A 110,730-nucleotide genomic window follows, 5' to 3' on the forward strand; every position below is an offset into this window, starting at 1 on the left:
AAGAGAAGATAGCCCGCTCGCCGGTCATCAAAGTCGCTGGCGAACTGATACAAGACCTCGGTCGTGTGCCCGTCGCGCAGGTTCAAATAACCTTTTCCGGTAATCAAAGCGTGTCTCCGCTTGGCGGCGTCAGGGAGCGCCGCACGCGGTCATGTCCAAAAGCGGTTTGGAGACAACGGCTCGTTCATTGAGCGCCTCTTCCGACCGTCAGTCCATGTCAAAAGACAGGAGCGCCACCTAAGCCAGCCGGTAGACGCCCGCTGCGTCCGCCTTATCCCGCAGGCCTTTGAACGAAGCATGACGCAGCTTATCGTCATGGGTCCAGCCACGATAGGCGATCTCGGCCGCGAGATTCGGTCTTACCCAGACCACTCCCCTACCGGCAATGCCGCGCGCCGCGGGCGATGCGGTCGCGAGCCGGTCGAGCTGCTTGCGCAGCGCCGCCGCGCTCGCGTGCGTGAAGCCGGTGCCGACGCTGCCGACAAAGGCCAGGCCGTAATTGCCAAGGCCGGCCAGGAGCAGCCGACCGATGCCGCCGAGCGCCGCGCTGGACGGCTCGTAACCAATGATCAGGAAGGTGTCGGACTGGATGCATTTGATCTTGAGCCAGTCACCGCCACGGCCAGGACGATAAGGGGCATCCCGACGTTTGGCGATGATGCCCTCCAGCCCGACCTTGCAAGCGCTTGCCAGAAACTCAGCGCCGTCAGCTTCAACCTCCTCGCTCAAACGGATCATCCCGATTTCGCCATCCAGCAAACCCTCGAGCATGTCGCGCCGCTCACTCAGCGCCATGCGGGTCAGATCGTGTCCGTCGAGATAGAGCAGATCGAAGGCGAAAAGCATGGCGCGCTCGGCCTTGGCCTTTCCGCCACGTCCGCCGAGAGCCTGCTGCAGCAAACCGAAATCGGCGCGGCCGGCCTCATCGAGCACCACCGCCTCGCCATCGAGGATGAAGCTGCCAGCGTCGAGCTCAGCCGCCTCAGCCGCGATCGACGGGAAGCGGTGCGTCCAGTCATGGCCGCCGCGGGTGATGATCCGCACGCCAGAGGCATCACGATGGACGGCCAAGCGGTAGCCGTCCCACTTCACCTCGAAGGCCCAGTTCGGACCTGTCGGCGCCTTGGATTGCAATAGAGCGAGACACGGCTCGATCCGCGCCGGCATCGGATCAGCGAAGAGATCGGGCTTAGCAGCGCCGCGCCGCGGTTTGACGGGTGCGCTTCGTAGCGCCTCGCCGGTAGCCATAGCCTTCAGGACACGACGCGGCTGCCTCGCCATACTCAACACCACACAACGCAACAGTACTGGCGACTCAACGTTGGCGGAAGAGCGTCGTTCCTGAGCCGGGAAAAGATTCAAAAGGACAGGATGCAGGGCTTGCGAAGAGGCGAATGAATACCAAAATCAATCGCCGCCCTCAGAGAAAATGAGGGCAAAAGTCCCGGATCCATGTTGCTTTTCGGAGGATATGGCTATGGCAACAGCGCCGATCGTCGCACGCTTTGGGGAGGGCCGCGACCGATGAACACGGAGCACTTTAAACGTCCAGTCGTCATTCTGGTCGGGCTAGGTCATCCAGCGGCAATCTCGTCGGTCATGGAGGCCTATATGTTTTTGGTCGACTGGCCGCCCAGCAAGCGCGACCCTGCCCATCAATTCGCAATAAAGGCTTGCCTCGCGGCCATGCGCGGTGACGTCGATGCGGAGACCGTCCGCGGCATCTTCGTAACGCTCGCCGAAAAGTATGACATCATGGCACCAGACGCTGTCGCGTTCACAGCATCTTACAAGGAAGGTCCGCAGGGACGCGCCTAAGTCACTCTTGCCCGGCCTGAGTTAGGCCGGGCTCACACCTTTAACAGTCCGGGCCATTGGGGAAGGCCATGACGAGGAAACCTGCGCTGCTCTTCCAGGTAGTCGATATCGCGAGCATAACCGTGAGCGCCAATCCGACGGAGGGAGCCATTCTGAGATTCACCATGGATGGCGAGCTGAACGACCTTGAGCTCAAGCTGTCGGCCGTGACGGTTGCTCGATTGCAGACCCTGCTGCTCGAAGCTGATGCGCAGCTGGCGAATTTGGTGACGACGCAGTAGGTGGAACGTCAAGGACCCCTGGCGGTTGAGCTTCCGATAGTTGCGTTGGAGGTTGTCACGCGTACCCAGCCGAAGCGATCCGGGCTAAATGCCAAGGTCGCGGCTCACCTCAATCCAGCCCATCTGAAGCTCTATCGCGAGTTCTGCCAAGACCAAGACGGCAACCGCTACACTGTGGTCGCCTACCGGCCGTACCCCTTCCAAGGGGGCACCACCACACGCGCTGGATGACGGCACAGCGGTGAAGTGCATCGACGAGTGCATTTTCGAGATTGAACCGACGGGCCGAAGGAGCATCCAGTCTGATGAGTGAAGTGCGGGCACCTTCTGAGGCTTTGCACAGGGGAGCGGAAAATGGGGCATCGTTATGGAGTCGGAGACCAGGTCCGCCTTGCATTTGGTTTCCACGACCATGATGCAGTCGGCTTGTATGAGGTCACGCGCCTGCTGCCGTTTCAAGCTGACGGCGAGCCCCAGTATCGCGTGAGAGGAAGCGATGACCGGGAATGGGTTATCGGGGAATCGCAAATCAGTGACGCAGCGCCGAACGGAAACCCACCCACCGGGCCGCGTAGGCCCCGAAATCCCATCACGGAGGCTTTCAACCGTCTAATTGGAAAAAAGGAGTAAGAGGGGTACGGGAGGAACTGGCGCGTCCGATGAAAGCGAACCGCTTTGCTAAGCGACGCGACCGATCAACTGCCGTTTGCAGCTGCATCCATCCTTTTATGTATCCTGTTGAGCGTCTTTTAATTAGAAGAATTCGGAACTGTGAACTTGAGCCCGCGTTGTTCTCCATGGCGCCGCCAAGGCGCCCAACCAGGAGAATAAACATGAACCGCTCACTTCTCGGCCTCGTCGCCGCGTCCGCTCTCGTCGCGAGCTCCGCCGTCGTGGCCCAGACCACCGTCATGATCGGCCAGCCCGAGCAGACCCGTATCAAGGAGTACGTGGTCAAGGAGAAGATGAAGCCGGTGACGATCAAGGAGAATGTCACCGTCGGCGCCACCCTTCCGAGCGATGTCGAGCTTCACACCGCTCCCAATGATTGGGGTCCGAGCGTCACCAAGTACCGCTATGTCTACACCGACAACCATGTTGTGCTTGTCGAGCCGTCGACCCGGCGGGTCGTTCAGATCATCCAGTGATGTTCTGAAGCTCGCCTTTTAGGGGCGCTGTCCGGGCCTCGTCAGCTTCGCTGGCGAGGTTCGTCCGGTTCTCGGGATTCGAATGCTATGTGGACGTTTGCGACAATCGCTGCACTCGCGGCATTTATGGGAGGTTACTTCGCAGCCGTATGGTGGGCGACACGTCCATCCAGCTCGGTCGCTGGGCCGCGAATGGAGGCCCAAGGGTCGCCCGAGGCCGAAGAAGCTCAGCCGGAGTAGTCATATGCAGGATGGCTACGAGGCTGCGCAGGAATAGGCGACGAATCGGGAGGGCCCTACAAATGTCTCTGCGCGCACGATGCTTCGTCGACAGCTGGATCACCGAAAACGTCAGGACAGGACCGGGAGACGCTAAGATGTTAGCGATTCGTCTTTTGATTGAGGCGAACGCCCGCGGTATCCCGCCAGCCGAAATCACGGCCGAGTGCTCCAATCCAAAAGCTCAGATCGAGTGGGTGCTGCACGGCTTCAGTGCCACACCGGAACAAGCTCGTTAGCCTCGTTGAGATAGTCGCGTTGTCATATCCAACACCACTCGATGTAACTCACAGTCATACTCGACCGACGCTCAAGCTCTCATCTGCGGTGGACTGCCGACCGAGAAGAAATCTCGCGCTTCGCAGACGGTTTGGGCGGCCGGCCTGAAACGATGCCATGCCGGCTTGCCTGCAATCGCCGGCGCTATCGAGCAAAAGAAGGGAGTATCGTCTTCAGCGTCGACCATGGCATCCGGGTCCATCCGGGCAGCTCGACAAAGTGCTCTGGCGACATGTTCGATACGGGCCTCGTCCATTCTTGGACCCCTGCCCATCGAGGCAGCTGCAAGGCCTTGGCGCTGATGGGCGTGGCGCAGGTCATCAACACAATTGGGCGCAGAAAGTTCCGATTGGAACAGAGAAACCTTCGCAGAGCTCCAGAATTACGGTCAGAAGATTCCGTTGCGCACCCAACCGAAGCACGCCAGGCTCAGGCAAAAAATCGTCAGCAGACCCGCTTACAACCCCCAAGTACTCCACCGCGAGCTGTGCCGGGACGAGGACGGCAAGCGCCACACGGTCATTGTCTTTCGAATGAAAACGGCACCCCGGTGCGCTTCATCGACGATTGCCTGTTCGAGATCGAATCGACTGGGCTAACGCTGACGCGGTGCCCCTGATGCCGGCGCTCGTGATTTGGGGTTTGCTCATCGCCGCGATCCTTGCCGCAATCGGGATGGCCTCGTTTCGATAGGAGGCAGCCGTGGAAACGACCATGTGGACGCGTGCGACCATCGGCGTCGTCATTGCAGTTCTAGTCGCCTATTTCGTTGCGGTGTACCGGGTGACGCAAACTGACGACGATAAACGATCATGACATCCCATCGCGCCACGCACCGCTTGTTTATTCCCATCTCGCCGGTCTCGCGAGGTCTCGACCTGGTCGAGCGAATGGGCGCGGAAGTGCGAAGTCGATACTCTGCTTCGCATGCCACCCGCCCAACGGCTACGCTTCATGAACGGTTCGGGCAACCCGGAGGATGGTCGCGACGCCCGGCCGCTCGCGACTATTCGCGGTCAGGCTGGCGCAGATGCTTTGAAGACCGATCTGGAGCGTATGGAGCAGATTCTCCGAGCGCGTCCGAACTGATTGTGATCCGCGTCGCGATGAGATCGAGCAACCCGCCAACGGTCTGGACGCTCTCCAGCTCTTCATCATGAAGCAGATCCCTATCGAACTCTCGTTCAATTTTGTTGGCGATCAGGATGAGATCGTCCATCGTCAAGCCGGCTTCATCGAGCGTTGCCGTCGGCTCCAGCTTTACCCGATCGACCAATCCTTCTTCGGCGACAATATCGAGTAACCGATCGAGAAGCCTGACTTCTACAAGCCTCTTCTTAGACATAACCATCCTCGTTAACATTGGCCTGCTGGAAGCGCGCAAGCGACAAACAGGCAAAGAATCAAGTGGCCCCGCGCAGGCACACGGGGCCGCTCTCAAATCACTCGATCACGACAACGATCTCACGACTTTTCGGGTCAACGATCAGCACGTCGTCGCCGATCAGCGCGTAGTGAAGGCCGCGCAACTGCTGGTCCTGCTGCTCGACCTCCGGAGGAAGCGGTCGCAAGACAACCTGCGTCGGCAGGACCGCACCCTTCAAGCCGTCGACACCCTGGATTTCGCCTGGACGGGCATCGGCCAGGATCATTCGCGCAAGTTCGTGCCGGTCCGTTGTCCCGTTCGACGCAGCTGGACTGGCTGCCGCCCTCGCGTCGGCAGGTGCTGCGGCCGCCGAGCGCGGAGCGTTCTTGTCGACAACATCGACGATGCGGCGTGTGCGCGGCTCAACGACCGCCACCTCCTCGCTCTCCGTCATGACGTACTGGTAGCCGCGCCAATCCGGATGACGCGCGATCACCTCGTCGGGAAGGTCGTAATAGGGCACGCCGACTGGCAGGATGGCGCCTTGGCGGAAAACCACCGTATCCGGCCGGTTCCAGCGCCGGACATCACGCCGACGCTCGAAGGCCGCGTATATGTCGACGCTGCCACCTCTACCGCCGCCGCCACGATCGATCACCTCCACAATGCGCCGGCTGCGCGGATCGACGATGACGATGTCCCGCTCCGAGACTGTATAGCGATAGTCACGGTATTGCGGCCGGATCGCAGCAATATCACTTGGCAATGGCTGTAGTTGGACGCGCGACGGCAATTCGGCGCCGACGGAGACGGAAACCCCGAGATTCTGGACAGGGCGGACCTCGTTACGCTCAACACGCTGGCGGACCGTGTCGGCGATGCGTTGATTGTCGCCGGCCCCTACCTGGGCGTTGTCGCTGTTCTGGCCGCTTGGCAAAGCGCGGTTCTGAGCAGGTTGTTGGATGGTTCCCCCGGGCTGCGTCGTGACCGGCCGCTGTGCATTGGTGGCCGGCCTCTGCTGATCGTCCTGCTTTGGAGCCGACTGGGCCGTACTGGGTGTACTCGGCCGACCCTCCGGCCGCTGCGGCTGGGCAGTTTCAGGAGACTGAGGCGTACGATTCTCGGGCTGCGCCTGATCAGACGATCTGCGGCCGTTGCGATCATCCTGTCGCTCGCGCTGTGCCTGATCGCGTTGCAGCTGCTCGTCTCGCCGCTGCTCCTGCTGAGCGCGCGGGCTCGGAGCCTGATCGGGCCGCTCGCGCTGAGCCTGGTCCCGATCGCGTCGCTGGGTCGGGCCGCGCTGCGGGTCCTGGCTTGGCTGGATGTCGCGGCGCTCAATGGCCGGCGATTCCGTGCGCTGTGTCGGGGCCCGATCTGGATCAAGCGCGCGCCCCGGGGCTTCGCGCGGTGGACGCTCCACCCGGACTGGCCCATCCCCCGGGGCCACGATGACTGGTTGTGCCCATGCGACCCCAGCGTGGGCCATGATCGCAATGGTGGCGATGCCAGCAAATTGTTTCATGGAATCCTCCCTGAACTCAGGCGCCGGCACCTCGAAGAAAAAGTGGAAGCATGTCCCTGCTGACTGAGGGACGGAGGCACCTTCGAAGTTGCCGCTCGACCTGTGAAAGAACGAGCCCCGCAAAAGGCGATGCGGGGCCCACTTTGCTCAGTCGATGATCTGGACGACCTTGCGCGATTTTGGTTCGACCAGCACGGTTCGATTGTTCACCACCGTATACCGATAACCCTTTGCGCCATACTCCGCAGGGACCTCGCGATAGGTCACGCCCCGCTCTGGCAGCACCGCGCCGACACGGACTTCTTCGGCATAGGTGTAGGAGGGAACGCGCTGTTCGGTCACATAGGTTTTGAACCGCGGCGTGTTGTCCCCGATGATGCCGCCGACGACGGCTCCGCCCACGCCGCCGACGACCGCCCCGACCGGCCCGCCAACGACCGCGCCGCCGACAGCTCCAGCGGCCGCGCCGCCAGCCGCACCACCCTGGGCGCCTTGGGGATTTTGTGCGAATGCCGCGACCGGAGCCAGTGCGATTGCGGCCGCGAGAATGATCTTCTTCATGAGTCGACTCCTGGTGACCCCCCAGATCGAGGTCCCAACTTAGAATCCTTGTAAAATGTTCCGAGGAGATGATACCCCATATGCCAGCGGCGGCCGGGGCCAAGGTGGCGCTGGAGCCCTTCGCCGGCCTGGCCTATGTCAACCTGCATACGGACGGGCTGACGGAGACCGGTGGCGCCGCGGCGCTGACGGCCGCAGCGACGACACCAGCCTCGGCTACTCGACGCTGGGCCTACGCGCCTCGACCACGTTCGCACTGCAGGGCATGGACCTGACCTTGCGCGGCGGGCTGGCCTGGCGCCACGCTTTCGGCGACGTCACGCCGACCGCGGCGCTCGCCTTCGCCGGCAGCAGCTCATTCACCGTCGCCGGCCTGCCGATCGCACGGGACGCCGGCGCCGTCAGGTTCTGATAGGGGTTTGGTAGGACGCTTAGAACGCGATCGCCAGAGCGAGGGCGATGACAAGTAGTAAAGGACCCATCCACTTGAAATGACGAGCCAGCGACGTAACCCAAATGGGCTGGTTGGCGGCATTGCCAGGCAACGGCAGATAGCCAAGGCCGACTGCCGTCATCCACAGGCCCGCGCAAAACATGATCAACTCGTCGATATAAGCTGCGATCATAACCATTGCCTTCGGCATGAGGGCGCGTCTTTTGACGCGCAATCTGCAGGCAGAGGCAAAAAAACCTCGTAAATGGTGCGCCCAATCTCAAGAGCGCGCGCGGTACTCTGCGCGAACCGGTATTAATCCAGTCAGGAGGATCGCAGTGGCTAAGACGATCAATGCCATCGACCAGTACGTCGGAAACCGGGTTCGCTTACGACGTAGGACCCTTGGCTTCACTCAGCGCCAACTCGCAAAAGCCGTCGGTGTCTCCTTCCAGCAGATCGGGCCCTACGAGAACGGTATCTATCGGATCACCGCCGGCCGACTGGAGCAGATTGCAAAAGCGCTCAGCGTAACGCCATCCTTTTTCTTTGAACAAGACGTCTCCGGCCATCAGGTACCCTCAGAAGAGATTGCGGCGACCTTGCGGGCCACGGCCGAAGGAGTTGAGTTGATCAAGGCCTTCTCACGTATCCGCTGCCCCCGGATGCGTCGCACTGTAATCGGTATCATCGGGCAACTGGCCGAGGAGGCAGTAGGCGGCCCGGTTTCGGAACAGCTTTCGCAAGCCGAGTGACGGTCAGTACCGGCCGAAAGCATGCGCAATAGCATCCGAGCTACCGAATAAAAGCGCGGCAGGCGAGCCCGCGTACCGGGTCCAAGCTACTCCAGGCGCCGCACACTAAACTCGCTTCAGTGTCCGCGATTATAGAAAGCGAGCGTACGGAGATGATAACCGCTCGCCGATGGGTGCTGGGAGACGACTGCACCGGCGAGAGGCATGGCGCTGGTTGGGGAGCGCCGAGATCAAGCTAGCACGCTGCGTCGGAGGGAAAAGGCCCAGGTTCGTCCTCTGGACGAATTCGAGCTACTGGCTCTGAAGGGCTGCCTCTCGCCGACGAGGACCGGGGGAGATGCAAGTCGGCGAGAGGCATGGCGCGAGGATCCCGAGAGCGCCGGGCTATGAACTGGCTAGTCGTCGGCGGGTTCCTCAGGCGCCCCAGCTTTTCTCCGGCCGCGGCCTTTGAAGTCGAGCGAAGCGCGATAGACCTCATCACCGGCCTGATCTTGAACTCGTACCTTGAAGTGGGCTCGCTCGCCGTTCGGAAGAGTTTCCTTCGCCATGTCAACGAGCGACCGCTGTGCGTCATCGGTCGCTGCTTGCTCGCTGGGGAAGTCCATCGACTGGCGGGCAGATCGCTCGGGTCTTTGGTTATCACCCGGTATTTAGGCATAGCGCTTCTCCTCAGGCGAGGAATGCTCCGAATCCCGTCAGGTTCCGATATCTCGCTAGGAAGCCCTCAATAGTGCGGCGAGCGCATCGATTTGGCGACTAGACGGGCCCAGGTTCGGTCGCAAAGTGCACAGACAGGCGCGCGAGGCAACGCGGCGGTTGCGTTGCTACCGCTCGTTTGGCTTCGCAATGAAAATGCCCGCCCCCCGTTAGGGTGGCGGGCCTCGTCGGAGCCCGGCTGGGCAGCGTGCGGGCTCAGGCGATATCACCACGTCTGGCGGTTGTACCAATCGTCGACCTCGGTCCGGGCCTTGTCCTTCTCGATGCCGTAGCGCTCCTGAATTTTGCCCTCGAGCTGATCGCGTTTGCCGGCTACGACGTCGAGATCATCATCCGTGAGCTTGCCCCACTGTTCCTTCACCTTGCCTTTAAGCTGCTTCCAGTTTCCTTCGACGCGATTCCAGTCCATTGGACACTCCACTGAATTCGGGTTGCGGTAAAAACGTCTCGAAACTGCGTTGGTTCGACGCAGAATTATGTTCACCGGAAAAATAAGCTGGCTCAGCGCACACCTGGTCGGAGGAGCCAACCCGGTGCGCATCAAATTGCGCCGTATCGATGCGGCGTGGCTGTCTCATCGAAGCGGCTCCAACCGCTCTGTCGGTATTCTGCTAGACGAGCCTCACGGTCGATCGGCGTTGCGCCGTCCATGATGGCTTCGACTTCCGCCGCCCGACTATCTTCAGCCCGGACAGAAACGACAGAGCCGCCTCTGCGAACAGTCTCGGCATAGTAATGCGCGCTGTCTTCGTCCTCTCCAGCGCTGGTCATCGCACCGATGATTCCGCCCGTGGCGCCGCCCGCCGCCGCTCCAGCCAGCGTCGAAGCCAGCCAACCGGCGGCGACCACGGGCCCGACGCCCGGGATCGCAAGCAGCCCCAGGCCAGCCAGCAAGCCGGCAGTCCCGCCGACCGCGGCGCCGATGCCAGCCCCCTCACCAGCATTGCTGTCGTCATTGTCTGCTTTTTCGTGACGCCCCAACAGACTGATGTCCGAACTGGCGACGCCGGCGGCCTCAAGCTGGTTCACGACGCCCTGGGCGGCGGCGTAATCATCATAGGCTCGAGTGATCGTGCGGGTCATTTGATGCTCCTTTTCAGTTGCGGGTGATGTTGCCGCGGTAATCGACTGAGACGGTCACCTGCGCGCCCGAATGTGTGGCGGTGCCCTTCCAGACACCGTTGTCGTCCTTCTTGAGCTCGCCGACGTTGGTGTAGCCGTTCGCCTCCAGGCGGCTCTTGGCCTGCCCCTCGGTGAAGCTATTCGCGCCGGGAAGCGGAGCGTTCGCATCGGCGGGCGCATTCGGCGCAGGCGTTGGCGAAGTAGTGCTCGTCTGTGCAAGGCCGCCGACCGGAATCAGGGCGCACAAAGCCATCGTGAGAAGCGCACGTTTCATGATTATCCCCATTTTTGAAGGCGCCGTGAGGCTGCTAATCAGAACGGCAGGCTGCTCAAGATGTTCCCGCGAATGAGGAATTTTCAGGCGGTTGGCTCCGGCCTCGTTAATCGCGCTTGAGCTTGACGAGGTTTCCCGGCAGGCCCGCCACCGGAAGGTCATCCGAGCTGCGGTTCGTCCCCGGGGCTGGATTGGCTTGGGGCCCGTGCTTGTTTTCGCCAGCGTGATCCTCATCCCACTGGCGAAGCGCTGCGATCAAACTCTTCAGTTCTTCTGCCGCAGCTGAATCTTCAGGAGCATCGCTCAAAGCGTTGGCGCGCTCGGCCGCCGCCGCATACTCAGTATGTGATTGAATTAGCATTGAATCTCCAGTCCGAATGCGCCTCGCGCGAAGGAGGCCGCAAGTTAGTACTGGAACCGCGCGCTGCTCCCTTCGTTCCATGGCTCTCAGCCGGACAAGGGAGAGCCAGATGGCCAGCGAACCGAAGACCCTGAACGACCTTTTCTGGGATACGCTCAAGGACATCTATTACGCCGAAAAGCAGATTCTGAAGGCCTTGCCGAAAATGGCGAAGGCGGCCAAATCGCCCGAGCTCAAGCAGGCCTTCGAGAAGCATCAGGTCGAGACCGAGATCCATGTCGATCGCCTAGGCGACGTATTCGAGATCATCGGCAAGGCGCCGCGTGGCAAGACTTGCGACGCCATCCTCGGCATTATCGACGAGGGTAAATCCATCATGGAGGAGTTCGAGGGCAGTCCGGCGCTCGATGCCGGCCTCCTCGCCGCCGCGCAAGCCGTCGAACACTATGAGATCTCACGCTACGGGACGCTGAAGGCATGGGCCCAGGAACTCGGCCTCGGCAATGCAGCGAAGCTTTTCGATCAGACGCTGACCGAGGAGTTGAAGACCGATCAAGCGCTGTCCCAACTGGGCGAAAGCAAGGTCAACAAGCAAGCTCAGCCCAAGGCCGCCTGACGTTGTCGCGGCCTCGGTTCGCCGGGGCCGCCCATTTTTTGCGAGTGCGCGATGCCAGACAAAACCGATCCGATTTCACATCTCGGCCAGTCGTCTTTCTTCACCCGTCTGTCGCAGACCATAGCCCGCTACGCCGGAAAGCCCGCGACATCGTTCATTGCGCTTTCGGTAGTGATAGTGTGGGCACTGTCAGGGCCCCTCTTCGGCTTCAACGACACTTGGCAGCTGGTAATCAATACGTCGACCACGATCATCACCTTTCTGATGGTCTTTGTGATCCAGAATAGCCAGAACCGCGACACGGCTGCGATGCAGATCAAACTCGACGAGCTCCTTTCTAAGGTGGAAGGCGCGCGCGAAGAGTTGATGGATCTCGAGGAACTGGACGAGGAGAAGCTGGCTGCGATCCGCGATGAGTACGAGCGACGGGCCCGCCGAGCCCGCGACAAGCCAGAGTGCAATATGCCGGGCATTTCGAGTGGGAGGATCGATGACGCAGAAGCAGCCCGTGAATGAACCGAACTGGCGGTCGCGCGCAGTGGAAGTTCTACCCGGCGCGTCTATGCCGGAACTGGCATTGATGGCCGAGCTTTTGGTCGGTGAACTAACCAGGGCTGGCTTACGGCTGGCGGTAGCTGAATCCTGCACGGCCGGAGCGCTGGCAAACACAATCTCCACAGTAGAAGGTGCGGGGAAGGTGCTATACGGCGGTTTCGTCACCTACCAGGCCGCGGCCAAAACTCATCTGCTGGGCGTGCCACCGGCTACGATAGAGGCTTGCTCTTCGGTTTCGCTCAATGTGGCCCGCGCTATGGCACTGGGCATCTTCGAAAGAACGGAGGCCGATCTCGCGCTGTCGATCACGGGCGTCACCGGCCCGGTTGAAGACGACCGCGGCAATCCGCGGGGGCGCGTTTATATCGCGGCGGCCCGCCGACGAGCGGCCCATCTGGATTGCCACTGCGAGTTCGGTCCATTTCCCCCCGCGGTCCTGCTCGACGCCGCCCTTCGCAACGGCGTGCTTCTGGCCCGGGACGCGCTCGCCTTAGATCATCGACCTTCGAAGCATCCGCCGGTTCTGAAAGGAGCATAGTATACAGAAAGCCCGGATTGACGACTGCCTCTCGCCAATGTGCGCGGGGGGAGCGACTGCACCGGCGAGAGGCACGGCGCTGGTTGGGGAGCGCCATTTCCAAAGCTAGCATGCTGCACTGCAGGAAAAGGTAGAATCGTCCGCCAGACAAACTCGATCTGCCGGCCTAGAAGGGCTGCCTCTCGCCGACGAGGGCTCGGGGGAGATGCAAGTCGGCGAGGCATGGCGTGAGGAACCAACTAACGCCGTGCAGTGAACTGGGAAGAGTTTCCTTCACCATGTCGACGAGCGAACGCTGAGCGTCATCGGTCGCGGCTTGCTCGCTGGGGAAGTCCATTGACTGGCGGGCTGAGCCGCTCGGATCCTTGGTGGTCACCCGGTCTTTAGGCATAGCGCTTCTCCTCTTGCGAGGAATGCGCTCCAGTCATGTTCCGCTATTTCGCGAGGAAACTTCACCTGATGAAGTCACCGCGCAGCGTCGGAAAATCCGGCATCGAGGTACCGACATCGACTTACGCTGAAAGCCAGAGTCGGGGCTCGCACGCCTCATAAGGGGCAGGCGGCACCGTGCTCGATCGAGCGCTTTACCGCGTCTTCGTCATCACGACGCTGGCGTCGCTGTGCGCCCAGCGCTTCAGGACGTTTATGGTCACGTCGCTCTTGTTGCGATGCACGCGCAAGTCGAACTGGGAGCCCGTCAGTTTCAGACCCCGAAGGGTGATGTCGTAGAGGAAGGTCGGAAGCACCGGGTCGATCAACTTGACCTCGTCGGTCGCTGCCGGCATTTCCAGTCCCAGACAGGCAGCCAGCATCGCAAAGGGCGCTGCCGCAGCCTAGGCCTGGGGCGTGCAGGCAACGGGGTATGCGGTCGGTCCACGCTGGCGCCGTCGCAGGAACCCGCAGAAGAGCTCCGGCAGGCGCTGCTGATCCTGGGAGGTGGGCGCAGCGAAGGTCGCCTCGAACAGCCGTGCCGCCTCCAGCTTGAAAACCATATTTGGCGAAACCGAGGGCGATCAGGGCGTTGTCGTGCGGCCACACCGAACCATTGTGATAGGACATCGGATTATAGCGGACTTCATCGGCATTAAGAGTGCGAATGCCCCAACCGCCAAAGCTGCCTTCACTCATCAATGTTGCTGCGACCGTGGCAGCGCGCTCGGGCAAAGCGATGCCCGCGAATAGCGCATGTCCGGCATTGGATGTGCGCACCTGGCAGGGCCGCTTATTGCCGTCGAGGGCTAGCGCGTAGGAGGCGATCTCTTCGCACCAGAAGGCGATATCAAACCTGTCCCTCAACGCGGAGGCGGCCACTTCGAGTTCATCCGCGCGATCGACTAGCCCCAAAGCTCTCGCCATCAAGGCTGCCGCTAGCCTCCCCGACTTCCCCGGCCTTACGCTTTACGAATCGAGTCGTACCCATTGCTCGTGGAGAGCCATGACAGCCCTGAAGATTGACACGCCATTGCGCCGCGCGCGCATTGATGCGAGCTTCACCGCCGCGAAGAATGTCCACTGGCGATATCAGCCAAAGTCTGCAAAGCCTGAGCGAGCAGAAGCCTCATCTTCTAAGACATGGCCACCCAAATCGATGCGGTCCGACTCGCCGTTGAAAATCGAAGAAGTAGCGCGGCATAGGCCTACGGAACTGTCTTCTTTCGCCTCTTCGGCACCGCCACCGACGCCGCTTGTCGTTCCGCCGCCTCTTTCTCCAGACGCTGTTGCCTCTGCCTGGCCATGTTCACATCGCGTTGATGAGCGATGCTGTCGAACTCAGCGGTGATCCGATTCCGCGCGAGCGACTGGGTCTGGGTCTTCATAAAATTGTTCTCGGCAGTGATGCGCTGTGTCGATTGCGTAGACATTCCTAATTCCGATCGAAGCGGCTTGCGCCGAGGACATAAAAAAAGGCCAAGCATTGAGCTTGGCCTCCCGGGAGCTGTTGTCGACAATGCCAGTACATCCGTGGTCATCATCGACGAAACAGTTAGATTACGCCGCCTGAAGCTGTTCGGCTGCCATCTTACCTGACTTGTTGTCACGGGCGACCTCGAAGCCGAGCTTCTGGCCTTCCTGCAGATCGCGCATTCCAGCGCGCTCGACTGCCGAGATATGAACGAACACATCCTGGCTGCCATCATCAGGCTGAATGAAGCCGAAACCTTTGGTGGAATTGAACCATTTCACTGTGCCGGTGGCCATGAAAAACCCTCCTTTTGGCAAGACCTGTCGTTCGCCGAACGGAGTGCTCGACGAATTCAGAACGATTTCGAAAGGGGGAGATCATCAGAGTCGCGTCAAAGCGCGAAAATAACAAAGACCGACCAACAAATATCGATGGGCAGAAACATAACTGCATATATTAATATTGTCAATCGTCGCCGGATAAATTGCTTTTGCGACGAAAAAACATCAAATTCGATGAACAACTACAGTTTTTGGCGTTAGTGATCCGCTGGAAAGGCGGATCGTCAGACCGGCTCGCTCACGGCTTCGGGCACAGGCTGCCCTCTCGAATCAAGCTCGGCAACATGGGACAATGTGATGACGGTCCCCGGCTTGGCCCTGGTCACAGTGATCTCGGCACCCAGCTGCCCCGCGAGTGCCTTGACGATGCTCGTTCCCAGACCAGCCTTGGCGTCCTCGGCCGCCTTCGGCATTCCAACACCGTCGTCTGCAACGATGAGAGACCAATTTGGGCCTGTCGCGCTGTAGCTCACGGTGATCCGCCCGCCTCGTTTACCGGGATAGGCGTGCTTCAGCGCGTTGATGACCAGTTCGGTGACGATAAGCCCGATGCTGATGGATTGGTCGGCTTTCACAACGCTCTCATCCACATCGACATCCAGAATGAGGGCATCACGGTCATGGATCATCGACGCTCCGATGCTCCCGCATAAATTGGTGAGATAGGGCTTCAGTTTGACGTCGCCGATCTGCGAGGTGGCGAGCTGTTGTTGAAGGGCTGCTACCGACATCACCCGGTGATGCGCATCCTGCAAATGGCCGCGCGTTTCATCTGACTGGACCTTGCGGGCGCTCTGCATCAGGACGCTTGCAATGATCTGGAGGCTGTTGGCGACGCGGTGCTGGAGTTCCTGAAGCAGGATCGCCTTCTCACGCAGAAGCTCGTCCTTCTGTTTCTCGCTGCGCCGGGCATCAGTAACATCGAGCACCGACAGAAGGATCCGGATTTCGGCGCCGTTCTGGTACTCGAGCTTGTGCGCGTTGATGATCAGGCGGCGCTGGCTGCTATCGATCCGCTGCAGGTTCATTTCATAGGCTTCGACTTCCGCGAAGCCCGAGGCCGTGGCCTTGAGGAGGGAATCGAGCTGAGGGATGTCCCATTCGCCAGCACCGATTTCGGTCATTTTCTGTCCGATGACGGCGGCTGGATCGAGCAAGAAGGCGCGGCAAAAGGATCGGCTCGCCACGACGATTTCCAGCCTGTCGTTGAGCAGGAGGAGCGGCGCATCGGATGACGAGATCACAGCGAGGGCCAGATCTGACTGAGACGATAAGATGGGATCGGCCATGACAGACCTTTCAGGCTCTGTCGGCAGCTCTCGGAGCGAAAGCGGGTCCACGAACTTTTCGTGGCTATAGCATAGCCCGACCGGGCTCACATGCTCCTCTTGAACAAGCTGTAGCACGGGTACCAATCCCTATGGGAATTATTCGCCTCGAAATGGGCGGCGCTGTCCGTTTGAGAATCTGCGGAACCCTCGCCAGGCTGTGATAGGAGACACAGCTTTGGCTCCCGCCAACAGACGATTGCCAGTGGTGGCTCGATCTCAATGGCCTCTGCTGCAACGATCGCTCAACGCCTGCATGGAATCGACTAACGCTCTGACGGTCGAATTGTTTTAATCGTTTCGCTGGCGGACTAACGAACTGGTGAGGGCATTACGGATAATCTTTTCAATTCGACGCAACAACGATGGCTGACGTCAGTTAGGTCGGCTCACAGCAGCGAGCTCGCCATGACACAGACCGTCGTGCTTGTCGTCGAAGACGAGCCCATTATCCGCATGGACACGGTCGCAGTGATCGAGGACGCCGGCTACGCTGTAATCGAAGCGGCGAACGCCGACGATGCCATTATCTTTCTGGAGACACGGGCTGATATCCGCGTCGTATTCTCCGATATTGAAATGCCTGGGTCGATGGATGGCTTGAAGTTGCTCCATGCCATCCGTGAGCGCTGGCCTCCCATCGTCCTCATCCTTGCGTCGGGTCGCGTATCTCCGTCACGCGACGAAATGCCATCCGACACAGTTTTCTTGCGGAAACCGTATTCCGAGGCCTCATTGCTTGGTGCGATTCGAAGGGCCAACGCCGTTGCGAACGAGGCGCCAATCTGTTGAATGGGCTTTGAATTTGCGGGGGAAGGACAGCTGGAATCTGACCCCTGCGGCTCTGATAGCGACAGCCAGCACCAAATCCACCCTTGATGGATCGCGAACGCGCTTTCCTCCTAGTTCGAGTCAAATGAGCCCGAGCCATCGGGCTGAATCTGGTATCCCGCCGCCTCCAATCCTTGCCTCAGCAATGCACGCACAGCCGCTGACCTGCTCGGCATGCGACGCGAAAACCGAAAGTCGTCCACGGCCGCTAACTCGACGGCGTCCAGCATCACCTGGAGGCGTTCGCCGCGCGCCAGAGGATTGCCCTTTTTCGAGACTTCTGTCATCGGCTCCTCATCTCACTCATTTGCGTCATTTTACACAATACCTCGGTCGCCTCATTTGTTCCGAATGACGCGTCGCAGCACACGGAGCCATATGCCATCTGCGAGCGGGTTGGGCTGATCCCTCAGTCCGATTTCTCTGGGGTTTCAAGGCAAATCGGCATAGGTTTAGGCAGCTTCCGGCCTCCGGAAGTCCGCATGCAGGTTACTGCATCGGGAACAGGGTCGGCATTTTGGCCGCCGCCGTTCATCAAGGCTCCGATACTAACTGCCGGCCCCCGCGCATCGGGCAAAGGATGCGCCGTGAAGGTCAAGTTAATGACCGGTCTCGGAACAATCGAGTTCCCTTGCGGAACCCGTCACACGCTTCAATACGCCCTAAGCGACCGCAATTCCGATGGTGCAATCCACGGCATGTTGTTGGCTGACCTGATGGCGCTTCACCCTGAACCCATCGCTCAGCAACTGCGTCTCACATGTGCCGACGGCGCGACGCTGCGGCTGCTGATAACCCACCGAACCACCAAGGGTTCGACATTTATTGCCGCGGCCGTTTGATCAGGCGGCAATAGGCAAGGCAGTCGGAAGCCACGTCGGCGTCTTTGCTCCGCAGCAAGACGCAAGGGCGGAGAAGGGCACATAGTGCCCTGAACTGCTCCTTGAACTCCTCCGGGATTTCCCATGCCGCGCCAGGACAGCGATGGCGCTGACCTCGCCGGTTTCGTTAGCTGCGATAACGTGCATCACGACCTCGGCGGACCAGTCGTCACGCTCATCGGCCGGCTGGAGGATCGATCTCATCAACAAGACAGCGTCTTCTTGACGACGGCGAGGTTGGGATTCAGAGGTGCTTTGCACGGTCAGTCAGGGATTTCTGGCTCGTGGAGCATTTCATGGATCAACTCCGCCGCCTTCTCCGTCGAGATTGTCCTGACACCGGAGCTTGCAAGGCGATCGAACATTTTTGCGACCGCCGCGATAGCGTCGTGCTCGGCCAAAGAAAAGGCTAAAGTGGCCTGAGCGAGAGCTTTATCTCGATTGACCATAACAATTGGGGTTGGCGACGAATGTAGCGTCGTCGTGAACCCGTCGATGAGTTCTCGAGCCCGTTCTTCGGGCGTGTACCCCGATGGGGAACTGCTTTGTGTCACGTTGACGCAACCCAATGACCGATCGGGCTGCTGTTCAATGTCCATGCCAATGGCAGCGACGGGCTTACAGTGGCGGTTGTGAACTGCATCGCAACTGATGGCGGTGGTAGCGCTCGGACTCAAGGCGCCCGAGACCATAGGAATCCATCGGCACCCACGCCGCCCTTTAATCGGCGTGTCGCTCGTCGCTCGCGGATGGTCCGCCGCAGCTGCTTGCCCTTGAGCTCAACAAGCAGAACAAGCTACGCCCTTCTCGCTGGGGCACGGGACAAATTGGCCACGATTTTGGCGGTGCTAGCTGGCGACGCGAGCTACCATCACATCGTTCTGTGGCGGGAGCCTCTGGGCGAACCGCTGCAGGAGTCCTGTCACGACCGCATATGGCACGGCTCTCGAAAACAAATAGCCTTGGCCGAGCCTGCATCCGATGTCTGTCAAGAGGCCTGCCTGGCGTTCATTCTCGATGCCTTCCGCGATGACGCGAATGTCGAGCTTGCGGGCGATGTCGACGAGACCCTCGACAATCGTCAAGCTTGGATCCCCATGGCTTAAACGATCAACGAACGACTTATCGATTTTGATAATATCGACCGGAACGGTGAGCAGATGGGTGAGTGAAGCGTATCCGGTCCCAAAATCATCAAGCGCCACGCGCAGCCCATTTTCTCGCAGGGCTTTGATCTCACGGGCAACGACTGGATCGCGCTGGCCGAGATAGACAGACTCCGTGACTTCCAGAATGATGTGCTTCAAGGGGACATTCTGCCGGCCGAAGGCGGACTCAAGGCGGGAATAAAGCGTGCCGCTATGAAAATCGGCGGAGGCGATGTTGATACCCACATGCTGTAGCGGAATACCCTGCTCCAGCCACGAACGGACATCGGACGCGACAGCGGCCAACATGCGTTCGGTTAAGTTTGAAGCGACGCTCACGTCAGACGTCGCCTGATGAAAAATGGCCGCCGCGACGATCTCGCCATCGGGCTTTCGAAGTCGGCAGAGAGCCTCCAAGCCTACGATCGATCTTGTGTCGAGCCGAACGATGGGCTGGTAGTGCGCTTCTATCCTTCCCTCGCGGAGAGCCATATCAACGTTCCGGATCGCCTCTATCCTGGTTTTGATGGCGCTGCCCATTCCCGGCCAATACAGAACGAACCCGCCGCGCCCGGTTTCCTTGGCATGGTATAATGCGAGGTCTGCGTGCTCGCGCACAGTGGTGGCGTCACCGTCTTCTATTGCCAGCACTGCGCCACCGATCGTGGCGCGCGGCAGAATCATGTGCCCACCACAATCAGCAGGTGCGGCCAGCGCTTGAAAAATTCGCCCAGCCGTTCCCTCGATATCAGCGAGCGCATCTGCTCCCTGGAGTATCACGGCAAACTCGTCGCCACCCATGCGATACACCCGATCCGGCATTACGCCGTCGCTCACGCGGGCCGCTACGGTCTGCAACAGAGCATCCCCTGCAGCATGACCAAAAGTGTCGTTGATTGTCTTCATATTATCGAGGTCGATAAGCAGCAGCGCCCAAACGCCTGCTTCAGCGCAAGATAGTCGGGCTAGTGAAACGTCGAAACTTGCCCTGTTCGGCAGGTCGGTCAATGCATCAACAAAAGCCCGGCGCTCGCGCTCGGTCACGCGTTGGTCGCGCTCTAAGGCAATGGCGCATAGGGCCGTACAAGACGCGACAATCTCTTTTTCGCGGGCGGTCGGATTGCGCGCCTCTTGAAAATAGAAGGCGAAGGTGCCGAGTACGACTCCCTTCGCGTCAAATATCGGACTCGACCAACATGCTCTTAATCCAAGGGCCAACGCTGGCTGCCTGAAATCAGTCCAGCGCGGATCCGTTGCGATATCAGCTGATGATACATCGGTTCCAAAATAGGCAGCGGAGCCGCACGAGCCGACCTGCGGACCTATCATGAGTCCATCGAGGCCCGCAGAATAGTCATCCGGGAATGTTGGTCCTGCGAGCGGATGTAGCAATCCCCCGCTATCTACCCGAAGAACGGAACACCAAACACCCGGCAGAAGCAGCTCTATTTCACGACAAAGGCGATCAGTCGTGCACTCCAGGGATTCGCCCTTGGCGATCATCTCAAGGATACTATTTTGAAGCTGTAGCACGCCACCCGACTATCTGAAGTAGTAACCCCCGCCTTGTTATGCGCCCTTTTCGGTAAATCGTCAGTGACGAGGCATGCTTTCCACCATCCTATCAATAAAGCGCGAGTTTTAAGGATCTCGCGCCAGATTGCTTCAGCAGCTACTCGCAAGCGCGCGACATGCGTGACCCGTCTTCGATTCCTATGGGATCGGAATTCGAATGCACCCCGTGCCCAAGACGAAACCAGCTCGAGCAAATGGTCAACCATCAACGCCACGATCGAAAGGCATTCACTGAAGGCTGAGGGTGCACGTTTAAATCTGCGCGAAAGGGTATCTCGCGTAATGCGAGTGATTTACCTGGATTTGAAGCTGTATAAGTGGTGATCGCCGTTGCTTCGGGTGGCAACGAGCACTTAGAAAAGACGATGTCTGTACTAACGTTGGAAGCATAATGTCCAAAGATTCAACGGAACTGCTCGAATTGTCTGCAATGGTCGTCGCAGCCTTCGTTCGCCATAACCGCCTTCCCCAGGCCGATCTTGCCGGTCTCATTGAACAGGCTTACGCGGCGCTAGGCCGTCTCGGCCAGGAGCCCGCGGCCCCACCGACCGAAAAACCTGTTCCGGCGGTCCCGATCAAGAAATCTGTGACACCTGACGCCATCTACAGCCTCGAAGACGGCAAGCCGTTCAAATCGCTGAAGCGGCATCTGCGCTCGGCCTACGACATGTCGCCGGAGGACTACCGCGCCAAATGGGATCTGCCCGCCGACTACCCGATGGTCGCTCCGAACTATGCCGAGGCGCGCTCGCAGATGGCCAAGAGTCTGGGCCTCGGTCGCAAGAAGGGGCAGAGCGCCCCAAAAAGGCGGAACCAGCGGAAATGATCGCAGCTCCAGCTCGCGTTCGAGCCTCTGCTTCACTGCGGGCTGATTGTTTTTTACCTAGCTGACATCGCGCCAGTTCTCGCGGATTCTCCGCTTTGCCTCCTCAAGGTCGTGACAACCGAACTCGGCTACGGACCGGCGTCTGCCCTTTGACATCACCCAGTGCCATCGCGGTGAGCCGTCAGGAGCATACTTGTCGTGCGTGATGACGGCGATTTTATCACCCCCTTCGTCTTCGACATGGAAGAGATGGTCGATGTCCGGCCACGTCCGCCGGACCCAAATTCGCGCCGCCATTGCTCGACTCCGCCAAAACATTGTTCTTAGTTTGTTCTCGATTGCGAAATCAAGGTATATCTGGCCACGAGCCGCGCGCCCTCTGGAAGCGGATAAGCGTGACTAGGTAGCCGGAGCGAGCGTTGATCCTGAGTTAGAGCCACCAGAAGATAATTGCGATTGCGTCGCGAAAATTGAGCGAGAAGACGCGATCTGAGATGCGGCAGCTGATCGAGATTGGCATGTTGTGTGCTCCTTGCGCCGGCACGATTATGCAGCTGCCAAAGGGGGCGAGGATTGATTGCCGATCTATCTCTATCCTCAAGGAGGTGCCGATGACCGATGCGCGCCCGCATCATGTTGTGGTGAAAATCGACCGGGACCGGTTCAGGACGAAGCTGCGCGAGATCGAGGCTTGGCTTGCCGAATGGGAAGTGGATGCCGAGGTCGGTTCCGTCCTCGGCGAGAAGGCCGAGCTTCGAGTGAGGTTCGCTGACACGCGTGCCGTATATGCTTTCCAGCGCTGCCATGGTGGCAGAGCTGTACGGGCAGATGAGATTGCAGCCGCCAAGATTACCGATGCCACTGACGAGGACCTGTACGATCAGCTCGCGCGCGATTACCCTGATTGAGAAATCGGAACCGCCATGTCAGCAGATGGGATGCGAACTAGGCCCGATCCGCGACACGCCGGAAATCACGCTCCGAGGCCGCCGAGCCATCAGTGATGACCGTCTCAAGGTTGTCTGCGAGGACGCAAAATCGCCTCGTGAGAGACGCCGCGATTTTCAGAAGATCAAGCTGGCCGTCGATCAACACTGATTGAAGGTCTCGATTGTCGAAGTCGCCGCCGCGGTCCGGAAGCTGCTTCTCAATCTCACGATAGATCGCTTCAGCCAGCCGTTCGCATTCGCACGACATGCGTGATCCGTCCTTCGATTTCTGCCTTTGCTACAGATGGGATGGAACCGTGAAAAGGAAAGTGCCCGGCAGTTTCCTCGACGCTATGGGATTGAGCACGCTTACCGGCTATTTCTGGCGGGCTCTGGCTGCGACTGTCCCGGGCTTTCAGCCCGTGCCAGACGGGCACGTATTGCTGTCGGCGCGCATGGCGCGGATGAAGTCCCGCGCGGCGTGCTCGACGCCTCAGATATCGGTCACATGCCGACGGCTCAGATTCAGGCGCTGGGCGCGAGCGGGGCTCCGGGCCTGGCATTGGATCGGACTGGCTCGGCATGGCGCCGCGCAGATCTATCTGCACCGCGAAGTCGATGGGCTCGATGCCGACTTTGCTCCGGCCAATCAGTTTGCACCGCGCAACGGATTTCCAGAACAGCTCTCAAGCTGTGAGCAGGCCGTCTTAGAGCGCTTCTCAGTCGCGGCGGCGGGGGTTGCATCCTACGATCCCTGCTTCGATCGCAGATGCGTATTCAAGGCGAAGCCTTCCGATCTTGGAGCGCGTCGCGGCGAAGTACACCCGACATCTCTGTGCCTGCCTCGGAACTGACAAAACCCGGCTTTGCGTCAACTTGCCGGCCCGCCTGCGCAGCACTGATGGGGGGCAAACACTCGCCGAGGGCTGCGGCCGTCAGCAAAGTCCAGTGATCGTCAAGAGGCAGACAACTGAGAAGGGCTGTGTGTTTGCCGGAGTGAGGTAGAGAACCAAGCGCTGATTGCGCTGCTGCCTCGCTACAAGGTTTCCCTAATCACCATCCTGGAAGTTGCGCCTCGAGCTAACCTTGGCACGTCGCCCGGAAGCGGACGCTAGCAGCTTTGAGGCGAGATGCGGGCTCCCGGCCCATGGCGACGTCGTCCGATTTTTGGCTCATCATTCGAAGAGCGAACCATTTAGCTGAGCGTACCGGATACACGCTCAACCAGCAGGCGGTAATGTGCCATCTGGCCTGCCGCCCAAGTCTCGAACTCGGATAAAAAGTCGGCCGAAACGATAACTCTGCGACCACCACGGTCGACGATGAAACAGCCACGTCGTTCCGCGCTCGCGAGGATATTGCCGACGTGCTGCCGTGAGACGCGAAAGCGCTCGCCTAGTCCCCGATAGGAGAGAGGCGCGGGCGGAGCAACTCCGGCCAGCGCGGCATAGTGCGCGGCCAGGACCGCCGTCAGCACCGGGTAACCGCAATCCCGCCCGGTGAACTCGACCACATTGCTAAAGGGAGCGAAGTAGAGGTCCTCCTGCCGAAACATCTCGTAAGAGGCGCCGAGCCAATCCGCGAGCCCGTCAGCATCTGACCGAAGCTTCGCCGCCATTGGCGAGTCCGGCGGATCCAGGCGTTCGCAGGCGTCGAGAAAAGCCAGGGGTGAGCGGCCGATCTCCCGGAGCAGCGTCATCGAGGGGCTTAACCGCAAAGCTCGGCCGTCTGCTGCGAGCCGGCTCGCGACGACATAACCGCTCAGCTTGAGTGTGCCGACCAGTTCCGCAATCTGCCGAGTGCTGGCTGGCGCGATGCGCTGGAGCGCAGCGAGCGTCGGCGCCTCGCCGACATTCCGGCGCCAGCGCGCATCGAGACCGATCAGAGAAAAAGAGACAAGGTAGCGCAGCCTCTGGCCGAAGAACTTGTCCGCTGGCCACGACAGCTCCGGCCGCTGGATCATCGCAGCGCAATATGAGCCCAAAGCCTCGCGAAAGCCGCTGCGGCGGATCAGGCCGGCGGCATAGGGCCATGGACCTTTGTCGACATGGGCGACGATCGCGCGGTCAAGCATGTGGGCGCGGCTGGCCGGTTCCGAGACATGACACATGGCGGGATGCCTGCAGATTTTGGACTTTGCGACGTGAGGTCGGCATGGCCTTGATGCGTTTGCCCGATGACAGTTGATTGAGCCGATCAATAGCCCGCCATGCGAAAGACCGCTACTCGCCCAGGGGAACTCAGAGGCATCCGGCCTAATGTTGGCAAAAGCGTCTATCTGCTCAAGTCAGATCGCTCGAATTTCCATGCAGCATTGCTTTTGGCGGCCCTGCTTATATCGCTTGAGAACTTTGGGTGCCAAGCTGCGCTTTCCCAAACGGTTGGTAACATCGGCGGCCTCGCCGAAGTGTCGACTGATAATCCATTCCCTTACAATAGAGTGAGATTCATTGGGGCCGCCGGCCACATCCGCGCCCTGAACGATCTCAATCTTGGCAGCAGCGTAATCGCGGATACAGGTTCCGTTGGTCGTCTGTCTGCTGTCGCCGGACACTCATTGAATATCTACTTTCACAGTTTCCTGACCGGGTCGACCGTGTATTTCGGGTCAGCCTCGGATACTGGCAATATCAACTTCAATGGCTGGGACGGGGCAGGAGGAATCGATCTCAATCTTGTCCTGGACGGAGGGACATTGACGGCTCTGACCGTTCAGCCCGGTGGTGTAGTCGTTCATTCCCTCAATGTCGTGCTGAGGCAGGCGAAGTCCCTCACAATCAACAACGATGCGACACTTTATCTATCGAGCGATGCAACCACAATCTCCCGTCTGGAGGGCAACGGTCGGATCGGCATTGCCGCTCCACTGACGATCGGCGGAGGATTATTTTCGACCAGCATAACGGGAGCGTCGCGTCTTACTTTCTCCGGGGACAGCACCTGGACGGGCGTCGGTACCGGCATCGGCACGCTCGAGGTTCGCTCCGGCGTGACGTTGACAACCACCAGCTCCGCGGCCGTCGAAAGCTCGACCAATCTCCAGATCGACGGTACGCACGAACTGAGCTCTTCGTTGGCGGTGAACGGCCTCAGCGGTAGCGGGCTGATTGTGCTGGGTCCCGGCGCGCATCTGACCGCTGGCTCGCAAAATGCCAGCTCCGTCTTGAGCGGTGCGATCTCGGGCAACGATGGCGGGCTCACCAAGGAGGGCACGGGCACGCTGACCTTGACGGGCAACAACTCCTACTCCGGCGGCACCACGATCAACGCCGGCACGCTCGCGCTGAGCGGCGCCGGCAGCCTCGCCGCGAGCGGCAGTTTGAACCTCGCCGGAGGGGGCGCGGCCTTCGACATCAGCGCCGCGACCGGCGGCCGGACTATCCGCAGCCTAGCCGGCTCACCCGGCACCGCCATTACGCTCGGCGCCAACACACTGACCCTTGGCGGTGGCCCGAACACGACCTTCGGCGGTTCGATCATCGGCACCGGCGGTATCGTGAAGCAGGGCTCGGGCACGCTGACGCTGACGGGTGCCAACACCTACACGGGCGGCACCACGGTCAATGCCGGCACGCTCGCGCTGAACGGTGTTGGCAGCCTCGCCGCGAGCGGCAGCCTCTCGCTCGCCGGTGCCGCGGCGGCGTTCGACATCAACGCCGCGGCAGCCAACCAGACGATCGGCGCGTTTTCGGGCGTCACCAGCAGCACAGTTGTACTCGGCGCCAATACGCTGACCTTCGGCAATGCGACGAACCAGACCTTCGCCGGTTCGATCGGCGGCAGCGGCAGCATCGTCAAGCAGGGCACCGGCAGGCAGACGCTGAGCGGGACCAGCAGCTATAGTGGCACCACGACGGTTTCCGCCGGTGAGCTGCGCGTCGACGGCGCACTGACCGGGCTCGGTGCGGTGACGATTGCAGCCGGCGCAACCCTGTCCGGTACCGGCAGCATCGCCGGGGCCGTGGCCGTGGACGGCACCTTGTCGGCGGGCCACAGCCCCGGCACGCTGATAGTCGGATCGCTGACGCTCAACAGTGGCTCGACTTCGCTCTTCGAGCTGAACACGCCGGGAGTGGTCGGCGGCAGCAATCCCGTCACCGGCAACGACCTCGTCGAGGTCACCGGCGACCTTACGCTCGGCGGTGCGCTCGACGCGAGCGCGGCGGCGGCCGGCTACTATCGCCTGTTCGACTATGGCGGCACGCTCACCGGCAGCTTCGACAGTCAGCGCGTGACCTCGACTCGCGGCGGCTTCGCCATCGCCAGCGCGCAGGTCGATACAGCCGTGTCAGGGCAGGTCAACCTCGTTGTGCTCGGGGCCGGCCAAACCATGCAGTTCTGGGACGGTGCGAATACATCCGGCAATGGCACCGTCGACGGGGCGGCCGGCACTTGGTCCGTCTTTGGCACCAATTGGACTGACAACACCGGCAGCGCCAATGCCGGCTGGGGCGGCTCGGTCGGCATCTTCGCCGGGGCCGCGGGCGGTGCGGTGATTGTTGCAGGTACTGTGAGCTTCGACACGCTGCAGTTTTCGACCAATGGCTATTCGTTGAGCGGCGGTACGCTCTCGATCATGCCGGCGAGCGGAGCGGCTGGTACCTTCAACGTCGACAACGGTGTCGTGGCCAGCATCGGCTCGACCATCGTCGATGGCAGTGGGACGGCCATCGTCAAGGTTGGCGGCGGCACGCTCATTCTCTCGGGAAGCAACAGCTACACCGCCGGCACTGCGATCGATGGCGGCACGCTCCAGGTGTCGGGGGATGCCAATCTCGGCGCGGCCTCGGGCGGCCTGAGTTTCGACGGCGGTACGCTGAGGACGACAGCGAAATTCTCTTTGGCGCGCAATGCTGTGATCAATGCGGCCGGCGGCATCGTCCAGACCGATGCCGACCTGTCCTTGTCGGGTGTCATCAGCGGCAGCGGCGGGCTGACGAAGACCGGCAGCGGCATGTTGACGCTGACCGGAACCAATAACTACGTAGGCGGCACGATGATCACCGACGGCGTCCTGCAGATCGGCGATGGCGGCATCTCGGGCTCGATCACCGGCGCTGTCGTCAACAATCGCACGCTCACCTTCAATCGTTCGAACGACATCGCCTTCGCCGGCGCGATCTCGGGCAGGGGCGACGTGCAGAAGCGCGGTGCCGGGTCGCTGACCTTAACGGGCAGCAATACCTATTCCGGCGGCACATTCATCGCGCAGGGCACGCTGATCGGCTCGGCCAGCAGCTTCGGCGTCAGCCAGATCGTGAATAATAGCGCTCTCGTCATCGACCAGCCGACGGATGCCAGCTTCGCCAATACGATCGACGGCACTGGTTCCTTCACCAAGCGCGGTGCCGGTAACCTCACCCTGACGGGCACGAGCGCGCTTGCCGGCTCGACCACGATCGAGGCAGGCAAGCTTACGGTCAACGGCTCGCTCAGAGCGTCCACAGTCACGGTGCTGAGCGACGCGGTGCTCAGCGGCTCGGGCACGGTCGGTGGCATCGTCGCCGGTGCCGGCGCGACGGTGGCGCCGGGCAACTCAATCGGCACACTCAACGTTTCCGACAATGTCTCCTTCGCCAGCGGCTCGACCTATCAGGTCGAGATCAACGCTGCCGGTCAGGGCGACCGGATCGTCGCTTCGGGATCAGCGACGATCACCGGCGGCACGGTCGAGGTCGTCGCCGAGAATGGCAACTACGCGGCGAGCACCAACTACACCATCCTGACCGCCACAGGCGGCGTCAGCGGCCGGTTCAGCACGGTGTCGTCGAACCTCGCCTTCCTGACGCCCTCGCTCTCCTATGGCGGCACAGATGTCACCCTGACCATGACCCGTAACGATACAGGCTTCGGCCCGGGCGGCGGTGGCAGCTCGGGGGGCAGTAGCTCCGGTGGCAGTTCCGGCAGCAGCGGCGGCGATTACATTGCCGCGACCCGCAACCAGGGCTTCATCGCGATCGCGGCGGAGCGTCTGGGGGTAGGCAATCCAGTCTATGACACGCTGATCTCGGCCACGGCGGCCGAGGCCCGCGCGGGCTTCGACCTGCTCTCGGGCGAGGCGCATGCGCAAGCCGTCAGCGTGATGATCGACGAGAGCCGGCTGGTGCGCGACGCGATCCTCTCGCGCCTGCGCGGACCGCTGCTCACTCAGCCGGGCCAGCAGGTCGCAGCCTCGTTCAGCGCCGACCTGTCGGGCCGCAAGGGCGCGGTCATGATCCAGGCTCTGCAGCCGCAGCCCCGCCACGCCCTCTGGGGCGAAGCCTTTGGCGGCACCGGCAGCAGCAATGCCGACGGCAATGCCGCGGGGCTCAGCCGCCGCAGCGGCGGCGCCCTGCTGGGCGCCGACATGCTGCTCTACGACACCCCCGGCTCCTCTCTCAAGCTCGGCGTCGCCGGCGGATACAGCCAGTCGCGCTTCGATCTCGATGCGCGCCGCTCCTCGGGCAAGCTCGACAGCGGCCATGCGGCGCTGTATGCCCGCGCCCGCTTCGGCAACTGGAGGCTCGACGCCGGCCTGGCTTATTCCTGGTCGGAGAGTGACATCCGCCGGCAGATCCAGACCCGCGGTTTTGGCGACAGCTTGCAACTCCAGCGCCCGGGCGCCGTGGCGCAGGGCTTCGCCGAACTCGGCTATGGCTTTGTCTTCGGCGGCTTTGCGCTCGAGCCCTACGCCCAGCTCGCCCTGATCCATGTCAGCGCCGATGCCGATACCGAGCAGGGCGGCGCGGCAGCACTGCGGGTGCTCTCCTCCGAGCAGACCCTCGGCTTCACCACCCTCGGCCTGCGGACCGAGGCGCAGATCGGCGCGATGCCGCTCTTTGCCCGCGCCGCGCTCGGCTGGCGCCATGGCTTCGGCGAACTCACCCCAACGGCGAAGACCGCCTTTGCCCTCGGCACGACGCCAGCGCAGGTCTTCGCCGCACCGATCGACCGCGAGGCTGTTGTCGCCGAGGCCGGCTTGGACTGGCGCATCTCCCAGGCCACCACGCTCGGCCTGACCTATTCCGCCGCGGTCGGCGAACGCTCAAGAAACCACGCCCTCAAGGGAAGGGTAGAAATGCGCTTCTGAAGGGGCGGCCAAGGTCGACATCCACTCTCACTAGCCTGTTCGGACGTAGTGCGGACTTGGGCCCACCAACCCCACGTGCGGACATTTGATGCCTTCCAGAAAGCGGACCCTCACGATCGGGAACACATTGGCAGCTCAGAACCCTGAACGATCTCTTCCCAAAACAGTTTCTTACTGGGCAGCCATTGCTGGTTGCACTGCTGGTTCCCCGAGCGAAACCTCACGGTTCTCAGCCGCAGTCGGTCTGATGCGGAACCACGCGGTGCAGAGCGCGGGAAGGAACAGCAGGATCAACACGGTGCCAACTGCCGTCCCACCGATCAGCGTGTAGGCCATCGATCCCCACGATCAACGGCACGACCACGGCCAAGGGCCGCTCCACCAAGATCGATGCCTCGCTCGGCGAGATCCTGGACCGCCCGATCCCGGAGGAGCTCTTCGGCCTGATGGGCGCCTTTGAGGCCCGCAACGGACGCTTCGCCGTCATGACCGATCTGACCTACATGAAGCTGGGTATCTCCGACAGCGGCGCCCGCGTCCGCAGCGTCCATCCTGATATCGCAGGGACTCTGGCGGCGGCCGTCTCGGTCCGGTTCAAGATGTTCATCGCCGAGGCGGCGCTCGCCTATGAGCTCGTCCGCTGGGACGGCGCTACGCCCGGTACCGGGACCTCGATCGATCTCTACGGTGGCGGCCGCTTCTGGTGGCAGAGCGCCGAGGCCAGCCTGGCGCTGACGGCGGGCCTGACGATCGCGGATCTGACGCTGCGCCGCGACCGCGCCGTCGCGACATCCGGCGACGTGACCTGGTTGGACCCGCTGGTCGGCCTGCGCGTGCGCCATCATTTTTCGCCGACCACGGAACTCGTGCTGCGCGCCGATATCGGCGGCTTCGGCGCCGGCAGCGATCTGTCCTGGCAGGCCATGGGCTATCTCAACTGGGAGTTCAACCGCACCCAGAGCGCGGCATGGAGCGGCATGCTCGGCTACCGGGCTCTTTATGTCGACTTCTCCAAGGGGCACGGCAGGTCGCGCTACGAGTACGACATGCTGACGCACGGACCGGTCGTCGGCGTGACGGCGCGCTTCTGATCAGCATGGCATTGAAAAGGCGCCTGCGCGCCTCCGGATTTTCCTTAGCAACTGGGGAGGCACACATGAAGATCACTCGTCGGTCCGCTGCACTCGGCGGATTGGGCTTGCTCGCCGGCACGGCGATGGCTCGCTCGGCGCTCGCCGAGCAGGGGGCGTTCCACGGCATCGGCGAAAGTCTCGAGGAGTTCTGGCTCGCGACCGACGCCTACATCTTCGGCTATCCGCTGGTGACGATGGAGATGACCCGTCGGATCATGACCAATGTCGCCGAGCCCGTTGGCACCCGGGCGCCGATGGGCCATATCATCAAGCTGCGCAACTATCCCGACGCCTCGTTCAAGGACGTCACGGCGCCGAACGCCGACACGCTCTACACGACCGCCTTCTTCGATGTCGGCAAGGAGCCCTGGGTCCTGAGCGTCCCGGATATGAAGGATCGTTATTTCCTGCTGCCGATGCTCGACGGCTGGACCACGGTGTTCCAGGTCCCGGGCAAGCGCACCACCGGCACCGGCGCCCAGACCTATGCGATCACCGGCCCCGGCTGGAAGGGCACGCTGCCGGAGGGCGTGAAGGAATACAAATCGTCGACCAACATCGTCTGGCTGCTCGGCCGCATCTACTGCACCGGCACGCCGGAGGACTATGCCGCCGTGCACAAGCTCCAGGACGAGTTCAAGCTCGTGCCGCTGAGCGCCTATGGCAAGCCCTACACGCCGCCGGCTGGCAAGGCCGACCCGGCGATCGACATGAAGACGGCGGTCCGTGACCAGGTCAACCGCATGGATGCGGTGTCCTATTTCACCTTGCTCTGCGAGCTGATGAAGACGAATCCGCCTTCTGAAGCGGACGCCGCTCAGCTCGCGAGATTTGCCAGCATCGGCATCGTCCCCGGCCAGTCGTTCGATGCGAGCAAGCTCAAGGCGGATTTCGCCAAGCGCATCCCGGAGATCGCCTTCGACAGGATCATGCTCCAGTTCAAGATCAACAAGGCGATCACGCAGCAGAACGGCTGGGCGTTCACCACGAAGACCGGCATCTACGGCACGGACTACCTGATGCGGGCGCTGATCACGGCGATCGGGCTCGGCGCCAACCGCCCGCAGGACGCGGTCTACCCGACCTCGAAGGCGGATGCCGACGGGCACAAATACAGTGGAGCGAACAAGTACGTCATGCGCTTCCCCAAGGGGCACCTGCCGCCGGTCGAGGGGTTCTGGTCGCTGACCATGTATGACGACAAGTACTTCTTCGTGAACAATCCGCTGAATCGCTACTCCGTCAGCGCACGGCAAAACCTGCAAACCAATCCGGACGGCTCGACGGACCTCTACATCCAGAAGGATTCGCCCGGAAAGGACAAGGAGTCGAACTGGCTTCCCGCGCCTGCCGGCGACTTCATCCTGATGCTGCGGATGTACTGGCCGAGCGAGACCGACCCGTCGATCATCAGCGGCAGCTGGACGATTCCTGCGGCCCGGAAACTCACCTGACGGTTCGGCGCCTGCCTTCTCCTGGGAAGGCATGCGCCGCCTTCCATGCTGCTTGTTCGCAGAATTCGAGAAATGGAGACGACATGATGATCCGCCAGGCCCTCGCCGCATCGGCCCTGAGCTTGCTGTTGCTGCAGGGCGCGAGCGCTCAGACTCCGCTGAGCGCCTACGCCGATGCCAAGGGTTACATCGACGTCCAGAAATTGACCTGCGCTCAGCTCGCGGGAACCTTCCAGGAAGATGCAGATATGCTGACCGCCTGGTATAGCGGCTGGTACAACGGCCTCGCCAAGGCACCTCCTCGAGGTCAAGAGAGCCAAGGAGGCGGAGCATGAAGTCATTCAGTACTGCAAGGCTAATCACGACAAGAAGATCATCGAGGCGATCGCCGTCGTGTTCAAGGACATGCGCGCGAAACTCGGGGTCAAGATGAAGCCATAGCGTCGACCTGCAGAATACACGGAGTCCCGCGCAGGCTGGGCTTTACGGCCTCGATGCCAGTCAAGGATGCCATCCCGGCCGCAACTATGGCCTCACCAGCAGGAGAATTCGCCATGAGAGCTTTGGTTCTGGCAGCCGCCATGCTCGGACTTGGCGCGCTTGCCGTTCCGACGGAGGCGAACGCCGTCGTCTGTGCGCGCGGGGTCGTGAGAGCGGGATGTGTTGGCCCTAACGGGGCGGTCGTTGCGCGGCGCCCTGTTGCGGTCGTGGTGAGGCCGGCTCCGGTCGTCCGCTGCGCGATCGTCAACGGCCGAAGGGTCTGCCGCTGATCGGCGGGAGGCGGGGCTGCCCCGGAACGGCCTGCCAAGTGCACGGCGGACGCGACTGAATAAGGGCCGGAGGCCATCTGGCCGCCGCTAATGCTGCGAGCGTCTAGCGAGTGGGCCGATCGACAGCGTCCGCGTCTGGGCGGTCGCTCAACGTCAATAAATGGCGCAGGGCTGTCTCAGCCTATTTGACGGCGCTACCGATTGGATTGGAATAGGTGCGGACGAAATGATGTGAACTACGGCAGGTCGAGGCGGATCGAGCCCTTGGCTTCCCGGATAGAGCACGCGTCGCAAAGTCTGGTCGCCTTATTGGCGAATGGCGTCCGGTGCGACGAAGCCGCCGTGCGAGCGGCCATCCTCTCCCCTGGTCGAACGGCCAGACCGAAGGCCAGATCACCCGTCTCAAACTCGTTAAGCGGCAAATGTACGGCCGCGGAAAGATCGGCCTTCTCCAGGCGCGCCTGATCGGCGCGCAATGATCCCGAGCGTCAGCGAGATTGCGTCAGACCCAAACTTGCACGCCGAAACACAGGCAGCCAATACGCCAGCGAGCAGTTCCAGAAGCTCATGGCCGACAACGGCGTCACCTGCTCTATGAGCCGCTCGGGCAATGTTTGGGACAATGCCGCGATGGAGAGCTTCTTCACATCGCTGAAAACCGAGCGGATCGGGGGCAGGCAGGTCTACCGGACACGCGACGAGGCGCGGGCCGACGTGTTCGATTACATCGAGCGGTTCTACAACGCCGTTCGCAGGCACTCCACCATCGGTGACATCAGCCCGCTCGAGTTCGAAAAGAAGGTGAGATTAGCTTAACTCACCGTCCACAGAACCGGCACCCGGCCAGGGCGATTGAGTTCGAACAGGCGAAGCAGCCCTAAGGTCGCCCTCTCGGGGCACGGAGCGCCAAGTCCGACCGAACCTCATCGTGGGCGAACGATCTTGTTGTTGGCGTCGATCCAAATGCTAAATTCATGTCGATGATGTGCCCTTGCCCGGCAATAGGCAGAACGTCCGATGACTGACAACGAAGACGAAATCGCGCTTTACGACTCCATTGAACGAGCGATTGCCAATGTTCGTGCAGCTCTCGACGCAATCGATCAAGCCTGGATTCGTGTAACCGCCGAGCGACCCAATCCGACGCCAGCCGCATTGTCTGCGCTCGACATGGCCGACGAGATGCTGACCGTGGCCCAAGAAGATCTGGCGCGTGCAAGAATAGCGCTAGCGGTCCATATGCCCCGTACGCAGTAGCAAAAACAGATGCGGCGGAACTTGTGCCCGCCGCATCATTGGTTGGGCTGGCTTAGTTTGCCTTGACCGTGATCTTTTTCACCTGAGTGAGCGCCTCCTGTGTTTTCGGAAGCGTCACGGTCAGGACGCCATTTTTGAATTCGGCGCTGGCCTTGTCCGTGTCGACGCCGCCCGGCAACGGGATCGAGCGGTAGAACGAACCATAAGCGCGTTCCGAGAGGTGATAGCCTTTATCGCTTTCGTCGCGTTCACTCCTCTTCTCACCTTTGACGGTAAGAGTATTGCTGGTGAGCGAAATATCGATTTCACTCTGGTCGATGCCCGGAAGTTCAATCGAGATCTCCAGTGCGCTTTCCATCTCGGTAACGTCGGCTTTGGGCCCGTCAGGAGCCCAGCGTCCGAACGCCCCGAACGGCTGATCGAACCGCTTCCAGAAATCATCGAAGATCCGGTTCACATCACGTTGGAGGGAGAAGACGGGGTTATCCTCCTCCCGTTTCGTGATTTCGCTCCCCTTGTTGCTACCCCAGGGGATCAGGTCTCTGATTGGCATCGTCAACCTCCTTGTGGTGCATGACTTAAGCGGTCTTGAGCTCGATCTTGCGAGCCTTGGCCGGCGCTGCCTTGGGCAGGACCAGGCGCAGGACACCGTCTTTCTGCGACGCCTCGATGCCATCGCGGTCGATGTCCTCAGACAGCGTGAAAACGCGCTCATAGTCTCCCGCGCCATACTCGGCGTAGATCTGGCGATAGTTTTCGCGCTGCTGATCGGCGGCGTAACCGCGGATCGCCAACGTTCGCTTCTCGAGCGTGATATCAACTCCCTCCGAAGCGACCCCGGGCATATCGACGAGAAGAACCACCTCGTCCGTTGTCTCGTAGATGTCGGCGCGCGGCACGAATACCTGGCGCGAGCGGGTCCGTTCACTGCCGTCGAGCTTGCTCGTGACCTTTCGATCGGTTGTCTGCAGTTCTTGAGCCATCTTCGCCTCCATTCATCCCCTGATTTGGATTTTCCTGGGCCGGTCCGCCTCCGGTCGATGCAGCTCGACTTCGAGCAGCCCGTTGGCAAAGCGCGCCTCCACCTGTTCCGGGTCGACGCGGAACGGCAGCTGGATCGTCCGGGAGAATCGTCCGTTGGGGCGCTCGCGGCGATGCCAGACGGACGCATCGTCCTGCGCCTTGCGTTCGCCCTTCAATGTCAGCGTATTCTCACGCACGGTCAGATCGACATCATCGGGAGCGATCCCAGGCAACTCGGCAGTCACTGCGACGCTGTCTTCGCCAAGCCAAAGATTGACCGGCGGAAACTCCTGAGCGGCGTCGGTCCTCAGACCACCCAGGCGCTGGTTCATCTCCTGTTGCATGCGCCGCATTTCCAGAAATGGGTCGAACCCGATGCGGCCAAAGTCCGATAACAGCATGTCATCCTCCATCGCTTCATGACTCGGCATGATGCCGCGCGCGCATGCGCGCTCCGGAGGCGTATCGATCAATGGCAGGCGAGATGAAGCGATCCGGGCAAATGCCGAGCCGGTCGATCGCATGAGCTCGCGAAACGCGAGTAGGAGGGGTTCGAACAAACACCGGACCACATCCTCCTTACGAAGCGACATGAGCCGAACTCGGTCCACTCGGGAGTCGGACCGTCGTTCCCGCGCCAGGATCCGATAGCGGCATCCGGCGACAACGAATTAGGGAGGGCAAAATGCGTTTCAAGGGGTGATCGCTCGCTGCCCCCCGCCCAAGCGTCACGCGCTTGCAGCCTCAGGCGGCCAACCTCACATCTCTGACCGTCGAGAATGCGGAGGTGAAAATGCGGTTCTCATCACTGGATTCGATTGATCTTGCTCGAGCGCAGGCCGCTTTGGACACCGCGTGGCGTGCCGTCAGGCCTGGCGTTCCCGTCGCTTCCATCCATGCCGAAAGAGAAAAGTTGGCGCAGGTCGTGGCCGACTTGGCGGGCCTCGCCGAGGATGAAGATGACTTGGCCCTTCGCGCCCTCCATCGTTACCGGCATCCATCGCACAGACGTTCGGACAGGCTGGCGCGAACGAGAGTCGGCTAGCACCGCGATCGGACTTCAAATCGGCTGCGCGGGCTCTTGAACCGAGCCGGCTTATTCCCAGATTTTTCGTCGCGAAGCTCTTCGCGCTGAAAGGAGTCATTGAGAGAGCCTGCGATGCCAAAGCCGAATGTTCCAGTTCCGTTTGCCTCAACCGTATGCGGTGACGCGACGATCGATCGGTTGCTGCGGCCGAGCTGTTTTTATCGAAGGCCGCGAGATGTCCTCGAGGATAGGGCTTTAACGCCGGGAGAGAGACGAGCGATCTTGTCCTCCTGGGCCTCTGATGCCTGCGCGGTCACCTCATGCCCGCAGCTGAGGCATCCTGATTTTGCCGCCGAGCCGGTCTCATTCGACGAGGTCATGGACGCGCTTATCGCACTCGATCGCGGTGACAGCCCAGATCGTGAGGTCGAGAGCCTGTCGCACGGCGCCGAGACTCTGTCAGCCTGATCGGAGGACATGGTGATGAGAACATTCCACTGCTTGGCCGGGGAGTATCACGATGAAGCTCGATGAGTTTAAGCGGCCAATTATCGTTCTGACCGCCTTCGGGCTGCCAACCGTGATCTCCTCCGCAATGGAAGCATACCTCTTCTTGGCAGATTGGCCCGCGGGACGACGTGATCCAGCCCACAGCTTTGCCATGAAGGCCTGTCAGGCGGCTGTGCGCGGCGACATCGAGGCGGAGACGGCACGCGGCGTCTTTGCCGCCTTTGCCGAGAAGCAGGATATCCTGGCTCCGGATGTCGCCCTCATGTCCCGCGGGCCCCGAGCGGACCCGCGGAATTTCGCCTGAGTTCGATCAGGAAGCAGCCCGGCGGGCTGCTTCCATTCAATGCAGCTGGAATTCGCCGTTTATCGCGCTGAGATCGGCCGGCCCGATCAGATCCTTGTGCGTTACAGTGATGCGAAAGAGCTTGCCGTCGAGCTTGGCTTCCCAGAAGGCCAGAAACTTGTTGAGCTGCGGAAAGCGCGGCGCCAGATCGTAGTCCTGCCAGACATATTCCTGGAGGATCGAAGGGTGATCCGGCAGGCGGTAGAGGATGCCGGCAGTGGTCAGCCCGTAGCCCGCGATCTGGCGGGCGAAGTCGGTGGAAGCCATTCCTTTCAGCTCCATGGTTGCACTGCTCATGGCAGCGCATGTGCAACGCTTCCGCAAGGCAGAAGTTGCATTTGCGCTGCCTTATCAGCCTGTTAGCACTCGATTAAAAAAAGTGCTGCCAGCCTCTTGAAGGCTAAAATGCGGCAAACCAAATCATCGCACGGGCAGGCGCCTTCAGGGCGCGCGGAACCTTGCCGCGAGACCCGTACGGGCCGCCCATTGACATTGTGACTGATATGGAAATGGAGGAACTCATGCTGTTTCGGCCACTGCACGACCGCGTCGTCGTCAAGCGCATCGACGCCGAGGCGAAGTCGAAAGGCGGGATCATCATCCCAGATACGGCCAAGGAGAAGCCGCAGGAGGGCGAGATCGTCGCTGTCGGGCCCGGCGGCCGCGACGAGCACGGCACGCTTGTCCCACTCGATGTCAAGGTCGGTGACCGCGTGCTGTTCGGCAAATGGTCCGGCACCGAGGTCAAGATAGATGGCGAAGATCTCCTGATCATGAAGGAGAGCGACATCATGGGCGTGGTCGAGGCGGCCGCGACCCTCAAGCAGGCCGCCTGACGGGGCCCTTTTTCTGAACCATCAACCTGAAACCTCAAGTCTGAAGGAGTGAGGAATCATGGCTGCGAAGGACGTGAAGTTTTCGCAGGACGCGCGCGAGCGGATGCTGCGCGGCGTCGACACGCTGGCAAATGCGGTCAAGGTCACGCTGGGGCCCAAGGGCCGCAACGTCGTGATCGAGAAGTCGTTCGGCGCTCCGCGCATCACCAAGGACGGCGTCACCGTCGCCAAGGAAATCGAGCTTGCCGACAAGTTCGAGAACATGGGCGCCCAGATGGTGCGCGAGGTGGCCTCGAAGCAGAACGACGCCGCCGGTGACGGCACGACCACCGCGACGGTGCTGGCCCAAGCGATCGTCCGCGAAGGCGCCAAGGCGGTGGCCGCCGGCATCAATCCGATGGACCTGAAGCGCGGCATCGACCTCGCCGTCGAGGCGGTGACGAAGTCGCTCGGCGAGCATTCCAAGACGATCACCGGCTCGGAGGAGGTCGCCCAGGTCGGCACCATCTCCGCCAACGGCGACCGCACCATCGGCGCGATGATCGCCGAGGCGATGCAGAAGGTCGGCAAGGAGGGCGTCATTACCGTCGAGGAAGCCAAGACCGCCGAGACCGAGCTCGACGTCGTCGAGGGCATGCAGTTCGACCGTGGCTACCTCTCGCCCTATTTCGTGACCAACACCGAGAAGATGGTCGCCGAGCTCGAGGATCCCTACATCCTGATCCACGAGAAGAAGCTCTCGGGTCTTCAGACGATGCTTCCGCTCTTGGAATCGGTGGTTCAGACCGGCAAGCCGCTGTTGATCGTGGCGGAGGACGTCGAGGGCGAGGCTCTGGCGACCCTCGTCGTCAACAAGCTGCGCGGCGGCCTCAAGATCGCTGCGGTCAAGGCGCCCGGCTTCGGCGACCGCCGCAAGGCCATGCTTGAAGATATCGCCATCCTGACCGGCGGCACGGCGGTCAGCGAGGACCTCGGGATCAAGCTTGAGAACGTCACGCTTAACATGCTCGGCCGCGCCAAGAAGGTACGGATTGAGAAGGAGACCACCACGATCGTGGATGGGGTGGGCTCCAAGACCGAAATCGAGGCCCGCGTCGCGCAGATCAAGGCGCAGATCGAGGAGACCACCTCGGACTACGACCGCGAGAAACTCCAGGAGCGTCTGGCCAAGCTCGCCGGCGGCGTCGCGGTTATCCGCGTCGGCGGCGCGACTGAGGTCGAGGTCAAGGAGAAGAAGGATCGCGTTGACGACGCCCTGAACGCCACTCGCGCTGCGGTGGAAGAAGGCATCTTGCCGGGCGGCGGCGTCGCCCTGCTGCGCGCGGTCAAGGCGTTGGAAGGCCTTAAGGCAGCCAATGACGATCAGCGCACCGGCATCGAGATCGTCCGCAAGGCGGTCACCGCTCCGGCCCGCCAGATCGTCGAGAATGCGGGCGGCGATGGCGCGGTCGTGGTCGGCAAGCTGTTGGAGGCGCAGGACTACGCCTGGGGCTACGACGCCCAGACCGGCGAGTACGGCGATCTGGTCAAGGCCGGCATCATCGATCCGACCAAGGTCGTGCGCACGGCGATCCAAGACGCGGCTTCGGTCGCCGGCCTCCTAATCACCACGGAGGCGATGGTCGCCGAGCTCCCGAAGAAGGAAGCGGCCCCGGCGATGCCTGGCGGTGGCATGGACTATTGAGCCCCGAGGGCGCCGTGGCTTCCGCGGCGCCCTTTTCCGACGCCACAATCTCCAGGCATGCCGAGGGAAGCCATGCCGTTTTCATCGCTGACCGACCCCATCTACCTGGCTCGTGCCGAAGCCGCTCTGGAAAGGGCATGGGCAAAGCTCAAGCCGTCGTTTCCGGAAGGCTCGAACGAGCAGGAGCGAAACAACCTCGCCTATATCGTGGCTTCGCTGGTTCCGCTGGCGCTCGACGAGGAGGATCTCGCACAGCGAGCGATCGATCGGTTTCGCGAGAAAGCCTAGGCGAGCGCGCTCGGAAGCTTCTACATTCATCTCTATCATATTTGGCATCCGACATGACCGATGGCCCACAGGACCCCAAGCAAATCTCCCCTTCCGACCGGTTCAAAGCCATGATTACGAGCGCCGAGAGCGCAACATGCGGGCTCAAGGACAATCTCTTGGCCGTCATGACTCGAGATGGATCGGCAACCTGGCAGACCGTCTCCACTCACATCGAGGCTCAATTGCCTGGCGCGGGCGAGTTCGCGACCGCGCGTTTGAACGCCATACTCGCTTTGATCAGGACAATATCCAACGGACGAGTGGCGGAGGGTAAATGATCGGCATCGGCAGAGTTCGGCACGCAGCCGCGAGACGCCGCCTTTCGCCCGAAACGCCTTTCTGCCTCATCTAATCGGGAGTTCCGAATGACAACGACCGCCGCAGCCGAGCACCGCAGCTTCGAAGCCGACGTCTCCCGCCTCCTGCACATGATGGTGCATTCGGTCTATTCCGACCGAGACGTTTTTCTGCGTGAGCTGATCTCGAACGCCGCCGACGCCTGCGAGAAGCTGCGCTACGAGGCGATCGCGCAGCCCGCGCTGCTCGGCGCGGAGCCGAAGCTCGAGATCACCATCGCGGCGGACGCCGAGGCAAGCCGGCTGGTCATCGCCGATAACGGCATCGGCATGAGCCGCGACGAGATGGTCGAGGCGCTCGGCACCATCGCCCGTTCCGGCACGCGCAGCTTCATGGAGCGGACCACAGCCGCCGAAGGCAAGGACGGCGCACAGTTCATCGGCCAGTTCGGCGTCGGCTTCTACTCCGCCTTCATGGTCGCCGCCGAGGTCGAAGTCGTCAGCCGCCGCGCCGGCAGCGACGAGGCCTGGGCCTGGTCCTCGGACGGCAAGGGCGAATTCACGGTGGCGCCGGTTGCCTTGGCAGACGCGCCCGCACGCGGCACGCGAGTGACGCTGCGCCTGATGGACGACGCCAAGACTTATGCCGAGCGCTGGACACTGGAGCGCATCGTCAAGGAGCAGTCCGGTCATGTCCCGGTGCCGATCGCGCTGGTCGAGAAGCCGGGAGCGGAGCCGGCCACGCTCGCCGACGGCGCCGCGCCTTGGACCAGGCCGAAGAGCGAGATCTCGAAGGAGGAATACGCCGACTTCTATCGCAGCGTCGCCGGGCAATATGACCAGCCGGCTGCGACGATCCATTTCCGTGCCGAGGGCCGGCATGAATACACCGCACTTGTCTTCGTTCCGGGCGCGCGCCCGTTCGATCTCTTCGACGCCGACCGCAAGGGGCGGATCAAGCTCTATGTGAAGCGCGTCTTCATCACCGACGAAACCGAATTGATGCCGCGCTATCTGCGCTTCGTCCGCGGCATCGTCGACACCGCCGACCTGCCGCTGAACGTCTCCCGCGAGATGATCCAGGACAGCCCATTGCTGGGCGCGATCAAGAAAGGCGTCACCAACCGTGTCCTCTCCGATCTCGCGAAGCTCGCCGAGCAGGATGCCGGGGCCTTCGCGACGATCTGGGAGAATTTCGGCGTGGTCATCAAAGAAGGCCTCTATGAGGACTTCGAGCGCCGCGCCCAGCTTCTCGAGCTGTCGCGCTTCCGGACGACCGCATCCGGCGAAGGCTGGAGGAGCCTGAAAGACTATGTCGTCGCCCTGAAGGAAAACCAGACCGCGATCTACTATATCGTCGGCGACGATGCCGGCCGGATCGCCAACTCGCCGCAGCTCGAAGGCTTTCGCGCACGCGGCATCGAGGTGCTGCTGCTATCCGATCCGGTCGACAGCTTCTGGGTCTCGGCCGCACCTGACTTCGAGGGTAAGCCGTTCAAGTCGGTGACGCAGGGTGCCGCCGATCTCGGCCTCATCCCGCTGCTCGACGGCGTGGCGCCACCCTCCGCCGAGACCAGCGAGGAGGTCGGCGCTCTGCTCGCATCGATGAAGGACGCCCTGGCGGACGAGGTCGCGGATGTCAGGGCCTCGGATCGACTCACCGAGAGCGCCGTATGCCTCGTGGCGTCCGACAAGGGGCCCGATCGCCAGTTCGAGCGCCTGCTCAATGCTGCCGGCCGTCTCGACAGCGCGGCCAAGCCGATCCTGGAGGTCAATCCGCGTCATGCGGTGGTCGCGGCTCTCGCTGCCGTCGAAGACGGCGCGCTGCGCAGCGACGTTGCACACCTCCTCCTCGACACTGCCCGCGTCCTGGACGGCGAGCGCCCGGCAGATGCGAACGCATTCGCCGAAAGGTTGAACCGGCTGGTGACGCGGAGCTTCGGCGAGGGCTGAGCGGTGGAGCCAGGGAACGCTTTGCGATGTTTGCTGGCTGTGCAGATTGCCGCGCAGCCCCGTACGCTCAGCTTTGAATGTCCGGTTCCGGGCCGCTTCTGAATGTCCGGATGTGGCGCCTCGCGGTCGGCTAGTCGAGGTCACGGCCCACGGCAACGATCGAGATCGAGATCGTTGGCAGCATCATTTGGATCTCATGTAGCAATAGCCGAAGCGCAGGCATCGCGGTTCGACTATTGCTAGCATGGAGAAGTCAGGGCTCTAGCCCGTACTGCCGTCGTATGAAGTCGGCCGCTCGCTCGCCGACGACGGCGCAAGGAGCCTGGGTGTTGCCGGTCGTTACACGCGGCAGCACCGAGCCATCGGCGATCCGCAGGCCGGTAATGCCATGCACCGCGAGCTTGGCATCAACCACCGACATGTCATCCGAGCCCATTTTTGCGGTGCCGCACTGATGCCAGTAGGTCACCGCCGCATCTCGGATGAACGCATCGTCGATGTGACGACCGGTTCCAGGGATACGTTCGGCGCTGACGAACGGCCTGAATGCGTCGCTGCCGATCTCGCGGCAAAGCTTCACACAAGCCCGAGCCGCTTCCAGGTCGCGCGGATCCGACAGCATGTTGGCGTCAACGACAGGCTTGTCAGTTGGATCTGCCGACGTCAGGCATATCCGACCGCGACTATGGGGCTGGGCGAGCCCCGCAAACATCGTCCAGCCATGGGCTGGCACGCCCAGTTGCGCCGTCCGCTCGCTCGGAACCGGGAACTCCACCTGGCAGAAGAGCAGATCCGGCGCGGTGAGGTCGGGCCGGCTCTTCCAGTAGAGCGTCGCCTCGCTGCCGCTGTTGCGCGGCGCAAGCGGCTCACGGTACTCCCACGTACATCCGAACGAGACGTGATCCTGCAGATTGCGGCCGACGCCGGGAAGGTGCTGGACGACGGGTATGCCGAGCCGTGCCAGTTCGTCACGATCGCCCACCCCGGACAGCATCAGCAGCTTGGGCGTATTGATCGCACCGGTCGAGATCATGACCTCAGTGCTTGCCTTGATCGATGAGATCGAGCCGGCTCGTTCGATCTCGACACCGATGGCGCGGCGCCCGTCGAACAGCACACGCCGAACGCTCGTCCCAGTGAGGATCGTCAGGTTCGCACGATCGGCAATCGGCCGGACATAGGCACGGTAGAGGGAGTGTCGTCGGCCCTCGCGAACCAGCATGTCGGCATAGGCAGCCCCGCCGACGCCTTCCATCATCTCGCCATTGGGATGATCGAAGCGAGGGATGCCGAGACCTTCCGCTGCATCCAGCAGGGCGCCCGCGATCAAGCTTGGGTCCTTGGCGGGCTGAACCCAGACCGGGCCGGTAGTGCCGCGATATTTGGCGTCCGGCCGACCCTGCCAGTTCTCGATCCGACGATAAATGTCGAGCACCGAGGCGTAGTTCCAAGCTGGATCGCCTGTCTCCGCCGCAAAATGGTCCCAGTCGCTGCGGTGGCCGCGGGCCCAGACCATGACGTTCACGCTGGAACCGCCGCCGAGGCCCTTGCCCATCGACATCGAGAGGGCTCGACCATCGAGATGCGGATTCGGCTCGGCCTGGAATCCCCAGTCGCGATCGGTACCGAGATTGGTGGGCCACAGGGCGGGGTCCAGAACGGAATCCGCTTCGTCGTCGGGCCCGGCCTCGATCAGAAGGACGGTACAAGCCGGGTTCTCGGCCAGGCGGCGCGCAACCACCGATCCCGACGAACCGGCGCCGCAGACGATGAAGTCGTAGATGGTCTTGAGGTTGGCTCTGCGCTCCGCCTGATTTTCACGCGCGCGTCGTTCGAAGCCCCCGGCATCGCCGGGGGCGGAGGCATCAGTCATGGTTCGATCTTTCCAGTTCGGCGCTGGGCCGTTTCGGGGACCGCGATGCGCGGCTGGCCGTTACTTCGCGGCGGACGACGCCTGGCGAGCGGCCTGGTCGATCACATCGGCGACGACCTTGGGCTGGGTCATGAACAGGGCATGGCTGGCCGAGACCTTCGTGACCTTGGCGCCGATGCGCTTGGCCATGTGATCGAGCATCGCCTGATCGAAGGCCTTGTCCTCACTGGCGATGACGGCCCAGCTCGGCTTGGTGCGCCAGGCGGCGTTCTTCAGCTTGGTGCCGAAGGCCGACAGGTTGATCGGCACCTGCGAGTCCCGCATGAAGGCGACGTCCGCGTCGGAGACATCGTGGGCGAAGCCGGCCTTGAACTTGGCGTGGTCGACGAAGGCGAAGCCGTCCTGGGCCTTGTCGAGGACGAACTCGGTCGCCGGCGCGAAGCCCTCATATTGCTGGGCCGTCGTCTCGCCGGCATCCGGAGACAAAGCAGAGACATAGACGAGCCCGGTGACCTTGGGATCGACGCCCGCTTCGGTGATGACGGTGCCACCCCAGGAATGGCCAACGAGGATCGTCGGGCCGTCCTGCCGTTCGAGCGCCCGCTTGGTGGCTGCGACGTCGTCTTCGAGCGAGGTCAGCGGGTTCTGGACGATCGTCACGCGATAGCCGCGAGCCGTCAGCAAGTCATAGACGCCCCTCCATCCCGATCCGTCGGCGAAAGCGCCGTGAACCAGAACGACATTCTTGGCAGGTTGCGCCGTGCTCGCAGGCTGGGCGAGGGCGGCCTGCGACATGCTACCGATGGCGGCTGCGGCGAGGAGTGTGTTGCGGATAAACTTGTTCATGACAGTGTTCCTTCGTTCGAATATTGCAGTAACTGTTATTGCGATATCTGATTTGCAATGCGCGGCCACACTTGTCAACGTGAGATTTGTCGCGATATATGTTTTCGAGATCACGGTTCCGTGAACCGCTGCGAAGGGCCTGCCGATGACCCACGCCACCACCGCTCCGCCAGTGCCGCTGGAGGACCAACTTTGCTTCTCGATCTACTCCGCCGAGATTGCGATCCAGCGGGCCTATAAGCCGTTGCTCGATGGCCTAGGGCTTACCTATCCGCAGTATCTCGTGCTCAACGTCCTCTGGCGCGAAGACGCCCAGACGGTCGGCGGTATCGCTCAGCAGCTTGCCTTGGAGTCCAGCACGCTGACGCCGCTGCTCAAGAGGATGGAAGCCGCGGGCCTGCTGCGTCGCACCCGCAATCCCGAGAACGAGCGCCAGGTCATCATCGCGCTCACCCCGGAAGGCGACGCTCTTCGCTTTCGTGCCGGCTGCCTGAACGCAAATCTGCTCGAAGCGTCCGGACAGACGGTTGGCGACCTTGGGAAGCTCAACCAGCTGATCCGGCAACTACGCGACGCGATCTACGCCCATACCGGTGCTCTAGGCGTAGGAGGGCCTCGTATGGAGCCCGACCCCAAGGCCTGACGTTAAGGGCAGAGGCCGCCTAGACCGTCGGCACGGTCCCACCATCGATGATGTACTCGGTCCCGGTGATGCTTCCCGCTCGGTCCGAGGCGACGAAAGCGATCAGGCTCGCAACTTCGTCGGTACTCGCCGGGCGACCGATCGGGATTCCGCCGAGAGAGGCCATGATCATTTTCGTGCTCGCCGCGACGCTGACGCCCTGTTGCTCGGCAAGGCGCTCCGCAAAGTGGACGGACCCCTCCGTAGCAATCCATCCCGGCGAGACACGGACGACCCGAACGCCTTTGGGAGAGACCAGCTTGGAGAGGCTCTTGCTGTAGGAAGCAAGCGCCGCCTTCGCCGCCGCGTAACCGATCGTTGCTTCCGGCAGCGGCATGACGCGCTGGATGGAAGTGACGTGCACGACGACACCGCTGCCTTGCGCCGTCATCGCCGGCACCAGCTCGCGATCGAGGCGAATGGCCGGCATCAGGTTGAGGTCGAGCTCCTTGCGCCATACCTCATCGGTCAGCGCCTCGTATCCTCCTGCCGGGGCGGAAGAGCCGCCCAGCATGTGCACGATGATGTCGACTCCGCCCAAGCGCTCGCGGACGGCCTGTGCCAGCTGCGCGCAGCCCTCCGGCGTCGTGAGATCGACGCCGACGAACATCTCGGCCGGCAGGTCTTCCGGCTTCGACCTGGCGCTGGTCAGGACCCGGGCGCCCAATTCGCGGAAAAGCTTGACGGTTGCGGCGCCTGCGCCACGGGTGCCGGACGTCACGAGCGCCCGCTTGCCTTCGAGGCTGATGAACGGGTTCACAGGGTGATCTCCAGTTCGCCGATCTTGTCGCCTTCCAGGCGGAAGAAATAACGCAGGTCGATCGGGCTGCCCGGGAAGTTTCCCTCGACGTGGCAGGTCACGACGGTGCGGCCGCGCTCACGTTCGATCGCAATCGGCGTCGACGTCGCGGTGAATTTCTTCGAATACTTCACTTTCCACTGACGGATCTCGTCCCTGCCAGTATGGACGTGGTTCTCATCCCGAACAGTAGCGGTGTCCGAAAAGCAATCGGCCATCGCTTCGGGATTGGGATTGTGGTCTGCGGTAAAGTACCGCGCGATCGGTGAAGGCAGTTCAAGAGACATTGTTGCCATCCTCAGCGTTGAATTCTGCAGACCTGGCCGCCGGCTGACCTGTTGAGATCTTGCCTCAGCGGTTGCTTCCACGGACATCAACTTAACGATGGACAGCGGGACTGATAATCGGGATAAATCGGGATGAAACGTTGCGAAATCCGGGACAATGATCGGCCGTAATCTCATCGAGTTGGATGCCGTCATGGCGGTCGCGCGTCGGAAATCGTTCCGGGCAGCGGCTGTGGAACTGCAGATCTCCACAACGGCGCTGAGCAATCTCATCGCGAAGTTCGAGAAGCAGCTCGGCGTCCGTCTGTTCAATCGGACGACGCGGAGCGTTTCGCTTACCGACGCCGGGCGGAACTTCGTCGAACAGATCGGCCCTGCTCTCGTTGAGATTCACAGCGCCATGGACAGCGCCATGTCGCAACAGGAGGTGCCGTCCGGGACGATCAGGATCAACGCGTTCCCGACTGCTGCCCGCGAAATCCTGGAGCCGCTGGTCTTTGAGTATCTGCGCCGATATCCGCAGGTGCACATCGACCTCGTGACCGAGGGGCGCTTGCTCGATGTGGTGGCCGACGGCTTTGATCTCGGCGTCAGAAGCGCGGATTTCGTGCCGAGCGACATGATCGCTGTTCCGATTGGCCAGGCACGATCCTACGTCGTTGTGGCTTCGCCGACGTATCTCGAAGCGCACGGCAGACCACAGGTGCCGCTCGATCTGCTCAATCACACCTGCATCCGCATCCGGCTGCCAAATGGCGGCATCTACAAGTGGCACTTCGAGAAAGACGGCGAGCCTGTCCAGATCGACGTGCAAGGCCCCATCACCCTCGACGAGGCCAGCCTTTCGCGGACCGCCGTCCTGCGCGGGATCGGCCTGGGTCTATTCATGGAATCCGACGTCCGTGAAGACATCACAGCCTGCCGCCTGATCCGCGTCCTCGAAGACTGGATGAAGCCCGTGGCGCCCTTGTGCCTCTATTATCCCGGGCGCAAGAATCCGTCCGCCGCGTTCAAGGAATTCATCAATCTCGCACGCGAATTTACCTCGGCTTCTGATGCCGATCTCGGGTGGCGCGGCCGTCAAATCGCATCACGATAAAGGTCCGCCTATGGGCGGGTGGCGAGAGTCAGCTGTTGGCGCATCACGCCCGTCTTGGCGACGGGCGTTCGTGGCCCTTAGCCGACGCGGTGGAGGTCCGCTTTCGGGCAAACTGATCAGCCGCCAGCAAAAAGTAGAAGGTGGCACTTTCCCGATTCGAATTATGCTGGTCACCGGCGGTCAGTTTCCCGTACGTCCCGCAATCGGCATTGAGAATTTCCGCGCATCACGGATCACTGCCGATGCCGATCGAACTCCAACCCACTTGACAAGCAGATCAGTCGGTGAAACGTTTCCAGTAACGATGGAAACGTTTCCACGAGGGGATCACCATGGCTTCTGTCTCTCTCAATCGTCGTGTTTTTCTCCAAGGTGGAGCGGTCACAATCGGGGGGCTCGGTGGTTCGTTCGCGGCACGCGCGGCCGATGAGCGCTCCCTGGTCGTAGCGATCCCGTCGAACCCTTCGACGTTCGACCCGATCAACCAGGGCAATCACGATGCCATGGTGGTCAATCAGCTGATTTTCGAGAACCTGATCGAGATCGATGGCGAAGGTCGCCGTCGGCCGATGCTCGCCAAGGCGATGCCGACGATCTCCGCCGACCGAACCGAATATGTCTTCGAGCTACGCGACGACGTCACGTTCCAGAACGGCCAGCCGTTCACCGCGGAGGACGTGAAGTACAGCTACGACTACATGCTCGATCCGACTCATAAGGCGCTGCGGCGCTCGGTCTGGACGAATATCGAATCCGTCGATGTCCTAGATCGTTACAAGGTGCGCTTCAAGCTGAAGACGCCTTTCCGACCCTTCCTCGACTACATGACCAAGTACATGGGGATCTTTCCGGCAGGGAGCCGCGAGAAATACGGTAACGAGGTTTTCCAGCAGAAGCCCGAGGGGCTTGGAACGGGGCCCGGCATCTTCGTCTCGGCGCGTTCCAACGATGTCGTCGAGTTCCGCCGCAATCCGAATTACTGGCGCAAGGACAGCATCGCCTGGGACCGGCTGCGCGTGCGGATCGTCTCCGAGGAGGCGGCCCGGATCGCTGCGCTGCTGTCGAAGTCGGTGCACATCATCGGTGCGCCCCCCGTCCGCGACTATGTCCGCCTGCGGCAGGCCAGGGCGCAGGGCATCACCGGGGGCAGCCGCCCGGCGCTCGGCAGCCTGATGCTGATGATCCACAATACCCGCAAACCGCCGTTCGACGATCCCAATTTCCGCAAAGCGGTCTCGCTGGCGACCGATCGCAAGACCATCGCCGAGAAGATCTTCAACGGCCTGGTCGAGCCTTCGGCGGTGCCGGCGCCGGCCTCGGCCTGGTGGTATAACGCCAAGGCCGCCGAGGGACTGGCTTTCAATCTCGACCAGGCGAAGGCCTATCTCGCCAAGTCCCGCTACGCGTCCGGAGCCGAGTTCGAGCTGCTCTATTCCTCGCAAGGCTATTTGCTGGATGTCGGCGATGCGGCCCTGTTCATCCAGGCCTCGCTGGCGCGGCTGGGGATCAAGGTGAAACTCCAGCCGCTCGAGACCGGTCAGCTGATCGAGCAGGTCTTCGCCGGAAACCAGGCCTCGGTGCTCATGGCAGTGATCGGCCCATCTGACCCGACTTTCATCATCCAGGGCATCTATACGCCGAACCAGGTGATGACGCGCAGTTCCGGCTACAGCAGCGAGCGGCTCAACACCCTCCTGGCCGACAGCTTCCGCGTCGACGACGAGCCATCGCTCGGACCGATCCTCGCCGACATGCAGGCGATCCTGGCGGAAGACTCGCCCTCGACCTGGATCGGCGCGATCCACAGCTTCAATCTCTGGCGGACCAATGTGCAGGGATTCGAGCCCAATACGGGGATCACGCTTCGCCTGACCGACGTCGCCCCGACCGACGCGCGCTGAGGCAAGGACCATGTGGTTCGCAGGTCGGATAGCCAGCAGCCTTGGGGTGCTCATCGTGGTCAGCGCGGTGCTTTTCGCGCTGACGCGGCTGACCCCGTTGTCGCCGGCACGGATCGTGCTCGGCGCCGATGCCACCGCCGAGCAGATCCAGGCGTTCGAGCATGATCGCGGTCTCGATCGCAGCCTGCCGGCGCAGTATTCCGCCTGGGTTGCGCAGCTTCCCCGGTCAGGGTTCGGGCAGTCCTACATCACCGGCCGCTCCATCGATCTCGAGCTCCTGGAGAGCCTGCCCGTGACGGTCGAGCTGGTGGTGGTCACCTTCCTGCTGACGCTCGCTGGCGCGATTCCGCTCGGTCTCATCGCGGCGCTGACCGAAGACCGCTGGCCGGACCATCTGATCCGCATGCTGTCCCTGATGGCCGTGTCGGTTCCGGGATTCTGGCTTGCCCTGATCCTGGTCCGCGTCTTCGCCGTCAAGCTGGGCTGGGTGCCACCTATCGGGATCACGCCGCTCGCCGAGGGCTGGCACGCCCATCTCGCCTCTCTGGTGCTGCCGGCCCTGTCGATCGCACTCTACTATATCGGTGCGCTGAGCCGCCTGATGCGCGCCGCCGTCATCGAGGTCCTGGGGCAGGACTATGTCCGCACCGCGCATTCGCTCGGCCTGAGCCGGGGCCTCGTCGCCCGCTACGTGGTCAAGAACGCGCTGCCGCCCTTCGTCAGCGTCGCCGGCATGTCGTTCGGCTACATGTTCGGCTGGGCGATCATCATCGAGCTGGTCTTCAACATACCCGGCCTGTCGCGGGCCTTGCTGACGGCCATCACGCAGCGCGACTACCCGATGATCCAGGCTACCGTTCTGGTCGTCACGGCGATGTTCATCGTCTCGAACCTTGTCGCCGATCTCATCCAGAGGCTGATCAATCCGAGGCTGCGACATGCTTGACGTCGTGCGCTCCACGGAAACCGCGCCCGCGGCTAAGGCCGCCGGAGCCAGGCGCTCGCGTCCGCTCTCCGCGCTTGCCGATCTCGTGCGCCGCCTTGCCGGAACCCGGATCGGACTGGTCGGCCTGGTGATCGTCGGCTTGCTCTGCCTGGCCGCGTTGTCGGCGCCCTGGCTCCCGCTGCACGATCCGCTCGACCTGATGATGGAGCATCGGCTGGAGCCGCCCGGCGGGTCGTTCCTCCTCGGCACGGACGAGATGGGGCGCGACATCTTCGCCAGGCTCGTATGGGGTGCGCGGGGCTCCCTGATGATCGGCGTGCTCACCGTCGCCATTGGGCTCTTGGGCGGCCTCCTGGTCGGGACCCTGTCCGGCTATTACAGCGGGACGCTGGTCGAGAGTGTCCTGCTCGGCCTCATGGACATCTTCGCGGCGATACCGCTGCTGGTCTGGGCGATTGCGATCGTCGGCATCTTCGGCACCGGGCCGGTGCAACTGGGCCCGCTCCTGCTCCCGAACGAAGCCAAGATCATCCTGCTCGTCGGGATGCTCTTCATTCCCGGGCTGGCGCGTGTCGCCCATGGCCTGGCCCTGGCCGAGGCCAAGGCGGACTACGTCGCAGCGCGGCGCCTGCAGGGCGCGGGGGCGTGGTCGATCATGACCAGTGACATCCTGCCCAACATCCTCTCGCCGATCTTCGTGCAGGCGAGTGTGCTGATCGGCATCGGCATCATCATCGAGGCGTCGCTGAGCTTCATCGGCCTCGGCGTGCAGCCGCCGACACCGAGCTGGGGCGGCATGCTGGCCGATGCGCGCTCGCTCGCCTTCTCGGACGAATGGTGGGTCGCGACCTGGCCGGGCCTGGCCATCTTCCTGGCCGTGATCGGCTTCAATCTGGTCGGCGATGCGCTCCGCACGGTGCTCGATCCCCGGCGGCGCGACGGAGGGCCGGCGCTATGACCGCTCCCGCACTGTCCCTCACCGATCTCTCGATCGCCTTCGGTCCCGAGATCGCAGCCCGGAAGGTCGTCCACGGGGTGACGCTTCAGGTCATGGCCGGCGAGAAGCTGGCGATCGTCGGCGAGTCTGGTTCGGGCAAGAGCGTCACGGCGCTCGCCGTCATGCACCAGCTCGGACGCGCCGGTCGCATCGTGGGCGGCGCGATGCGCCTCGACGGCCAGGACATCACCAGCCTGCCCGAAAGCGCCTGCCGCGAGCTGCGCGGCCGCAAGGTGGCGATGATCTTCCAGGACCCGATGACCGCCCTCAATCCCGCCTTCACGGTCGGCCGGCAACTCGTGGACGCCATCCGCAGCCATGACGACCCCGGCCGCAAGGCGGCACACCAGCAAGCCGAAGAACTCCTCGCCAAGGTCGGCATCGACGACCCGCGCCGGCGCAGCGGCCAATATCCCCACGAACTCAGCGGCGGCATGCGCCAGCGCGTCCTGATTGCCATGGCCATCGCCTGCCGGCCGCGCCTGCTGATCGCGGACGAGCCCACGACGGCGCTCGACGTCACCGTTCAGGCGCAGGTGGTCGCGCTGCTGCGCGACATCTGTGCCAGCTCCGGGATCGCCCTGCTGTTCATCTCGCACAATCTCGATCTGGTTGCGGAGTTCTGCGACCGGATCGCGGTGATGTATCGCGGCCGGATCGTCGAATCCGGCAGCGCCGAGGCGATCTTCAGCGCGCCGCGCCATCCCTATACGCGCCTGCTGCTGGACGCGGTGCCGCGACCGGGCCGTCCGTTGCGGACGGCCGCCCCCGCCCCCCTGGCCGAGAGTCCAGGCGAGGGCGCTTGCGACTACTTCTCCCGCTGCCCCCTGGCGGATGTGGATTGCCATGTGCGGCCTGCCCTGCGGGGCGCGGGGGCGCATTTGCGCGCCTGCTGGCGGAGCGCCTGACATGGTCCACGCGCAGGGATCCGCAGCACCACTTCTGGCCGCCGCGAGCGCCGGCCGACGCTATCCGCTCGCGCATTCGCCGTTGGCGCGCCTGTTCGACCGGCGCACGACGCCTGCCCTGCTGGGGGCGAGCCTCGAGGTCCAGGCTGGCGATGTCCTCGGGATCGTCGGCGAGAGCGGCAGTGGCAAGTCGACGCTCGCGCGGCTCCTTGTGGGTCTAGACCGCCCGAGCAGCGGCAGGGTCCTGTTCGAGGGGCGCGATCTGTCCTCGTTCACGGCCGCGGACTGGCAGCGTTTCCGAAATCGCGTCCAGTTCGTCTTTCAGGGTGCGCACACGGCGCTGAACCCGCGCAAAACCGTTGCGCGCAGCTTGAGCGAAGCTTTTCCGGAACAGCCCACGCCTGGCGAGCTCAACGCCTTGCTGGCGCAGGTCAGCCTTGGGCCGGAATTGCTCGACCGATTGCCGCATCAATTGTCGGGCGGACAGAAGCAACGCATCGGGATCGCCCGCGCCCTGGCACGCCAGCCGGAGGTGCTGATCGCCGACGAGCCGACATCGGCGCTCGACGTTTCCGTGCAGAGCGAGATCGTCGCGCTGCTGCAGCAACTGCATCGCGACCGGCAGCTGACATTGGTGATCATCAGCCACGATCTCGGGCTCGTCGGGGCGTTCTGCGACCGCGTGCTGGTGATGTATGCCGGACGCATCGTCGAGACGGGACCTGCCGCGCAGATCCTGGCGGAGCCGGCGCATCCCTATACGCAACGCCTGGTCGCCGCCATTCCGCGCGGGCTCGCCGGGCGTGGCCGCCCGGCCGAACCGCCGCTCTCCGAGGCCGCCCGTCATGGCGGCTGCCCGTTCGAACCCCGTTGCAGCAACCGGATTCCGATCTGCGCGCAAACCGAACCGCCTGAGGTCCGCCTCGGCGATCGGCTCGTCGCCTGCCACCTCGCGCCAGCTCGGTCCATCATCGCGGAGACCACCTCATGACAACGCGCTCGTTTCGCGTCGGCGCCGATATCGGCGGCACTTTCACCGACATCACATTCCTGGAAAACGGGGAGACGGTTCACTCCTTCAAGCACCCGTCGACACCGGACGATTACAGCCGCGGGATCGTCGACGGCATCCTGGCGCTGCTCGAGCGCATCGGCGGCCAGGTGGGCGAGATCGAGGAGGTCGTGCACGCCACGACCGTGGCGACCAACGCCATCCTGGAAGGCAAGGGCGCGACGACCGCGCTGCTGACGACACGCGGGTTCCGGGACGTCCTCGAACTCGGCCGACTGCGCATGCCCGAGCTCTACAACCTCAACTACGAGAAGCCGACGCCGCTGGTGCCGCGCCACAGGCGCTACGAGATTCCCGAGCGCATCGGCGCGCATGGCGAGGTCGTCCTGTCGCTCGACGAGAAGGCCGTGGCCGAGGTGGCGCGCCGCATCGCTGCCGACGGCACGCGCGCTGTCGCGGTGAGCTTCCTGCACGCCTATGCCAATCCACAGCATGAGCGGCGGACCTGCGAGATCTTGACCGAGATCCTCGGCCCGGATGTCTTCGTCTGCTGCTCCAGCGATGTCCTGCCGGAGATCCGCGAATACGAGCGAACCAGCACGGTGGTGGTCAACGCCTATCTCGGGCCGGTCGTGCGCTCCTATCTGCGGGCGCTGACGACCCGGCTGCGCGAGGCCGGCATCCACGCGCCGCTGCAGGTGATGCAGTCGAGCGGCGGCGTGATGAGCGCGCTCGCGGCGAGCGAGAAGCCGGCCTGCATCATCGAGTCCGGCCCGGCTGCCGGGGTCATCGCGGCGGCTCGCATCGGCGCGGCCGGCAGCTCCAGCGACATCATCACCATCGACATGGGCGGCACCACCGCCAAGGCCGCGATCATCGAGCAGGGCCAGCCCGCACGCACCACGGAGTACGAGGTCGGCGCCGGGATCAACATTTCGAGCAAACTGATCAAGGGCGGTGGGCATGCGGTGAAGCTACCCTTCATCGACGTCTCGGAAATCGGTGCCGGCGGCGGCAGCATCATCCGGGTCGATGCCGGCGGCCTGATCCAGGTCGGTCCCGACAGCGCCGGCGCCGTTCCCGGCCCGGCCTGCTACGGCGCGGGCGGAACCCGGCCGACGCTGACCGACGCGCTCGTCATGCTCGGCTACATCAATCCGGAATACATCGCCGGCGGGGCCGTGCGCCTCGACGCCGAGCGCTCCCGGCAGGCGCTCAGCGAGCAGGTCTGCGCGCCGACCGGCCTCGATCTCCAGTCTGCGGCACATGGCGTCTACGCCATCGCTGCATCGACGATGATGCGCGCCGTCAAGGCCGTCTCGACCTATCGTGGGCGTGACCCGCGCGACTTCACCCTGTTCGCATTCGGCGGCAATGGTCCGGCCGTGGCGGCTGAGATCGCCCGCCTCCTCGACATGAAGCGCGTCGTCGTCCCGTCCCATCCCGGCGTCTTCAGCGCGCTCGGGCTGCTCTATTCGACGACCGAGCACGACCTGATGCAGACCTATTTCTGTGCCTTGGATGCGGTCGACACCGACGAGCTCGACATTGCCTACCGCAAGCTCGAGACGAGCATGGCCGCCGGCCTCGAGGCGGACGGGTTCGCGAAGGACGACATCGAGATCGACCGGCTCGCGGACCTGCGCTACGCCGGGCAGGCCTATGAGCTGACGATCGCGGTCGCCGGCCATGAGGACGGGTCGATCGACATCGCCGCCACGAGCGAAGCCTTCCATCGCGAGCACGAGCTGACCTACGGCCATGCCGCGGCGAACGATCCGCTCGAAATCGTCAATATCCGCGTCACCGGTCGCCCTCATAGCGAGAGCGCCACGGCCTACCGGCCGTCAGCTCCTCAAGCATCCGCGGCATCGCCCGGTGCTCAGCCGGAGCGGACCTGCTGGTTCGGCGCGGAATGGGGCCATCTGCCGACGCCGATCATCACCCGCCGGGATCTCGCCGCCGGCGACCGGCAAAGCCCGCTGATCGTCGAGGAATACGACGCCACCTGCGTCGTGCCACCCGGCTGGACCGCGGGTCTGGATGAATTGGGCAACCTCGTGCTCACAGCCTCCGAAAGGTAACGCCATGCTTGCCACGAATTCTGTTCCCGATCGGACGCGCTCCGATCCGGTGACGCTGGAGATCGTCAAGAACGCCCTTGCCTCGATCGCCGACGAGATGGCGCTCGTCATCCTGCGCAGCGCCTATTCACCGATCGTCCGGGACTCGATGGACTATTCGACGGCGCTCTGCGACCGGGACGGGCTGATCATCGCGCAGGGCCTGACCAATCCCGTGCATCTCGGTTCGTTCCCAAGCGTGATGGCGAATATCCTCAAGCGCTTCGGCGGGACGATGCAGCCGGGCGACGGCTACATCACCAACGATCCCTATGGTGCCGGCGGCATGCATCTGCCGGATGTCTACCTGGTCAAGCCGGTCTTTCATGACGGAGAGGTCGAGGGCTTCGTCGCCAGCCTCGTCCACCACACTGACCTCGGCGGCATGGCGCCGGGCAGCATGGCGCTCCATGCGACGGAAATCTTCCAGGAAGGTCTGCGCATCCCGCTGATCAGGGCGATGCGCGACGACCGGATGGAGGAGAACCTGCTCGCCTTCCTGGAGGTGAACTCGCGCATGCCGGAGCAGGTTCTCGGCGATCTCCGGGCGCAGATCGCCGCCTGCGCCGCGGCGGAGCGCGGCTTCGGCAAGGTGCTCGCAAAATATGGCGCGATGCCGATGCGCGGCATGCTGGCCGAACTGCACGACTACGCGGAGCGGCTCGTCCGCGACGAAATCCGCGCCATGCCCGACGGCGTCTACGAGGCTGAGGATTTCATCGATGGTCTCGGCGAGGTTGGTGGGCCGATCCGCTTCAAGGTCGCGATCACCGTCGCCGGCGACGAGATCGAGATCGACTGGACCGGAACGAGCGGGGAGGTGCCGGGCGCCATCAACGGGCCCGTCGCGATCACCTATTCGGTCGCCTATGCCGCGTTGCGCTGCGCCGTTCAGGCGGCGGTGCCGAACTGCGAGGGCTATGCCCGCCCGGTCCGGGTCGTGGCGCCGCTCGGCACCATCGTCAATCCGCGTCCGCCTGCGGCCTGCGCTGCGCGCGGCGTCATGGCCTATCGGATGCTCGATGTGCTGTTCAACGCCTTCGCCCAGATCGTGCCCGATCGAATGCCGGCTGCTGGCGAGGGAGGTCCTTCGGCCATTTCGCTGAGCGGCGTCCATGACGGAAAGGCCTGGCTGATCACGGACGGAATTCTTGGAAGCTGGGGCGGCCGTGCCACCAAGGATGGCGTCGACGGGATCGCCAACCCCGGCGCCAACCTTTCGAATATGCCCGTGGAGCTGATCGAGGCGCGCTATCCGCTGCGGATCGAGAGCTATGGCCTGGTTGCCAATTCGGGAGGTGCGGGGCGGCGGCGCGGCGGCATGGCGATCACGCGCTCGTACCGTATCCTTGGGAAAACTGCGGCCCTCACCGTCCGCTCGGACCGCCGCGCGCATCTGCCGCCGGGGCTGTTCGGCGGGTGCCCGGGATCGCCGTCCCTCAATATTCTCGATCACGACGGCAAGGCCGAGCTCCTGCCGGTGATGCCGATGCGAACGCTTGCGCTACACGAAGGCGATCTCTTCACGCATGTCGCTCCCGGCGGCGGAGGCAATGGCGATCCGCTGGAGCGCGATCCGGCGCAGGTGGCGGCCGATGTGTGTGACGGGCGCTTCACGGTAGCGTTTGCGCGCGACGTCTATGGGGTGGTGATCGACGCGGATGGCCGCGCGGATCCCACGGCAACGAAGGCCCGTCGCGAGCGCCTGGCGACTGACCCCTCCGGGCCGGCCGCCGCCCAGCTTCGTCTTTTCATGGCGCGCAATCGCGGCTGGGCGCTGAGCGCGGAATGCGAAGGAGAAGCGGCATGACGGCGCACGCAGCTGTTCCGGATCTCGCTTCGAGCCTCGCGCGGACTGATTGCCGCCGGTACGAGCGCGCTCGCTTGCTACGTCCAAGCTGGGCGGAGCTCGATTTGGGCGCACTGAGCCGGAATGTCGCGGCAGCGCGCAAACGGGTCGGCCCGGATGTCCGCATCTATTTCGTCTGCAAGGGCGATGGTTTCGGCTTCGGAGCCGCGGCGGTCGCGAAGGCTGCGGAACGGGCGGGCGTCGATGGCTTCTGCGCAGGCAGCCCGGATGAGGTCGTTTCGATCCGCAGCACCGGCACGACGCTGCCGGTCCTGCTGTTCGCCTCCACCAGCCCGGCCGACCTGCCGGCTGCAGCTCGGCTCGGTGCCACGGTGACGGTCCAGAGCATCGCCGATGCCGAGGCGGTGATCGCCGCGGGCGAGGCGATCGAGGTCTTCGTCGAAGTCGATTGCGGTCTTGGCCGCTATGGCTTGCGCCGCGAGCAATGGCCCGGCGTGCTGCAGCGCCTTCGTGCCGCTGGTCATGTCGCGGTTCGGGGCCTGTACTCGCATTTAAGCGCGCCGGACGATCCCGCAACGAGCAGGGATCAGGCCGCACTCTTCCGGCAGGCGGCAGCCGATGCCGCCGCGGCCGGGCATGACGACCTCACCCTCATACTGGCCTCGAGCCGCGTGGTGCTGGCCTATCCCGACATGCTCTTCAACGCGGTCGATCCCGGGCGGCTGATCTATGGCGGAGGGCTCGACGAGAACTGGATGGAGATCGGCGCCCTCTCGCCTTTGCTCAAGGCCGTGAAATCCCGGATCATCCAGATTCAGGAGCACCCGCCCGGCACCGTGCTGGGTATCGGCTATGGCGCGCCGATCGCCATCGAGCGGGGCATGCGCACGGCGGTCGCGCCCATCGGCTTCTGGGACGGGCTGAACCATATCCCGCCGCTGGGCGAAGTCCTGATCCGTGGCCGGCGCTGTCCCGTGCTCGGGCGCCGCACTTTCCAGCATTCTGTCCTCGATGTGACTGCGCTCGGCGATGTCGCGCTCGGTGACGAAGTGGTCGTCCTCGGCCGGCAGGGACAGGAGGAGATCTCGATCCACGATCTCGCCAGGGCGGTCGGCATTCCCGTCATCGAGCTGGTTCCCCGGCTCGCACGGTGCCTGCCGCACGTGTATGTCGATCAGGCGCTGGCAGAGGACGGTTCGGGTGAATGAGGAAAGGACGGGGCAAGCGACCAGCGAGCCCAGGACCGTCACGATCAAGGATGTCGCCAGCCGGGCGGGTGTCGGCCTCGGCACCGTCTCGCGCGTCCTCAACGGAAACGAGAACGTCGCGCCCCAGTTGCGCGACCAGGTCTTCAGAGCCGTTCAGGAACTCGGCTACCGTCCCAATTCGGTCGCCCGCTCCATGCGGCTCGGCAAGAGCCACGCCGTCGGCTGCCTCGTCACGGATATCCGGCAGCCGATCGCGGCCGAAATGATCGCAGCGGCGGAGACGACGCTCGGCCGGGCCGGCTATACCCTGATCGTCGCGAGCACCCATTTCGACAATCGCCGAGAGGCCGAGCTTCTGTCGTTGATGCAGAACCGCGTCGTCGACGGCATGCTCCTGACGGTCAATCGCGACAACGACCCGGATGTCACGCAGCTGCTCGCCGCGATCAACATCCCCATGGTGCTGTGGGAACGCAGCCCGGGCGGGGGCTTCGACACCGTTCTGACCGAGCATCGGCACGGCGCCCGCAGTGCGGCCGCGCATCTCCTGGACCTTGGGCACCGTGAGATAGTGCTCGTTGCCGGTCACCTCGACACCTGGGTCGGCCGGGAGCAGAAGGCGGGCCTTGATGCCGCGTTCGCAGACCGGGGGCTGGAGCAGACCGCAGGTCTCGTCTTCGAGGTTGGCGCGTTCAAGGCGCGCGAGCTGGAGGCGTTATGCCGCCGGGAACGGCCGATCACGGCCATCATCGCCAATATCGACGAAATCCCCGGCATCCTGCGCTTCTGCGCGAAGCGCGGCCTGGTTCTGCCACGCGACCTGTCGATCGTTTCGATCGGTGACGCCAGCATTCTGGAGGTCATGACGCCTTCGATCACGGCCGTGCGCGGCAATGGCACGAAAGTGGCCCAGCTCGCGGCCACTCTTCTGCTGAAGAAAATGTCCGACAAGCAGCCCGAGATCGCGCCGGAGCGCCTGACCGTCGGGATGCAACTCAAGGTCCGGCGTTCCACCGCACCCTTGAACAAGGGTGGCGGGCATGGCTTGCGCAGCCAGGACCGTGCCTGAGCTCCGATCGCTCATGATGGGAAGGCCATGATGTCCCTCCATGTCAGAACGCCTGCCTATTACTCATCGGCTCTCTCCCGCGCGAGCGGGTGCAAGGTTTGGCTGAAGCTTGAATCTCTCCAGCCGACAGGATCGTTCAAGCTCCGCGGCATCGGCCTTGCGTGCCAGCACTATGCACGGAGCGGGGCCAAACGTTTCGTCAGCTCATCCGGCGGCAATGCCGGGATCGCCGCCGCCTATGCCGGGCGTGAGCTTGGTATCCCGGTGACGGTTGTCGTCCCCGAGACGACACCGGCAAGGGCGCGTCGCCTCATCTCCGACATGAGCGCTGACATCCTGATCCACGGCGCGTCCTGGCAGGAGGCGAACGAGCACGCACTTGCGGTGCTGACGGGCAGCGATGCGTTCATCCACCCTTTCGACGATCCAGTGGTCTGGAACGGGCATTCGACGATCATCGACGAGGTGGTCGAGGCGGGGTTGCAGCCCGACCTCGTCGTCCTGTCCGTCGGCGGAGGGGGATTACTCAGCGGCGTCGTCGAAGGCCTGCAGCGTCACAAGCTGGCAACACCTGTTCTTGCCGTGGGGACGACGGGTGCCTCCTGCCTTGCGCAATCGGCTGCCCGGAACGAACGCGTCGTCCTGCCGGCGATCGACACCATCGCCACCTCGCTCGGCGCCCGCGAGGTGGCGGAGCATGCTTTCGCTCTGTTGTCGAAGCATCGCATCGGCTGCGCCGTGGTGTCGGATCTTCAGGCGGTCGATGCTTGCCTGCGCTTCCTCGACGATCATCGTATTCTCGTCGAGCCGGCCTGCGGGGCGAGCATCGCCACGATCTACGGGCAGGTGGCGGAACTCGCCGATTTCCGCAACATCCTGGTCATCGTCTGCGGCGGGGCGATAGCGACCGTGGAGCAGCTGATCGCATGGCGTGGCAGCCTCGCGTCAGCGAGCGCTTCCTGAGCTCAGGCCGAAGTTCGCGTACAAACCACAAGGCCTGGTCCCTATCTGACGCAAGGTGATTCCGATGACGGTCGATTTCCAGGGCAGCTTTATTGAGAGGGCGGCCCTCGTCGTCATGCACTACCAGGTCGATGTGTTCGACATCCTGTTCGGCGAGCAGCCATCGCCCTTGCTGGATCGTTGCAACGCGTTGATCCGGCGCTGGCGTTCCACCGGCCGGCCGGTGCTCTTCCCGAATTTCTCGTTGGGCGAAGGCTATGAACATGCACCGCCGGCGAGCAACCGCCAGATCACCCCTTATCTCCCGAGCGGACGATTTCGAACCGGGCTGCCTGTCGCAGGACTGGCCGTGGAGACAGGAGACCTCTTCTACGCATGTCCGCGAGCCAGCGTCTTTCATTGCACGTCGCTCGACGCCGATCTGCGGACACGCGGCGTCAACACGCTCGTCATGGCCGGGATAAGCACGACTGGCGTTGTCCTTTCGAGCGTCGCCTGGGCCTGCGATGCGGATTACGATCTGCGCCTGGTGGAAGACTGCTGCTACGACCCCGATCAGGACGCGCATGAGGCCCTGTTTCGCTCAGGCTTCGGAGGGCGCGTGCAGGTGGTGAGCGGGGTGCGTTGATGCCCTGGCTCGGTTTATCGGAGCAGTTTCGGGGCTTTTGCCAAGTGGTGTTCGGCCTTGGTTATGCCGCAGCGGCGATTGGCAGCAGCGCGTTGAAGTAAGCTTGGGCGTTTGCCGGGCCAAGCCCTGGTGCCGCTTCAGGAGCTGCATCGTACTGTCAGTGCGTGCCCCTGAATGTTTGCTTTCAGGCGATCGCCTAGAGTCGGCTATTGGCGCACAGCCAACGAATGGCCGTGATACAGGTTCGCGGCTGGGTTGGATGGAAATCACACATGGCGCGAACAAGAGCTATCCGTGCGCATCATCGCTATGATCAAAGGATCACCGGCGGTATCGCGACGATAATCTCAGGGGTGAGTAGCTGCGATCGGTTCCCGGCGAAGCGCGCGCGGCGTTATCGCGGGGAAAATTCGGCCAAACTCCGAAGCCGCGATTGTCATTGACCTCTTTCGGCAGCCTTCCCATCAGAGCCGATCCGTATCCTAGGTTCGCCAAGGGTCGAGAGCCGCCATCCGATTAGCCTCAATGCCGGCGATACCGGGCTCGACCTTGGTGTGCGCCCAGCAGAGTTTTTGGCTCGCTGTTGGATGAGATCACTCACCTGAAACCGCTTTCGCCATGACGCGAGCGACCAGGTCATAGTGGCGCCAGAGTTCGGGATCGATCGGGGCGGGCGCACCGAAATAGCCGTCCGGCGTGACTGCCTTGGCCTCACTGCCGCCCTTGCGCCAGCGAACGAGATCGGCCTCGCCGAGCTGCGTCGGGATCAGCTCCGGGAGGACGTCGAAATCGACCAGTGCCGGATAGTAGCGCGCCATTGCTGCGGTCTCGAGCTCGTCGGCATGGACGCCGAGAATCCCGGTCGTCTTCAACGTGTCCAAGCCGTCCGGGCGCTGCCAAGGCACCCAGAACGGCTCGTTGCCGGAGCAACCCAGCCGTTCGAACAGGCGCCAGCGCAGCGGCGCATAGAGCCAGCGCGCGCGGCCCGGCCCGCGCTCGAGCTGCTCCAGCATGACCTTGTGCAGCATCCGGTTGTGCTCGAGGTCGCCATGGTGGCTGACGAAGAGGACGTCACGAAAGCCGTTCTCGCAGAGCGTGTCGACGATGTCGTTGAGCAGCGCCGCCGACACCTCAGGCCGGGTGCGGAACGTCGCCGGAAACGCCGAGAGCACGTGGTTCACACCCCAGTAGAACGGTGGTGCGATGACGAGCTCGCGGCCGGCTTCCGCAGCATGGCGCCGTGTCAGCCGGCAAAGCGCGGTCGCGATATGCGCGTCGGTCCCGATCGGCAAATGCGGGCCATGATGCTCCATCACGCCGATCGGCAGGAGCACGCCCGCCCCACGCTCGGCTGCAGCGGCGATGGCAGGTCCGGTCATCTCGACCATGGTGCCGGCGTAGAGATCCTGCTCGATCATGACGTCCTCATACTGAAATCAGCGAGCGAACGGACTCGAAGTCCGCGAGAAGATCACCCGAGGCGCCTTCGCGGACGATCCTGCCGCGATCGAGCACGATCGCCCTGTCGCTGAGCCGCAGCGCATCTTCCGCGTGCTGCTCGACGATGATGATCGCAAAGCCGAACTCCTCTCGCAGATGCCTGATCGAATGCTCCAGCTCCTCGACGATCACCGGCGCCAGGCCTTCGAACGGCTCGTCGAGAGCAAGCAGCCGGGGATTCGTCATCAGAGCGCGGGCGATCGCCAGCATCTGCTGCTCGCCGCCGGAGAGATTGTCGCCATGGTTGCGGCGCCTTTCTTGGAGGCGCGGGAACATCGCGTAGGCTTCCGCCAGCCCGAACCGGCCGGGCCGGTGCGCGACCAGCAGATTCTCCTCGACGGTGAGGGAGGCGAAGATGTCGCGCTCCTGCGGTACCCAGCCGATCCCGAGTGCCGCGCGCCCGCTCGCATCGCTGCGGCAGATCTCCTCGCCGCGCCAGCGGATCGCACCGGCGGTGACGCGGGCATGGCCCATCAGCGCCAGGATCAGCGTGGTCTTGCCGACGCCATTGCGGCCGAGCACTGCCAGGCCTTCGCCTTCGTCGAGGCGAAAGCCGACATCCTCGATCACGACCGCGTCGCCATAGCCGGCGACCAGGCTTTCGATTTCAAGCAGCATGATCGCCTCGCCGGCCGAGATAGACTTCCCTGACGCGCGGATCGGCCGAGATCTCGGCTGGAGTGCCTTCGGTGAGGATCTGCCCGGCGACCAGCACCGTGATCCGCTCGGCGAAGCGGAAGACCAGGCCCATATCGTGCTCGATGAAGACCACGGTCAGGCTGGCGGGCAAGGCGTGGATGCGCTCGAAGATCGCCGCGCTCTCGGCCGCCGGTACGCCTGCGGCGGGTTCGTCGAGCACGAGCACGCGCGGACGCGCCGCCAAGGCGATCGCGATTTCGAGCAGACGCTGGCTGCCATAAGGCAGCGCCGCGACCGGCCGCTCTGCCAGCGCCAGCAGATTGACGAAGGCGAGGCAGGAGCGTGCCTCGTCGAGCGCCCCCCGGTCGCTGCGCACGGAGCGCCAAAAGACGGCCGTCCGGCGGTTCCGCTCGAGCACGGCGAGAAGGACGCTGTCCAGGACCGTGAGGTTGCGGAAGAGCTGATTGATCTGGAAGGTCCGGGCCAGCCCCATATGGACGCGCTGCGCCTCCGAATGGCCGGTTGCGTCCTCTCCGGCGATCAGGATGCGGCCGGCAGCCGGTTTCACGCTGCCGGTCAGGGCGTGAACCAGCGTCGTCTTGCCGGCGCCGTTGGGGCCGATCAGCGCATGGCGCGCACCGGCCCGGATCGAGAGCGAAACGTCGCGCACCGCCTGGAAGGCACCGAAGCGCACGCTGAGCGCAGCCGTTGCGAGCGCGGCGGTCATGCGCGCCTCCCGAACCGGCAGAAGCGCTCGATCAAGCCGCCTATGCCGCCACGTGCCAGAAAGACCGATGCCATCAGAACGATCCCGAGCCCAAGCTGCCAATAGCGCGGACTGACCGTCGAGAGCGCGTCCTTGACCAGCCCGAAAGCGGCGGCGCCGATGCTGACGCCGGCGATGTGACCAGTCCCACCCAGCGTCACCACCATGACGATCTCGGCCGAGCGCTCGAAACCGAGCATGTCGAGTGAGGCGAAGCGGCTCGTCTGTGCCAGAAGCGCGCCGCCGACACCGGCGATGGCTCCGGAGAGCAGGTAGCTCACGGCCAGATGGCGCGCGACCGGCGAGCCGATCGCCGGCATGCGCCGCGGATTCTCGCGAATGCCGCGCAGTGCCAATCCGAAGGGAGAGGTCGTCACCCGCCACAGCGCCGCATAGACGAAGGCGAAGACGATCAACGCGTAAAGAAAGGCTGTCCTGCCCTCGAAGTCGAAGGCGAACAGGCCGAGCAGCGGCGCCACCTCGAAATCCGCGAGCCCGTCGGCGCCGCCGGTGAGATCGCGCATCCGGTTGGCGGCCTCGTGGATCAGCGAAGCGACGCCGAGCGTGACCAGCAGCCGGGTGAAATCGCTGCCGCGGACCACGATCGGGCTCAGCACCAGCGCCACGAGAGCCGAGATCGAAGCGCCCGCCATCAGCCCGAACAGCGGGTCGGTGAAGCCCCATCGCGCGAGGATGGCGCTGCCATAGGCTCCGAGGCCGAGAAAGACGGCATGGCCGAGCGAGACGATGCCGGCATGGCCCTGCAGCAGGTCGTAGGACAATGCAAAGATCATCAGCACGAGAATCTGCGTCGCCAAGGCAAGATGGTTGGGAAACAGGAAGTAGCTCGCGATCAGCGCGGCGAAGATGAGCGGCGTGATCGGGTTGAATGACAGCGCTGGCTTCGAAAGGCCGCCATGGCTGATAGGATTTAAAGCGCTCATGCCACTCGCCCCTTCAACCCTGCCGGCTTGACCAGCAGTACGGCGACGAGCAGGCCGAAGATCACGAAACCACCGGCCTCGGGCAGGAGATACTTGAACAGCGCGTCGACCGTACCGAGGCCAAGCGCCGCCAAGAGCGAACCTTCGATCGAGCCGGCTCCGCCGATCGCGACCACCATCAGGAGCATGGTCAGGTATTTCAGAGCAAAGGCCGGGTCGAGCCCGAGCATTTCGACGGATAGCGCGCCGCCGAGCCCGGCCAGTGCCGCGCCGAGCCCGAAGGTGAGCGCGAACAGGCGCTCGACCTGGATGCCGATCCCTTCGGCGGCACGGCGATTGTCGACCGCGGCGCGAATCCTGGCGCCGAACAGCGTGTGCTCGAACAGATAAATCAGGGCGATCGCGGTTGCAGCGCCCATGGCGATCAGGAAGAGACGGTAGCTGGTGATCTCGAGCCCGAGCAGGGCAACGCGCCCGGTCAGCCAGGCCGGCGTCAGGATCCCCTGCTGCTGTGGCCCGAAGATCAGGTTGGCGAGCGCGCCAAGCGCAAAGGCGAGCCCGATCGAGAACAGCACCTGCTCCAGTGCGCTGCGCCGGTAGAGATAACGGATGGCGGTCCGCTCGATCGCGATGCCGAAGATGCCAACCACGACGAACACCAATGGCAGGGCAAGAAGGAAGGGCAGGCCGGCTCCGACCACGACCACGGCGAGATAGGCTCCCACCATGGCGAAAGCGCCATGGGCGAGATTGATGAAGCGCATCAGGCCGAGTGTGACCGAGAGGCCGACTGCGGAGAGGAACAGCAGCATCCCGTAGGCGACGCCGTCGACCAGGACGGCAACGAGGCTAGACACCTGGATTGACTCCCTTGCCCGCCGGCTCAGCGCGCGGTCTTGCCGGGGTCGACGACGGCCTTGTAGGTCTCGAAAGCCCTATTCTGCCAACGCCCGTCGAGCTTCTCGCCACGGCGAATATAGACGTCCTGCACCACATCGCGCGTCTGCGGATCGATGGTGATCGTGCCGCGCGGGCTCGTCAGGGTGAGGCCCTTCATCGCCTCGAGCAAGCCGGTGGCATCGGTCTTGCCACCGGTCTTGGCGACGGCCTTGTAGAGCAGGTCCATCGCATCATAGGCCTGGACCGCGCGGAAGTTCGGGATCGCCTCCGCCCCGGCGACCTCCTTGTAGGCCTTGATGAAGCGCTCGTTCTCGGCGCTTGCGATGCCTGACTGGTAGTGATGGGCCGAGATCACGCCCTCGAGCCCTTCGCCGATCAACGACAGCGAGTTGTCTTCGACGACGTCGCCAGTGACCAGCAGCTTGATGCCGGCCCCGGCGAGATTGCGCTCGCGCGCGGCCTTCATGAAGGCCACGGAGACGTCACCGCCGGGATTGAAGGCGAATAGCGCATCCGGCTTGGCCTCGATGACCCGTTGCAGATAGGGCGCATACTCCATCGAGGTGACGGGCGTGCGGACTTCACCGACCACCTGTCCGCCACCGGCGATGAAGGCCTTCTTGAACCAGGTCTCGGCGTCGATGCCCGGCGCAAAGTCGGAGACCATCGTGTAGACGGTCTTGATGCCGTTCTTCGCCGCCCAGTCGCCGAGCGTCGCCGCCGATTGCGGCAGGGTCCAGGAGACGCGGACGAAATAGGGCGAGCGCTCGGTGATGATCGAGGTCGCGGCGTTGACGATGATCGCCGGGCGCTTGGCCTCGCCGAGCAGCGAGGCGGCCGACATGGCATTCGGCGTGAAACTGTAGCCGATGATCACATCCGCCTTCTCGCGCAGGATCAGCTCTTGCGTCAGCCGGCGGGCGAGGTCGCCGGAGCCCGGCCCCTGGTCGTCGCGGGTCACGATCTCCACCGAGCGTCCAGCCACCGTCTTGCCGTTGAGCTTCTGATAGGCGGCAATGCCCTGCTCATACTGGCGTCCCTCATTGGCGAAGGTGCCCGACAACGGCAGGATGACCCCGACGACCAGCTTGCCATCGGCGGCAGGGGCCGCTGCCGGCGAAAACCCGGCTGCCAAAGCCAGCCCGAACGTAGCGGCGCGCAGCGCCCAGCCGAAATCCCCGTTCACGATCATCTCCCGTTTCAGATGCAGCGTTGCCCGCTGCGGACTCACGACCTGCGCTTCACCCGCCCCTCTGGCGGTCGTGCGCGAGCCTGCGGAAATTCCGCCCCTTGCCCGATTCCGGGACTGCAACGCCGACGAGGCGTCTGGGTGAGCTCAAAGGATCATCGAAATCGGGATGTGTCAAATAATTTATGAATTTTCCATTTCACATAAAAATTTGGAAGTGCACAAAAAGACTCTCAGCGACCCCGGCGGCGCTTCGGCGGGCTTGCACCGAGCTGCTCATCGAGCCTGGCGAGCGTTGCCCTCGCACCGCCCTCGATATGCTCGGCGAGCAGCCGGCAGGCCTCTGCCTCGCGGCGGGCGAGGCAGGCTTCGAGAATCGCCTTGTGCTCAGCATGGATCGAGGGTCGCAGCTCGGGATAACGCACCACGGCGCGGCGATAGCGCTCCGACTGCTCGTAGAGCAGGGCGCAGAAGTGCAGCAGCCAGGGCGAGCCGCAGGCCGCTTCGAGCGCATTGTGGAAGGCGCTGTTGCGCTGCTCCCATTCGTCGGCGTAGCTCGCCGGATCGCCAGTCAGGCTCGTCTCCATGCGCGACATGCGGTGATAGGCGCCGACGATCCCGGCCTCCCACTCATCGTCGCCATTGGCGATCGAGCGGGCCAACGCCATCGTCGAGAAGCGCTGCCTGAGATCGGCGACATCGAGCAGTTCCTCGCGCGACACCGGCGCGACCTGGAACCCGCGCTGCCCTTCGCCGCGCACCAGCCCTTCGACGGCAAGGCGCGACAGTGCCTCCCGCACTGGATTGCGGCCGATATCGTAGCGCTCCTCGAGCTGGTCCGGCCGCAGCCGCTTTCCGGGCTCGAACTCGCCGACGATGATGTCGCGGCGCAGCTTGATGAGCGCCTCGTCGGCCTGTGTACGTGGCCCTTCCTGTCTGAGCAGCCAAGCCGAAGGACCCCAGTCGGGTTTCGGCTGTTTGCTGGCACTATCCGCCATCCATACCCCCTTGCGGGCGCGAATCGAGGCCGGCCCGCCTACTCGTTTCCACCTGCAATACACGAAATCGGGTGCATATGGGATAATTTCTAAGAAGTTGGTTTTGCATCAAAAGCACGAAATTTATAAATTATTGTTGCACCGGAGAATATCGCCCGCTATGGATCGCCACACAGGAGAGCTTACGATGGCAAACGAATTCGACCCCGATCTGCCGTCCAACCGGCTGATCTTCGACATCCGCCGCGACAATGATGTCTGGCCGCACTTCAAGGAGCGGCTCGAAGAGCTGATGGAGGCCTATGGCCTCAGCCCGGCCGAGCGCGAGGCGTTCCGCGCCGTCGACGTTCGGCGCCTCGGCGAGCTCGGCGTGCACCCATACTTCCTGCCGCAGGTCACGCGGCTCTTTCACGGCGCAGCCGGCAACACGACCAAGAGTGCGGCAGCCGAAGCTTATCGCCGCTCCTTCGGCGATCAGATCGTCGAGCATCGCGACATTTCAAGCGAGGAGAAGCCGCATGGCTGAGTTCGTTTCGATCATGGCCATGGCGCACGCGCCGGGCGTCACGGGCTGGCTCGATTCCTGCCCCGTTTCCGACCAGCAGGCGATTCAGGCGGGCTATGAGGAACTGGGCCAGATCATGCGCGCGGCAAAGCCGGACGTGATCATCGGCGTCGGCAACGACCATCTGCTCAACCTGCCCCTGAAGAACCCGCCGAACTGGCGCGTCGATTGCGCGCTGGATTGGACCGGCCCGGCCGAGTTCTTCAAGGCCTGGCTGAAGCAGCCCGGCTACCAGGTCCGCGGCCGGCCGGAGATCGCCGAGATCATCGCCCGCGAAGCCAGGGCGGCCGGCCACAAAATCGATCGTGGCGATGGCCTGCTCTTCGACGACAACTGGTCGGTGCCGCTCTGGTATCTCGGCTACGACGTGCCGATCCTGCCGATCCATATGAACTGCATCAATCCTCCGGTTCCCGAGCCGGCCGATTGCATCCGCTTTGGCCGGGAATTGCGGCGGATCGTACGCGACGTCTTGCCGGCAGGCCTGCGCGTCGGGCTGATGGGTACGGGCGGGCTATCGCATGAGCCCGGCGGGCCGCGCTATTTCACGATGGATTCGAAGTTCGACCGTTGGTTCCTCGAGTTGATGGAAGAAAGCGACGCCGATCGGGTGATCCGCGAAGCGACCGTCGAGCGGATGAATGATGCCGGCGGCGGCGGCACCACCGAGCTCCTCGCCTGGATGGTGGCAATGGCGGCGGCGGGCGGCACCGGCGCGCGCTCAGTCTTCTACGTTGCATCGGCGGAGATGCGTTGCGGCATCGGCGCCAGCGTCTGGTCGGATTTCGCCTGACATGGCCGAGCGCGAGACAACAGAAGCGTTTGCCAGCCGAGGCGCCCTTACGACTGTCGAGGAGCGGGTCGCGCCACAGCGCACCGCGCTGATCGTGGTCGACATGCAGAACGATTTCTGTGCCCCCGGCGGCTATATCGACGGTATCGGCAAGGACGTCTCCGGCCTTGCCGCCATCGTGCCGCCGCTGAACGGCTTGCTGGCGCAGGCACGCCGCGTCGGGGTTCCGGTGGTCTGGCTGACGGCCTGCTACGAGGAGCACGAGATCCCGCCCTCGATGATCACGCAACGCCGCCGGATCGGCGCCAGCGCCGTCTGCTGTGAGCGCGGCTCCTGGGGGGCAGGGTTCTTCGGTGTCTCGCCGGAGCCTGGCGAGGTGGTATTCGAGAAGCACACCTATTCCGGTTTCTCCAATCCCGGCCTGGGGCGGCACCTGCAGGCGCTGGGGCGCGAAGCCCTCGTCTTCGCCGGCGTGCAGACCAATGTCTGCGTCGAATCGACCCTCCGCGAGGCGCATAGCCGCGGCTTTGACGTCGCCATCGTGCAGGACGCCGTCGCCTCGCACGCGGCCACGCAGCACCAGGCGACGCTCGCCAATGTCGGTTTCCTGTTCGGTGACGTGATCACGGCCGAAGTCGTCGCGCGGGCCTGGGCCGCTCCGCCGGCTTCGGTCGTGGCAATGGAGGAGCATTCGCAGGTCTCGGATGCGCTGTTACCCGGTGGGAACCGATGACGGGCGCCGCGCCGATGCGGCGGCGCATCGACATCCATCACCATTTCATACCGCCGCGCTATCGCGAGCTGGTCGGCGCCGATGCGATCGGCCGCACGCTGGTCTCGGGGCAGGCACCCGCCTGGAGCCCGCAGCAGTCGATCGAGGCGATGGACCGCAACGGCGTTTCGCTCGCGGTCGTCTCGATCTCGGCCCCGGGGTTTCAGTGCGACGAGGGCGAGCGTGCGGCGCTGTGCCGCCATTGCAACGATTTCGCCGCGCGCATGCGAAGCGACCATCCGGGCCGGTTCGGCAGCTTCGCGTCGCTGCCGCTGCCGGATATCGAGGCCAGCCTCAAGGAGATCGAACGCGCATTCGACGAACTCGAAGCCGACGGCATCGGCCTGCTCACCAATTATGGCGGCCGCTATCTCGGCGACCCCATGCTCGATCCCGTCTTCGAGGAGCTGAACCGTCGAGCCGCGACGGTCTTCGTTCATCCGACCGACACGTCCTGCGGCTGCTGGGTCGGGCTGCCGGCGGCCTCCCTCGAATTCCCGTTCGACACCACGCGCGCGATCGCCAATCTGCTGTTCTCCGGCACGATCGGCCGGTTTCCGAATATCCGTCTGATCTTCTCCCATGCCGGCGGCACGATGCCCTTCCTCGCCGGGCGCCTCGCCAGGCTCGAGCGCCGGCCGGACTACAAGCGGATGGTCCCGGAAGGCGTGAAAGCGCTGCTCCAGAGGCTTTACTTCGATACGGCCCTGTCGGCGGAGTCGCATATGCTGGATGCGGTCATGTCATTGACGACACCGGAGCATGTCCTGTTCGGCAGCGACTATCCCTACGCGCCCGAGGATGCGATGACCGCGGCCGTGAGGTCGCTCGATGCCATCTCGCTGCCGAACTCGGCAATCGATGCGATCCTGGCGGGAAATGCGCTGGGGTTGCTGCCGTCCCTGGGAGTTCGAAGCGGGACTTAGCCGGCGCGACCATGCATCGCCGTTATTTTTGGCCGGCTGGCCGCGCGGATTCGACTTTGCCGGTCCGGCTCATCGATGTCCTTCGAGATTGGCCGGGCTGAGGCGTCGCGCAAGGTGCTCGGCGAAGAGGCGTGCGGCCGGAAGCGGAATCTTGGCCGCGGGCGTCACTGCATGGATCGGGACCTTCTGCGTCTCGTACTCGGCCAGCACGATCTCCAGCTCACCCCGTTCGACGAGGTCGCGGACCTGCCAGAGCGGTGTGAAGCCGAGACCCAGGCCGAGCGCAGCGGCCGAATAAGTTGCGGCAGTGCTGTCGGTCCGCAGCCTCCCGCTTACGCGGATAGTGCGGAGTTCGCCGTCGATCTGAAACGGCCATGCCTCCGACATCACATCGAGACGGCGCACCAGGCATTGATGATCGGCAAGCTCGCCGGGATGGCCGGGACGACCATGCTTGGCAAAATATGTCGGTGATCCATAGACCACGCGGCGCAAGGCACCCAGCCGCCGCGCCTTCAGCTCGGAATCGGGCAGGTCGCCGATGCGAACCGCCAGGTCGATGCCGTTCTCGACCAGATCGAGAAAACGATCGCTCAGGCTGAGCTCGACCTCGATCTTCGGATACCGCTCAAGGAACTCGGCGAGCGCCGGGACGACGTGGACGGGCGCGAACAGCACCGGCGCGCTGATCCGCAGCAGCCCGACAGGCTCGGCGCGCTGGTTGCTGGCCTCCGCACCGGCATCAGTGATCTCGAGAAGCGCCGGCCGAATGCGCGAGTAGAAGCGGCGTCCCGCTTCGGTCGGATGCGATCGGCGCGTGGTGCGGCGCACGAGCTCGACGCCGATGTTCTCCTCAAGGGTGGCGAGCGATCTGCTGACCGATTGCAGGGAGCGCCGTAGAGCCCGCGCCGCGGCGGTGAAGCTTCCCTCGTCCAGGATGGCGACGAACGCCTCCAGGTCCTCGAGACGATGCATGAGTTCGCCCAGCCAGATTATATTGCTGTTCGATATAATATCTTCCGAAGCGCCTCGATTATCAACCCACGCCACGCGCCTCACATTGATGTGACGATGTTCAATGGAGTTCGCTGATGACTGCCGAGATCGACACCGTCCTCGCTGTCGGGGCCCATGGCAGATTTGCCGGCTTCGTCCCTCCTGCGCTGCGGGGCAAGGGAATCAAAATTCGGGCGCTTGTGCGCGACGATGCCGCCGCCGCGGCGGCTCTGGGGAATGGCGCTACCGAGCTGGCTCGCGGCGATCTCCGTAACCCAGACACACTGCTCGCGGCGGTGCGCGGCGTTCAGGGCGTCTTTCATATCGGCCCGGCCTTCGCCCCGGACGAGGCAGAGATGGGCCTCAACATGGTGCGCGTAGCGCGACAGGAGGGCGTGGCGAAGTTCGTCTATTCCTCGGTGATCCAGCCGACTTATGCCAGGCTCCCCAACCACGCGAGCAAGATCGTCGTCGAACAGGCGCTGTTCGAATCCGGGCTCGACTACACCATCTTGCGGCCGACAAACGTCTTCCAGAATCTGGTCGCCGCCTGGCCCGCCATCGTGGAGACCGCGACCTTTGCCGAGCCGTTCCCGGCAACGATGCGCGTCGCCCGGGTCGATTATCGCGACGTCGCCGAAGCTGCCGCCATCGCGTTCAGCAGCAACCGTCTATCATACGGTGCTTTCGATCTTTGCGCCGACGGATCGCCCAATCGCGACGAGATCGTCGCCTTGATGAGCCATGTTCTCGGGCGCCCCATCGCCGCTGCCGAGCCGAACTTCGACACATGGGCCGCGAAAGCGAGCCTGCCATACGCCCCCGCGCAGATCGAGGTGCTGCGCCAGGTCCATGCGCACTACGCGACGCATGGAGCGCCGGGCAACGGCCTCGTCCTACGAGCGATCCTCGGTCGCGAGCCGCGCACGCTGCAGGCCTTCATTCAGGAGCTGGCGACAGGCCAAAGCCTGACGGGCCCGGACGCGCAACCGATGACGGCTCGGAGCTGACAATGACCGAGGCATCGAATGCAGCGCATCACCGCAGCGCGGCTGATCACACGGCGGCAATGACGCCAGGCATGACCTTGTTCTTCGCGGCGGCAGTCGCGATCACGGTCCTCAACCTGTTCGCTTCGCAACCCCTGCTTGGCCTTATCGGCCCGGCTTTCGGAATGATTCCTGCCCAGGCCAGCCTGATCACCACCTTGACGCTGTTGGGCTACGCGCTCGGCCTCATCTTCCTCGTTCCCCTGGTCGACCTCGTACCCAATCGCCGCCTGATCCTGCTGACGTTGCTTTGTTGTGTCGCATCGCTGGTATCGACGTCGCTCGCCCCGACCACCTCGCTTCTCCTGGCGAGCGCGGTTGCACTTGGCGTGACGTCGACGGCCGTCCAGATGCTCGTTCCCATCGCGGCGGCGCTGGCAGCGCCTGAGGCGCGAGGCCGGGTGGTCGGCAATGTGATGAGCGGGCTGATGGTCGGCACGCTGCTCTCGAGACCGCTCGCCAGCCTGGTGGCGGAATTTGCCGGCTGGCGTTCCTTCTACGCGCTGAGCGCCGTTCTCATCGCGGTTCTGACCGCAGCAATGGCGAAGACATTGCCCGAACGACGGCCTTCGCCCGGCGCAAGCTATGGCTCGCTGATCGCCTCGCTGGGGACGTTGATCTGGCAGGAGCCGGTGCTGCGCTGGCGCTCTGCCTATCAGTTCCTGCTGATGGGAGCGTTCAGCCTGTTCTGGACCGCGATTGCGTTGCGGCTGACGGCCCCGCCTTACGGGCTCGGGCAGATCGGCATCGCGGTGTTCTCGCTTGCGGCCGTCGGAGCAGTCGTGATCGCACCTGTCGCCGGGCGATTGGCGGACCGAAACAAGGCGAACATGATGACCCCGCTGTTCCAGGGTGCAGTCGTTCTCGCCTTCCTGCTGGTTGCCCTAGCAGATGGAGCTGGCGGGATGCTTCCGCTCGAGGCCATGCCGGTCCTGTCGCTTGCATTGCTCGGCATTGCCGCGTTCCTGCTCAGTCTTGGTGTCACCGGCGACCAGATCATCGGACGTCATGCGATCAACATGCTTCAGCCCGAGGCGCGTGGGCGCCTGAACGGCCTCTACACCAGCTTCATGTTCACCGGCGGGGCGCTTGGAGCATTTGCCGCAGGTCCGGCTTGGGACCACGGAGGCTGGCCTCTCGTCTACCTGCTTGCATTTGGAGCCGCTTCGATCGCAGCCCTGCTGACGATCGGCGCCAGCTTCGCCGTATCGAAGCGCTGAGCGACGAACCGGCTGCGCGACACCGATGGCCGGATCAAGGACATCGCCTTTTCATCCAGTTAACCCGGTCCGGCGCAATTCGGCAGGTGTTACCGTGGATGGCGGCGAGCACCGTTACACCAAGCGATATCCGGCGAGCCTTTCGTGAGTTGTCCGCGGACCAAGCCGCCTTGGCCATGGCCGCCAATTTGGTTAGGGCGCCGAGCTGCGCGCTGCAAGTGTCTGCTATTGGGCAGAACACCAACGTCAGTAGTTGGCGCAGAACCCCCCGGCGAGCGGATGGAATGTCGTGGTGGCCGGGATACAGAAAATCACTGCCGGGAAACTCCCGGCAGTGGCCTCGTGAACGCCTGGTTCAGATCTGTGCCGGGCGGGGCCCGACGCGCTCGCCATGGGCGACGCGCTCGGGTGCGTTGTGGACCATGGTGTAGGCGTAGTCGACGCCCATGCCATAGGCGCCGGAATGCTCCTTCACGATCGCTGTCACGGCGTCATAGGTCTCGCGATGGGCCCAGTCGCGCTGCCATTCGAGCAGGACCTGCTGCCAGGTCACCGGCACGACGCCCGCCTGCACCATGCGGTCCATGGCGTATTTGTGCGCATCGACAGAGGTGCCGCCGGAGGCGTCCGCGACCATGTAGATCTCGTAGTCGCCTTCCAGCATGGCGCAGAGTGCGAAGGTGGTGTTGCAGACTTCGGTCCAGAGCCCTGAGACCACGACCTTCTTGCGGCCGTTGGCGGCGAGCGCGTCACGGACGTTCTGGTCGTCCCAGGAGTTCATCGAGGTCCGCTCGAGGATCTTGTTTTGCGGGAACACCGCCAGCAGCTCGGGATAGGTGTGGCCTGAGAAGCTCGTGGTCTCGACCGTGGTGATGGTGGTCGGGACGTTGAAGACCTTCGCTGCCTTGGCCAGGCCGACGACATTGTTCTTCAGGACTTGCCGGTCGATCGACTGCACGCCAAACGCCATCTGCGGCTGTTGGTCGATGAAGATGAGCTGGCAGTTCTTGGGCGTGAGGACTTGCTGGTACTTCGACATGATGGTCTCCGGATCGCGATCCGTTGGTCAGCAGCGCCGTGCCGGCGCCAGGCATCAAGCAGCATTATCGCTGGCAGGATGGTCTTGAGATTGTCGTTCTTCGACGCGGGTTGACGATTCTCGCGGTCATTCCGTCCTCCCCTCAGAAGGCGACCGTTGCCCAGCCGGCGGCATAGGCTCCGGAGACGCCGCCGGCTCTGCGGACGCGCTCGCCGGGCTCATAGGCGACATAGGTTCCCCCTAGCGTCAGATGCTCGCTCGGATTCCACTCCAGCGTGGTCGAGCGCTGGTGGCCGAGATAGCGGCCGGCGCCGCCTGCCGTGCGCGCCACCGGCGTGATCGCCGGGCCGTAATAGGCATCGGCCTTTTCCTGCTTCCAAAGCGGGTTCCAGCCGACCGTTAGCTTGACCTTGGGCAGCAAAGTCAGGGTGAGGTTCGGCTGGATGTTCATCAGGTTGGCCGGGCCGACAAGATTGGCCTCGGAGAAATAGGGCAGTCGCGGGAAGAGTGGGTTGAAGGTGCCGAGCTTGCCGCCGCTCAGATCGCGGTCGCCGCTGAAGGCATCGGCGTTGAGGCCGAGGCGCGGCGCGAAAGGCAGCTCCGCAAAGCTGTAGCCGAGCACGGCCGAAACCATCCAGGCCTGGATGTCGGCGCGCTCGAACCGGCCGAACTGGTAGGCGCCCTCGACATTCCAGTCGAAGCCGCCGGCCTTGCCGAACAACCTTGCGCCGACGGTGTGGCGATGCTCGTCGGCGGTGCCCTGCGCGAAGCGCGCATTCTCACGGTTCAGGCCGAGATAGTAGAGGTCAGCCTTGAGCGCGGGAACGCCGGGAACGGGGCTGGTGCCGTAGATGCCCCAGAAGACCTGGGCAGGGTCCGACTTGTCGTCGAACAGCCCCGCCAGCGGCACGACCGGGCGCACCAGGAAAGCGTCGATCCGGGTGTCGGGCGAGGCGATCCAGGCGGCGCGGACGCCATCGAAGGCGCGCCTGATGTTCGGGCTGTCGCGCACCGAGATCAGCCGCGAGGAGCCGAAGCTCATTTCCTGCCGCCCGCCGCGAACCATCAGGCTGCCAGCCGCTGTCGGCAGGTTCAATTCGCCATAGCCTTGCCGCAGGTCGAGCCGGTCGAGCTGCGTTCCCGGCGGCGTGCCAGCCCAGATCGGCGCCTGTCCGCTGACGATCTCGACGAAGGCGCGCAGGTTAGGGCCGAGCCGCAGATCCGCCGACAGGAAGGAGCGGACCAACAGGCCGTTATTGTGGTCGGGCGCCGCCAGCCCGAACACGGGATGGCGCGAGAACTCCGGGCGGATGCGGACCTGTCCGCCGAGGCTGAGCGTGACGGCGCCGTCAGCCGACAGCGGGATGTCCTTGAGTCGATCGAACGGGTCCTTGTCAGGCGTGTCGCCTGGCTTGTCCGCCTGCGCCGCGGCGATACCCGCCAGCGCCAGCCAGCACGTTCCGGCCAGCGCTGCCGCGCGCAGCCGCATCATGGCTTGGCCCCGTCGCCGGACGGAACCGGATGAGGATGCAGCGGATCGACATGGAGGAAGTGCCTGACCACCGGCCCTTCTTCCCCGACATGGAAGCGCCTGACCTCGCTCTGCAGGTCAGCATCGGCCTTGGAGACGCGGCGATGCTGGCGCAGATGCTCGGCCCAGGACGAGACCATGAACCATTCGACCAGCTTGCCGGGATCGGTGGTGTCCTCGGTGACGCCCCAGCCATAGGCGCCGTCACGGCGGCGCTCGACCGAGAGCGCGTTGATCGCGCGCAGGAAGGCCTCGCGATCGGCCTCCCGGACGTTGTACTCGATCAGGATGAGGACGGGGCCGCGATCATTATGGACGGCCGGGCTGGTCAGCGGCTCTGGCCAGTGATTCGAGGGAGCAAGGTCCGCCTCGCCGGCCGGCAGCCTGATCCTATGCATGACGAGGCCGGCGACCAGCAGCGCGCTCGCGCCGATCAGCAAAGTGCCGCGGATGCCGGCGGCCTCCGCCACCGCGCCCCAGCCGAGGCTGCCGGCGGTCATCGCGCCGTTGAACACGGTGAGATAAACGGCAAGCGCCCGCCCGCGCACCCAGTTCGGCAGGATCGCCTGGGCGACGCCGTTCAGGGTCGTCAGCGCCACGATCCAGGCCGCGCCGAGCAGCAGCAGGATGACGAGCGCCAGCCCTTGCGGCGGGCCGAGCGTCAGCGCCGCCATCACCGCGGCGGTGACGACCGCCGAGAGCAGCAGCAGCCCGTCGGCATCGAGATGGGCGCGCAGGCGCGGCAGCAATACGGCGCCGCCGATCGCGCCGGCGCCGACCGCCCCTAACAGGACGCCGTAGAAGCTGGCGCCGCCGCCGAGCAGATTGCGTGCAACCAGCGGTAGCAGCGCCCAGACGGCACTGGCGCAGGCGAAGAAGATCGCGGCGCGCAGCAGCACGACATGCAGTTCGCGGCTGGCCTTGGCGTAGCGCAGGCCGGCCCGGAAGGCGCCAGCGAAGCGCTCGCTGAGCGCATCGTCAGCGCCCTGCGGCCGCCGCCACCAGAGCAGCGCGCCGATGACGATGACATAGCTCAAGACGTCGGCGCCATAGGTGAAACCGGCACCGAAGGCGGCGAGGATCAACCCGCCCAGCGCCGGGCCGATGGCGCGCGAAATGTTGATGCCGAGCGAGTTGAGCGCGACGGCGTTCTTCAGATCAGCCTTGCCCACCAGCTCGGGCACGATCGCCTGCCAGGTCGGCGCCATCAACGCGGCGCCGACGCCGCCGAGGAAGGTGAGGCCGACGAGCGCCGGGACGCTGAGCTGGCCGAGGCTCGCCAGCGCCATCAGCGCGAGGCTGACGCAGGCGAGCAGGAGCTGGATGGCGATCAGGAATTTGCGGCGGTCGAGAATGTCCGAGAGCACGCCGGCAGGGATCGCCAGCAGGAAGATCGGCAGCGTCGCGGCCGCCTGGACCAACGCCACCGCGGCGGGCGCGCCCGAGAGGTCCGTCACCAGCCAGGCGCTGGCGACGTCGCGCATGAAGGAGCCGATATTGCCGGTGATCGTCGCCGCCCAGAGCACGGCGAAGACCTTTTGGCGCAGCGGCGCGAAACTCGAACTGGGCGGGTGCGACGCAGCCTCGCTCATCGTTCCGTCTCCTTCGTTCGGGCGAGATCGTCGAGCGCGACCAAGATGAACCCGCCGATCAGGCCGAGATGCTCGAAGAAGCCGTTCATCGCCATCATCCGCCCTTGCCCGACCGGCAGCTCCCAGAAGCGGACGGCGATGAAGGTCGCGACCAAAGTGAAGCCGGCGAGCGCAAGCGCGGCGAGCCAGCGCCAGCGGCCGGTCAGGATCATGGCGGTCGCCACGAGCTCGAAACCGATCACCCCGACCGCGAAGAGCGGCGCCGGTGTCAGGCCGAAATGACTCATCTCGGCGAGCGCGCCCTGAAAATCGAGGATCTTGGTCACCGGCCCCTGGATATAGGCGGCGCAGAGCAGGAGCAGCGCGAACCAGCGCAATGCACCGACGATCGGTCCGGATGAATTGTTCCCGGCCATGTCACACCGCCCAGCAGGCGCAGCCGAGCGCGCCCCAGAAGCTCCTGAGGTCGGCGACCGGCAATTTGCTCGACCAGGCTCCGGCATGGTCGTGGCCGTGGACGCCGCAGGAGCTGGCGCAACCACAATTGGTCAGCGCGGCGCGGCGCAGCGAATTCTTGCCGGCTCTATCAGGCTCGCCCCAGGCGCCATAGCCCTTGAAGGTCCGCACCGGCGACCAGTCGGGCATCGCCGGTGGCGGGGCGCTCTCGTCGACGCTGGCGAAGTCCCTGGCACCATAGACGATCCTGCCGCCGACGACGGTGAGGTCGGCAGTGATGAACGAGATCTCGTCCTCCGGACAGGCGAAGAAGTCGCGATCGGGCACGATCAGGTCGGCAAACTGGCCGACCGCGATCTGGCCCTTCTTGCCCTCCTCGTTGGAGAACCAGGTGACCTTCTCGGTCAGCATGCGCAGCGCCGTCTCGCGGTCGAGGCAGTTGCGCTGCGGTGTGAGGCGCAGGCCTCCGACCGTCTTGCCGGTGACCATCCAGGCGAGCGAGACCCAGGGGTTGTAGGAGGCGACGCGGGTGGCGTCGGTGCCGGCCGAGGTCTTGACGCCCTTTTCCAGCAGTCGCGCCACCGGCGGCGTCGCCTCGGCAGCCGCCGCGCCATAGCGCTCGACGAAATACTCGCCCTGATAGGCCATGCGGTGTTGCACCGCGACGCCGCCGCCGAGCGCGGCGATGCGGTCGATCGAGCGCTCCGAAATCGTCTCGGCATGGTCGAAGAACCAGTTCAGGCCCTTCAGGGGCACGTCCTTGTCGACCTTCTCGAAGACGTCCAGCGCCCGCGAGATCGTCTCGTCATAGGTTGCGTGCATCCGCCAGGGCCAGCGGTTCTCGGCGAGGACGCGCACGACCCCCTCGAGATCGCCCTCCATCTCCGGGGGCATGTCGGGCCGCGGCTCGCGGAAATCCTCGAAATCGGCGGCGGAGAAGACCAGCATCTCGCCGGCGCCGTTATGGCGGAAATAATCGCTGCCCTGCTTGTACTTGGAGGTCTTCGTCCAGTTGAGGAAGTCGTCCTTCTCCTGCTTCGGCTTCTGCGTGAACAGGTTGTAGGCGAGGCGGATGGTCATCTGCCCGTCATCGGCGAGCTTCTGGATGACGGCGTAATCATCAGGATAGTTCTGGTAGCCGCCGCCGGCATCGATCGCGCCGGTGACGCCGAGCCGGTTGAGCTCGCGCATGAAATGGCGGGTCGAATTGATCTGATAGTCGAGCGGGAGCTTCGGCCCCTTCGCCAATGTCGCATAGAGGATGTTGGCGTTCGGCCTGGCGAGCAGCAGCCCGGTCGGGTTGCCGTTGGCGTCACGGGTGATCTCGCCGCCCGGCGGCTGCGGCGTGTCCTTGGTATAGCCCACCGCCCGCAGCGCAGCGCCGTTGAGCAAGGCGCGATCATAGAGATGCAGGATGAAGACCGGCGTGTCGGGAGCGACCGCGTTGAGCTCCGCGATCGTCGGCAGGCGCTTCTCGGCGAACTGATGCTCGGTGAAGCCGCCGACGACGCGCACCCATTGTGGCGGCGGCGTCACCGCGACCTGGCGCTTGAGCATGGTCATCGCATCGGCGAGCGAGCGCACCCCGTCCCAGCGCAGCTCCATGTTGAAGTTGAGGCCGCCGCGGATGATGTGCAGGTGGTTGTCGATCAGGCCGGGCAGCGCGCTGCGGCCCTTGAGGTCGATCACCTTCGTGTTCGGCCCGGCATGGGCCATCACCTCGGCCTCGCTGCCGACGGCGAGGAAGGTGCCGTCCTTGACCGCGACCGCGCTGGCGCCCGGGTTGCTGCGGTCGAGCGTCGTGAAACGACCGTTGCTGAAAATCAGATCCGCGATCATCGCTGGTGTTCCGCTTGGCTGGGGCTGCCCCTGGGCCAGGGCTGAGGAGGCAAGGCCGGGCAAGGCCAGGCCGCCTAGGATCGTACGCCGTGTCGGCATCAGCTGCGCTCCCTTTCCGTATCCGTGTTCGCCTCGACCAGCGGCTTGCCGCCGCGGGGCAGATGGCCGAAGACATGCGGCTTGACGTGGTGTTCCCAGGACTGCTTCGTCGGCTCCTTCGCCCAGATGGCGCGCAGGAGCGGCGGCAACTGTTCACCGATCAGGATACCGAGCAGCCCGATCAGCGCTACGATCGGCGGCGCCGGCGAGCGCACGCTGATCAGGCTGTAGATGATGCCGACCAGGAGGCCGGCGCCGAGCGACATCAGGTAGAGTTTCATCGTTGTTCCGCTGCTCCCCATAGGGGGCGGCAGTCCGCCGGGCCGCCGCCGCAGGATTCGTCAGCCGCGCACGAAGGCGAGCAGATCGGCGTTGAGGACCTCAGCGTTCACAGTTAGCATGCCGTGGCCGTAGCCGGGATAGGTCTTCAGCGTGCCGTTGCGCAGCAGCTTGATTGCCGCATGGGCCGATGTGCCGATCGGCACTATTTGATCGTCCTCGCCATGAAGCACCAGCGTCGGGATGCCGATGGCCTTGAGATCCTCGGTCTGGTCAGTCTCGGAAAAGGCCTTGATGCCATCGTAATGGGCCTTGGCGCTGCCCATCATGCCCTGCCGCCACCAGTTCTGAACAACGCCGGGAAGGAGCGTCGCGCCGTCGCGGTTGAAACCGTAGAATGGCCCCGCGGGAACATCGAGGAAAAACTGCGCCCGGTTCCCGGCCGTCGCCTTGCGGAAGCCGTCGAAAACCTCGAGCGGCAGACCGTCGGGATTGGCCGCGGTCTTCAGCATCAGCGGCGGCACTGCGCTCACCAGGACGGCCTTGGCGACCCGTCCGGCCGGCTCGCCGTGCCGGGCGACATAGCGCGCGACCTCGCCGCCCCCCGTCGAATGGCCGATATGCACGGCGTTGCGCAGGTCGAGGGCCTCGACCACGGCGAAGGCATCCGCCGCGTAGTGATCCATGTCATGGCCGTCCCCGACCTGGGCCGAGCGTCCATGTCCGCGCCGGTCATGGGCGACGACGCGATAGCCGTGAGCGAGGAAAAACAGGATTTGCGCATCCCAATCGTCCGACGACAGCGGCCAGCCATGATGGAAAACGATCGGCTGGGCCTGCTTCGGTCCGAGGTCCTTGTAGAAGATATCGACCCCGTCCAGCGTGGTGACGAATGCCATTTGAGTGATCCTTTGCTTTTAATGACGAGCGGCGCACGATTGAGGCCGCACCCGACAGGGATTTTGCGGGTTCTGGAAAGGCCTGGAGGCTGCTACGAACTGCCAGACGTCCGACAGATCGCATGGCTCCAGCATCGATCGAATGCCCTCGGCAATCTCGCTCATCGCCAGTGTCAATAGGACGAGAGCAAGACGAAGGCCATTAGTTACCTGAAGGATACCAGTCATGAGTGCTCATGCTGATGAAGAGGCGCTTCATATCGACAGCGGACACTGCGCTGCCGACGGTTTCCTCAAGTTCTTCTCACAGGAGTGGATGAGCCATATCGTGTTTTCACTGGCACGCCAGGGCCCTTTGCGCTTCGGGGCCCTGCGGCGGCAGCTTCCACCCAAGATCTCGGCCCGCGTTCTGTCCGCCCGCTTGAAGTCCCTGGAGGCGGCCGGCTATGTCGAACGCCGCGATCTCAGCGGACGCGTGCTGCATGTCGAATACTCTCTCACCGCCTCGGGGCGCGCGGTCGACGCAGCACTTTCGGGCAGTGAAAACCTGCTGGCCCGCGACGCGCGCTGAAACTGCGCACCGGCGAGCCTGCCGTCTTGATCAATCGTCTCAGACCCTTGGCATGTCTTCACGGCGGATTATGCCACGGCCGAGGTCGCGAGGCTCGAACTGTTCAGCGACGGGTATTTCGCAGAGCCGGAGGCCTTTGGCGTGGCGGCGTGGGAGGCCAGTTTCGCCGAGGTGGAGCGGCTCGACCCTGACAAGATCGGCCCCTATGCCAGTGTGAAGGGCTCGGGTCCCTACGGTTGGACCGACGACCGCACCTATCTCGGAATCGCGTTCGATCGCTGAGTGATTTCGAGGCCACCCGGACCGTAGGCATGCGGCGCCAAGCTGAGCTACACGCCAGGTCCGCTTCTGGGCGGACCACCCGCGTCCGCAACTGGCGCTACGCCGCCGCGGACTTTGGCTGAAGGCACCTCCGGCTTCGTGAGGCTCCTGATCTCGGTGTCCGCGAAACCGGCAGCAGGCCGAGCCCGCGAGCTGTTCGGACAAGCCGAGCCAAGCTCTATCTGGAAATGTCAGTTTAACCTGAACGTCACCAGCACTGCCGCATAGCACCCCAGTATGATGGGAGCGGTCGAATGAGTGACCATGATGCGCTGGTTGTCCGCGGCCTGGTGAAGCGCTTCGGCGGCTTCACGGCTGTCAACGGCCTTGATCTCTGTGTACGGCGCGGCGAGCTCTACGCATTGCTGGGGCCGAACGGGGCGGGCAAGACCACTTCGCTCAGGATCGTCGCGGGGCTGCTCTCTCCGGACGTGGGCGAGATCAGCATTTGCGGAATCAACCGCCTGCGCGATCCGGTTGCGGCAAAACGTGTGGTGGCGTGGCTCCCAGACGAACCGATGGTTTATGACAAGCTCACGCCTGTCGAGTATCTCGATTTTGTCGCCGGCCTTTGGCAAGTCGAGCCAACGGTCGCAAAGCGGCGCCGCAACGCCCTGCTTGAGACCCTCGACCTTACCCGCGTGGCAGACCAACGCTGCGAGGGCTTTTCCAAGGGTATGCGCCAAAAGGTTGCCCTTGCTGGCGCGTTGATTCACGAACCAAAGTTGCTGATCCTTGACGAGCCGCTGACCGGCCTCGATGCGTCGATGGCGCGCCACGTGAAGGAACTGCTTCAGCAACGTGTCGCAACCGGCGTGGCGGTGATCCTCACCACGCATATCCTCGAAGTCGCTGAACGACTCAGTGACCGCATCGGCATCATCCGCAGTGGCAAGCTGGTCCGCGAAGGCACGATGGCCGAGCTGCGCAATGGTGGCGCCTCCCAGGATTCTACGCTCGAAGATGTTTTCCTCGATGTCGTCGCGCGCGAAGAGGCAGCCTGAGATGCAGGCCCTTATGTCCGGTGCAACCCGCGCCGTGCTGGCCCTCGAAGCCCGCCTGGCATTGCGCGGCATTGCCGACATGGCAGGCCCGAAAACGGCAATGCGTCCCTGGCGGATTGCGGGCGCGTTGGCTGTGGTCTGCACGATCATTTTCGGCGTATCGCAACTTCTGCTGATGACGGCTGGCGAACTGGATCCTGCCGATCCGCGCTTTCAGATCACATTGACGATCAATCTTGCCTTCCTGTTCGTCCTCATGATCTCAGCCGCGCTCGATTCCGCCGCCTATGCGCTTTACGCGCGCAGCGACTATGATTTGATGTTCTCCGCGCCCCTGCCTCCGCAAACGGTGCTGCTGGTCAGGGCTCTCAACGTTTTTGGCTTCACGCTGACAAAAGCCGGTCTTTATGGCGCGCCGATGCTGATCCTGCTGGCGGTGCAGCGCGGACCTCATTGGTTGGCTGGCCTGCCCATGATCCTGGCCCTTGCGCTCAGCGCAACGGCCATCGCGATCGGACTGGCAATGGGCCTGGTTCGCATTATCGGTATCCGGAGCACGCGCGTCGCGGCGCAGATTGCGGCAGCGCTGGCCGGTCTGCTGGTGCTTGTGATGGTGCAGTGGGACGCGATTTTTGGGCCAGGTCCAAAGGACGCCCTTGTCGCGGACTATCTGGCCAACCCTCGGTCTCTTGTTTGGCAATTGGCGATGCTGCCTGCCCGCGCCATGACGGGCGATGTTGTGGCCCTCTTAGCCGTGGTTGCCTGCGCGGCGCTGATGGCCGTACTGATGTTCACCGGCCTTGCCGAGAGCTTTGTGCGCAATGCGGTCCTCGCAGCAGGATCCGCGTCTGCAGTTCGACCCCGCGCCAGGCGTAGTCGTGCATCCTTCGGAGCGTCCCCATTGGGGGTGCTGATGCTCAAGGAACGGCGCATCATTCTACGTGATCCGTGGCTGTTATCGCAGATCCTGATGCAATGCATTTTTCTGATCCCGATCGCCATCGTGACAGTCTATCGGGTCGCAAGCGGGGCTAACGGCGCCTCGGCGCTCGTGCCGGTCCTGATCGTTCTGTGTGGCCAGATTGCCGGTGGTCTGACCTGGATTGCGATGTCGGCAGACGAAGCAGCCGAACTTGCCTTGACCGCCCCCCTGGACCCCAGCTTACGCGAGCGCGCCCGTTTTGGCGCCATATCCTGGCTTGCAGTCACGATCGCCGCACCGCCGTTGATGCTCTTACTGATGTTCGATGCCTGGGCCGGTCTGGTCAGTTTGCTCGGTGTTGCATGCGCCATCGCCTGCGGCATCCTCGTTAACATCTGGCATCAACCGAGACTGGCGAGGACCGGCATGATCAGGCGGCGCATGAAGAGTCCCATCTCCGTGACGCTCATAGAGCTTCTGGCCTTGACGATGGTTGCGGTCGGACTCTGGCCATTGCTGGCTGGCGACTACCTGGCGACGATGCTGGGCGCGCTCCTGGCCGTGGCAACGATGGGCGTGCTGTATGCGGCGCGCCCACGCGCAGTAGCCTAAGCGCGAATGTCCGATTCCGGGCAGAGTCCTAACGTCTGCAAGTGGCGCTGCGCGGCCCTAACCTACAAGGTCGACGAATTCCTTGAACTCTCCGGACTTCAAGGGCGTTTGGCTAAGGCGAATGAGGAGTATCGCGCCCTTGTCGTGGAATGCTATCGGTCGCGGCAATGAAGAAGGTCTGGCCTCCACCATCCAACCGTGGCGGTGCTGCTTCTAGGCGACGAACGTCCTCGACATCTGCGCCGCGGGGGCCCTGCCGCGCCTCAAGAACTAATCGCTCGACACTTTCGGCAGGACCGGAAAGCGCTGCTTCCACGGTGCCGTCTACGCAGTTGCGCACCCAACCGCTTACGCCAGCTGTGAGGGCGCGGCCGCGGAACCATTGCCGGTAGCCAACTCCCTGGACCCGTCCGGAAATACTGATGTGCAGCTCCATTCGACCCCGCGCTTTTCCGTCGAGAAATCGCTCCACGAATTCTAACACCCAGTCTTGACCACTCTCAAAGCGCGCTCGTTTGAATGTCCGCTTCAGGCTGGCGGGCCAATATATGGAAGTGGCGCAACCCGAGCTTCAAATTTGCCGAGGTTGAGTGACCGACTCGGGTGTAGATCAGCCGAAATTGGTGAACCTGATCTTGCCTTTGTCGGTGCTGTCCTTTTCGTGCAGCCAACGTCCGAAAGCCGAGGTTCCGGACTTCTCACGCTTGTCCGTGAGCTCCATTATCGCCCGGGCGCTGCCATGTTCGATCATGATCTTATGCGCCCTCAGCATGACGGACTCTCCTGAGTGAGTTCGGGAAGGCGACGACAAACATCGGCATGGCGAGCGTCACTCGCCCTGGCACAACCACAAACATTGTCGGATTGCTGCGAGGAATGAGAAAGCCCGGGGGCGGCGTCCATCCGCGCCGTTCAGGTCGCTTCGAGTACCATGTTGAGCGGCGTCTCCGCGGCGCGGCGCACCCGCCTGAACCCGCCGGAGCGGATCACCTCGGCGATCCGCTTCTCGCCCGCCTGAGCGCCCAGCGCGAGGCCGGTCTCCTGCGCCAGCGAGGTCGGAACGCAGATCATCGTCGACGCGGAGTAATAGATCCGTCCGATCAGATTGAGGTTGTCGTCGAGCGCATCGCCCGCCATCGGCTCGACCACCATCCAGGTGCCGCCGGCTTTCAGCGCCTTGCGGATATGCGACGCGGCGGCTTGCGGATCGCCCATGTCGTGAAGGCAGTCGAAGCAGGTGATCAGGTCGAAGTCGCGGCCGCCGAAGTCCTGGGCTCGACCGACTTCGAATGTCAGATTCGTCAGCCCGTGCGATCGCGCATGCGCGGTGGCGGCCGCGATCGACGCGGGGTGGAAGTCGTATCCGGTGAAGTGTGATTTCGGGAACGCCTGCGCCATCAGGATGGTCGAGAGCCCGTGGCCGCAGCCGACATCGGCGACTGTCGCACCGGCCTTCAGCCTGTCGACGACGCCGTCGAGCGCCGGCAGCCAGTCCTGCACGAGGGCGTTGACGTAACCCGGACGGAACAGCCGCGCCACCGCGCAGAACATGCAGCCCGCCTGCTCGCCCCAGGCGACGCCGCGTCCGGTCTTGAACGCCGCCTGCACCTTCGGCTGGTTCTCGACCATCGCCGCCGCCGTGTCGAACGCACCGATCAGGTGGACCGGGCTGTCGGGCTCCGCGAAGATGAAGGACTGCTCCGGCGTCAGCGAGAATGTCCCGCCTTCGTGGCGCACATAGCCGGAGGCCGCCTGCGCCGACAGCCACTCGCGCACATAGCGGCTGGCGCATCCGGCTGCGCTGGCAAGCTCGTCGGCGGTCGCCGGGCCGATCTCCTTCAGCGTCCTGTAGAGGCCGAGCGCGTCACCGATCCGGACCAGGGGCACGCTGACCGCTCCGCCGATGTCACCGAGCACGCGGCCGACGAGTTCGTTGAGAGTCGCTTCGTTGAGCTGGGTCATGGCGGGTCCTCCTACCCTTTGGACGGGTCTGGCAGGCTTGGAGGATGAGACCCATCTTGGTCGCTGTGCATGAGGCGGCAGTCCCGTGCGGGCGGGGAAATGCGACCAATCGGAAGGACAGATGTCCCAAGCTCGGCGTCAATCGGCCGGGGGCTGCTCGCCGCCGAGTGCCAGGACGATGGCCTGGGACCGGCTGTGCACGCCGAGCTTGCTGAAGATCACCGACAACTGGTTGCGCACCGTCTTGGCACTCTTGCCGAGCCTCTGCGCGATCGCCCGGTTGTCGAGCCCCTCTGCGATGAGCTTCAGGATAGCCGTTTCGGCGGCCGTCAGGCCGGCCTGAGCGATGGCGCGCGGCTGTGCGGGCTGGTCCCAGCCGAGGAAGGCGGCAAGCTCGGCATGAAACACCGCCCAGGCCGGCTCTTCCGGCAACAGCACATGGTTCTTGCTCTCGAGTGGCACGAAGCGCGCGCCAGGGATCGCGGCCGCGAGCTTGCAGCCCTCGCTGAACGGCACGCGCATGTCGCCGCGGCTGTGGAGTATCAGGGTCGGGACGCTGATTTTCCTGGAAAGTTCGGCCACATCGATCCCCTGCATATTGCTAAGCAGTTGAGCAGCGACGTCCGCGCTCGCGGTAACGCGCTCGAGATCGCCCCACCAGCGATGCTGTTCGGGCGTTCCATCGGGGATGAAGAGATTGGTGAAGAACTGGCAGAATGCCGGATTGTCGCGGCCCCACCCGATGCGGATGAAATTCACCAGCGTCTCGGCCTCCAGTCGTTCGGCCTCCGTCTGCGCGCGAACCCTTCCGCCTTGGCCATACGCGTTGAGCAGAACCAGATGCGATACGCGTTCGGGATGACGGAGTGCATAGGCGACCGCGAGCGCGCCGCCCTGCGAGAGACCGAGAAGCACGAAGCGCGGTTCCTCGATGGACTCGGCTACGGCATCGAGGTCTGCGTTCCATGCCTCGATCGAAAGATCGGCGACATAACGCTCGGACAGGCCGCAGCCGCGCGGATCGTACCTCACGAAACGGTTTTGCGCTGAAAGCGTCTGAAGCCAGGGGCGCCAGACTGGGCTTTCGAGGTCGTAGTCGACGTGGCTCAGCCAATGCGCCGCGCGCAGGATCACCGGTCCTTCCCCGCACGATGCGACTGCGATGCGAGTGCCATCGGCAGATGTGCAGAACCGTATGCTCTGGCTAAGCTTCATAGTCGGAGGATATCGCAGTCGGATGGGAGGCGACAGGATGGTCCGGTGGCTGTTCAGTCGGCTTACGCTGCAATACGGAAAACCGGATCGTGGCTTTTCGGCCCGCGGACAAGGTTCCGCTTCCTGGCATCGTCTCAACGTCCGCAAATGGCGCTAGCCGTATCTTCGATCGATCGCGGCGGACCCGAGTTCGGCCCCAGGGGGCCGACCGGACATGCTCGACCGGCTCCTTAGAGGGAAGCTATGAGCGCCGCCTCAAGCGGCGTCCGGCATTCGTTCGAGCATCTTATCGAGCGTGATAGGATAATCGCGAACCCGGATGCCTGTCGCATTGTAGATCGCGTTGGCGACAGCCGCTGCGACGCCGCAAATGCCGAGCTCACCAACGCCCTTCGCTTTCATCGGCGAGGACATCGGGTCGGTCTCGTCGAGGAAGATCACCTCCTGGTGCGGGATGTCGGCATGGACCGGAACCTCGTAGCTGGCGAGGTCATGGTTGACGAAGAAACCGCGGCGGGTGTCCACCGCGAGTTCCTCCATCAGCGCCGCGCCCACCCCCATCGTCATCGCGCCGATCACCTGGCTCCGCGCGGTCTTGGGATTGAGGATGCGGCCAGCCGAGCAGACGGCGAGCATGCGCCTGATCCTCGTCTCGGCCGTCGCTGCATCGACACCAACCTCGACGAAATGCGCGCCGAAGGTCGACTGCTGATGCGTCTTGTCGAGATCGCCATATTCCATCAGGTCTTCCCCGGTGAGCGGTCCTGCCTCTGCAGCGCGGCCCAGCGGCACGCTGCGATTGCCGGCCCTGACCTCGCCATCGGCAAAGACGGCCTCGCTCGAATTGATGCCGAGCCTCTGCGACACGGCCTCGCGCAGCTTGATGCAGGCGGCATAGACGCCCGCCGTCGCACTATTGCCGCCCCATTGCCCGCCAGAGCCGGAGGAGACCGGGAAGCGGGAATCGCCGAGACGCACCTCGACCCTGTCGAGCGAAACGCCCAGCATCTCGGCCGCGGTCTGGCCGATGATGGTGTAGCTGCCGGTGCCGATATCGGTCATGTCGGTCTCGACGATGACGCGGCCGTCGCTCTCGAGGCGCACCCGAGCGCCCGACTTCATCACCAGATTGTTGCGGAACGCCGCCGCGACGCCGATGCCGACGAGCCAGCGCCCCTCGCGCATCTGCGCCGGCCGTGCGAATCTACGCTCCCAACCGAAACGCTCGGCGCCCAGCTTGAGGCAGTCCTGGAGCCGGCGCATCGAGAACGGCCGCTCCGGCTTCTCCGGATCAACCTGCGTGTCGTTGAGGATACGGAACGCGATCGGGTCCATTCCCAGCTTCGCGGCCATCTCGTCCATGGCGACTTCGAGGGCCATCAGCCCCGGCGCCTCACCCGGCGCGCGCATCGCATTGCCCTCGGGCAGGTCAAGCACGGCAAGGCGCATAGCCGTCAGCCGGTTGGCGCCGGCATAGAGCAGCCGCGTCTGCTGGACGGCGACCTCGGGACCGCCGCCAGGAAGATCGCCCGACCAGCTCTCATGGCCGATGGCGGTGATCCTGCCGTCGCGGCCTGCGCCGATACGGATACGCTGGATCGTCGCCGGGCGATGCGTGGTGTTGTTGAACATCAGCGGGCGCGGCAGCGCCAGCTTGACCGGGCGCCGCGCCGCCCTCGCGCCGAGCGCCGCCATCAGTATATCGGACCGCAGGAAGAGCTTGCCGCCGAAGCCGCCGCCGATGAAGGGCGAGACGATGCGGATGTTGTCCTTGGGGATGCCGAGCGTCTGGGCGAGATCGCCGACGCCCCAGGCGACCATCTGGTTCGATGTCCAGAGCGTCAGCCTGTCGCCCTCCCAGGCAGCGAGCGTCGCATGCGGCTCCATCATCGCATGGCTCTCGTCGGGGGTCGTATAGGTCTCGTCGAGCTTGACCTCAGCCTGCGCGAAGGCGCCAGCGAAATCGCCGGTCTTGGTATCGGCGAGGCTCGGATCATCGCCTTTGGGTTCGCTCGCGCCGGCCTTGGCGGCTGTGAGATCGAAAGCGCCCTTGCTCGGCGCGTATTCTATCTTGACGAGGCTCGCCGCGGCGCGCGCCTGTTCCAAGCTATCGGCCACCACGACGGCCACAGCCTGATGGTAGTGCTCGATTTCGGGGCCGGCGAGCAAGCGTGCGGTGTTGCGCTTGCCTTTTTCGAGCGTGCCGGCCTCTTCCGCCGTGACGACCGCGAGAACGCCAGGCGCATTACGCGCCGCCTCGGTGTCGATTGCTGCGATGCGCCCCTTGGCGATGCCGGCGCCGACTAGGTAGCCATAGGCCTGGTTCGAGACGACATCGTGCTGCTCATATGCGTAGCGCGCCGCGCCGGTGACCTTCAGCGGCCCGTCCAGGCGGTCATGCGGCCGGCCGACGACCTTCTGCTGGTCGATCGGATTCTCGCTTGCGGGCTTGTCGAATTTCATGGCTCAGCCCCTTGCTTCGGACAGGACGGCGCCCAGCGTGCGCTCGACCAAAGGCAGCTTGAATGCGTTGTGATGGGTCGGCCTTGCGCCTTCGAGCAGCGCTTGCGCCGTCGCCTTCGCCCCGCGCGGCAGCTCGCGCTCGGCGCTTTCGCTGCGCCAGGGCTTGTGTGCGACGCCGCCCAGCGCAACTCGGCCAGAGCCGTCGCGCTGGATCACGGCTGCGACGGAGATCAGCGCGAAGGCATAGGAGGCCCGGTCGCGAACCTTGCGGTAGATCTGGGCTCCGCCCGCCGGCTTCGGCAGGGTGACTGACGTGATCAGCTCGCCGGGTTCGAGCACCGTCTCGATATGCGGCGTGTCGCCAGGGAGGCGATGGAAGTCGGCGATCGGGATCGCCCGCGTCGCACCGTCGGGCTTGACGGTCTCGACCTTGGCGTCGAGCGCTCGCATGGCGACGGCCATGTCGGAGGGATGCGTCGCGATGCAGGTCTCGCTGCCGCCGATCACGGCAAGCTGCCGCGAGAAGCCGCGGACCGCCGAGCAGCCGCTGCCGGGCTGGCGCTTGTTGCAGGGCTGGGCGGTGTCGTAGAAATAGGGGCAGCGCGTCCGCTGCAGCAAATTGCCGGCCGTGGTCGCGCGATTGCGCAGCTGCCCCGACGCGCCGGCGAGCAGCGCCCGCGAGAGCACGCCATAGTCGCGGCGCACGCGCCCATCGGCGGCGAGCGCCGTGTTGCGGACCAAAGCGCCGATGCGCAGGCCGCCTTCGGCGGTCGCTTCGATCTGGTCGAGCTTCAGCCCGTTGACGTCGATGAGATGGGTCGGCGTCTCGATCTGCAGCTTCATCAGGTCGAGCAGATTGGTGCCGCCCGCGATGAATTTCGCCTCCGGACGGCCAGCGGCGGCAGCCGCTGCCGACGCTGGGGTTTCGGCGCGTTCGTAGCTGAAAGCTCTCATCCCCGCCTCCCCGCGACCTCGGTCACCGCTTCGACGATGTTGGAATAGGCCCCGCAGCGGCAGATATTGCCACTCATGCGCTCGCGGATTTCTGCTTCCGTGACCTGCGTCGCCGCGCCCAGATCAGCCGTGACATGGCTCGGAATACCGGCCTTGATCTCCTCGAGCATGGCGACGCTCGAGCAGATCTGACCCGGCGTGCAGTAGCCACACTGGAATCCGTCATGCTTGACAAAGGCGGCCTGCATGGGATGCAGCCGCTCGGTGCTGCCGAGCCCCTCGATCGTCGTGACGCTCGCATTCGGGTGCATGATCGCCAGCGTCAGGCATGAGTTGATGCGCTGGCCGTCGACGATCACCGTGCAGGCCCCGCACTGGCCGTGGTCGCAACCCTTCTTGGTGCCGGTCAGGTGCAGGTGCTCGCGCAAGGCATCGAGCAAGGTCGTACGAGTATCGAGGTCGAGGGTCCGGGCTGCACCGTTGACGCTGAACGACACTTGCGCCTTCACCGGCTCCCCGACCGGAGCAGGCTGGGAGCGCGCCCCGCCCGACATGACCGGCAAGGCGGCACAGGCGCCGGCGACGACGATCAGATCGCGCCGGTTCAGGCTCAGCTGTTCGGATGTTGGCATTTCGCGCCTCCGGTTCGCAGAAGGACATGCAGCGACGATCCGCGATCGGAAGGGTCGCGCTGTTGCGAAGGAGAACGGTTAAGCCCGCCGCTAGTTCATCCTTGTTCCAAACAAAGCCGCGCACGAAATCGTCAGAGGCGCTTCTTCGGCACCCTCACCGGCTCTCAAGTTCTCGCTCGGCCTGCCGATCGGCAGTTGAATTCTCCGCTCCGCGGTAGCGCTCGCAAGCGCTCTCGACTTTCCTTTGTAGAATGTCCACTCCCGGGGCAGCGTACCAACGTCCGCTCCTGGCGCCTAGCCAGCGCTGCCAATGTTTGCTGTCAGTTCGCCGGATATTCGTCGTCCCCCGGTCCGGTTCCAGACGCACCAGCTCCTCAAAATCCACCGGCTTGCCCTTCGCGCGCAGCTGCTCGGCGCGCTCGCTCGCTGCGTCATACAGAGCCTTGCGGGAGGACGGCATACCCCAGCGGACCATGGCCAGCTCTGGTCCCGCTTCAGCGTTCCGAATGATCGGAGCAGGCCGGTCGGGATTAATGTTGGGCTGTGGCGGCAGGTTGGCGAAGTTAGCGCCGCCGTCGTTAAACGGCGCAAACAGCTTGCGCATCGCCTCTACGTTGCGGGTGTGGCTGTAGAGGTTGCACATGCCTCGCGTCTCCGGCTCCGACGGATGAAGCTCGCCTTGACCGGCTCCCCGCCATAGAGGCAGTCGCCGACCTCCTGATTAGTCAGAAGCGAGCCGCCATGTGCGGCGACAAATGCCTCCGCCAGGGAGCGATTCTTAATGCTCGCTTGAACGAAGCCGAATTCCGGCAGGCTGTCTATTCTGAACGTCGCGCTGCGCGCGTCGAGCCACGCGAAATATTCCCGCTCGGCCGACACCACAACCCCAGCGTGCTTGACTCCCGATGGGGACGGGAGGGGCTGATGTATGAGGGGGTCGACGTTACGGGCGCTGCCGTATTGGCGACGCACGCCCAGCTCAATGCGCTGATCGCCATCTTGATCGAGAAGAACGCGCTGTCCGAGTTTGAGATGGAGCGCATGATGAAATCAGCAATCAGTGCGCTCAGCTCTGCTCCGGTCGTTCGCACAAACGACCCCGAATGATTAAAAAACGCGCGGAGGCTACTCGAACACGCTCGCTCGGCCATGAGGGAAACGTGAAGTCTGCGCCCATCAAGATTTAGCGCCAAAGCGGCCATATAGGACGCCGGCCTCGGTTCGCCGGCCCACAACAGGCGGCAATAATGCCTAGCGGAATTCGCCGGAACGAAGAGCTACTAAGGCGCCACGTGCCAGCTTTTCTCTGTTAGTCTGTAATCACCGGGAGCGCCAGCACGCGGCCTGTTACCGCCAGATGCTTGTCACCGCGGTTCAAAACCGCGACCACGACGGACGAGCCGTCATCGCAATCGACGATCAGCCGACGACAAAACGAGATGTCATCGAATGCGGCTGTGTCGAAGTGCAGATAACCGGCTCGGTGGCCGTCGTAATCGGCGGCGAACTGGTAGGAGACCTCAGTCTTGTGCCCATCGCGCAGGTTTAGGTAGCCTTTCCCGGTAAGCATAGCCTGTCTCCCGCCTGGCGGCGTCAACACGCGCCGCACGCGGTTATTTCCAAAAGCGGTATGGAGACAACGGCCAGCCAATGGAGCGCCGTTTCCGGCTCCTTGTCTACGTATCAGGACGCGCCGCGTGGAGGTCAGGACAGCCGGAAGACGGTGACCTTGTCCGCTCCGTCGCGCGGGCCTTTGAACGACGCATGGCGCAGCTTCTCGTCATGCGTCCAACCGCGATAGGCAATCTCGGCCGCTAGCTCCGGCTTCACCCAGATCACGCCCTTACCGGCGATGCCGCGAACAAAATTGCAGCGGACAATTCGCCGCCGTTCCTACCGACGGGATTCGCCTTCGCGTATGCTCGGTCAGCAAAAATTCTGACGGGATGGGAGCCCGAACCGCCATTTCCAGCTTTCGCTTCGTTCACTGCGCGGACCTGCATATCGATGCGCCGCTCAAGTCCTTGGCGCTGCGAAACCCCGAGCTCGCGGATTTGGTCGCGAACGCCACCCGGAAAGCTTTTGTCGCAACCGTTGATCTCTGCCTGGACGAAAAGGTCGACGCACTCCTGATTTCGGGAGACCTCTACGACGGCGACCAGACCTCCATGAAGACGGCAGGCTTTATCGCCGCTCAGCTTCGCCGGCTCCATGATGCCGGCATCCTCACCTTCGGCATCCGCGGCAACCACGATGCGGAGTCCCGGATCACCAAAGAGCTCGTCTTTCCCGAGAGCGTGACCTTCTTCAAAGGCTCGGCTGGCGCCGTTCTCCTGCCCAGCCAACCGGGCCGTCGGGACATCGTCGTCCACGGGATCAGCTTCCCGCGGCCGCACGCTCCCGAGAGCCTGCTGCCGAAGTTCAAGCCGCCGGTCGACGGCGCGATCAATATCGGGCTGCTGCACACCAGCCTCGCCGGCGCCGAAGGCCATGATCGCTATGCGCCGTGCAGCGTCACGGAACTCGCCGCCGCCGGCTTCGAGTATTGGGCGCTCGGACACGTTCATAAGCGACAGGTTTACCTCGACAAACCTGCCATCGTGATGCCCGGCATCCCTCAGGGGCGAGACATCAACGAGAGCGGCCCCAAATCCGTCAGTCTCGTCACGATCAGCGACGACGGCGCTATACAGATCCAGGAGCACCGCACCAGCACGGCTCAATTCGAGCGCGTCTCGATCGATTTGTCTGGCGTCGACGACTGGTCGGACGCGATCCGAGCGGTCGGCCGCAAGTTGGCGACCGAACGGGACGCTACCGTTTCCGATCACCTGATCGCCCGCGTCATGCTCACCGGCGCAACGCCCCTGACCTGGCGACTGCGCCGAGACACCGAGCTGCTGCTCGCCGAAGCCGAGCAGCAGGCTGCCATTGTAGGCAACACCTGGATCGAGAAGGTCAGCTCTGACTGCGCCGCATCTCACGGGGCAGCGCTCAACGCCGCCGGCGCCGTGGCGGAGTTGTCGCAGCTCATCACTGAAGACGTCCTGAAATCAGACTCCTACCGGCTTCAGGCCAGCGAGATCGTCTCGGAGCTGAGAGGAGCACTCCCCCGAGAGCTTCACAGGATGTTTGGAGAGGATAAGGCCAGCTTCGAAAAGCTTGTCGGGCAGCTGAGCAACGATGGCGCGCTCGACGTCATCGCCCATCTGCATGGAGCCGATCAGGAGCCGCGGGTCTGATGCGGATCAGGCGTCTCGACCTCACCCGCTTCGGTCGCTTCACCGACCATTCGCTCGACTTCGGCAGCCTTGAGGATGGCCAACCTGATTTCCACCTGATCGTCGGCGCCAATGAAGCTGGCAAGTCCACGCTTACGACCGCCATCGTCGACCTGTTCTTTGGCATCGCCCAGCGCTCGCCTTACGATTTCCTGCACGGCTACGACACCATGCAGATCGGGGCAGCGCTCGACTTGCCAAGCGGTACGCGCGAGGTGGTGCGCGTCAAACGCGGCGCGCGACTCCGTGATGCGGCCGGCCAAGCAATCGACGAAGGCGTGCTGACGGCCGGCCTGTCTGGCATCACTCGCGAAGCCTATCGAATGATGTTCTGCCTCGATGAGGAGACGCTGCGTCTCGGCGGCGAAAGCATCCTCGCCAGCCAGGGCGAACTCGGACAACTGCTCTTCTCCGCAAGCGCCGGCCTTTCCGCCTTCGGATCGATGCTCATCGAGCTGCAGGAGACCGCCGACACCTTTCACAGGACCCGTGCGCGGTCGACCGAACTCTCGACCTTCAAAGCCAAGCTCGATGCGCTGAAAGCCAGGAAGGACGAGATCAACGTTCTCGCTTCGACCTATGCTCAGCTCGTCCAGGATCGGGACGACGCGGCGGCAAAATACGAGACGGCGTTGACCGAGCGCAGCACGTCGAAGCTCCGTCTCGACGAGATCAATCGCCATCTCTCCGCCTTGCCGGATCTCGCATCCATCAGAGCCATTCGCCTGGATTTATCGAGCTTGGCTGATGTGCCGCAACCGCCTGCCGCCTGGGGTGAGCGTCTGCCGGAACTCATCGCCGCAGATGGCCGCCTCAAAGCCGCATCCGAAATCGCCGCGGCGAGCGTCGAGCGGATCCGGCAGGAGCGGGACAGCATTCAGGCGGAGCAATCCATCATCGACGCGGGCTCGTCGATCGACGCCCTGCACTCCGGAGAGGCGCGCTATGTCGCTGCACTCGATATCGCGAAGCGGCAATCCGAGCTCGCCGTCATCTCCGGCAGTCTCAAAAAGGTCGCGGAGCGGCTCGACCGTCCGGAGGCGGACCCCTCGCAACTGGTTCTGCCTGCATCGCTTGTCGGAAAGCTTCGTGGCCTCATCGATCGACGATCCGGCATCCATGAACGGCTCCAGTCCGCCACCAAAGAACACACCCGTGCCAGCGAGACGCTCGCCGCGGCAAAACAGGTCCTCGAAGGGTTCGGGTCGACCAAGCCCGATCCGGAGTCGGCGGCGCGGCTTCAGTTCATTCTCGATCAGACCCGGGTAAGCGATCACGTCGCCCGCGAAAAAGCAGCTCGCCGTCTTGTCGCCGACCTCCAGGAGAAGCTCGCGAACCAGCTCTCACAGCTCAGCCCGTGGTCCGGTGATATCGATCAGCTCGGATTGATCCGAGTGCCCACGTCAGAGCAGATCGAAGACTGGCGCGGTCGGGCTGAAACCATCCGGCAATCCCTGGCTACGCGCCGCTCCGAAATCGAGGGCCTGACCAATGCCGCCGTCGAGCTCGCCGCGAAAATCGACTCAATCAAGACCGCGACCGGACTTGTCGATGATGCGGCCGCCCATGCCTCCCGGGCCAGGCGTGATGACGCCTGGCGCACCCATCGCCAAGCCATGGATCAGATCACGGCCGAAGCCTTCGAAAGTTCGCTGCGGCACGACGACGGGATCATCGATGCCCGGCTCAGCCAGACAAGCCAGGCTGCCGACCTCCGCCAAGCTGTCCAGGCAAGTGCGACCACCTCCGCAAAACTGAAGCGGGCCGACGAGCTCCACAGCGAGGCGCTCGATTTGAAGAGGGTGCTGCAGGGCGAGATCGGAGGTGCTCTGACCGTCATCGGATTGCCGTCAGACATGCACCTAGCCGAACTCGACCGTTGGCTGCCACGCCGCGTCTCGGCGCTCGAACTCGCCGCCGGCCTCAAGGGGGCCTCAAACGAACTCCAATCTGTCCAGGACGACGCTAAAGCCCAGATCGAGCGGCTCGCATCGGCCCTGAAGACAGCTGGGATCATGGCGGTCGACACCGCCTTCGACACCCTTCTCCTCAGCCTGCAGACGGTTGTCGATCAGCAAAAGAAGCGCCTGACGGAGTTCGCTAATGCTGAGAAGGCAGTGGACAGTCTTACGGCCGAGCTTGGCGCGCGCAAGCGCGATTTCGGCGACGCGCAGTCCATTGATGACGAATGGCAACGGGATTGGGATGCTGCCGTCGGATCCTGCTGGCTGGGTGAGGTCTCCTCCCGACCCGGACCCGACGAGATCAGCCAAATCCTTTCCCACCTTGCAGAGATCCCGCCGTTGGAGGTCGAGCGCGAAAGCCTCAGCCACCGCATCGAGGCGATGAGGCGGGATCAGGACCAGTTCGTCCAGGCGGTACAATCCATCGCCAGCACGCTCGGCCTCGCCGCAGATGACGATCCTCTCAAACTCGCCGCAAGCCTGCGCCGGCAACTCGAGCTCGCGCGCTTGAACGACGAAAAGCGTCGCGGCAAGCGGGCCGACCTCGAACAGGCCGAGACAGCGCATCGGCAAGCCATGGAGGCTGTCGCGCTTCATGAGGCTGAAGCATCCACCTTCACCTCTTTCTTCGACGTCGATTCGCTGGTCGAAGTCAGTGGCAAGATCGAGCAGGCCAATCGCCGCTCGGAGCTCGAGCGCCAGCTAAGGCTACTTGACCAGCGCGTTACCGCTGCGTGTCGGTCCGAGACGGTAGACGCCGCTGAAGCGATCCTCACCGATCTTGATCGATCACAGCTTGAAGCCGAGGCGGCCACACTCGCAGCGCGGATCGAAGGCCAGGATCGCGAAGCTCACGACCTTCATGCTCGACATATCCAGGCAGATCGCGCGCTCGCGGCGATCGGTGGCGATGATGCGGTCGCACGTCTCGACGAGGAGCGCCGGACATTGCTGGTCGAGCTTGAAGACAAGGCCATCCGCTTCGCTCGTCTGAAATTAGGTATCGCGGCCGCTCACCAGGCGCTTCAGATCTATCGGGATACGCACCGCACCTCGATGCTGCAGCGCGCCTCGGAAGCCTTTCGGACGATCACCAAGGGCACCTATTCGCGCCTCGCCACCCAGCCCAGTGACGACAAAGAACTCCTGGTGGGCGTCCCGGCTGCAGGCCGATCGAAACTCGCCACGGATATGTCGACCGGCGCCCGCGCCCAGCTCTATCTCGCCCTGCGCATCGCGGGCTATCACGAGTTCGCCAAGACCCGTCCCTCGCTGCCGTTCATCGCCGATGACATCCTCGAGACCTTCGACGATTTCCGCTCAGAGGAGGCGTGCCGTCTTCTCGCCGAGATGGCTAAGACTGGGCAGGTGATCGTGGCTACTCATCACCGCCACCTGATCGACATTGCTCGCGGGATGTGCCCCGCCATTACCGTGCACAACCTGCCCATGTGAGACGGAGCGAACAGGAGGCGCTTCCGTAAATGGCCCATTGCTGACATCGAGGGAGTCTGCTTTCGGGCAGTATCCTGAGGCCCGCAACCGGGCAGCCGGAGTTGGCCCATTCCCGATATCCAGAATGTCCGCTTGTGGGTAGGTCAACCAGTGAAGAGCCCTGCGAGGCAGAGCCCCAAAGACGGGCTATTCGCTCCGCACCCGGACGACGTCAACCAGCTGCGGTCCAAACGCTGTCGCTTGGCTCAAAAGCTGACCCTGAGCTGTGCAGTTCCCCCGATGCGGCGGGTGTTCCCGGAGAGTTCCGAATCGACGCGCATGCCGAAGCTGACGGTCTGGCTGAGCCTGGTGTCGGCGCCGGCGGCGAGCAGAGCGGCATTTCGGTCGAGCCGCGCGCCAGTCGCTCCGGCGCGGCGGCTAGAAGGGAAAAAGCCCGCCGCCACCTCAAAGGCTGGCGGCGGCCCATGTCCAGTTTGCCGCTCAGGCGAAGATCAGCTGATCGCCGAGCTGGGCCGCGGTGAAGTTGGTGACGATGATGCCGCCAGAGCCGCCGAGCGCGGTCGTGCTGATGACGACGCTGCTGCCGCTATTGGTGAAGGTGAGCTGCCCGGCTCCGATGCCCTCGAAACGCAGATAGTCGAAATTGTTGGCGCTCTCGCCGAAGCCGTCGACGACGTCGAAGATCCCGGCCTCGAAATCCGCAGCGAGCGTCCAATACTGGTCATTGCCGGCGCCACCAGCGGAATAATCCTTGCCGGCCCCGGCGATGAGCTGGTCGGAGCCTTCGCCGCCGAAAAGCTGGTCGGCCCCGCCCTGGCCATAGAGCCAGTCATTACCGAGCTGGCCGTACAGGTGATTGATGTTGCCGTCGCCGATCAGGTAGTCCTGCTCGACCGACCCCGTCAGGGCCTCGACGCCTAGCAGCGTATCGCCCTGGGCATCGCCGCCGACGCCCATGCCGACATCGAGCCGCACCACGACACCATTGAGCGAGCCGTCATAGCGCGCGAAGTCGAAGCCGGACCCGCCGACAAGCCAGTCGGCGCCAGCGCCGCCGTCGAGCTGGTCGCTATCGGCTGCGCCATCGAGATAATCCGTGCCTGCTCCGCCGAGCAGCGTGTCGATGCCGGAGCCGCCCAGGAGCGCGTCATTATCCGCACCGCCATCGAGCGTGTCGCTGCCGCGCCCGCCATCGAGATAGTCGTTGCCGGCATTGCCGACGATGGTGTCGTCGCCATCGCCGCCATCAAGCACATCCGCGCCGGTGTCGGCATCGCCGATTTCCCCGAAAGTGCTGGCCTTGCTGCTCACTTCCGGCAGGTCCGAGATGCCGTTGTTGGTGTAGTTGACCGTCTTGGCGTAGCCAGCCGGCACGGAAAACGTTCCGCCGCCGTAGATCGTGTCGTTGCCGGCGCCGCCGAAAATAGTGTCCGCCCCGGTCCCGCCTTGTAGAAAATCGTCTCCCAGCCCCCCGAAAATGGTATCATCACCACCTTCGCCATTCACGTAGTCGAAGCCCGATTGACCAAATATCAGGTCGTTTCCAATCCCGCCGAGAATGACATCTGCCTCAACAGTCAAGCTTCCAACGATATCACCGTCACGTCCACTTGCAGAATTATCGCCGTAGACAACATCATTGCCGCCGAAAGCAATAATATAATCCTCTTGTGACCCGCCTTCGATATAGTCAATTTTTGCACTTGCAAAAATATAGTCATCGCCATCAAAGGAAAAGATATCCGTTGCTAAGTTAGGTACGTCAAAAATTTCAGACCGACCTGCAACGCCTTGATAGATTCTCTTGTTTGAAAACGACATTAAACCATCCTTATTTAGAATTTAAGCGCTGTCGCGACATTACAACTTTCCGTTACGGGATCGCCTCGGTTCGCTAGGACTTTTGATCGGCCAGTAGTGGCCGCTTTGGGTGGGATATCAGGGGACGTTGACAGCGGAACCAATTGTACCGGCACGGATGATGGCGTCACCGAAACCGTCGCAGAGAAGGTCACGGCGACGTCGTGCAGTGGCACCAGTTCAAACTCCTGGATCAGGGTGCTCAGGAAGCGCGTTAACAGGTATTCGGCCTGATGGCGCCCAATGCAGTGTCGCGCTCCCGCGCCGAACGGCATGGCGCTTGCGATTGACGCGGCGGGTCGCTCACCGCCTGGTCCCGCAGCGAATCGGCAGGGGCTGAATAGCCGCGCGTCCGCGAAGAGTGCTTCGTTCAGGCCTACGGCGGTCTTCATCCACATCACATTCGTCTTGGCCGGGATGCTGATCCCCTCCACCTCCATCGAACGCGTCTCGGATATCTTCGAGCTAAACGGAACCGGCGGAAATAGGCGCATCGTTTCGTGGACGATGTTCAGCACGAAGGGATCCCCTGCGATCTTGCCTGCATCTCCTGCCTCGAGCACGCGGGCTCGGGCCTCGTCCTGTACATGCGGATTGCGGGAAAGCAGGTAGAGCGCCTGGGCCATGGTGTAGCTCATGGCGTCGGTTCCTCCGGCAACGAGCGAGATCAACTCCTCGACGCATTCGTGGTGACTCCAGGTCACCGTGGCGCCTGGATCAAGCTTCAGCCTGACAAGCCTTTCCAGCACATCCCACGGCTCGTTCCCTCCACCGCCCAAACCGCGTTGCAGCCGTCGCTCCAGAACGGCCTCAAGATGTGTGAAGAGGTAGCGATATGCGGCTCTTGCCCGCCTCGCTCTGATCGGGAACAGCCATCGCACGAAGAAGGGATGAAACGCCCGGAAGCTGATCGCCTCCTCAAGCTCTCCAATGGCAGCCAGATATGCGCCGAGGTCCGACCGGTGCTCCCACTCGTCGCCGCAGAGGAATGAACCCAGGCTAGTCGCGCTCCAGTAATGGAGGTCGGCCTTCAAGCTGCCATGCCGGGTCTGCCCGGATCGCCAGCTTCGGAGATAAAGCGCCGAGACTTCCTCCAGACGACCAGCACCTTGCTGCACGGCTTTTGGTGTAAACTGCGGATTCATCTGTTGCCGATGGGCGGTATGCCTCTCGCCCCTCCTCAAGCCCATCAAGCTTCGAGGCAGCACGGTGCTATCGGCAACCCGGTTTGAATCCATGTCCTTATGGCCAAGGTCCTTCGGCGCGACCGAAAGCGATACAAACGGCGTGTTGCCCCACGCCATGTGGATCTTCACGACCGGGCCGTACACCCGATGCAACTCCACCAGCGCCCGATCACGAGCGCCATGATTGTGGAGGAGGAGAAACTTAAGGCTCCCGACGAAGAACGACGGCTTCGGGCCGGGAATGTGGGCATATCGTCGAAGCTCGAGGCATCGGAACGCCACACCCAGCGCCAAGACGCCGACCGGGGCGAGCGCCACGAGAAGCCATGCTTCGGGGGAAGACAGCATCCGGGCAAAGGCCAAGATTGCCACGACAAGCACAATTGTGATGACGAAACCATAGAGGCATTCGTACAGTTTCAGGAGTGCCGCGGCGCTCTTCATAACGGGTCTCCGGCAGGGCGACACAACCCTTGCGCGGAACTAGGCAGAACGTGACGGCACCCGTCCTGAAACCCGAACGAAAAACATCCGAAATTTACCCGAAATTCAACGGGATCAGGCTTGTCCTTGATCGTGTCTGTCTCGCTGCCGCCACCGTCCGGTGGCTCGATGCCCGCTTCTGCAGGCGCCCATGACATATGGATCGCGGCACCGCGATAGCGACGCCCGAAGGAGAAGACGGCCTGACATGATCCTGCAGGGCGCGAGGTCTCGATGATGCGGCGCTGGTATCGGGCCGAGGCCCGGGCGCTAGCTGAAGACCGCCGCCCTGACAAAGACTGCCTTAACGGCCGACCTTGACCCAGCCCATCCGGTGCAACGGGGCCAGCACCGCCGTCTCGAAACGGGCGCGATAGGCAGCCTCGTCCGACATACTAAGCGCCCGCAGCGGACGCGCCAAGAGCGCCAGATCCCGCTGCCGCAGATGGGTATCGAGCGCCTGCGCCTCGGCCAGGCGACCGGCGCCATGCAGTGCAACCAGGCGATAAAAAAGCCGTTCCTCAGTTGGGAAATTGAGCCCGGTAGACGTCAGAAAATCATCGGCTGCCTCGCCCGGCTGCCCCGTCATCAGCTTCGCCAAGCCCAGTAAAACCCTCCAGCCTGCTGAGTACTGGTGAAGAGGGCTTTCCAGTAATGCGGCCCGCAGCGGCGGCTGGGCGGATTCGGCATCGCCCAGCATCAGACGCATGATACCGACATTGGCACGGTCCACGACTCGGACGGGATCTGCGCCGGCGCGCTCGTAGAAAACCATCGCTTCGGCGAAGCGGCGGTGTTGCCGCAGGACGGCCGCCTGGGCCGCTAGCGAAAGGGTCGCCTCAGGCTTTGCCGCCATCGCCTGGGCGGCAAAGCGCTCCGCCTCGCGCAAGTCCCGCTCCGGGTCCCGACTGGCACCGGTGGTCCGCAGATTCGCATGGACGAAGGCCGCCTCGGCGGCCGCTTCCGCCAGGCGCGGTTCGAGCGCGAGCGCACGGAGGAACAGCGGCAGGCTCGCACGCAGGCGTTCCTCATAAGTCCCGCCGCCCTGCTGGGTGATGCGCCCATCCGCCAGCAGTCGCCGCGCCTCGTCCCGAGAGGAGGGCGCAGCAGATGCCACAACGGACGGCGCTGCCGGAGGAGGCGGGCGGTATGCGCCGATCCAGGCGGCAGCCGAAAATACGAGACCGAAGCCTCCCACGACAAGGGCGGCCCAGGCCACGCGGCCGCGCGGTCGACTGCCAGAGGGCATCGGTGCTTCCGAGCCGGGCGGCGTTGCGGCATCGGGGCCTGCACCCGGTGTGAGCAGCGCTGAGGGATCGGCGGCTGGCACAACCGGGCGCAACCGCGTCGCCATCACATAGCCCCGCCGTGCGTGGGTCTGCAGCATGCCCGCCTGGGTGGTTCCCAGCGCGCGCCGGATTTCCGAAACACATTGCGTTAGGCTGTCGTCCGAGACCGCAACATCACCCCAGACGACGGTGAGCAAGGCGTCACGCGACACGATCTGGCCGGCATGGGCGAGCAGATGCGCGAGCACCGCCGTGGTCTTGGGGCGCAGCACCACCTCCCGCGCCTCAGCAGTCAAAACCCCGCGCGTGAGGTCGAGGACGAAGCCATCGAAGGCGAGGAGGGGGCGCGGCGATTCCAGTTGGTCAGTCATGCCCACCAAAGCAATCTAGGCCTGCCCGTTTTCGAGCGAAGTGGATGCCGGTTCGCGTGAAGAGAGCGAGTCAAACAAGGGCTAGGGCAATTGAACGATCCAGTTGGATCGAAAATTGCTCTAGAGATTCCTCCACGCGCGCCGCGTTTTACAACGCCTTCAAGACCCAAGCCCATCGGATCCGCCGCCCCACCTCCGTCCGTTCCGAGCCGAAGCCCATCGGAGGTGGGCGGTGGCCACCGCGGCCGCCTGACGAATGCGGCCGGGCAGGGGTCTTGCGGTCACCATGTGCGAACCTGACAACACCCGCTTGCGATCGGATCAGCCTGTCACATTACGGAGGCGTCGGATGCCAATTCTGACCGTTCTTGCGTTTTGGTCGCCAAATCTGTCCACGCATCGCGAAATCTGTCTATGCTGCGGATGCGAACGGCTGACGCGGCCGGGATGGAGGCATATCGATGGTCGTGCCTGTGATCGAGCCTGCTCTGCCGGCGATGTTCGATATTGTCCGGGCAAGGCACCCGGGGGACTTGGACGGCCGGTTGCGCGTAACCGAACGCGTCGCCAAATCGGACCGCATCTACACCTATCAACTTCAGAACCGCGCGCTTTGGAGCGCGAAGTTTGACAAGCCGATTTTTACACTCGCGACCCGTACCGCTGGTTCGATCCTGGCAAGCTACGCCGACAGCAGCTTCGCAACGGATGTCTCCGTTGAAGGCGACGAAGGCGATCTTTTTTGCTTCACGACGATGCTCCTCGGACACATGACATTGGTCCAAAAGGGCAATTCAACGACGGCCAGCGACGGTCGCGGCCTCGCCTGGAGACCAGGCCCTGGGGGCCGGCTCTTGATCAGCGATGACAGCGCACGCACGAATGTCTTCTTCAAGGTCGCCGATGTCGAGGATGCGCTGGAGCACATGCTCGACGAGCGCCTCCGACGGCCACTCGAATTCGAGCCCAATCTCGATTGGGGCATAGGGCTTGCGGCCAGCCTGAAGCGCCAGGTTGATTTTGTTATGCATGAGTTTCAGCGACAGGACGGTGTGGCCAGCAACCCCGTCGCACTGGCGTCTTTGACGGACCTGCTGATCTCGCTGGTGCTTCGCGGCGTGCCACACAACTACGTCGATCAGTTGAACGAGGGAGCTTCCAGTGTAGTCCCGGCCTATATTAGGCGCGCGGAGGACTTCATGCGCGCAAATGGCGCGGAGCCGATCCGCATGCCGCAGGTCGCCGCCGCCGCTGGGTGCAGTGTGCGAACGTTGGGGCATGTGTTCAAGCACTTCCGCGGCAATACGCCCCTTGGCGTGCTGCACTCCATCCGACTTGAGTTAGCGCGTGACGATCTGACTCTTGGCGCATCGGGAACCTCTGTGGCCACGGTCGCGCGCCGCTACGGTTTTACCAATTCATCCCGCTTCGCCACCGCCTTTCGCCGCCGTTTCGGCGAGACGCCATCTGAGGCCGCGCTACGCTCATCGCGCTCCTCCAGTTGAGTGCTGCAAAGTCACGTTTAGGTCCAAAGCCCACTCGGCCAATGCGGCTGACCTCTTGCCACCGTCGCTGAAATACCTCTGAGCGTCTGCCGATGGCCCGTCTCAGAACCTGACCCTCAATTGCGCGGTTCCGCCGATGCGGCGGGTGTTCCCGGAGAGTTCCGAATCGACGCGCATGCCGAGGCTGACGCTCTGGCTGAGCCTGATGTCGGCGCCGGCGGCGAGAAGCGCCGTATTCCGGTCCGCCCTGGCACCGATGGCCGCGAAGCTCGCGCCGGGCAGGCCGTTGAGCGAAGCAGCGAGGTCGGCGTCGCGCTGGTAATAATGCGCCCAGGCGGCGCGCACGAAGCCGGTGACGGGAGTAGCGCCGGCCAGCAGGTTGGCGTCGAGCTGTAGCCCGAGCTCGCTGCGGCTGGTCATGTCGGAACGCCCCGCCAGCGTCAGCGCGCCGGCGGCGGCACCGGTTCCGTCACCCTCAATTGCGACGGGGCTGCTCGCGCGCACCGCCTGAAAGGCGGCGAGTGGCGAAAGAGTGAGGCCGCCCCAGTTTGCCACCGGCAGGCTCGCTTCGACCCGGCCGCTCCAGGCCTGCGTCGCGTAGGAGGCGGTGACGCCCGTGCGACCGAGCGCGGGAATGGCACGGGTGGTGTCGGTGTCGAGCCTGGCATAACCGAGTGCGGCGGCAAGGTTGACGGTGCCCAGCGTGGTGCGGCCATGGAGGCCAGCCTGGAAGACATCGGCCTCGGCCTTGCCGAGACTGCCCGAAAGCGAGGCGCGCGATTGGCCGCCCGCGACCGCGATGCCCGCGACCGTGTTGGAGCCGAGCCGGATGTCGACGCCGACCGCGAGATGAGCATCGGAGAGGTTGCGGTTCGCCGAGCCCACCGCCCGGTCGCCGTCATTGCGTCCAGTCGAGCTGAAGGTTGCGCCCCAAAGCGAGAAACGCGTCGGATCCAAGGTCGAACGACCTGGGCCGCCCTGCCTTGAGGGCAAGTCGGCGGTGAAGCCGGCAGCGCCGCCGGGGCCGTTCTGGGAACCGGCGAGGCGGCCTGTCTCCGAGCCGTCGAGCATGGTGCCGAGGAACTGGCCAGCCGCGCTGTTGGCCACGGCTGGCGCTGCGGTATGGACCTCGCCCGAGAGCTGGTTCACGGCGGCGGGGATCGCGGTAGCCGGCAGGTTGTAGATTCCAAAAAGACCCGAGGGGTCTGCGCCATTGGCAACCGCGGCATCGATGGCCGAGGCGACCGCATAAGCATTAGCCGGGCGGCCGACGCCAAGTCGTGGCGATGGAGCGGACGGGACGAAAGGCGGGACGACGGGGTCGATGATCGGCGCAAGCGGCTTCGGCGTCAGCGTCAACTGCACGTCGTTGCTGGTGTAGCTCACCGCGCTAGTGACGCCGTCGCCGAAGGAGCCGGTCGTGTCGACCGTGCCGAAGGTGCCACTGCGCCCGCCCGCTGCCGCGAGCAGCGTATAAGGCGTCGAGAACAGATAGGCGCCGCCCAGCGGCACGATCCGCAGCGTGCCGCCCAGCGCGGCCGTGCCGCTGACGTTGATCCGGTCGGAGACGGCGCCCTGCACTTCGGCGAGGTAAAGCGAGCCCGCCCCCAGCACCAGGTTGCCGTTGACCGTCAGCGTGCCCGGCGAGTTGCCCGGCGCCAGCGTGCCGTTGACCGTCAGCGACGGCAGTTGCCCCGAGCCGCCCAACGTCGCGCCGGCGGCGACCGTCACCCCGGAAGACGATGCGATCGAGCCGTTCACGATCAGGACGCCGCCGGTGACCATGGTCGCGCCGGTATAGGTGTTGGCGCCCGCGAGCGTGAAGGCGCCTGTACCGACCTTGGTCAGCGAACCTGTGCCCGAGAGCACGCCCGCGAACGTCGTGCCACCATTGTCCGAGCCCGTGCTTAGCGTCGCTGCGCCCAGGGTCACCGCGCCTGCGCCCGCAATCGAGCCGATCGCCTGGTTGAAGCCATTGAGATCGAGCGAGGCACCGGTCGCAAGGGTGAGGGCCGAGCTCGGTGCGAGGCTGCCCGCAGCCCCAGCCAGCAGGGTGCCGGCATTGACCAAGGTCGCGCCGGTGTAGCTGTTGACGCCCGAGAGTGTGAACGTGCCCGTTCCGCTCTTGGTGACAGTGCCCGAGCCCGAGATGGCGCCGCTGATGGTGCCGTTTCCGGAGCCTTCGAGGCTGAGCGCATGGCCGCCCGTAGCGATCGCGCCGCTGAAGGTCGCGGTCGTGTCCAGCACACGGATCGCGCTGGAGCTGGTCAGGGAGATGTTGTTGCCGATGGTGCGCGCACCCGTGGTCGACAGCGTGCCGCCATTCAGCGTGACCAAACCGGTGCCAAAGGCCGCGTCATTGGCCGCGACGATCGAGCCGGCACCGATCGTCGTACCGCCGGCATGGACATTGGCGCCTGACAGGGTCAACGCGCCGGTACCGACCTTGGTGAGGATCACCCCAATATCGATCCTGCCGGCATAGGTGGTGTCCGAATTCAGGCTGCCAACCGACAGCGCACCGAAGTCTATGGAGCCATTGCCTTCAATCGAACCGATCGACAGCGTGTTTGCGGATAAACTCCCGCCCTGGCCGATGAACCGCGAGCCCGCAGCCGAGACGCTGGGACCGCTGAAAATGACGAAGCTACCTACTGTTGCAATGAGCGTCGTCGCGCCGGTAACCGTGCCGCCGATCGCAATCGCCCCACCCGCTGCCGCGATCAGCGTCTGCTCGACGCTCGAATTATTGGTGATGGCCTGTACAACCAAAGAATGGTTCGGGGTCATCGACAGTGTGTAGGCGAGCGCGTTGCTGTTGTATTGGATTGACGTGATCAAATTGTCGGTTGTGACAGTGACATTTCGCACCGCCGTGGGGCTGTTGGTGAAGGTCGCTGTGCCGTTTGTCGGCACCGCTCCGCCAGTCCAGTTCGAATTGAGGTTGAAGTCGCCCGTGGCGCCCAGCCATTCGGCAGCCTGGGTGAGAGCCGGAGAGCCGGCGGCAAAAGCCGTGACACTGACCCCGAGCAGCAGCGCGAGACGCAAAGAGATAGTCGTATTGCGATGGAGCATGCTCGGCGAAGGCCTTCGTCTTCTGAATGGGATCAAAGGATCGTTGTCGCGGCTGCAGTTTGCAGGTCGACCGATGGGGACGAAGACAAATCCAGAAGGGCCCCGGTTTTGTCGCCGAATATGTCTAGCTGCGGCCGAATGTGTCTAACGTAGCGGAAGATCGGGTAATCAAGCGCGGAGCGACCCACCACTGTTTGAAATAGGGAGCGCGGCCAATGACCACGATTGAAGCAGTCCGCCGCGGTCTGTTGCTACGATTACGGGGGTGGACTGGCAGCGCCGAGGTTCCACCGCATCGTCCGGAGGCGACATCATGCTCGGAGACGGTGGTTCAACCACGGTGCACAATTTCCAGCGATCAGTCGAAACTCTCCACGTCGTCGGCTTCATCATCGTGCAGCATCTTGCTAAGCAGGACGTAACGGTTGATCGTTGTAGGCGTAACGTCGAGAGTGCATCTCTCGCGCAATTTGGCCGCCTCCTGATGCACGACCAGTCGCATCTCCTGGGGGTGGATCGCGTACGCCGCGCTCCAGATTAACATGCGCTGAAGATTGAGATCCCAGCTCAGGCACGCGGTTTGGATCCGTGTCAGTGGCTGTTTCGACTGACTGGGCTCGGCGGCTGCGACCGCCATCGCGGCGAGTAACATCAACAGTTTCAGGAGTGCCGCGGTGCTCTTCATGACGGGGTCTCCGGCAGGGCGACAACATGGCCCTTGCGCGGAACTAGGCAGAACGTGACGGCACCCGTCCTGAAGCCCGAACGAAAAAAATCCGAAATTTACCCGAAACTCAACGGATCGGTCTAAAACATCCCGAGCTGGTCGACCGCAACCGGGTCGGCACTCCCGCATTCATGCCGCTGAAGATCGAAGCGCTTGTCCAACGGGCAGTATTAGAGCGAGGTTGATGTTCGCAACGGGTCGCGAGCGGGCCTCGAACGCCCCAGCGGGGAACGTCCGGTTTGGGGCAGTAAGCCAATGTCCGCAGTTGGCGCGAAGCGCCATGCGGAGCTAGTGGTTCATGACGGCCTTTAGGAAGACGGATTGGGAAGCAAATCAGCTTCCGGTCGCGAGCGGGCATGCGCCGCCGAGGCGGCCGCGGCTGCGGTCGAGGCGTCGGCGCCTGCCAGGGTCTGAACGGCCACCATGGAATCGGCGAACGCGATGCCGACTGTGGGGAATGTCGCGACCATCTTCTTCACCGCCATGCGCTGGACATAGCTGGGCTGAACCGGGCGAACCGTGAATTTGAAGCGGACGAGGAGCGCATTGTCGAGGATGTCGGCGACGCCCTGCATGCGCAGGGGAGCGAAGAACTCGTCCTTGAATTCCGGGTCCTGCTGCATCTCGTCGCCGATCTTCTTCACCGTTTTGCGCAGCTTTTCG

General features: G+C 63.7%; 108 protein-coding genes and 6 pseudogenes (2 of these 114 only partly in view). 55 read left to right on the forward strand and 59 right to left on the reverse strand.

What is annotated here, in order from left to right:
• Positions 1-191, forward strand: the 3' portion of a protein-coding gene (locus BLM15_RS29250; protein ID WP_126116447.1) for a hypothetical protein. The gene continues 187 nt to the left of window position 1, outside the view; only the last 191 of its 378 coding nucleotides appear in the window; the start codon falls outside the window, past its left edge; it ends in the stop codon at positions 189-191.
• Positions 192-237: 46 nt separating this feature from the next.
• On the opposite strand, the gene ligD is transcribed toward BLM15_RS29250, so the two are convergent.
• Entirely contained in the window at positions 238-1,281 is a 1,044-nt protein-coding gene (gene ligD / locus BLM15_RS29255; protein ID WP_126116448.1) for a non-homologous end-joining DNA ligase, read from the reverse strand.
• Between the two features lie 243 nt (positions 1,282-1,524).
• On the opposite strand from ligD, the gene BLM15_RS29260 reads away from it, so the two are divergent.
• From BLM15_RS29260 to BLM15_RS29270, 3 genes are all read left to right on the forward strand, one after another.
• Positions 1,525-1,818: a DUF982 domain-containing protein gene (locus BLM15_RS29260; protein ID WP_126116449.1), complete on the forward strand. Its 294-nt coding sequence runs from the start codon at positions 1,525-1,527 to the stop codon at positions 1,816-1,818.
• A 68-nt stretch (positions 1,819-1,886) separates the two neighbouring features.
• Complete coding sequence (locus BLM15_RS29265) at positions 1,887-2,099, forward strand: hypothetical protein (RefSeq protein WP_126116450.1); 213 nt, start codon at positions 1,887-1,889, stop codon at positions 2,097-2,099.
• Between the two features lie 833 nt (positions 2,100-2,932).
• On the forward strand, positions 2,933-3,247 hold the full coding sequence (locus BLM15_RS29270) for a DUF1236 domain-containing protein (protein ID WP_126116451.1): 315 nt from the start codon (positions 2,933-2,935) through the stop codon (positions 3,245-3,247).
• Between the two features lie 589 nt (positions 3,248-3,836).
• Here BLM15_RS29270 and BLM15_RS29280 read toward each other — a convergent pair.
• Entirely contained in the window at positions 3,837-4,061 is a 225-nt protein-coding gene (locus BLM15_RS29280) for a hypothetical protein (RefSeq protein WP_126116453.1), read from the reverse strand.
• Between the two features lie 671 nt (positions 4,062-4,732).
• On the opposite strand from BLM15_RS29280, the pseudogene BLM15_RS32380 reads away from it, so the two are divergent.
• A pseudogene (locus BLM15_RS32380) lies at positions 4,733-4,810 on the forward strand (hypothetical protein); the annotation flags it as partial.
• Between the two features lies 1 nt (position 4,811).
• Here BLM15_RS32380 and BLM15_RS29285 read toward each other — a convergent pair.
• The 3 genes from BLM15_RS29285 to BLM15_RS29295 all read right to left on the reverse strand — a co-directional run bounded on the left by BLM15_RS29285 (position 4,812) and on the right by BLM15_RS29295 (position 7,254).
• Positions 4,812-5,150, reverse strand: a complete 339-nt coding sequence (locus tag BLM15_RS29285; RefSeq protein ID WP_126116454.1) for a hypothetical protein — start codon at positions 5,148-5,150, stop codon at positions 4,812-4,814.
• Positions 5,151-5,247: 97 nt separating this feature from the next.
• Positions 5,248-6,693 carry a DUF1236 domain-containing protein gene (locus tag BLM15_RS29290; RefSeq protein ID WP_126116455.1) on the reverse strand — a complete coding sequence of 482 codons (1,446 nt, stop codon included), beginning with the start codon at positions 6,691-6,693 and terminating at the stop codon, positions 5,248-5,250.
• Between the two features lie 147 nt (positions 6,694-6,840).
• Complete coding sequence (locus tag BLM15_RS29295) at positions 6,841-7,254, reverse strand: DUF1236 domain-containing protein (protein ID WP_126116456.1); 414 nt, start codon at positions 7,252-7,254, stop codon at positions 6,841-6,843.
• An 80-nt stretch (positions 7,255-7,334) separates the two neighbouring features.
• Here BLM15_RS29295 and BLM15_RS29300 point away from each other — a divergent pair.
• A pseudogene (locus BLM15_RS29300) lies at positions 7,335-7,666 on the forward strand (autotransporter outer membrane beta-barrel domain-containing protein).
• A gap of 19 nt (positions 7,667-7,685) precedes the next feature.
• Here the strand turns inward: BLM15_RS29300 and BLM15_RS29305 are convergent.
• Positions 7,686-7,880, reverse strand: a complete 195-nt coding sequence (locus tag BLM15_RS29305; protein WP_126116786.1) for a hypothetical protein — start codon at positions 7,878-7,880, stop codon at positions 7,686-7,688.
• 145 nt (positions 7,881-8,025) lie between these two features.
• Between BLM15_RS29305 and BLM15_RS29310 the strand changes: the two genes are divergently transcribed.
• Entirely contained in the window at positions 8,026-8,442 is a 417-nt protein-coding gene (locus tag BLM15_RS29310; protein ID WP_164547721.1) for a helix-turn-helix domain-containing protein, read from the forward strand.
• Positions 8,443-8,837: 395 nt separating this feature from the next.
• Here BLM15_RS29310 and BLM15_RS32385 read toward each other — a convergent pair whose 3' ends face one another.
• The 5 genes from BLM15_RS32385 to BLM15_RS29330 form a co-directional block, all read right to left on the reverse strand.
• Positions 8,838-9,047 carry a DUF6894 family protein gene (locus BLM15_RS32385; protein WP_442859484.1) on the reverse strand — a complete coding sequence of 70 codons (210 nt, stop codon included), beginning with the start codon at positions 9,045-9,047 and terminating at the stop codon, positions 8,838-8,840.
• 317 nt (positions 9,048-9,364) lie between these two features.
• Positions 9,365-9,568, reverse strand: coding sequence for a CsbD family protein (locus tag BLM15_RS29315; RefSeq protein ID WP_126116458.1), 204 nt, complete (start codon positions 9,566-9,568; stop codon positions 9,365-9,367).
• A 131-nt stretch (positions 9,569-9,699) separates the two neighbouring features.
• Positions 9,700-10,242, reverse strand: a complete 543-nt coding sequence (locus BLM15_RS29320) for a hypothetical protein (protein WP_126116459.1) — start codon at positions 10,240-10,242, stop codon at positions 9,700-9,702.
• A gap of 13 nt (positions 10,243-10,255) precedes the next feature.
• Positions 10,256-10,555 carry a PepSY domain-containing protein gene (locus BLM15_RS29325; protein WP_126116460.1) on the reverse strand — a complete coding sequence of 100 codons (300 nt, stop codon included), beginning with the start codon at positions 10,553-10,555 and terminating at the stop codon, positions 10,256-10,258.
• A 106-nt stretch (positions 10,556-10,661) separates the two neighbouring features.
• Positions 10,662-10,916: a hypothetical protein gene (locus tag BLM15_RS29330; RefSeq protein WP_126116461.1), complete on the reverse strand. Its 255-nt coding sequence runs from the start codon at positions 10,914-10,916 to the stop codon at positions 10,662-10,664.
• 109 nt (positions 10,917-11,025) lie between these two features.
• Here BLM15_RS29330 and BLM15_RS29335 point away from each other — a divergent pair, with 109 nt between their 5' ends.
• Genes BLM15_RS29335 through BLM15_RS29345 form a run of 3 tightly spaced genes read left to right on the forward strand, consistent with a single transcriptional unit; the run spans position 11,026 to position 12,625 of the window.
• Positions 11,026-11,532 (forward strand): YciE/YciF ferroxidase family protein, encoded by a 507-nt coding sequence (locus tag BLM15_RS29335; protein WP_126116462.1) that lies wholly within the window; start codon positions 11,026-11,028, stop codon positions 11,530-11,532.
• A 51-nt stretch (positions 11,533-11,583) separates the two neighbouring features.
• Positions 11,584-12,048, forward strand: coding sequence for a low affinity iron permease family protein (locus tag BLM15_RS29340; protein WP_126116463.1), 465 nt, complete (start codon positions 11,584-11,586; stop codon positions 12,046-12,048).
• Complete coding sequence (locus BLM15_RS29345; protein WP_164547722.1) at positions 12,023-12,625, forward strand: CinA family protein; 603 nt, start codon at positions 12,023-12,025, stop codon at positions 12,623-12,625. Before BLM15_RS29340 ends, BLM15_RS29345 begins: the two co-directional genes overlap by 26 nt.
• Positions 12,626-13,209: 584 nt before the next feature.
• Here BLM15_RS29345 and BLM15_RS32390 read toward each other — a convergent pair.
• The 5 genes and pseudogenes from BLM15_RS32390 to BLM15_RS29365 all read right to left on the reverse strand — a co-directional run bounded on the left by BLM15_RS32390 (position 13,210) and on the right by BLM15_RS29365 (position 16,158).
• Positions 13,210-13,437: a hypothetical protein gene (locus BLM15_RS32390; RefSeq protein WP_126116465.1), complete on the reverse strand. Its 228-nt coding sequence runs from the start codon at positions 13,435-13,437 to the stop codon at positions 13,210-13,212.
• A gap of 223 nt (positions 13,438-13,660) precedes the next feature.
• A pseudogene (locus BLM15_RS32395) lies at positions 13,661-13,981 on the reverse strand (MGH1-like glycoside hydrolase domain-containing protein); the annotation flags it as partial.
• A 281-nt stretch (positions 13,982-14,262) separates the two neighbouring features.
• A complete protein-coding gene (locus tag BLM15_RS29355; protein ID WP_236846841.1) occupies positions 14,263-14,442 on the reverse strand; it encodes a hypothetical protein in 180 nt (59 codons plus the stop codon).
• A 172-nt stretch (positions 14,443-14,614) separates the two neighbouring features.
• Positions 14,615-14,824, reverse strand: a complete 210-nt coding sequence (locus tag BLM15_RS29360; protein WP_126116467.1) for a cold-shock protein — start codon at positions 14,822-14,824, stop codon at positions 14,615-14,617.
• A 269-nt stretch (positions 14,825-15,093) separates the two neighbouring features.
• Positions 15,094-16,158 carry a sensor histidine kinase gene (locus BLM15_RS29365; RefSeq protein ID WP_126116468.1) on the reverse strand — a complete coding sequence of 355 codons (1,065 nt, stop codon included), beginning with the start codon at positions 16,156-16,158 and terminating at the stop codon, positions 15,094-15,096.
• 447 nt (positions 16,159-16,605) lie between these two features.
• On the opposite strand from BLM15_RS29365, the gene BLM15_RS29370 reads away from it, so the two are divergent.
• The 3 genes from BLM15_RS29370 (at position 16,606) to BLM15_RS29385 (ending at position 18,332) form a co-directional block, all read left to right on the forward strand.
• Entirely contained in the window at positions 16,606-16,989 is a 384-nt protein-coding gene (locus BLM15_RS29370; protein WP_126116469.1) for a response regulator, read from the forward strand.
• Positions 16,990-17,510: 521 nt separating this feature from the next.
• On the forward strand, positions 17,511-17,870 hold the full coding sequence (locus BLM15_RS29380; RefSeq protein ID WP_126116471.1) for a hypothetical protein: 360 nt from the start codon (positions 17,511-17,513) through the stop codon (positions 17,868-17,870).
• A 123-nt stretch (positions 17,871-17,993) separates the two neighbouring features.
• Positions 17,994-18,332: a hypothetical protein gene (locus BLM15_RS29385; RefSeq protein WP_126116472.1), complete on the forward strand. Its 339-nt coding sequence runs from the start codon at positions 17,994-17,996 to the stop codon at positions 18,330-18,332.
• A 425-nt stretch (positions 18,333-18,757) separates the two neighbouring features.
• Here BLM15_RS29385 and BLM15_RS29390 read toward each other — a convergent pair whose 3' ends face one another.
• Positions 18,758-20,560 carry a sensor domain-containing phosphodiesterase gene (locus tag BLM15_RS29390; protein ID WP_126116473.1) on the reverse strand — a complete coding sequence of 601 codons (1,803 nt, stop codon included), beginning with the start codon at positions 20,558-20,560 and terminating at the stop codon, positions 18,758-18,760.
• A gap of 463 nt (positions 20,561-21,023) precedes the next feature.
• Between BLM15_RS29390 and BLM15_RS29395 the strand changes: the two genes are divergently transcribed.
• Entirely contained in the window at positions 21,024-21,458 is a 435-nt protein-coding gene (locus BLM15_RS29395) for a Ros/MucR family transcriptional regulator (protein ID WP_126116474.1), read from the forward strand.
• A gap of 611 nt (positions 21,459-22,069) precedes the next feature.
• Entirely contained in the window at positions 22,070-22,366 is a 297-nt protein-coding gene (locus BLM15_RS29400; protein ID WP_126116475.1) for a hypothetical protein, read from the forward strand.
• Between the two features lie 37 nt (positions 22,367-22,403).
• On the opposite strand, the gene BLM15_RS29405 is transcribed toward BLM15_RS29400, so the two are convergent.
• The 3 genes from BLM15_RS29405 to BLM15_RS31495 all read right to left on the reverse strand — a co-directional run bounded on the left by BLM15_RS29405 (position 22,404) and on the right by BLM15_RS31495 (position 24,941).
• Positions 22,404-22,655 (reverse strand): hypothetical protein, encoded by a 252-nt coding sequence (locus BLM15_RS29405; RefSeq protein ID WP_126116476.1) that lies wholly within the window; start codon positions 22,653-22,655, stop codon positions 22,404-22,406.
• A 927-nt stretch (positions 22,656-23,582) separates the two neighbouring features.
• On the reverse strand, positions 23,583-24,461 hold the full coding sequence (locus BLM15_RS29410) for a MarR family transcriptional regulator (RefSeq protein WP_126116477.1): 879 nt from the start codon (positions 24,459-24,461) through the stop codon (positions 23,583-23,585).
• A 213-nt stretch (positions 24,462-24,674) separates the two neighbouring features.
• The gene (locus tag BLM15_RS31495; RefSeq protein WP_164547723.1) at positions 24,675-24,941 is read right to left on the reverse strand and encodes a hypothetical protein; all 267 of its coding nucleotides are present in this window, start codon (positions 24,939-24,941) and stop codon (positions 24,675-24,677) included.
• A gap of 435 nt (positions 24,942-25,376) precedes the next feature.
• Between BLM15_RS31495 and BLM15_RS29415 the strand changes: the two genes are divergently transcribed.
• The 8 genes and pseudogenes from BLM15_RS29415 to BLM15_RS29450 all read left to right on the forward strand — a co-directional run bounded on the left by BLM15_RS29415 (position 25,377) and on the right by BLM15_RS29450 (position 34,070).
• Positions 25,377-29,456: an autotransporter domain-containing protein gene (locus BLM15_RS29415; protein WP_164547724.1), complete on the forward strand. Its 4,080-nt coding sequence runs from the start codon at positions 25,377-25,379 to the stop codon at positions 29,454-29,456.
• 446 nt (positions 29,457-29,902) lie between these two features.
• Positions 29,903-30,547, forward strand: coding sequence for a hypothetical protein (locus tag BLM15_RS29420; RefSeq protein WP_126116479.1), 645 nt, complete (start codon positions 29,903-29,905; stop codon positions 30,545-30,547).
• Between the two features lie 65 nt (positions 30,548-30,612).
• Positions 30,613-32,043 (forward strand): DUF1254 domain-containing protein, encoded by a 1,431-nt coding sequence (locus tag BLM15_RS29425; RefSeq protein ID WP_126116480.1) that lies wholly within the window; start codon positions 30,613-30,615, stop codon positions 32,041-32,043.
• Positions 32,044-32,129: 86 nt separating this feature from the next.
• Positions 32,130-32,484, forward strand: a pseudogene (locus BLM15_RS29430) (HdeA/HdeB family chaperone).
• A gap of 113 nt (positions 32,485-32,597) precedes the next feature.
• The gene (locus BLM15_RS32050; protein WP_126116481.1) at positions 32,598-32,813 is read left to right on the forward strand and encodes a hypothetical protein; all 216 of its coding nucleotides are present in this window, start codon (positions 32,598-32,600) and stop codon (positions 32,811-32,813) included.
• A 249-nt stretch (positions 32,814-33,062) separates the two neighbouring features.
• Positions 33,063-33,292, forward strand: a pseudogene (locus tag BLM15_RS32400) (ISL3 family transposase); the annotation flags it as partial.
• Positions 33,293-33,341: 49 nt separating this feature from the next.
• Positions 33,342-33,629 (forward strand): annotated as a pseudogene (locus BLM15_RS29445) (IS3 family transposase); the annotation flags it as partial.
• A 201-nt stretch (positions 33,630-33,830) separates the two neighbouring features.
• Positions 33,831-34,070, forward strand: coding sequence for a hypothetical protein (locus BLM15_RS29450; protein ID WP_126116482.1), 240 nt, complete (start codon positions 33,831-33,833; stop codon positions 34,068-34,070).
• A gap of 52 nt (positions 34,071-34,122) precedes the next feature.
• Here BLM15_RS29450 and BLM15_RS29455 read toward each other — a convergent pair whose 3' ends face one another.
• From BLM15_RS29455 to BLM15_RS29465, 3 genes are read right to left on the reverse strand one after another with little or no spacing between them, the layout of a single operon-like run.
• Positions 34,123-34,623 carry an Hsp20/alpha crystallin family protein gene (locus BLM15_RS29455; RefSeq protein ID WP_126116483.1) on the reverse strand — a complete coding sequence of 167 codons (501 nt, stop codon included), beginning with the start codon at positions 34,621-34,623 and terminating at the stop codon, positions 34,123-34,125.
• A 25-nt stretch (positions 34,624-34,648) separates the two neighbouring features.
• Positions 34,649-35,053 (reverse strand): Hsp20/alpha crystallin family protein, encoded by a 405-nt coding sequence (locus BLM15_RS29460; protein WP_126116484.1) that lies wholly within the window; start codon positions 35,051-35,053, stop codon positions 34,649-34,651.
• Between the two features lie 12 nt (positions 35,054-35,065).
• On the reverse strand, positions 35,066-35,686 hold the full coding sequence (locus tag BLM15_RS29465; RefSeq protein WP_236846842.1) for an Hsp20/alpha crystallin family protein: 621 nt from the start codon (positions 35,684-35,686) through the stop codon (positions 35,066-35,068).
• A gap of 954 nt (positions 35,687-36,640) precedes the next feature.
• Between BLM15_RS29465 and BLM15_RS29470 the strand changes: the two genes are divergently transcribed.
• Positions 36,641-36,934 (forward strand): DUF982 domain-containing protein, encoded by a 294-nt coding sequence (locus BLM15_RS29470; protein ID WP_126116485.1) that lies wholly within the window; start codon positions 36,641-36,643, stop codon positions 36,932-36,934.
• 36 nt (positions 36,935-36,970) lie between these two features.
• Here BLM15_RS29470 and BLM15_RS29475 read toward each other — a convergent pair whose 3' ends face one another.
• On the reverse strand, positions 36,971-37,240 hold the full coding sequence (locus tag BLM15_RS29475) for an usg protein (protein ID WP_248310666.1): 270 nt from the start codon (positions 37,238-37,240) through the stop codon (positions 36,971-36,973).
• Positions 37,241-37,494: 254 nt separating this feature from the next.
• Between BLM15_RS29475 and groES the strand changes: the two genes are divergently transcribed.
• From groES to htpG, 4 genes are all read left to right on the forward strand, one after another.
• Complete coding sequence (gene groES, locus BLM15_RS29480) at positions 37,495-37,809, forward strand: co-chaperone GroES (RefSeq protein WP_126116487.1); 315 nt, start codon at positions 37,495-37,497, stop codon at positions 37,807-37,809.
• A gap of 58 nt (positions 37,810-37,867) precedes the next feature.
• On the forward strand, positions 37,868-39,493 hold the full coding sequence (groL, locus tag BLM15_RS29485) for a chaperonin GroEL (RefSeq protein WP_126116488.1): 1,626 nt from the start codon (positions 37,868-37,870) through the stop codon (positions 39,491-39,493).
• A gap of 72 nt (positions 39,494-39,565) precedes the next feature.
• Positions 39,566-39,781: a hypothetical protein gene (locus BLM15_RS29490; protein WP_126116489.1), complete on the forward strand. Its 216-nt coding sequence runs from the start codon at positions 39,566-39,568 to the stop codon at positions 39,779-39,781.
• Positions 39,782-40,188: 407 nt separating this feature from the next.
• Complete coding sequence (htpG, locus tag BLM15_RS29495) at positions 40,189-42,072, forward strand: molecular chaperone HtpG (RefSeq protein WP_126116490.1); 1,884 nt, start codon at positions 40,189-40,191, stop codon at positions 42,070-42,072.
• A 253-nt stretch (positions 42,073-42,325) separates the two neighbouring features.
• Here the strand turns inward: htpG and BLM15_RS29500 are convergent, their stop codons facing one another.
• The gene (locus tag BLM15_RS29500) at positions 42,326-43,945 is read right to left on the reverse strand and encodes a GMC family oxidoreductase (protein WP_126116491.1); all 1,620 of its coding nucleotides are present in this window, start codon (positions 43,943-43,945) and stop codon (positions 42,326-42,328) included.
• Between the two features lie 60 nt (positions 43,946-44,005).
• Positions 44,006-44,791, reverse strand: coding sequence for an alpha/beta fold hydrolase (locus BLM15_RS29505; RefSeq protein WP_126116492.1), 786 nt, complete (start codon positions 44,789-44,791; stop codon positions 44,006-44,008).
• A gap of 145 nt (positions 44,792-44,936) precedes the next feature.
• Between BLM15_RS29505 and BLM15_RS29510 the strand changes: the two genes are divergently transcribed.
• Positions 44,937-45,434: a MarR family winged helix-turn-helix transcriptional regulator gene (locus BLM15_RS29510; protein WP_126116493.1), complete on the forward strand. Its 498-nt coding sequence runs from the start codon at positions 44,937-44,939 to the stop codon at positions 45,432-45,434.
• Positions 45,435-45,453: 19 nt separating this feature from the next.
• On the opposite strand, the gene BLM15_RS29515 is transcribed toward BLM15_RS29510, so the two are convergent.
• Positions 45,454-46,233 carry an SDR family oxidoreductase gene (locus tag BLM15_RS29515; protein ID WP_126116494.1) on the reverse strand — a complete coding sequence of 260 codons (780 nt, stop codon included), beginning with the start codon at positions 46,231-46,233 and terminating at the stop codon, positions 45,454-45,456.
• Complete coding sequence (locus BLM15_RS29520) at positions 46,230-46,559, reverse strand: nuclear transport factor 2 family protein (RefSeq protein ID WP_126116495.1); 330 nt, start codon at positions 46,557-46,559, stop codon at positions 46,230-46,232. Before BLM15_RS29520 ends, BLM15_RS29515 begins: the two co-directional genes overlap by 4 nt.
• A 157-nt stretch (positions 46,560-46,716) precedes the next feature.
• On the opposite strand from BLM15_RS29520, the gene BLM15_RS29525 reads away from it, so the two are divergent.
• From BLM15_RS29525 to BLM15_RS29580, 12 genes are all read left to right on the forward strand, one after another.
• A complete protein-coding gene (locus tag BLM15_RS29525) occupies positions 46,717-47,658 on the forward strand; it encodes a LysR family transcriptional regulator (protein ID WP_126116496.1) in 942 nt (313 codons plus the stop codon).
• A gap of 332 nt (positions 47,659-47,990) precedes the next feature.
• Positions 47,991-49,559, forward strand: a complete 1,569-nt coding sequence (locus BLM15_RS29530; protein WP_126116497.1) for an ABC transporter substrate-binding protein — start codon at positions 47,991-47,993, stop codon at positions 49,557-49,559.
• Positions 49,560-49,605: 46 nt separating this feature from the next.
• A complete protein-coding gene (locus BLM15_RS29535; RefSeq protein ID WP_206734950.1) occupies positions 49,606-50,505 on the forward strand; it encodes an ABC transporter permease in 900 nt (299 codons plus the stop codon).
• Positions 50,498-51,463 (forward strand): ABC transporter permease, encoded by a 966-nt coding sequence (locus BLM15_RS29540; protein ID WP_126116499.1) that lies wholly within the window; start codon positions 50,498-50,500, stop codon positions 51,461-51,463. The genes BLM15_RS29535 and BLM15_RS29540 overlap by 8 nt, the downstream gene beginning before the upstream one ends.
• Positions 51,460-52,410, forward strand: coding sequence for an ABC transporter ATP-binding protein (locus BLM15_RS29545; RefSeq protein ID WP_164547725.1), 951 nt, complete (start codon positions 51,460-51,462; stop codon positions 52,408-52,410). Before BLM15_RS29540 ends, BLM15_RS29545 begins: the two co-directional genes overlap by 4 nt.
• A 1-nt stretch (position 52,411) precedes the next feature.
• Positions 52,412-53,401 (forward strand): ABC transporter ATP-binding protein, encoded by a 990-nt coding sequence (locus BLM15_RS29550; protein ID WP_206734951.1) that lies wholly within the window; start codon positions 52,412-52,414, stop codon positions 53,399-53,401.
• Positions 53,398-55,506, forward strand: coding sequence for a hydantoinase/oxoprolinase family protein (locus BLM15_RS29555; protein WP_126116502.1), 2,109 nt, complete (start codon positions 53,398-53,400; stop codon positions 55,504-55,506). Before BLM15_RS29550 ends, BLM15_RS29555 begins: the two co-directional genes overlap by 4 nt.
• A 4-nt stretch (positions 55,507-55,510) precedes the next feature.
• Complete coding sequence (locus BLM15_RS29560; RefSeq protein ID WP_126116503.1) at positions 55,511-57,355, forward strand: hydantoinase B/oxoprolinase family protein; 1,845 nt, start codon at positions 55,511-55,513, stop codon at positions 57,353-57,355.
• Entirely contained in the window at positions 57,352-58,563 is a 1,212-nt protein-coding gene (alr, locus tag BLM15_RS29565) for an alanine racemase (protein WP_126116504.1), read from the forward strand. The genes BLM15_RS29560 and alr overlap by 4 nt, the downstream gene beginning before the upstream one ends.
• Positions 58,523-59,632 carry a LacI family DNA-binding transcriptional regulator gene (locus BLM15_RS29570; RefSeq protein WP_126116505.1) on the forward strand — a complete coding sequence of 370 codons (1,110 nt, stop codon included), beginning with the start codon at positions 58,523-58,525 and terminating at the stop codon, positions 59,630-59,632. The genes alr and BLM15_RS29570 overlap by 41 nt, the downstream gene beginning before the upstream one ends.
• A gap of 30 nt (positions 59,633-59,662) precedes the next feature.
• Positions 59,663-60,595 (forward strand): pyridoxal-phosphate dependent enzyme, encoded by a 933-nt coding sequence (locus BLM15_RS29575; protein ID WP_126116506.1) that lies wholly within the window; start codon positions 59,663-59,665, stop codon positions 60,593-60,595.
• Between the two features lie 64 nt (positions 60,596-60,659).
• On the forward strand, positions 60,660-61,223 hold the full coding sequence (locus BLM15_RS29580) for a cysteine hydrolase family protein (RefSeq protein ID WP_206438725.1): 564 nt from the start codon (positions 60,660-60,662) through the stop codon (positions 61,221-61,223).
• Positions 61,224-61,816: 593 nt separating this feature from the next.
• Here BLM15_RS29580 and BLM15_RS29585 read toward each other — a convergent pair.
• The 7 genes from BLM15_RS29585 to BLM15_RS29615 all read right to left on the reverse strand — a co-directional run bounded on the left by BLM15_RS29585 (position 61,817) and on the right by BLM15_RS29615 (position 68,159).
• Complete coding sequence (locus BLM15_RS29585; protein ID WP_126116507.1) at positions 61,817-62,641, reverse strand: creatininase family protein; 825 nt, start codon at positions 62,639-62,641, stop codon at positions 61,817-61,819.
• Between the two features lie 7 nt (positions 62,642-62,648).
• Positions 62,649-63,341 carry an ABC transporter ATP-binding protein gene (locus tag BLM15_RS29590; protein ID WP_126116508.1) on the reverse strand — a complete coding sequence of 231 codons (693 nt, stop codon included), beginning with the start codon at positions 63,339-63,341 and terminating at the stop codon, positions 62,649-62,651.
• On the reverse strand, positions 63,331-64,089 hold the full coding sequence (locus BLM15_RS29595; protein ID WP_126116509.1) for an ABC transporter ATP-binding protein: 759 nt from the start codon (positions 64,087-64,089) through the stop codon (positions 63,331-63,333). Before BLM15_RS29595 ends, BLM15_RS29590 begins: the two co-directional genes overlap by 11 nt.
• Complete coding sequence (locus BLM15_RS29600; RefSeq protein ID WP_126116510.1) at positions 64,086-65,072, reverse strand: branched-chain amino acid ABC transporter permease; 987 nt, start codon at positions 65,070-65,072, stop codon at positions 64,086-64,088. Before BLM15_RS29600 ends, BLM15_RS29595 begins: the two co-directional genes overlap by 4 nt.
• The gene (locus BLM15_RS29605) at positions 65,069-65,929 is read right to left on the reverse strand and encodes a branched-chain amino acid ABC transporter permease (RefSeq protein WP_126116511.1); all 861 of its coding nucleotides are present in this window, start codon (positions 65,927-65,929) and stop codon (positions 65,069-65,071) included. The genes BLM15_RS29600 and BLM15_RS29605 overlap by 4 nt, the downstream gene beginning before the upstream one ends.
• Positions 65,930-65,955: 26 nt before the next feature.
• A complete protein-coding gene (locus tag BLM15_RS29610) occupies positions 65,956-67,158 on the reverse strand; it encodes an ABC transporter substrate-binding protein (RefSeq protein ID WP_206734953.1) in 1,203 nt (400 codons plus the stop codon).
• Between the two features lie 236 nt (positions 67,159-67,394).
• Entirely contained in the window at positions 67,395-68,159 is a 765-nt protein-coding gene (locus BLM15_RS29615; protein ID WP_126116513.1) for an FCD domain-containing protein, read from the reverse strand.
• Between the two features lie 187 nt (positions 68,160-68,346).
• On the opposite strand from BLM15_RS29615, the gene BLM15_RS29620 reads away from it, so the two are divergent.
• The 4 genes from BLM15_RS29620 to BLM15_RS29635 are packed head-to-tail and all read left to right on the forward strand — an operon-like array spanning position 68,347 to position 71,215.
• On the forward strand, positions 68,347-68,685 hold the full coding sequence (locus BLM15_RS29620) for a hypothetical protein (protein WP_126116514.1): 339 nt from the start codon (positions 68,347-68,349) through the stop codon (positions 68,683-68,685).
• Positions 68,678-69,517 (forward strand): DODA-type extradiol aromatic ring-opening family dioxygenase, encoded by an 840-nt coding sequence (locus BLM15_RS29625; RefSeq protein ID WP_126116515.1) that lies wholly within the window; start codon positions 68,678-68,680, stop codon positions 69,515-69,517. Before BLM15_RS29620 ends, BLM15_RS29625 begins: the two co-directional genes overlap by 8 nt.
• A gap of 1 nt (position 69,518) precedes the next feature.
• Positions 69,519-70,250 (forward strand): cysteine hydrolase family protein, encoded by a 732-nt coding sequence (locus tag BLM15_RS29630; protein WP_164547726.1) that lies wholly within the window; start codon positions 69,519-69,521, stop codon positions 70,248-70,250.
• Complete coding sequence (locus tag BLM15_RS29635; protein WP_126116517.1) at positions 70,247-71,215, forward strand: amidohydrolase family protein; 969 nt, start codon at positions 70,247-70,249, stop codon at positions 71,213-71,215. Before BLM15_RS29630 ends, BLM15_RS29635 begins: the two co-directional genes overlap by 4 nt.
• Positions 71,216-71,284: 69 nt before the next feature.
• On the opposite strand, the gene BLM15_RS29640 is transcribed toward BLM15_RS29635, so the two are convergent.
• Positions 71,285-72,190, reverse strand: a complete 906-nt coding sequence (locus tag BLM15_RS29640; protein WP_126116789.1) for a LysR family transcriptional regulator — start codon at positions 72,188-72,190, stop codon at positions 71,285-71,287.
• Between the two features lie 116 nt (positions 72,191-72,306).
• Between BLM15_RS29640 and BLM15_RS29645 the strand changes: the two genes are divergently transcribed.
• Positions 72,307-73,221, forward strand: a complete 915-nt coding sequence (locus BLM15_RS29645; RefSeq protein WP_126116518.1) for an NmrA family NAD(P)-binding protein — start codon at positions 72,307-72,309, stop codon at positions 73,219-73,221.
• A 2-nt stretch (positions 73,222-73,223) separates the two neighbouring features.
• On the forward strand, positions 73,224-74,480 hold the full coding sequence (locus tag BLM15_RS29650; RefSeq protein WP_126116519.1) for an MFS transporter: 1,257 nt from the start codon (positions 73,224-73,226) through the stop codon (positions 74,478-74,480).
• Positions 74,481-74,835: 355 nt separating this feature from the next.
• Here the strand turns inward: BLM15_RS29650 and BLM15_RS29655 are convergent, their stop codons facing one another.
• From BLM15_RS29655 to BLM15_RS29685, 7 genes are all read right to left on the reverse strand, one after another.
• On the reverse strand, positions 74,836-75,519 hold the full coding sequence (locus tag BLM15_RS29655) for a hydrolase (RefSeq protein ID WP_126116520.1): 684 nt from the start codon (positions 75,517-75,519) through the stop codon (positions 74,836-74,838).
• Positions 75,520-75,661: 142 nt separating this feature from the next.
• The gene (locus BLM15_RS29660) at positions 75,662-77,011 is read right to left on the reverse strand and encodes an alginate export family protein (protein ID WP_126116521.1); all 1,350 of its coding nucleotides are present in this window, start codon (positions 77,009-77,011) and stop codon (positions 75,662-75,664) included.
• A complete protein-coding gene (locus BLM15_RS29665; RefSeq protein WP_126116522.1) occupies positions 77,008-78,642 on the reverse strand; it encodes an MFS transporter in 1,635 nt (544 codons plus the stop codon). Before BLM15_RS29665 ends, BLM15_RS29660 begins: the two co-directional genes overlap by 4 nt.
• Positions 78,639-79,058, reverse strand: a complete 420-nt coding sequence (locus BLM15_RS29670) for a DoxX family protein (protein ID WP_126116523.1) — start codon at positions 79,056-79,058, stop codon at positions 78,639-78,641. The genes BLM15_RS29665 and BLM15_RS29670 overlap by 4 nt, the downstream gene beginning before the upstream one ends.
• Position 79,059: 1 nt before the next feature.
• Complete coding sequence (locus BLM15_RS29675) at positions 79,060-81,036, reverse strand: amidohydrolase (protein WP_126116524.1); 1,977 nt, start codon at positions 81,034-81,036, stop codon at positions 79,060-79,062.
• A complete protein-coding gene (locus BLM15_RS29680) occupies positions 81,036-81,317 on the reverse strand; it encodes a DUF1427 family protein (RefSeq protein ID WP_126116525.1) in 282 nt (93 codons plus the stop codon). Before BLM15_RS29680 ends, BLM15_RS29675 begins: the two co-directional genes overlap by 1 nt.
• A 60-nt stretch (positions 81,318-81,377) precedes the next feature.
• Positions 81,378-82,214: an alpha/beta fold hydrolase gene (locus BLM15_RS29685; RefSeq protein WP_126116526.1), complete on the reverse strand. Its 837-nt coding sequence runs from the start codon at positions 82,212-82,214 to the stop codon at positions 81,378-81,380.
• A 226-nt stretch (positions 82,215-82,440) separates the two neighbouring features.
• Between BLM15_RS29685 and BLM15_RS29690 the strand changes: the two genes are divergently transcribed.
• The 4 genes from BLM15_RS29690 (at position 82,441) to BLM15_RS29700 (ending at position 85,644) form a co-directional block, all read left to right on the forward strand.
• Positions 82,441-82,785, forward strand: coding sequence for a winged helix-turn-helix transcriptional regulator (locus tag BLM15_RS29690; protein WP_126116527.1), 345 nt, complete (start codon positions 82,441-82,443; stop codon positions 82,783-82,785).
• A gap of 141 nt (positions 82,786-82,926) precedes the next feature.
• Complete coding sequence (locus BLM15_RS31500; protein ID WP_164547727.1) at positions 82,927-83,067, forward strand: hypothetical protein; 141 nt, start codon at positions 82,927-82,929, stop codon at positions 83,065-83,067.
• Positions 83,068-83,360: 293 nt separating this feature from the next.
• A complete protein-coding gene (locus BLM15_RS29695; RefSeq protein WP_126116528.1) occupies positions 83,361-84,110 on the forward strand; it encodes an ABC transporter ATP-binding protein in 750 nt (249 codons plus the stop codon).
• A gap of 13 nt (positions 84,111-84,123) precedes the next feature.
• Positions 84,124-85,644, forward strand: a complete 1,521-nt coding sequence (locus BLM15_RS29700) for a hypothetical protein (protein WP_126116529.1) — start codon at positions 84,124-84,126, stop codon at positions 85,642-85,644.
• 112 nt (positions 85,645-85,756) lie between these two features.
• Here the strand turns inward: BLM15_RS29700 and BLM15_RS29705 are convergent, their stop codons facing one another.
• The 8 genes from BLM15_RS29705 to BLM15_RS29735 all read right to left on the reverse strand — a co-directional run bounded on the left by BLM15_RS29705 (position 85,757) and on the right by BLM15_RS29735 (position 93,513).
• Complete coding sequence (locus BLM15_RS29705) at positions 85,757-86,080, reverse strand: acylphosphatase (protein ID WP_126116530.1); 324 nt, start codon at positions 86,078-86,080, stop codon at positions 85,757-85,759.
• A 174-nt stretch (positions 86,081-86,254) separates the two neighbouring features.
• Positions 86,255-86,416: a hypothetical protein gene (locus tag BLM15_RS31505; protein ID WP_164985403.1), complete on the reverse strand. Its 162-nt coding sequence runs from the start codon at positions 86,414-86,416 to the stop codon at positions 86,255-86,257.
• Between the two features lie 140 nt (positions 86,417-86,556).
• Complete coding sequence (locus BLM15_RS29710; RefSeq protein WP_126116531.1) at positions 86,557-87,606, reverse strand: class I SAM-dependent methyltransferase; 1,050 nt, start codon at positions 87,604-87,606, stop codon at positions 86,557-86,559.
• A gap of 138 nt (positions 87,607-87,744) precedes the next feature.
• A complete protein-coding gene (locus BLM15_RS29715; RefSeq protein WP_126116532.1) occupies positions 87,745-88,821 on the reverse strand; it encodes an alpha/beta fold hydrolase in 1,077 nt (358 codons plus the stop codon).
• 255 nt (positions 88,822-89,076) lie between these two features.
• Entirely contained in the window at positions 89,077-91,284 is a 2,208-nt protein-coding gene (gene paoC / locus BLM15_RS29720; RefSeq protein WP_126116533.1) for an aldehyde oxidoreductase molybdenum-binding subunit PaoC, read from the reverse strand.
• A gap of 3 nt (positions 91,285-91,287) precedes the next feature.
• On the reverse strand, positions 91,288-92,238 hold the full coding sequence (locus tag BLM15_RS29725) for an FAD binding domain-containing protein (RefSeq protein WP_126116534.1): 951 nt from the start codon (positions 92,236-92,238) through the stop codon (positions 91,288-91,290).
• Positions 92,235-92,870 (reverse strand): aldehyde dehydrogenase iron-sulfur subunit PaoA, encoded by a 636-nt coding sequence (gene paoA, locus BLM15_RS29730; RefSeq protein ID WP_126116535.1) that lies wholly within the window; start codon positions 92,868-92,870, stop codon positions 92,235-92,237. The genes BLM15_RS29725 and paoA overlap by 4 nt, the downstream gene beginning before the upstream one ends.
• 154 nt (positions 92,871-93,024) lie before the next feature.
• On the reverse strand, positions 93,025-93,513 hold the full coding sequence (locus tag BLM15_RS29735; RefSeq protein ID WP_126116536.1) for an SOS response-associated peptidase family protein: 489 nt from the start codon (positions 93,511-93,513) through the stop codon (positions 93,025-93,027).
• A 146-nt stretch (positions 93,514-93,659) separates the two neighbouring features.
• Between BLM15_RS29735 and BLM15_RS29740 the strand changes: the two genes are divergently transcribed.
• On the forward strand, positions 93,660-93,977 hold the full coding sequence (locus BLM15_RS29740; protein WP_126116537.1) for a hypothetical protein: 318 nt from the start codon (positions 93,660-93,662) through the stop codon (positions 93,975-93,977).
• Positions 93,978-94,179: 202 nt separating this feature from the next.
• Here BLM15_RS29740 and BLM15_RS29745 read toward each other — a convergent pair whose 3' ends face one another.
• Both BLM15_RS29745 and BLM15_RS29750 read right to left on the reverse strand, forming a co-directional pair.
• Positions 94,180-94,440, reverse strand: coding sequence for a hypothetical protein (locus tag BLM15_RS29745; protein ID WP_126116439.1), 261 nt, complete (start codon positions 94,438-94,440; stop codon positions 94,180-94,182).
• 134 nt (positions 94,441-94,574) lie between these two features.
• A complete protein-coding gene (locus BLM15_RS29750; protein ID WP_236846844.1) occupies positions 94,575-94,709 on the reverse strand; it encodes an ATP dependent DNA ligase in 135 nt (44 codons plus the stop codon).
• A gap of 107 nt (positions 94,710-94,816) precedes the next feature.
• Here BLM15_RS29750 and BLM15_RS29755 point away from each other — a divergent pair, with 107 nt between their 5' ends.
• Both BLM15_RS29755 and BLM15_RS29760 read left to right on the forward strand, forming a co-directional pair.
• Complete coding sequence (locus BLM15_RS29755; RefSeq protein ID WP_126116539.1) at positions 94,817-96,112, forward strand: metallophosphoesterase family protein; 1,296 nt, start codon at positions 94,817-94,819, stop codon at positions 96,110-96,112.
• The gene (locus BLM15_RS29760) at positions 96,112-99,570 is read left to right on the forward strand and encodes an AAA family ATPase (protein ID WP_126116540.1); all 3,459 of its coding nucleotides are present in this window, start codon (positions 96,112-96,114) and stop codon (positions 99,568-99,570) included. Before BLM15_RS29755 ends, BLM15_RS29760 begins: the two co-directional genes overlap by 1 nt.
• A gap of 480 nt (positions 99,571-100,050) precedes the next feature.
• Here BLM15_RS29760 and BLM15_RS29765 read toward each other — a convergent pair whose 3' ends face one another.
• The 3 genes from BLM15_RS29765 to BLM15_RS29775 form a co-directional block, all read right to left on the reverse strand.
• The gene (locus tag BLM15_RS29765) at positions 100,051-101,391 is read right to left on the reverse strand and encodes a calcium-binding protein (protein ID WP_126116541.1); all 1,341 of its coding nucleotides are present in this window, start codon (positions 101,389-101,391) and stop codon (positions 100,051-100,053) included.
• A 14-nt stretch (positions 101,392-101,405) separates the two neighbouring features.
• A complete protein-coding gene (locus BLM15_RS29770) occupies positions 101,406-103,061 on the reverse strand; it encodes a cytochrome P450 (RefSeq protein ID WP_126116542.1) in 1,656 nt (551 codons plus the stop codon).
• Positions 103,062-103,404: 343 nt separating this feature from the next.
• Entirely contained in the window at positions 103,405-104,760 is a 1,356-nt protein-coding gene (locus BLM15_RS29775) for a winged helix-turn-helix domain-containing protein (protein ID WP_126116543.1), read from the reverse strand.
• 461 nt (positions 104,761-105,221) lie between these two features.
• Between BLM15_RS29775 and BLM15_RS29780 the strand changes: the two genes are divergently transcribed.
• Positions 105,222-106,265, forward strand: coding sequence for an AraC family transcriptional regulator (locus tag BLM15_RS29780; RefSeq protein WP_126116544.1), 1,044 nt, complete (start codon positions 105,222-105,224; stop codon positions 106,263-106,265).
• 102 nt (positions 106,266-106,367) lie between these two features.
• Here the strand turns inward: BLM15_RS29780 and BLM15_RS29785 are convergent, their stop codons facing one another.
• The 3 genes from BLM15_RS29785 to BLM15_RS29795 form a co-directional block, all read right to left on the reverse strand.
• Complete coding sequence (locus BLM15_RS29785; RefSeq protein ID WP_126116545.1) at positions 106,368-109,340, reverse strand: autotransporter outer membrane beta-barrel domain-containing protein; 2,973 nt, start codon at positions 109,338-109,340, stop codon at positions 106,368-106,370.
• Between the two features lie 358 nt (positions 109,341-109,698).
• Entirely contained in the window at positions 109,699-110,025 is a 327-nt protein-coding gene (locus BLM15_RS29790) for a hypothetical protein (RefSeq protein ID WP_126116546.1), read from the reverse strand.
• 350 nt (positions 110,026-110,375) lie between these two features.
• Positions 110,376-110,730 carry the end of a mechanosensitive ion channel family protein gene (locus BLM15_RS29795; RefSeq protein ID WP_164547729.1) on the reverse strand. 1,868 nt of this gene lie beyond the right edge of the window, so only the last 355 of its 2,223 coding nucleotides appear in the window; the start codon falls outside the window, past its right edge; it ends in the stop codon at positions 110,376-110,378.

Source organism: Bosea sp. Tri-49, from assembly GCF_003952665.1.
Classification (GTDB): Bacteria; Pseudomonadota; Alphaproteobacteria; order Rhizobiales; family Beijerinckiaceae; genus Allobosea.

What these genes read in the sequence shown, in the direction of transcription:
- BLM15_RS29600 (WP_126116510.1), bottom strand. Translation starts at nt 65,072, where the DNA reads ATGAGCGCTTTAAATCCTATCAGCCATGGCGGCCTTTCGAAGCCAGCG.
- BLM15_RS29580 (WP_206438725.1), top strand. Translation starts at nt 60,660, where the DNA reads ATGACGGTCGATTTCCAGGGCAGCTTTATTGAGAGGGCGGCCCTCGTC.
- BLM15_RS29780 (WP_126116544.1), top strand. Translation starts at nt 105,222, where the DNA reads ATGGTCGTGCCTGTGATCGAGCCTGCTCTGCCGGCGATGTTCGATATT.
- BLM15_RS29775 (WP_126116543.1), bottom strand. Translation starts at nt 104,760, where the DNA reads ATGACTGACCAACTGGAATCGCCGCGCCCCCTCCTCGCCTTCGATGGC.
- BLM15_RS29390 (WP_126116473.1), bottom strand. Translation starts at nt 20,560, where the DNA reads ATGATCGCCAAGGGCGAATCCCTGGAGTGCACGACTGATCGCCTTTGT.
- BLM15_RS29320 (WP_126116459.1), bottom strand. Translation starts at nt 10,242, where the DNA reads ATGACCCGCACGATCACTCGAGCCTATGATGATTACGCCGCCGCCCAG.
- BLM15_RS32385 (WP_442859484.1), bottom strand. Translation starts at nt 9,047, where the DNA reads ATGGACTTCCCCAGCGAGCAAGCAGCGACCGATGACGCACAGCGGTCG.
- BLM15_RS29420 (WP_126116479.1), top strand. Translation starts at nt 29,903, where the DNA reads ATGGGCGCCTTTGAGGCCCGCAACGGACGCTTCGCCGTCATGACCGAT.
- BLM15_RS29490 (WP_126116489.1), top strand. Translation starts at nt 39,566, where the DNA reads ATGCCGTTTTCATCGCTGACCGACCCCATCTACCTGGCTCGTGCCGAA.
- BLM15_RS29660 (WP_126116521.1), bottom strand. Translation starts at nt 77,011, where the DNA reads ATGATGCGGCTGCGCGCGGCAGCGCTGGCCGGAACGTGCTGGCTGGCG.
- BLM15_RS29545 (WP_164547725.1), top strand. Translation starts at nt 51,460, where the DNA reads ATGACCGCTCCCGCACTGTCCCTCACCGATCTCTCGATCGCCTTCGGT.
- BLM15_RS29360 (WP_126116467.1), bottom strand. Translation starts at nt 14,824, where the DNA reads ATGGCCACCGGCACAGTGAAATGGTTCAATTCCACCAAAGGTTTCGGC.
- BLM15_RS29325 (WP_126116460.1), bottom strand. Translation starts at nt 10,555, where the DNA reads ATGAAACGTGCGCTTCTCACGATGGCTTTGTGCGCCCTGATTCCGGTC.
- BLM15_RS29765 (WP_126116541.1), bottom strand. Translation starts at nt 101,391, where the DNA reads ATGTCGTTTTCAAACAAGAGAATCTATCAAGGCGTTGCAGGTCGGTCT.
- BLM15_RS29280 (WP_126116453.1), bottom strand. Translation starts at nt 4,061, where the DNA reads ATGGACGAGGCCCGTATCGAACATGTCGCCAGAGCACTTTGTCGAGCT.
- BLM15_RS29675 (WP_126116524.1), bottom strand. Translation starts at nt 81,036, where the DNA reads ATGCCGACACGGCGTACGATCCTAGGCGGCCTGGCCTTGCCCGGCCTT.
- BLM15_RS29510 (WP_126116493.1), top strand. Translation starts at nt 44,937, where the DNA reads ATGACCCACGCCACCACCGCTCCGCCAGTGCCGCTGGAGGACCAACTT.
- BLM15_RS29755 (WP_126116539.1), top strand. Translation starts at nt 94,817, where the DNA reads ATGGGAGCCCGAACCGCCATTTCCAGCTTTCGCTTCGTTCACTGCGCG.
- htpG (WP_126116490.1), top strand. Translation starts at nt 40,189, where the DNA reads ATGACAACGACCGCCGCAGCCGAGCACCGCAGCTTCGAAGCCGACGTC.
- BLM15_RS31505 (WP_164985403.1), bottom strand. Translation starts at nt 86,416, where the DNA reads ATGCTGAGGGCGCATAAGATCATGATCGAACATGGCAGCGCCCGGGCG.
- BLM15_RS29270 (WP_126116451.1), top strand. Translation starts at nt 2,933, where the DNA reads ATGAACCGCTCACTTCTCGGCCTCGTCGCCGCGTCCGCTCTCGTCGCG.
- BLM15_RS29260 (WP_126116449.1), top strand. Translation starts at nt 1,525, where the DNA reads ATGAACACGGAGCACTTTAAACGTCCAGTCGTCATTCTGGTCGGGCTA.
- BLM15_RS29290 (WP_126116455.1), bottom strand. Translation starts at nt 6,693, where the DNA reads ATGAAACAATTTGCTGGCATCGCCACCATTGCGATCATGGCCCACGCT.
- BLM15_RS29760 (WP_126116540.1), top strand. Translation starts at nt 96,112, where the DNA reads ATGCGGATCAGGCGTCTCGACCTCACCCGCTTCGGTCGCTTCACCGAC.
- BLM15_RS29460 (WP_126116484.1), bottom strand. Translation starts at nt 35,053, where the DNA reads ATGGCTCAAGAACTGCAGACAACCGATCGAAAGGTCACGAGCAAGCTC.
- BLM15_RS29455 (WP_126116483.1), bottom strand. Translation starts at nt 34,623, where the DNA reads ATGCCAATCAGAGACCTGATCCCCTGGGGTAGCAACAAGGGGAGCGAA.
- BLM15_RS29710 (WP_126116531.1), bottom strand. Translation starts at nt 87,606, where the DNA reads ATGACCCAGCTCAACGAAGCGACTCTCAACGAACTCGTCGGCCGCGTG.
- BLM15_RS29690 (WP_126116527.1), top strand. Translation starts at nt 82,441, where the DNA reads ATGAGTGCTCATGCTGATGAAGAGGCGCTTCATATCGACAGCGGACAC.
- paoA (WP_126116535.1), bottom strand. Translation starts at nt 92,870, where the DNA reads ATGCCAACATCCGAACAGCTGAGCCTGAACCGGCGCGATCTGATCGTC.
- BLM15_RS29585 (WP_126116507.1), bottom strand. Translation starts at nt 62,641, where the DNA reads ATGATCGAGCAGGATCTCTACGCCGGCACCATGGTCGAGATGACCGGA.
- BLM15_RS29560 (WP_126116503.1), top strand. Translation starts at nt 55,511, where the DNA reads ATGCTTGCCACGAATTCTGTTCCCGATCGGACGCGCTCCGATCCGGTG.
- BLM15_RS29380 (WP_126116471.1), top strand. Translation starts at nt 17,511, where the DNA reads ATGCAGGTTACTGCATCGGGAACAGGGTCGGCATTTTGGCCGCCGCCG.
- BLM15_RS29700 (WP_126116529.1), top strand. Translation starts at nt 84,124, where the DNA reads ATGTCCGGTGCAACCCGCGCCGTGCTGGCCCTCGAAGCCCGCCTGGCA.
- BLM15_RS29305 (WP_126116786.1), bottom strand. Translation starts at nt 7,880, where the DNA reads ATGATCGCAGCTTATATCGACGAGTTGATCATGTTTTGCGCGGGCCTG.
- BLM15_RS29705 (WP_126116530.1), bottom strand. Translation starts at nt 86,080, where the DNA reads ATGGAGCTGCACATCAGTATTTCCGGACGGGTCCAGGGAGTTGGCTAC.
- BLM15_RS29715 (WP_126116532.1), bottom strand. Translation starts at nt 88,821, where the DNA reads ATGAAGCTTAGCCAGAGCATACGGTTCTGCACATCTGCCGATGGCACT.
- BLM15_RS29400 (WP_126116475.1), top strand. Translation starts at nt 22,070, where the DNA reads ATGACCGATGCGCGCCCGCATCATGTTGTGGTGAAAATCGACCGGGAC.
- BLM15_RS29385 (WP_126116472.1), top strand. Translation starts at nt 17,994, where the DNA reads ATGCCGCGCCAGGACAGCGATGGCGCTGACCTCGCCGGTTTCGTTAGC.
- alr (WP_126116504.1), top strand. Translation starts at nt 57,352, where the DNA reads ATGACGGCGCACGCAGCTGTTCCGGATCTCGCTTCGAGCCTCGCGCGG.
- BLM15_RS29685 (WP_126116526.1), bottom strand. Translation starts at nt 82,214, where the DNA reads ATGGCATTCGTCACCACGCTGGACGGGGTCGATATCTTCTACAAGGAC.
- BLM15_RS29395 (WP_126116474.1), top strand. Translation starts at nt 21,024, where the DNA reads ATGTCCAAAGATTCAACGGAACTGCTCGAATTGTCTGCAATGGTCGTC.
- BLM15_RS29505 (WP_126116492.1), bottom strand. Translation starts at nt 44,791, where the DNA reads ATGAACAAGTTTATCCGCAACACACTCCTCGCCGCAGCCGCCATCGGT.
- BLM15_RS29315 (WP_126116458.1), bottom strand. Translation starts at nt 9,568, where the DNA reads ATGGACTGGAATCGCGTCGAAGGAAACTGGAAGCAGCTTAAAGGCAAG.
- BLM15_RS29265 (WP_126116450.1), top strand. Translation starts at nt 1,887, where the DNA reads ATGACGAGGAAACCTGCGCTGCTCTTCCAGGTAGTCGATATCGCGAGC.
- BLM15_RS29680 (WP_126116525.1), bottom strand. Translation starts at nt 81,317, where the DNA reads ATGAAACTCTACCTGATGTCGCTCGGCGCCGGCCTCCTGGTCGGCATC.
- BLM15_RS29450 (WP_126116482.1), top strand. Translation starts at nt 33,831, where the DNA reads ATGACTGACAACGAAGACGAAATCGCGCTTTACGACTCCATTGAACGA.
- groL (WP_126116488.1), top strand. Translation starts at nt 37,868, where the DNA reads ATGGCTGCGAAGGACGTGAAGTTTTCGCAGGACGCGCGCGAGCGGATG.
- BLM15_RS29640 (WP_126116789.1), bottom strand. Translation starts at nt 72,190, where the DNA reads ATGCATCGTCTCGAGGACCTGGAGGCGTTCGTCGCCATCCTGGACGAG.
- BLM15_RS29670 (WP_126116523.1), bottom strand. Translation starts at nt 79,058, where the DNA reads ATGGCCGGGAACAATTCATCCGGACCGATCGTCGGTGCATTGCGCTGG.
- BLM15_RS29650 (WP_126116519.1), top strand. Translation starts at nt 73,224, where the DNA reads ATGACCGAGGCATCGAATGCAGCGCATCACCGCAGCGCGGCTGATCAC.
- BLM15_RS29465 (WP_236846842.1), bottom strand. Translation starts at nt 35,686, where the DNA reads ATGTCGCTTCGTAAGGAGGATGTGGTCCGGTGTTTGTTCGAACCCCTC.
- BLM15_RS29745 (WP_126116439.1), bottom strand. Translation starts at nt 94,440, where the DNA reads ATGCTTACCGGGAAAGGCTACCTAAACCTGCGCGATGGGCACAAGACT.
- BLM15_RS29770 (WP_126116542.1), bottom strand. Translation starts at nt 103,061, where the DNA reads ATGAAGAGCGCCGCGGCACTCCTGAAACTGTACGAATGCCTCTATGGT.
- BLM15_RS29725 (WP_126116534.1), bottom strand. Translation starts at nt 92,238, where the DNA reads ATGAGAGCTTTCAGCTACGAACGCGCCGAAACCCCAGCGTCGGCAGCG.
- BLM15_RS29555 (WP_126116502.1), top strand. Translation starts at nt 53,398, where the DNA reads ATGACAACGCGCTCGTTTCGCGTCGGCGCCGATATCGGCGGCACTTTC.
- BLM15_RS29630 (WP_164547726.1), top strand. Translation starts at nt 69,519, where the DNA reads ATGGCCGAGCGCGAGACAACAGAAGCGTTTGCCAGCCGAGGCGCCCTT.
- BLM15_RS29525 (WP_126116496.1), top strand. Translation starts at nt 46,717, where the DNA reads ATGATCGGCCGTAATCTCATCGAGTTGGATGCCGTCATGGCGGTCGCG.
- BLM15_RS29695 (WP_126116528.1), top strand. Translation starts at nt 83,361, where the DNA reads ATGAGTGACCATGATGCGCTGGTTGTCCGCGGCCTGGTGAAGCGCTTC.
- BLM15_RS29295 (WP_126116456.1), bottom strand. Translation starts at nt 7,254, where the DNA reads ATGAAGAAGATCATTCTCGCGGCCGCAATCGCACTGGCTCCGGTCGCG.
- BLM15_RS29635 (WP_126116517.1), top strand. Translation starts at nt 70,247, where the DNA reads ATGACGGGCGCCGCGCCGATGCGGCGGCGCATCGACATCCATCACCAT.
- BLM15_RS29540 (WP_126116499.1), top strand. Translation starts at nt 50,498, where the DNA reads ATGCTTGACGTCGTGCGCTCCACGGAAACCGCGCCCGCGGCTAAGGCC.
- BLM15_RS29520 (WP_126116495.1), bottom strand. Translation starts at nt 46,559, where the DNA reads ATGTCTCTTGAACTGCCTTCACCGATCGCGCGGTACTTTACCGCAGAC.
- BLM15_RS29355 (WP_236846841.1), bottom strand. Translation starts at nt 14,442, where the DNA reads ATGAAGACCCAGACCCAGTCGCTCGCGCGGAATCGGATCACCGCTGAG.
- BLM15_RS29655 (WP_126116520.1), bottom strand. Translation starts at nt 75,519, where the DNA reads ATGTCGAAGTACCAGCAAGTCCTCACGCCCAAGAACTGCCAGCTCATC.
- BLM15_RS32390 (WP_126116465.1), bottom strand. Translation starts at nt 13,437, where the DNA reads ATGCTGGCTGCCTGTCTGGGACTGGAAATGCCGGCAGCGACCGACGAG.
- BLM15_RS29500 (WP_126116491.1), bottom strand. Translation starts at nt 43,945, where the DNA reads ATGACTGATGCCTCCGCCCCCGGCGATGCCGGGGGCTTCGAACGACGC.
- BLM15_RS29645 (WP_126116518.1), top strand. Translation starts at nt 72,307, where the DNA reads ATGACTGCCGAGATCGACACCGTCCTCGCTGTCGGGGCCCATGGCAGA.
- BLM15_RS29735 (WP_126116536.1), bottom strand. Translation starts at nt 93,513, where the DNA reads ATGTGCAACCTCTACAGCCACACCCGCAACGTAGAGGCGATGCGCAAG.
- BLM15_RS29410 (WP_126116477.1), bottom strand. Translation starts at nt 24,461, where the DNA reads ATGCTTGACCGCGCGATCGTCGCCCATGTCGACAAAGGTCCATGGCCC.
- BLM15_RS29370 (WP_126116469.1), top strand. Translation starts at nt 16,606, where the DNA reads ATGACACAGACCGTCGTGCTTGTCGTCGAAGACGAGCCCATTATCCGC.
- BLM15_RS29405 (WP_126116476.1), bottom strand. Translation starts at nt 22,655, where the DNA reads ATGTCGTGCGAATGCGAACGGCTGGCTGAAGCGATCTATCGTGAGATT.
- BLM15_RS32050 (WP_126116481.1), top strand. Translation starts at nt 32,598, where the DNA reads ATGAGAGCTTTGGTTCTGGCAGCCGCCATGCTCGGACTTGGCGCGCTT.
- BLM15_RS29570 (WP_126116505.1), top strand. Translation starts at nt 58,523, where the DNA reads ATGTCGATCAGGCGCTGGCAGAGGACGGTTCGGGTGAATGAGGAAAGG.
- groES (WP_126116487.1), top strand. Translation starts at nt 37,495, where the DNA reads ATGCTGTTTCGGCCACTGCACGACCGCGTCGTCGTCAAGCGCATCGAC.
- BLM15_RS29340 (WP_126116463.1), top strand. Translation starts at nt 11,584, where the DNA reads ATGCCAGACAAAACCGATCCGATTTCACATCTCGGCCAGTCGTCTTTC.
- BLM15_RS29470 (WP_126116485.1), top strand. Translation starts at nt 36,641, where the DNA reads ATGAAGCTCGATGAGTTTAAGCGGCCAATTATCGTTCTGACCGCCTTC.
- BLM15_RS29530 (WP_126116497.1), top strand. Translation starts at nt 47,991, where the DNA reads ATGGCTTCTGTCTCTCTCAATCGTCGTGTTTTTCTCCAAGGTGGAGCG.
- BLM15_RS29285 (WP_126116454.1), bottom strand. Translation starts at nt 5,150, where the DNA reads ATGTCTAAGAAGAGGCTTGTAGAAGTCAGGCTTCTCGATCGGTTACTC.
- ligD (WP_126116448.1), bottom strand. Translation starts at nt 1,281, where the DNA reads ATGGCGAGGCAGCCGCGTCGTGTCCTGAAGGCTATGGCTACCGGCGAG.
- BLM15_RS29665 (WP_126116522.1), bottom strand. Translation starts at nt 78,642, where the DNA reads ATGAGCGAGGCTGCGTCGCACCCGCCCAGTTCGAGTTTCGCGCCGCTG.
- BLM15_RS29615 (WP_126116513.1), bottom strand. Translation starts at nt 68,159, where the DNA reads ATGGCGGATAGTGCCAGCAAACAGCCGAAACCCGACTGGGGTCCTTCG.
- BLM15_RS29365 (WP_126116468.1), bottom strand. Translation starts at nt 16,158, where the DNA reads ATGGCCGATCCCATCTTATCGTCTCAGTCAGATCTGGCCCTCGCTGTG.
- paoC (WP_126116533.1), bottom strand. Translation starts at nt 91,284, where the DNA reads ATGAAATTCGACAAGCCCGCAAGCGAGAATCCGATCGACCAGCAGAAG.
- BLM15_RS29790 (WP_126116546.1), bottom strand. Translation starts at nt 110,025, where the DNA reads ATGAAGAGCACCGCGGCACTCCTGAAACTGTTGATGTTACTCGCCGCG.
- BLM15_RS29595 (WP_126116509.1), bottom strand. Translation starts at nt 64,089, where the DNA reads ATGACCGCCGCGCTCGCAACGGCTGCGCTCAGCGTGCGCTTCGGTGCC.
- BLM15_RS29550 (WP_206734951.1), top strand. Translation starts at nt 52,412, where the DNA reads ATGGTCCACGCGCAGGGATCCGCAGCACCACTTCTGGCCGCCGCGAGC.
- BLM15_RS29620 (WP_126116514.1), top strand. Translation starts at nt 68,347, where the DNA reads ATGGCAAACGAATTCGACCCCGATCTGCCGTCCAACCGGCTGATCTTC.
- BLM15_RS29475 (WP_248310666.1), bottom strand. Translation starts at nt 37,240, where the DNA reads ATGGCTTCCACCGACTTCGCCCGCCAGATCGCGGGCTACGGGCTGACC.
- BLM15_RS29345 (WP_164547722.1), top strand. Translation starts at nt 12,023, where the DNA reads ATGACGCAGAAGCAGCCCGTGAATGAACCGAACTGGCGGTCGCGCGCA.
- BLM15_RS29575 (WP_126116506.1), top strand. Translation starts at nt 59,663, where the DNA reads ATGTCCCTCCATGTCAGAACGCCTGCCTATTACTCATCGGCTCTCTCC.
- BLM15_RS29335 (WP_126116462.1), top strand. Translation starts at nt 11,026, where the DNA reads ATGGCCAGCGAACCGAAGACCCTGAACGACCTTTTCTGGGATACGCTC.
- BLM15_RS29425 (WP_126116480.1), top strand. Translation starts at nt 30,613, where the DNA reads ATGAAGATCACTCGTCGGTCCGCTGCACTCGGCGGATTGGGCTTGCTC.
- BLM15_RS29330 (WP_126116461.1), bottom strand. Translation starts at nt 10,916, where the DNA reads ATGCTAATTCAATCACATACTGAGTATGCGGCGGCGGCCGAGCGCGCC.
- BLM15_RS29590 (WP_126116508.1), bottom strand. Translation starts at nt 63,341, where the DNA reads ATGCTGCTTGAAATCGAAAGCCTGGTCGCCGGCTATGGCGACGCGGTC.
- BLM15_RS29625 (WP_126116515.1), top strand. Translation starts at nt 68,678, where the DNA reads ATGGCTGAGTTCGTTTCGATCATGGCCATGGCGCACGCGCCGGGCGTC.
- BLM15_RS29785 (WP_126116545.1), bottom strand. Translation starts at nt 109,340, where the DNA reads ATGCTCCATCGCAATACGACTATCTCTTTGCGTCTCGCGCTGCTGCTC.